Annotated in this window: 93 protein-coding genes (1 of these 93 running past the window's edge); 55 read left to right on the forward strand and 38 right to left on the reverse strand. The window is 74.0% G+C overall.

Going from position 1 to position 115,032, the window contains the following annotated elements:
* Nucleotides 1-122: 122 nt before the first annotated feature.
* A complete protein-coding gene (locus ACFRAV_RS01555; protein WP_382550665.1) occupies nt 123-563 on the reverse strand; it encodes an SRPBCC family protein in 441 nt (146 codons plus the stop codon).
* A gap of 174 nt (nt 564-737) precedes the next feature.
* Here ACFRAV_RS01555 and ACFRAV_RS01560 point away from each other — a divergent pair, with 174 nt between their 5' ends.
* The 3 genes from ACFRAV_RS01560 (at nt 738) to ACFRAV_RS01570 (ending at nt 4,516) form a co-directional block, all read left to right on the forward strand.
* Nucleotides 738-1,778, forward strand: a complete 1,041-nt coding sequence (locus tag ACFRAV_RS01560) for an Rv2578c family radical SAM protein (RefSeq protein ID WP_382550382.1) — start codon at nt 738-740, stop codon at nt 1,776-1,778.
* A gap of 562 nt (nt 1,779-2,340) precedes the next feature.
* The gene (locus tag ACFRAV_RS01565; protein ID WP_382550384.1) at nt 2,341-3,900 is read left to right on the forward strand and encodes an alpha/beta hydrolase; all 1,560 of its coding nucleotides are present in this window, start codon (nt 2,341-2,343) and stop codon (nt 3,898-3,900) included.
* Between the two features lie 118 nt (nt 3,901-4,018).
* Entirely contained in the window at nt 4,019-4,516 is a 498-nt protein-coding gene (locus ACFRAV_RS01570) for a GNAT family N-acetyltransferase (protein ID WP_382550386.1), read from the forward strand.
* On the opposite strand, the gene ACFRAV_RS01575 is transcribed toward ACFRAV_RS01570, so the two are convergent.
* Nucleotides 4,483-5,079, reverse strand: a complete 597-nt coding sequence (locus tag ACFRAV_RS01575) for a HEAT repeat domain-containing protein (protein WP_382550388.1) — start codon at nt 5,077-5,079, stop codon at nt 4,483-4,485. The two genes, ACFRAV_RS01570 and ACFRAV_RS01575, sit on opposite strands and share 34 nt — an antisense overlap.
* A 380-nt stretch (nt 5,080-5,459) precedes the next feature.
* On the opposite strand from ACFRAV_RS01575, the gene ACFRAV_RS01580 reads away from it, so the two are divergent.
* The 9 genes from ACFRAV_RS01580 (at nt 5,460) to pssA (ending at nt 17,043) form a co-directional block, all read left to right on the forward strand.
* Nucleotides 5,460-7,274, forward strand: a complete 1,815-nt coding sequence (locus ACFRAV_RS01580; protein ID WP_382550390.1) for a 3-hydroxyacyl-CoA dehydrogenase family protein — start codon at nt 5,460-5,462, stop codon at nt 7,272-7,274.
* 205 nt (nt 7,275-7,479) lie between these two features.
* A complete protein-coding gene (locus ACFRAV_RS01585) occupies nt 7,480-8,298 on the forward strand; it encodes a TetR family transcriptional regulator (protein WP_245967428.1) in 819 nt (272 codons plus the stop codon).
* 962 nt (nt 8,299-9,260) lie between these two features.
* Nucleotides 9,261-10,598 (forward strand): crotonyl-CoA carboxylase/reductase, encoded by a 1,338-nt coding sequence (gene ccrA / locus ACFRAV_RS01590; protein WP_382550668.1) that lies wholly within the window; start codon nt 9,261-9,263, stop codon nt 10,596-10,598.
* 17 nt (nt 10,599-10,615) lie between these two features.
* The gene (locus ACFRAV_RS01595) at nt 10,616-12,643 is read left to right on the forward strand and encodes a protein meaA (RefSeq protein ID WP_382550392.1); all 2,028 of its coding nucleotides are present in this window, start codon (nt 10,616-10,618) and stop codon (nt 12,641-12,643) included.
* Nucleotides 12,640-13,611, forward strand: coding sequence for an HpcH/HpaI aldolase/citrate lyase family protein (locus tag ACFRAV_RS01600; protein WP_382550394.1), 972 nt, complete (start codon nt 12,640-12,642; stop codon nt 13,609-13,611). Before ACFRAV_RS01595 ends, ACFRAV_RS01600 begins: the two co-directional genes overlap by 4 nt.
* A gap of 3 nt (nt 13,612-13,614) precedes the next feature.
* The gene (locus ACFRAV_RS01605; RefSeq protein ID WP_382550396.1) at nt 13,615-14,133 is read left to right on the forward strand and encodes a MaoC family dehydratase; all 519 of its coding nucleotides are present in this window, start codon (nt 13,615-13,617) and stop codon (nt 14,131-14,133) included.
* Nucleotides 14,130-15,335 (forward strand): acyl-CoA dehydrogenase family protein, encoded by a 1,206-nt coding sequence (locus ACFRAV_RS01610; protein ID WP_382550398.1) that lies wholly within the window; start codon nt 14,130-14,132, stop codon nt 15,333-15,335. The genes ACFRAV_RS01605 and ACFRAV_RS01610 overlap by 4 nt, the downstream gene beginning before the upstream one ends.
* Nucleotides 15,336-15,536: 201 nt before the next feature.
* A complete protein-coding gene (locus ACFRAV_RS01615; RefSeq protein WP_351111172.1) occupies nt 15,537-16,193 on the forward strand; it encodes a phosphatidylserine decarboxylase in 657 nt (218 codons plus the stop codon).
* A 67-nt stretch (nt 16,194-16,260) separates the two neighbouring features.
* A complete protein-coding gene (gene pssA / locus ACFRAV_RS01620; protein ID WP_382550671.1) occupies nt 16,261-17,043 on the forward strand; it encodes a CDP-diacylglycerol--serine O-phosphatidyltransferase in 783 nt (260 codons plus the stop codon).
* Nucleotides 17,044-17,161: 118 nt separating this feature from the next.
* Here the strand turns inward: pssA and ACFRAV_RS01625 are convergent, their stop codons facing one another.
* Nucleotides 17,162-17,842: an ABC transporter ATP-binding protein gene (locus tag ACFRAV_RS01625; protein WP_382550400.1), complete on the reverse strand. Its 681-nt coding sequence runs from the start codon at nt 17,840-17,842 to the stop codon at nt 17,162-17,164.
* Entirely contained in the window at nt 17,839-18,957 is a 1,119-nt protein-coding gene (locus ACFRAV_RS01630) for an ABC transporter permease (RefSeq protein ID WP_382550402.1), read from the reverse strand. Before ACFRAV_RS01630 ends, ACFRAV_RS01625 begins: the two co-directional genes overlap by 4 nt.
* Before the next feature lie 173 nt (nt 18,958-19,130).
* On the opposite strand from ACFRAV_RS01630, the gene ACFRAV_RS01635 reads away from it, so the two are divergent.
* Together ACFRAV_RS01635 and ACFRAV_RS01640 are read left to right on the forward strand one after the other, a co-directional pair.
* Complete coding sequence (locus ACFRAV_RS01635) at nt 19,131-20,387, forward strand: sensor histidine kinase (RefSeq protein WP_382550405.1); 1,257 nt, start codon at nt 19,131-19,133, stop codon at nt 20,385-20,387.
* Nucleotides 20,384-21,028 (forward strand): response regulator, encoded by a 645-nt coding sequence (locus ACFRAV_RS01640; RefSeq protein ID WP_382550407.1) that lies wholly within the window; start codon nt 20,384-20,386, stop codon nt 21,026-21,028. The genes ACFRAV_RS01635 and ACFRAV_RS01640 overlap by 4 nt, the downstream gene beginning before the upstream one ends.
* Nucleotides 21,029-21,073: 45 nt before the next feature.
* On the opposite strand, the gene ACFRAV_RS01645 is transcribed toward ACFRAV_RS01640, so the two are convergent.
* Nucleotides 21,074-22,216: a glycerate kinase gene (locus ACFRAV_RS01645; RefSeq protein WP_382550674.1), complete on the reverse strand. Its 1,143-nt coding sequence runs from the start codon at nt 22,214-22,216 to the stop codon at nt 21,074-21,076.
* 98 nt (nt 22,217-22,314) lie between these two features.
* Between ACFRAV_RS01645 and ACFRAV_RS01650 the strand changes: the two genes are divergently transcribed.
* The 3 genes from ACFRAV_RS01650 (at nt 22,315) to ACFRAV_RS01660 (ending at nt 24,439) form a co-directional block, all read left to right on the forward strand.
* Nucleotides 22,315-22,842 (forward strand): NUDIX domain-containing protein, encoded by a 528-nt coding sequence (locus ACFRAV_RS01650; protein WP_382550409.1) that lies wholly within the window; start codon nt 22,315-22,317, stop codon nt 22,840-22,842.
* A 75-nt stretch (nt 22,843-22,917) separates the two neighbouring features.
* The gene (locus ACFRAV_RS01655; RefSeq protein ID WP_382550411.1) at nt 22,918-23,586 is read left to right on the forward strand and encodes an MBL fold metallo-hydrolase; all 669 of its coding nucleotides are present in this window, start codon (nt 22,918-22,920) and stop codon (nt 23,584-23,586) included.
* A 91-nt stretch (nt 23,587-23,677) separates the two neighbouring features.
* The gene (locus ACFRAV_RS01660) at nt 23,678-24,439 is read left to right on the forward strand and encodes an NAD-dependent deacetylase (protein ID WP_382550413.1); all 762 of its coding nucleotides are present in this window, start codon (nt 23,678-23,680) and stop codon (nt 24,437-24,439) included.
* A 22-nt stretch (nt 24,440-24,461) separates the two neighbouring features.
* Here ACFRAV_RS01660 and ACFRAV_RS01665 read toward each other — a convergent pair whose 3' ends face one another.
* The 5 genes from ACFRAV_RS01665 to ACFRAV_RS01685 form a co-directional block, all read right to left on the reverse strand.
* Nucleotides 24,462-24,905, reverse strand: a complete 444-nt coding sequence (locus ACFRAV_RS01665; protein WP_382550415.1) for a DUF4279 domain-containing protein — start codon at nt 24,903-24,905, stop codon at nt 24,462-24,464.
* Nucleotides 24,906-25,034: 129 nt separating this feature from the next.
* Nucleotides 25,035-26,444 carry an RICIN domain-containing protein gene (locus ACFRAV_RS01670; protein ID WP_382550417.1) on the reverse strand — a complete coding sequence of 470 codons (1,410 nt, stop codon included), beginning with the start codon at nt 26,442-26,444 and terminating at the stop codon, nt 25,035-25,037.
* 145 nt (nt 26,445-26,589) lie between these two features.
* Nucleotides 26,590-27,111, reverse strand: coding sequence for a methylated-DNA--[protein]-cysteine S-methyltransferase (locus ACFRAV_RS01675; RefSeq protein WP_382550679.1), 522 nt, complete (start codon nt 27,109-27,111; stop codon nt 26,590-26,592).
* Nucleotides 27,112-27,133: 22 nt separating this feature from the next.
* Nucleotides 27,134-28,612, reverse strand: coding sequence for an AlkA N-terminal domain-containing protein (locus ACFRAV_RS01680; RefSeq protein WP_382550419.1), 1,479 nt, complete (start codon nt 28,610-28,612; stop codon nt 27,134-27,136).
* Between the two features lie 93 nt (nt 28,613-28,705).
* Complete coding sequence (locus ACFRAV_RS01685) at nt 28,706-29,953, reverse strand: geranylgeranyl reductase family protein (protein ID WP_382550421.1); 1,248 nt, start codon at nt 29,951-29,953, stop codon at nt 28,706-28,708.
* 240 nt (nt 29,954-30,193) lie between these two features.
* On the opposite strand from ACFRAV_RS01685, the gene ACFRAV_RS01690 reads away from it, so the two are divergent.
* Nucleotides 30,194-31,633 carry an MFS transporter gene (locus ACFRAV_RS01690; protein ID WP_382550424.1) on the forward strand — a complete coding sequence of 480 codons (1,440 nt, stop codon included), beginning with the start codon at nt 30,194-30,196 and terminating at the stop codon, nt 31,631-31,633.
* A 107-nt stretch (nt 31,634-31,740) separates the two neighbouring features.
* On the opposite strand, the gene ACFRAV_RS01695 is transcribed toward ACFRAV_RS01690, so the two are convergent.
* Complete coding sequence (locus ACFRAV_RS01695; protein WP_382550426.1) at nt 31,741-31,989, reverse strand: hypothetical protein; 249 nt, start codon at nt 31,987-31,989, stop codon at nt 31,741-31,743.
* Nucleotides 31,986-33,308: a S8 family serine peptidase gene (locus ACFRAV_RS01700; RefSeq protein WP_382550428.1), complete on the reverse strand. Its 1,323-nt coding sequence runs from the start codon at nt 33,306-33,308 to the stop codon at nt 31,986-31,988. The genes ACFRAV_RS01695 and ACFRAV_RS01700 overlap by 4 nt, the downstream gene beginning before the upstream one ends.
* Nucleotides 33,309-33,550: 242 nt before the next feature.
* Here ACFRAV_RS01700 and ACFRAV_RS01705 point away from each other — a divergent pair, with 242 nt between their 5' ends.
* The 4 genes from ACFRAV_RS01705 (at nt 33,551) to ACFRAV_RS01720 (ending at nt 36,501) form a co-directional block, all read left to right on the forward strand.
* Complete coding sequence (locus tag ACFRAV_RS01705; RefSeq protein ID WP_382550430.1) at nt 33,551-34,333, forward strand: MEDS domain-containing protein; 783 nt, start codon at nt 33,551-33,553, stop codon at nt 34,331-34,333.
* Nucleotides 34,330-35,283 (forward strand): anti-sigma factor RsbA family regulatory protein, encoded by a 954-nt coding sequence (locus tag ACFRAV_RS01710; RefSeq protein WP_382550432.1) that lies wholly within the window; start codon nt 34,330-34,332, stop codon nt 35,281-35,283. Before ACFRAV_RS01705 ends, ACFRAV_RS01710 begins: the two co-directional genes overlap by 4 nt.
* Before the next feature lie 125 nt (nt 35,284-35,408).
* Entirely contained in the window at nt 35,409-35,813 is a 405-nt protein-coding gene (locus tag ACFRAV_RS01715) for an STAS domain-containing protein (protein WP_382550434.1), read from the forward strand.
* A gap of 142 nt (nt 35,814-35,955) precedes the next feature.
* A complete protein-coding gene (locus ACFRAV_RS01720; RefSeq protein WP_382550436.1) occupies nt 35,956-36,501 on the forward strand; it encodes an Imm21 family immunity protein in 546 nt (181 codons plus the stop codon).
* Between the two features lie 78 nt (nt 36,502-36,579).
* Here the strand turns inward: ACFRAV_RS01720 and ACFRAV_RS01725 are convergent, their stop codons facing one another.
* Nucleotides 36,580-37,767 (reverse strand): FAD-dependent monooxygenase, encoded by a 1,188-nt coding sequence (locus tag ACFRAV_RS01725; protein ID WP_382550438.1) that lies wholly within the window; start codon nt 37,765-37,767, stop codon nt 36,580-36,582.
* Nucleotides 37,768-37,858: 91 nt separating this feature from the next.
* Between ACFRAV_RS01725 and ACFRAV_RS01730 the strand changes: the two genes are divergently transcribed.
* Nucleotides 37,859-38,440 (forward strand): TetR/AcrR family transcriptional regulator, encoded by a 582-nt coding sequence (locus tag ACFRAV_RS01730; protein ID WP_382550440.1) that lies wholly within the window; start codon nt 37,859-37,861, stop codon nt 38,438-38,440.
* A 12-nt stretch (nt 38,441-38,452) separates the two neighbouring features.
* Here the strand turns inward: ACFRAV_RS01730 and ACFRAV_RS01735 are convergent, their stop codons facing one another.
* Entirely contained in the window at nt 38,453-38,878 is a 426-nt protein-coding gene (locus ACFRAV_RS01735; protein WP_382550442.1) for an ATP-binding protein, read from the reverse strand.
* 180 nt (nt 38,879-39,058) lie between these two features.
* On the opposite strand from ACFRAV_RS01735, the gene ACFRAV_RS01740 reads away from it, so the two are divergent.
* Complete coding sequence (locus tag ACFRAV_RS01740; protein WP_382550444.1) at nt 39,059-39,883, forward strand: Scr1 family TA system antitoxin-like transcriptional regulator; 825 nt, start codon at nt 39,059-39,061, stop codon at nt 39,881-39,883.
* A complete protein-coding gene (locus ACFRAV_RS01745; protein WP_382550446.1) occupies nt 39,880-40,092 on the forward strand; it encodes a DUF397 domain-containing protein in 213 nt (70 codons plus the stop codon). Before ACFRAV_RS01740 ends, ACFRAV_RS01745 begins: the two co-directional genes overlap by 4 nt.
* Before the next feature lie 9 nt (nt 40,093-40,101).
* Here the strand turns inward: ACFRAV_RS01745 and ACFRAV_RS01750 are convergent, their stop codons facing one another.
* Together ACFRAV_RS01750 and ACFRAV_RS01755 are read right to left on the reverse strand one after the other, a co-directional pair.
* The gene (locus ACFRAV_RS01750) at nt 40,102-42,507 is read right to left on the reverse strand and encodes an FtsX-like permease family protein (protein WP_382550448.1); all 2,406 of its coding nucleotides are present in this window, start codon (nt 42,505-42,507) and stop codon (nt 40,102-40,104) included.
* Complete coding sequence (locus ACFRAV_RS01755) at nt 42,504-43,340, reverse strand: ABC transporter ATP-binding protein (RefSeq protein WP_382550450.1); 837 nt, start codon at nt 43,338-43,340, stop codon at nt 42,504-42,506. Before ACFRAV_RS01755 ends, ACFRAV_RS01750 begins: the two co-directional genes overlap by 4 nt.
* A 224-nt stretch (nt 43,341-43,564) precedes the next feature.
* Between ACFRAV_RS01755 and ACFRAV_RS01760 the strand changes: the two genes are divergently transcribed.
* The 4 genes from ACFRAV_RS01760 (at nt 43,565) to ACFRAV_RS01775 (ending at nt 48,212) form a co-directional block, all read left to right on the forward strand.
* Nucleotides 43,565-44,857: a sensor histidine kinase gene (locus ACFRAV_RS01760; protein ID WP_382550452.1), complete on the forward strand. Its 1,293-nt coding sequence runs from the start codon at nt 43,565-43,567 to the stop codon at nt 44,855-44,857.
* Nucleotides 44,854-45,663, forward strand: coding sequence for a response regulator (locus tag ACFRAV_RS01765; protein WP_382550454.1), 810 nt, complete (start codon nt 44,854-44,856; stop codon nt 45,661-45,663). Before ACFRAV_RS01760 ends, ACFRAV_RS01765 begins: the two co-directional genes overlap by 4 nt.
* Nucleotides 45,664-45,785: 122 nt before the next feature.
* A complete protein-coding gene (locus tag ACFRAV_RS01770) occupies nt 45,786-46,868 on the forward strand; it encodes a hypothetical protein (protein WP_382550456.1) in 1,083 nt (360 codons plus the stop codon).
* A gap of 801 nt (nt 46,869-47,669) precedes the next feature.
* Nucleotides 47,670-48,212 carry a GNAT family N-acetyltransferase gene (locus ACFRAV_RS01775; RefSeq protein ID WP_382550458.1) on the forward strand — a complete coding sequence of 181 codons (543 nt, stop codon included), beginning with the start codon at nt 47,670-47,672 and terminating at the stop codon, nt 48,210-48,212.
* A 148-nt stretch (nt 48,213-48,360) separates the two neighbouring features.
* Here the strand turns inward: ACFRAV_RS01775 and ACFRAV_RS01780 are convergent, their stop codons facing one another.
* Nucleotides 48,361-49,395 (reverse strand): aldo/keto reductase, encoded by a 1,035-nt coding sequence (locus ACFRAV_RS01780; RefSeq protein ID WP_382550460.1) that lies wholly within the window; start codon nt 49,393-49,395, stop codon nt 48,361-48,363.
* 515 nt (nt 49,396-49,910) lie between these two features.
* Here ACFRAV_RS01780 and ACFRAV_RS01785 point away from each other — a divergent pair.
* The 6 genes from ACFRAV_RS01785 to ACFRAV_RS01810 all read left to right on the forward strand — a co-directional run bounded on the left by ACFRAV_RS01785 (nt 49,911) and on the right by ACFRAV_RS01810 (nt 68,946).
* Entirely contained in the window at nt 49,911-51,647 is a 1,737-nt protein-coding gene (locus tag ACFRAV_RS01785; RefSeq protein ID WP_382550682.1) for a cellulase family glycosylhydrolase, read from the forward strand.
* 252 nt (nt 51,648-51,899) lie between these two features.
* On the forward strand, nt 51,900-54,494 hold the full coding sequence (locus tag ACFRAV_RS01790; RefSeq protein ID WP_382550463.1) for a glycoside hydrolase domain-containing protein: 2,595 nt from the start codon (nt 51,900-51,902) through the stop codon (nt 54,492-54,494).
* Complete coding sequence (locus ACFRAV_RS01795) at nt 54,491-57,934, forward strand: DUF6603 domain-containing protein (protein WP_382550465.1); 3,444 nt, start codon at nt 54,491-54,493, stop codon at nt 57,932-57,934. Before ACFRAV_RS01790 ends, ACFRAV_RS01795 begins: the two co-directional genes overlap by 4 nt.
* Nucleotides 57,931-61,080 (forward strand): hypothetical protein, encoded by a 3,150-nt coding sequence (locus ACFRAV_RS01800; RefSeq protein WP_382550467.1) that lies wholly within the window; start codon nt 57,931-57,933, stop codon nt 61,078-61,080. Before ACFRAV_RS01795 ends, ACFRAV_RS01800 begins: the two co-directional genes overlap by 4 nt.
* Before the next feature lies 1 nt (nt 61,081).
* Nucleotides 61,082-66,253, forward strand: coding sequence for a hypothetical protein (locus ACFRAV_RS01805; RefSeq protein ID WP_382550468.1), 5,172 nt, complete (start codon nt 61,082-61,084; stop codon nt 66,251-66,253).
* Nucleotides 66,250-68,946: a hypothetical protein gene (locus ACFRAV_RS01810; RefSeq protein WP_382550470.1), complete on the forward strand. Its 2,697-nt coding sequence runs from the start codon at nt 66,250-66,252 to the stop codon at nt 68,944-68,946. The genes ACFRAV_RS01805 and ACFRAV_RS01810 overlap by 4 nt, the downstream gene beginning before the upstream one ends.
* A 239-nt stretch (nt 68,947-69,185) precedes the next feature.
* Here the strand turns inward: ACFRAV_RS01810 and ACFRAV_RS01815 are convergent, their stop codons facing one another.
* The 8 genes from ACFRAV_RS01815 to ACFRAV_RS01850 all read right to left on the reverse strand — a co-directional run bounded on the left by ACFRAV_RS01815 (nt 69,186) and on the right by ACFRAV_RS01850 (nt 77,417).
* A complete protein-coding gene (locus ACFRAV_RS01815) occupies nt 69,186-69,638 on the reverse strand; it encodes a MarR family transcriptional regulator (RefSeq protein WP_382550472.1) in 453 nt (150 codons plus the stop codon).
* On the reverse strand, nt 69,635-70,138 hold the full coding sequence (locus ACFRAV_RS01820) for a MarR family winged helix-turn-helix transcriptional regulator (RefSeq protein ID WP_382550474.1): 504 nt from the start codon (nt 70,136-70,138) through the stop codon (nt 69,635-69,637). The genes ACFRAV_RS01815 and ACFRAV_RS01820 overlap by 4 nt, the downstream gene beginning before the upstream one ends.
* Nucleotides 70,139-70,232: 94 nt before the next feature.
* The gene (locus ACFRAV_RS01825; RefSeq protein WP_382550476.1) at nt 70,233-70,754 is read right to left on the reverse strand and encodes a hypothetical protein; all 522 of its coding nucleotides are present in this window, start codon (nt 70,752-70,754) and stop codon (nt 70,233-70,235) included.
* Nucleotides 70,755-70,808: 54 nt separating this feature from the next.
* Nucleotides 70,809-71,327 (reverse strand): O-acetyl-ADP-ribose deacetylase, encoded by a 519-nt coding sequence (locus ACFRAV_RS01830; protein WP_382550478.1) that lies wholly within the window; start codon nt 71,325-71,327, stop codon nt 70,809-70,811.
* A complete protein-coding gene (locus ACFRAV_RS01835; RefSeq protein WP_382550685.1) occupies nt 71,324-72,739 on the reverse strand; it encodes a phytoene desaturase family protein in 1,416 nt (471 codons plus the stop codon). The genes ACFRAV_RS01830 and ACFRAV_RS01835 overlap by 4 nt, the downstream gene beginning before the upstream one ends.
* A 299-nt stretch (nt 72,740-73,038) precedes the next feature.
* Nucleotides 73,039-74,835, reverse strand: coding sequence for a gamma-glutamyltransferase family protein (locus ACFRAV_RS01840; protein ID WP_382550481.1), 1,797 nt, complete (start codon nt 74,833-74,835; stop codon nt 73,039-73,041).
* A 210-nt stretch (nt 74,836-75,045) separates the two neighbouring features.
* On the reverse strand, nt 75,046-75,846 hold the full coding sequence (locus tag ACFRAV_RS01845; protein WP_382550483.1) for a sulfite exporter TauE/SafE family protein: 801 nt from the start codon (nt 75,844-75,846) through the stop codon (nt 75,046-75,048).
* A gap of 647 nt (nt 75,847-76,493) precedes the next feature.
* Nucleotides 76,494-77,417, reverse strand: coding sequence for a hypothetical protein (locus ACFRAV_RS01850; protein ID WP_382550485.1), 924 nt, complete (start codon nt 77,415-77,417; stop codon nt 76,494-76,496).
* Nucleotides 77,418-77,549: 132 nt separating this feature from the next.
* Between ACFRAV_RS01850 and ACFRAV_RS01855 the strand changes: the two genes are divergently transcribed.
* Nucleotides 77,550-77,747 carry a hypothetical protein gene (locus ACFRAV_RS01855; RefSeq protein WP_382550486.1) on the forward strand — a complete coding sequence of 66 codons (198 nt, stop codon included), beginning with the start codon at nt 77,550-77,552 and terminating at the stop codon, nt 77,745-77,747.
* Between the two features lie 10 nt (nt 77,748-77,757).
* On the opposite strand, the gene ACFRAV_RS01860 is transcribed toward ACFRAV_RS01855, so the two are convergent.
* Complete coding sequence (locus ACFRAV_RS01860) at nt 77,758-79,152, reverse strand: MFS transporter (protein WP_382550488.1); 1,395 nt, start codon at nt 79,150-79,152, stop codon at nt 77,758-77,760.
* A gap of 105 nt (nt 79,153-79,257) precedes the next feature.
* Nucleotides 79,258-79,986, reverse strand: coding sequence for an ArsR/SmtB family transcription factor (locus tag ACFRAV_RS01865; protein ID WP_382550491.1), 729 nt, complete (start codon nt 79,984-79,986; stop codon nt 79,258-79,260).
* 167 nt (nt 79,987-80,153) lie between these two features.
* Here ACFRAV_RS01865 and ACFRAV_RS01870 point away from each other — a divergent pair, with 167 nt between their 5' ends.
* The 3 genes from ACFRAV_RS01870 to ACFRAV_RS01880 all read left to right on the forward strand — a co-directional run bounded on the left by ACFRAV_RS01870 (nt 80,154) and on the right by ACFRAV_RS01880 (nt 83,884).
* Nucleotides 80,154-81,218: a biotin/lipoate A/B protein ligase family protein gene (locus ACFRAV_RS01870; RefSeq protein WP_382550492.1), complete on the forward strand. Its 1,065-nt coding sequence runs from the start codon at nt 80,154-80,156 to the stop codon at nt 81,216-81,218.
* Nucleotides 81,219-81,604: 386 nt separating this feature from the next.
* Entirely contained in the window at nt 81,605-82,903 is a 1,299-nt protein-coding gene (locus tag ACFRAV_RS01875) for a YeeE/YedE family protein (protein WP_382550494.1), read from the forward strand.
* 279 nt (nt 82,904-83,182) lie between these two features.
* Complete coding sequence (locus ACFRAV_RS01880) at nt 83,183-83,884, forward strand: hypothetical protein (RefSeq protein WP_382550496.1); 702 nt, start codon at nt 83,183-83,185, stop codon at nt 83,882-83,884.
* 72 nt (nt 83,885-83,956) lie between these two features.
* Here ACFRAV_RS01880 and ACFRAV_RS01885 read toward each other — a convergent pair whose 3' ends face one another.
* Both ACFRAV_RS01885 and ACFRAV_RS01890 read right to left on the reverse strand, forming a co-directional pair.
* Nucleotides 83,957-85,501: an NCS1 family nucleobase:cation symporter-1 gene (locus ACFRAV_RS01885; protein ID WP_382550498.1), complete on the reverse strand. Its 1,545-nt coding sequence runs from the start codon at nt 85,499-85,501 to the stop codon at nt 83,957-83,959.
* A gap of 193 nt (nt 85,502-85,694) precedes the next feature.
* Nucleotides 85,695-86,750 carry a TIGR03842 family LLM class F420-dependent oxidoreductase gene (locus ACFRAV_RS01890; RefSeq protein ID WP_382550500.1) on the reverse strand — a complete coding sequence of 352 codons (1,056 nt, stop codon included), beginning with the start codon at nt 86,748-86,750 and terminating at the stop codon, nt 85,695-85,697.
* 164 nt (nt 86,751-86,914) lie between these two features.
* Here ACFRAV_RS01890 and ACFRAV_RS01895 point away from each other — a divergent pair, with 164 nt between their 5' ends.
* Nucleotides 86,915-88,159 (forward strand): YncE family protein, encoded by a 1,245-nt coding sequence (locus ACFRAV_RS01895; RefSeq protein WP_382550502.1) that lies wholly within the window; start codon nt 86,915-86,917, stop codon nt 88,157-88,159.
* Between the two features lie 431 nt (nt 88,160-88,590).
* Complete coding sequence (locus ACFRAV_RS01900) at nt 88,591-89,553, forward strand: alpha/beta fold hydrolase (protein WP_382550504.1); 963 nt, start codon at nt 88,591-88,593, stop codon at nt 89,551-89,553.
* Between the two features lie 22 nt (nt 89,554-89,575).
* Here the strand turns inward: ACFRAV_RS01900 and ACFRAV_RS01905 are convergent, their stop codons facing one another.
* From ACFRAV_RS01905 to ACFRAV_RS01920, 4 genes are all read right to left on the reverse strand, one after another.
* On the reverse strand, nt 89,576-89,977 hold the full coding sequence (locus ACFRAV_RS01905; RefSeq protein WP_382550506.1) for a hypothetical protein: 402 nt from the start codon (nt 89,975-89,977) through the stop codon (nt 89,576-89,578).
* Between the two features lie 29 nt (nt 89,978-90,006).
* Nucleotides 90,007-90,699: a 4'-phosphopantetheinyl transferase gene (locus ACFRAV_RS01910; protein ID WP_382550508.1), complete on the reverse strand. Its 693-nt coding sequence runs from the start codon at nt 90,697-90,699 to the stop codon at nt 90,007-90,009.
* A complete protein-coding gene (locus ACFRAV_RS01915) occupies nt 90,696-91,922 on the reverse strand; it encodes an amidohydrolase (protein ID WP_382550510.1) in 1,227 nt (408 codons plus the stop codon). Before ACFRAV_RS01915 ends, ACFRAV_RS01910 begins: the two co-directional genes overlap by 4 nt.
* 171 nt (nt 91,923-92,093) lie before the next feature.
* The gene (locus ACFRAV_RS01920; protein ID WP_382550512.1) at nt 92,094-92,498 is read right to left on the reverse strand and encodes an arsenate reductase ArsC; all 405 of its coding nucleotides are present in this window, start codon (nt 92,496-92,498) and stop codon (nt 92,094-92,096) included.
* A gap of 89 nt (nt 92,499-92,587) precedes the next feature.
* Between ACFRAV_RS01920 and ACFRAV_RS01925 the strand changes: the two genes are divergently transcribed.
* The 3 genes from ACFRAV_RS01925 to ACFRAV_RS01935 are packed head-to-tail and all read left to right on the forward strand — an operon-like array spanning nt 92,588 to nt 95,084.
* Nucleotides 92,588-92,896, forward strand: a complete 309-nt coding sequence (locus ACFRAV_RS01925; protein WP_382550514.1) for an ArsR/SmtB family transcription factor — start codon at nt 92,588-92,590, stop codon at nt 92,894-92,896.
* A complete protein-coding gene (gene arsB, locus ACFRAV_RS01930) occupies nt 92,887-94,023 on the forward strand; it encodes an ACR3 family arsenite efflux transporter (RefSeq protein ID WP_382550688.1) in 1,137 nt (378 codons plus the stop codon). Before ACFRAV_RS01925 ends, arsB begins: the two co-directional genes overlap by 10 nt.
* Complete coding sequence (locus ACFRAV_RS01935) at nt 94,020-95,084, forward strand: ArsO family NAD(P)H-dependent flavin-containing monooxygenase (protein WP_382550516.1); 1,065 nt, start codon at nt 94,020-94,022, stop codon at nt 95,082-95,084. Before arsB ends, ACFRAV_RS01935 begins: the two co-directional genes overlap by 4 nt.
* Before the next feature lie 61 nt (nt 95,085-95,145).
* On the opposite strand, the gene ACFRAV_RS01940 is transcribed toward ACFRAV_RS01935, so the two are convergent.
* Nucleotides 95,146-95,718 carry an SMI1/KNR4 family protein gene (locus tag ACFRAV_RS01940; RefSeq protein ID WP_382550518.1) on the reverse strand — a complete coding sequence of 191 codons (573 nt, stop codon included), beginning with the start codon at nt 95,716-95,718 and terminating at the stop codon, nt 95,146-95,148.
* 127 nt (nt 95,719-95,845) lie between these two features.
* On the opposite strand from ACFRAV_RS01940, the gene ACFRAV_RS01945 reads away from it, so the two are divergent.
* From ACFRAV_RS01945 to ACFRAV_RS01960, 4 genes are all read left to right on the forward strand, one after another.
* Nucleotides 95,846-96,277, forward strand: coding sequence for a PaaI family thioesterase (locus ACFRAV_RS01945; protein WP_382550520.1), 432 nt, complete (start codon nt 95,846-95,848; stop codon nt 96,275-96,277).
* 281 nt (nt 96,278-96,558) lie between these two features.
* Nucleotides 96,559-97,593 (forward strand): polyprenyl synthetase family protein, encoded by a 1,035-nt coding sequence (locus tag ACFRAV_RS01950; RefSeq protein ID WP_382550522.1) that lies wholly within the window; start codon nt 96,559-96,561, stop codon nt 97,591-97,593.
* On the forward strand, nt 97,590-98,930 hold the full coding sequence (locus ACFRAV_RS01955) for a glutamate dehydrogenase (RefSeq protein WP_382550524.1): 1,341 nt from the start codon (nt 97,590-97,592) through the stop codon (nt 98,928-98,930). Before ACFRAV_RS01950 ends, ACFRAV_RS01955 begins: the two co-directional genes overlap by 4 nt.
* The gene (locus ACFRAV_RS01960; protein WP_382550526.1) at nt 98,927-100,297 is read left to right on the forward strand and encodes a cytochrome P450; all 1,371 of its coding nucleotides are present in this window, start codon (nt 98,927-98,929) and stop codon (nt 100,295-100,297) included. Before ACFRAV_RS01955 ends, ACFRAV_RS01960 begins: the two co-directional genes overlap by 4 nt.
* Nucleotides 100,298-100,352: 55 nt before the next feature.
* On the opposite strand, the gene hydA is transcribed toward ACFRAV_RS01960, so the two are convergent.
* The 3 genes from hydA to ACFRAV_RS01975 all read right to left on the reverse strand — a co-directional run bounded on the left by hydA (nt 100,353) and on the right by ACFRAV_RS01975 (nt 104,036).
* Nucleotides 100,353-101,750 carry a dihydropyrimidinase gene (gene hydA, locus ACFRAV_RS01965; protein WP_382550528.1) on the reverse strand — a complete coding sequence of 466 codons (1,398 nt, stop codon included), beginning with the start codon at nt 101,748-101,750 and terminating at the stop codon, nt 100,353-100,355.
* Between the two features lie 94 nt (nt 101,751-101,844).
* Entirely contained in the window at nt 101,845-103,122 is a 1,278-nt protein-coding gene (locus tag ACFRAV_RS01970) for an aspartate aminotransferase family protein (RefSeq protein WP_382550691.1), read from the reverse strand.
* A 71-nt stretch (nt 103,123-103,193) separates the two neighbouring features.
* Nucleotides 103,194-104,036, reverse strand: coding sequence for a nitrilase-related carbon-nitrogen hydrolase (locus ACFRAV_RS01975; RefSeq protein WP_382550530.1), 843 nt, complete (start codon nt 104,034-104,036; stop codon nt 103,194-103,196).
* Between the two features lie 469 nt (nt 104,037-104,505).
* On the opposite strand from ACFRAV_RS01975, the gene ACFRAV_RS01980 reads away from it, so the two are divergent.
* The 7 genes from ACFRAV_RS01980 to ACFRAV_RS02010 all read left to right on the forward strand — a co-directional run bounded on the left by ACFRAV_RS01980 (nt 104,506) and on the right by ACFRAV_RS02010 (nt 113,231).
* Nucleotides 104,506-105,258 carry a 2,3-dihydro-2,3-dihydroxybenzoate dehydrogenase gene (locus ACFRAV_RS01980; protein ID WP_382550694.1) on the forward strand — a complete coding sequence of 251 codons (753 nt, stop codon included), beginning with the start codon at nt 104,506-104,508 and terminating at the stop codon, nt 105,256-105,258.
* A gap of 82 nt (nt 105,259-105,340) precedes the next feature.
* A complete protein-coding gene (locus ACFRAV_RS01985) occupies nt 105,341-106,540 on the forward strand; it encodes an isochorismate synthase (RefSeq protein WP_382550532.1) in 1,200 nt (399 codons plus the stop codon).
* Entirely contained in the window at nt 106,537-108,231 is a 1,695-nt protein-coding gene (locus ACFRAV_RS01990; RefSeq protein WP_382550535.1) for a (2,3-dihydroxybenzoyl)adenylate synthase, read from the forward strand. Before ACFRAV_RS01985 ends, ACFRAV_RS01990 begins: the two co-directional genes overlap by 4 nt.
* Before the next feature lie 17 nt (nt 108,232-108,248).
* Nucleotides 108,249-108,893: an isochorismatase family protein gene (locus ACFRAV_RS01995; RefSeq protein WP_382550537.1), complete on the forward strand. Its 645-nt coding sequence runs from the start codon at nt 108,249-108,251 to the stop codon at nt 108,891-108,893.
* 8 nt (nt 108,894-108,901) lie between these two features.
* Nucleotides 108,902-109,132: a phosphopantetheine-binding protein gene (locus ACFRAV_RS02000; protein ID WP_382550539.1), complete on the forward strand. Its 231-nt coding sequence runs from the start codon at nt 108,902-108,904 to the stop codon at nt 109,130-109,132.
* Entirely contained in the window at nt 109,129-113,058 is a 3,930-nt protein-coding gene (locus ACFRAV_RS02005; protein WP_382550541.1) for an amino acid adenylation domain-containing protein, read from the forward strand. The genes ACFRAV_RS02000 and ACFRAV_RS02005 overlap by 4 nt, the downstream gene beginning before the upstream one ends.
* Nucleotides 113,055-113,231 carry an MbtH family NRPS accessory protein gene (locus ACFRAV_RS02010; protein ID WP_382550543.1) on the forward strand — a complete coding sequence of 59 codons (177 nt, stop codon included), beginning with the start codon at nt 113,055-113,057 and terminating at the stop codon, nt 113,229-113,231. The genes ACFRAV_RS02005 and ACFRAV_RS02010 overlap by 4 nt, the downstream gene beginning before the upstream one ends.
* Nucleotides 113,232-113,825: 594 nt before the next feature.
* On the opposite strand, the gene ACFRAV_RS02015 is transcribed toward ACFRAV_RS02010, so the two are convergent.
* A protein-coding gene (locus tag ACFRAV_RS02015) for a hypothetical protein (protein ID WP_382550546.1) crosses the window boundary here: on the reverse strand, nt 113,826-115,032 show its 3' portion. 263 nt of this gene lie beyond the right edge of the window; only the last 1,207 of its 1,470 coding nucleotides appear in the window; the start codon falls outside the window, past its right edge; its stop codon occupies nt 113,826-113,828.

Genomic DNA, 115,032 nt, shown 5'->3' on the forward strand with positions numbered 1-115,032 from the left:
CCCATCTACCTCGTACCGGTGGGGCCACTGGGGCCTCCCCGCGGGGGGTGTGCCCGTCCCGCCCGGCCGGGTCCCCCGGGGCGGGCCCGACGACGGCGCCGCGGTGTGCGCCGCGGCGGAGGTCACTCCACCTCGGAGGCCAGCCGCGCGAGGACGGCGTCGTGGATCCGGGCGAGACCCTTGGGGGCGAAGGTCTTCTCGAAGAAGCCGCCGATCCCGCCCGCACCGTTCCAGACCGTGCTGACGACCACCCGGGACGACCCCTCGCCGGCCGGGGTGACCCGCCAGGTGGTGACCATGGAGGAGTTGCGGTCCGTCTCGGCGAGCTCCCCGGCGGACGGCTCGGTCACCTCCAGGAGGCAGTCGCGCACCCGCTTCTTGGTCGCCTGCAGCTTCCAGTGCACGAGGGTGCCCGCGCCCTTGCCGCCCTCGCGCACCTCGTACTCGCTGTACTGCTCGGGCAGCAGCTTGGCGCGCGTGCCCTCGTAGTCCGCGAGAGCGGCGTACACCTCCTGCGCGTTCGCCGCGACGACCCGCTCGGTCGTGGCCTCCACCTGCGCCATCGCTTCCTCCAGCTCCTGGGGATCCAGCACGTCCGGCGTCAGCAAACCACCCCCGCACACGCCCGCCAAATCGGCTGCCCGTCGCCGCCGGGGCGTCCCGCCAGGTGCCGATCGCACGATCAAGGGAACACGTGTTCTATTATCGCTGTTCGACACGACCGAAGCGAGGCCTGCATGCGCTGGGAGAACCTCACGCCGGAGTCCGGCCGGACGGACCCCGCCCTGTTCGGGGCGGACTCGGTGACCACCCGGACCTTCGACACCCCGGAGTTCCGAGGCGTCACCTTCCACGAGATCAGGGCGCGGTCCATCGTGAACCGGGTGCCGGGCGCGTCCCGGATGCCGTTCGAGTGGACGGTGAACCCGTACCGCGGCTGCACCCACGCCTGCGTCTACTGCTTCGCCCGCAAGACGCACAGCTACCTGGACCTCGACACGGGTCTCGGCTTCGACTCACAGATCGTGGTGAAGCTGAACGCCCCCGAGCTGGTGCGCGCCAAGCTGGCCTCCCGGTCCTGGCACGGCGAGCACATCGCGATGGGCACCAACGTCGACTGCTACCAGCGCGCCGAGGGCCGTTACCGCCTGATGCCGGGGATCATCGCGGCGCTGCGCGACCACGCGAACCCGTTCTCCATCCTGACCAAGGGCACGCTGATCCTGCGCGACCTCGAACTGCTGGAGCAGGCGGCCGAGGTCACCGACGTGGGCGTGAACGTCTCGGTCGGGTTCGTCGACAGGGAGCTGTGGCGCACCGTCGAGCCCGGGACGCCCGCGCCCGAGCGCCGGCTGGACGTGATCCGCACGCTCGCCGAGCACGGCATCGACTGCGGGGTGCTGATGGCCCCGGTGATCCCCTTCCTCGGCGACCGGCCCGACCAGCTGCGCGCCACGGTCCGGGCGATCGCGGAGGCCGGCGCGAGCTCGGTGACCCCGCTGGTGCTGCACCTGCGGCCCGGGGCGCGCGAGTGGTACATGGCCTGGCTGGCCGAGCACCACCCGGAACTGGTGGGGCGCTACGAGCGGATGTACGCGGGCGGGGCGTACGCGCCGACCTGGTACCAGCGGCAGATCACCCGCCAGGTGCACGAGCTGGCCCGGGAGTACGGCATCGGCCCCGAGGGCGGAGCGGCCCGCCGCCGCATCCGTCCCGCACGGCCGGCCGCCGAGGGCGCCGCCGACGCGGAGGGCCCGGTGCAGCTCTCGCTGCTCTGAACGGGGCTCCCGGGCGGCCTTCACGAACGCGGGGGGCCTCCGGACCGAACGGGCTCACCCGACGCGGTCTCTGCACCGGACACCCACCCCCGGGAGTGGCGGGCTCCGCACCGGACCGGCCCCGCACGCACATACGCGCCGCGCCGCACCGACCCGCACTCGTACGGCCGTCTCCGGGCCGGATGCGCGAACGCCGACGCTGCCGGCCCCGCGCCGCACCTGCCGGAACCGCACACGCGCTCCGCGCCGGACGCGGCGGGCTCCCCCGGGCCGGACCGACCCGCACGCGACGCGCACGCACGCGCGCTCCTCGCCGCACCAGCCGGAACCGCACACGCGCTCTCGCACGGGCCGGACCCGCACGCACGCGGGCTCCGTGCCGAGGCCCGGCCACGGAACCCGCGGGCCGGACCCTCCCCCGCCCGCGCGGTGCCCCGCCCGGCGGCACGGTCGCGACCCGAAGGGGTCAATCTGGCCCGAAACACGCTCTTCCTCCCCCTTCCGGCGGCACGATGCGCCCTGGGCCCGTGGCACGCACGGACCGCCGACCCCGGGGAGACTGATGAAGAAACGCGTCGCCGTCCTGTGCGGCACCGCCGTCGCGCTGGCCTCGGCCCTCACCGCCGTACCGCCGGCGCAGGCCGCTCCGGTGCCCGCCGCGCCGGGGCTGAGCTGGAAGAAGTGCGCCACCGAGGACGCGCCCCGGCTCCAGTGCGCCACCGTGAAGGTGCCGCTGAACCACGCCGCCCCGGGCGGCCGGAAGATCACCCTGGCCCTGTCCCGCGTCCCGCACACGGCGAAGAAGTCGCTCGGCCCGCTGCTGGTCAACCCCGGCGGCCCCGGCGGCAGCGGGGTGGGCCTCGCCCCCGTCGTCGCCTCCGGGCTCCCCGCGTCCGTGGCCGCGCGCTACGACGTCGTCGGCTTCGACCCCCGGGGCGTCGGGAGGTCGCGGCCCGCGCTCGACTGCGTGCCCGGCTACTCCGACCCGGTCCGCCCGGACCCGGTGCCGGCCACCGCCGCGCTGGAGAAGGTCAATCTCGACCGGGCCCGGGCCTTCGCCGCCGCCTGCGGCAGGAAGCACGGGGACCTGCTGCCGTACGTCGACACGGTGAGCGCGGCGAAAGACCTCGACGTGATCCGGCGCGCGCTCGGCGCGAAGAAGATCAACTACCTGGGCTACTCCTACGGCACCTACCTGGGCTCCGTGTACGCCAAGCTGTACCCCGACCGGGTGCGGCGGATGGTGCTCGATTCCGTGGTCGACCCCACCGGGATCTGGTACGAGAACAACCTCCAGCAGGACATCGCCTTCGAGGACCGGCACCGCGCCTTCATGACCTGGGTGGCGCGGCACGACGCCGTGTACGGGCTCGGCGCCGACGCCGCCCGGGTCGAGGCGAAGTGGTACGCGATGCGCGCGGCGGTCGCCGCGAAGCCCGCCCAGGGCGTGGTCGGCCCGGCGGAGCTGGAGGATCTCTTCCTCCCGGGCGGCTACCACAACGGCTACTGGCCGCTGCTGGCACGGGTGTTCTCCGCCTACGCGGTGAAGAAGCAGGCCGCCCCGCTGGTGGAGGCCTACCGGACGGTCGGCGCGGTCGACGCCGCCGGGGACAACGGCTACAGCGTCTACACGGCGGTGATGTGCCGCGACGCCCGCTGGCCCCGGGAGTGGGGGCGGTGGCGCGCCGACAACTGGGCGGTGCACGAGAAGGCGCGGTTCATGACCTGGAGCAACGCCTGGTACAACGCGCCGTGCGCCTTCTGGCCCACGCAGGGCCTGCGGCGGCCCGTGGACGTCACCAACCACAAGGCCCCGCCGGTCCTGATCTTCCAGGCGACCGGGGACGCGGCGACGCCGTACGCCGGGGCTGTCCGCACGCACCGGCTGCTGCGCGGCTCCTCGCTGGTGGTCGAGGAGGGCGGCGGCAACCACGGCGTCACCCTCTCGGGCAACAAGTGCCTCGACCGGCACCTGGCGGCCTACCTCACCGACGGCACCGTCCCGCGCCGTCCGTCCGGCGAGGCGGACGCCACCTGCCCGGCCCTGCCCGACCCGAAGCCCGCCCAGGCGGCCACCCGGACCGCCGCCCCGCCCCACCCCTGGCCGCTCCCCCGCCCCTGACCGGACGGCACGAGCAGCGCGGGTGCGGCAGCCGGCCGTACCCGCGCGGCCCCCGCGGCCCCCGGGGCGGGGCGAAAAGCGGAAGCAGGCCGCCCGGCGGGCGGGGCATCATGGCCGGATGATCAGAGAGATGACGGCCGACGACTGCGCGCGCGTCGCCGAGGTGCGGATAGCCGGATGGCGGCACGCCTACACGGGACTGATGCCGCAGGCGTACCTGGACCGGATGGACCCGGTCGCCGCCACCGAGCACCACCGCACGCTCCTGGAGGGCGCCCGCCCCGGCGTCGTCAACCTGGTCGCCGAGCGCGACGGGCAGGTCGCCGGCTGGGCCTGCCTCGGCCCGAACCGCGACCCCGAACCGGGCTGGGAGCTCTACACGCTCTACGTGGACCCGGCGCACCACCGCGCCGGGCTCGGCAGCGCCCTGCTGCGCGCGTGCCTGCCCGCCGAGGGCGACACCTACCTCTGGGTGGTGCGCGGCAACGCCTCCGCCCGCGCCTTCTACGAGCGCCACGGCTTCGCCCCCGACGGCGCCGAGGAGCCCTACACGGTGGACGGCGTGGACGTCCCCGAGGTCCGCTACGTCCGGCCCGGGGCGGAGTCCAGCGACTGAAGGGCGGCGCGGGCCGCCTCCGCCAGTTCCGCCCGGCCGAGGGCCCGTTCCAGCACCGCGCGCCCGCGCGGGTCCCGGAGCTCGCCGAGCCCCTCGACGCAGGCCAGCGCCACCTCGCGGTGCGGGTCGCGTACCGCGGACAGCCGCCGCTCCAGCACCGTCACCAGCGCGGGCACCGCCTCGGGCGCCCGCAGGGCGACCAGCAGCCGGACCGGGTGGAGGGCGTAGCCGACGCGCAGTTCGTTGGTGGCGAGCGCGGCCGCCGCCCGCGCGGTGCGCGCGTCTCCCAGCCGGGCCAGCGCGTAGGCCGCCGAGGCGCAGCGCGGCGGGTCCCGGTGGTTGAGCAGCAGCACCAGCGGCTCGAACGCCCGGCCGTCACCGGCCAGCGAGAGCCGGAAGGCCGCCAGCTCCACCGCCCACAACGGGTGCCCGGGCTCGCTCAGCACCTCGGCGAGCTCCTCGGGCCCGGCGTCGGACACCAGCCGCCGGTGGGCGAACCCTCCTCCGGACTCGGCCCGCAACCGGGTTTCCAACAGCGCGAGTTGACCCTCGTCGTCGTTCACTCACCCAACCCTACGCAAATCACCCGGCCCCGTGGGAGCCGGATCACACACCCGAACACGCCGCACGGTCTGGCGCGCTCACTACTGGCCGGTTAAGCTCATACGAGCGAGCTACCCCTCGCGCCCCTCGCAGCGGCCTGGTGACGCAGCCGCCGCGAGCGCAGTCGGTTCGGTACCCCCGCGTACTTCCCGTACGGCGGTACCCGCGGCAACGCCGCACGACCCGGTCCCGGGACAGGACCGGTCGGACACAGGCACGCCCGCACGACCCGGCAGGTCGCCGTCGACCTCGCCGACTCCTCATCCCCGCACGCCCCTCGGCCTTCGTCGCCGCCGGCGTCGCGTTCCAGCCGTCACCTCACGCCTTCCTGGAGTCCGTCATGGCCGCTCCCTCTTCCCTGTCCCCCTCCGACAGCGCCTCCACCCTGCGGACCGTCGCCGTGGTGGGCCTCGGCACCATGGGCTCGGGCATCGCCGAGATCCTCGCCCGGGCCGGCCGCGAGGTCGTCGGCATCGACGTCGACCCGCAGGCCGCCGCCCGCGCCACTGCGGCGCTGGAGACCTCCACCGCCCGCTCCGTCGCCAAGGGCAAGCTCACCGAGGACGAGCGCGAGCAGGTCCTGGCCCGGCTGCGCACCTCCGCCGACCTGGCCGACGCCGCCCCCGCCGACCTGGTGATCGAGGTGGCCCCGGAGTCCTACGACGTCAAGCAGGGCGTCTTCCGCGCCCTGGACGGCATCGTCCGCCCGGACACGATCCTGGCGACCGGCACCAACGCCCTGTCGGTGACCCGGCTCGCCGCCGACTCGGCCCGTCCCGAGCGGGTCCTGGGCCTGCACTTCTTCAACCCGGCGCCCGCGATGAAGCTGGTCGAGATCGTCTCCTCGGTGCTCACCGCGCCGGCCGCCGTCACCGCCGTGACCGACCTGGCCCTGGAGCTGGGCAAGGAGCCGGTGAAGGTCGGCGACCGGCCCGGATTCGTCGCCGACGGCCTGCTGTTCGGCTACCTCAACCAGGCCGCCGCGATGTACGAGTCCCGGTACGCCTCCCGCGAGGACATCGACGCGGCGATGCGTTTCGGCTGCGGCCTGCCGATGGGCCCGCTGGCGCTGCTGGACCTGATCGGCGTCGACACCGCCCGCACCGTGCTGGAGGCGATGTACCAGGAGTCCCGCGACCGGCTGCACGCCCCCGCGCCGATCCTGCGCCAGCTCAGCGACGCCGGGCTCAACGGCCGCAAGTCCGGCCGCGGTTTCTACACCTACGAGGCGCCCGGCTCCGCCACCGTCGTCGCGGACGCGCTCACCCCTCGCCAGGACGCCGAGGCCGGCGCGGGCCGTCCGGTGCGCTCGGTGGGCGTCGCGGGCTCCGGCACCATGGCCTCCGGCATCGCCGAGGTCTTCGCCAAGGCCGGCTACGAGGTCGTCCTCGCCGCCCGCAGCGAGGAGAAGGCGACCGTCGCCAAGACGCGGATCGGCAAGTCGCTGGCCCGCTCGGTGGACCGGGGCCGGATGACGGCCGAGACGGCCGCGCAGACCCTGGACCGGATCACCCCGGCCGGCTCCTACGACGCCTTCGCCGACGTCGACCTGGCCGTCGAGGCCGTCGCCGAGGACCTCGAGGTCAAGCGGCAGCTGTTCGCCGCGCTGGACAAGGTCTGCAAGCCGGGCGCGGTCCTGGCCACGACCACCTCCTCGCTGCCGGTGGTCGCCTGCGCCCGGGCCACCTCCCGCCCGCGCGACGTGATCGGCATGCACTTCTTCAACCCGGCCCCGGCGATGAAGCTGGTCGAGGTGGTCCGCACCGTCCTCACCGACGACGACGTGCACGCCACCGTCCTCGAGGTCTGCCGCACGATCCGCAAGCACCCGGTGGACTGCGGCGACCGGGCCGGCTTCATCGTCAACGCGCTGCTGTTCCCGTACCTCAACAACGCGGTGAAGATGGTCCAGGAGCACTACGCGACGCTGGACGACATCGACGCCGCGATGAAGCTGGGCGGCGGCTACCCGATGGGCCCGTTCGAGCTGCTGGACGTGGTCGGGCTGGACGTCTCGCTGGCCATCGAGAAGGTGCTGCACCGCGAGTTCCGCGACCCGGGCCTGGCCCCGGCGCCGCTCCTGGAGCACCTGGTGGCCGCGGGCTGCCTGGGCCGGAAGACGGGCCGCGGCTTCCGCGAATATGCCCGGCGCTGAGCCCCGCCCGCGCCCCGACGGCGCCCCGGGGGACCCTGGGTCCCCCGGGGACTGGGGAGGCCTGCTCGAGCGGCCCGGCTTCCCCCTGTCGGACCCGGCGGCACCGCCCGTTCCGCCGGGCCCCGCTCCCGCTTCCCCGTCCACCCCCGGCCGGGGAAGCGGGACGCGCGTACACCGGGCTGCCCGGATGCAGTACGTTCAGGGCATGTCCCACCCCGCCAAGTCGACACGTACCCCCGCCGCGGCCGACGCCCCGGAGAGCGCCGCGGGCAGCCGGGCCGCGGCCCAGCGGCTCAAAATGCGCCGCGAGCTGGCGGCGGCGGCCATGGAGCTGTTCGCCACCAAGGGGTACGAGGCGACCACCGTCGACGAGATCGCGGCGGCGGCCGGCGTGGCCCGCCGCACCTTCTTCCGCCACTTCCGGTCGAAGGAGGAGGCGATCTTCCCCGACCACGACGACACGCTGGTCCGGGCGGAGGCGGTGCTGAAGGCGGCCCCCGCGCACGAGCATCCGCTGGACACGGTGTGCCGGGGCATCAAGGAGGTCATGCGGATGTACGCGGCCCACCCCGAGGTGTCGGTGGCCCGCTACAAGCTGACCCGTGAGGTGCCGACGCTGCGCGAGGCGGAGATCGCCTCGGTCGCCCGCTACGAGCGGCTGTTCACCCGCTACCTGCTCGGGCACTTCGACGAGAAGGCCCACGCTGACGACGCGAACGACGACCCGCTGCTGGCGGAGGTGGCGGCGTCCGCGGTCGTCACGGCCCACAACCACGTGCTGCGGCGGTGGCTGCGGGCCGACGGGCAGGGGGACGTGGAGCGGCAGCTGGACCACGCCTTCGCGATCGTGCGGCGGACGTTCGGACGGGGCATCGGTGCGGGGCGGGACGGCGCGGGGCAGGTCTCCCCCGACGCCGCGTCCGTCTCCGCCTCCGGCGAGGTCCTCGTCACCGTCGCCCGCGTCGACGCCCCCCTCGACGAGATCATGCACACCATCGAAAAGGCCCTCCGCGACCGCCCCTGACTCCCCTCCGTCGGGGGCCGGCTCCCTCTCCCCACACCCGCCCAACCCTCCGCTCCAACGAGACCGCAGCCCTGCGTCCCCTCTCTCCTCGCCGCCTCTCCGGCTCTTCTGCGGACACCCGCCCACCCCCTGCGGGCGGCTGGGCCGCCCAGGGGGCGGCACGGGCGGGCGCAGGCCCAGCCTCCGCGGCAAGCGGTTCGTTCCACCGAGCGCAAACCGACGGCACCGCACGCCCGGCACCCGCAGCACAGGGCTGAGCCCCGGCGGACAGCACCCGTTCGGATCCCTCGGCCCGCCCCCTTCCCGGAGGGCCTTACGCGGCGTGGAGCGAACCGTCCCGCGAGGACGTGGGGCCCTGTGCCCACCCGTGCCGCCCAGCGGCACGATTGCCCGCAGGCGGGGGGGACGCGTGAGCAGGCACCCCGTTGACCAAGGGGTGGCACCGAGTGTCACGCGCGAAGGTCAACGGGTCACCGCAGAGAGGGCCGCAAGGCTCGCAGCCGCCCTGCGAAGGGGCAATGCGGCACCGACCCGCCCCGCGCCTCTCCCCCGCCCCACACCACAAACCCCCTTGTGAGAGCTGATCGATCATCGATCGGGAGCGCCGCCTCCACCCCCTCTGATCGATCATCGCTCACCTGAATGGCAAAGTTTTCACCTGAGCGGAACTCATGGCACTCAGTGCCTTGTCAACCGTCACGCCGTGCCATACGTTGTGGGTGTCCGGACGGCCGGCGCACCACACGAACCGTGCGCCGGGTGTCCCCGCACGGCTCCACGGCCACGCGCGTCCGGACGCCTGCGTCACAGGCATCCCCAGGCATCCCCGCGCCACCACGCGCTGCCGCACCACCCGCCGAACCGACGGCACCACACCCTCAGCACCGCACCACACCCGCAGCACCGACGTACCCTCTGCGCCCCTCAGGCGGGCGCCCGTCGCCGGAGGCAACACCGTGACCGTGAAGGACATCCTGGACGCGATCCAGTCGCAGAACGCCTCGTCGGAGGACTTCGCCGCCCTCCCGCTCCCCGAGTCGTACCGCGCGATCACCGTGCACAAGGACGAGACGGAGATGTTCGCAGGCCTCGCGACCCGCGACAAGGACCCCCGCAAGTCCCTGCACCTGGACGACGTCCCCCTGCCGGAACTCGGCCCGGGCGAGGCCCTGGTGGCCGTGATGGCCTCCTCGGTCAACTACAACTCGGTGTGGACGTCCATCTTCGAGCCGCTGTCGACCTTCGGCTTCCTGGAGCGCTACGGCAAGGTCAGCGAGCTGACCAAGCGCCACGACCTGCCGTACCACATCATCGGCTCCGACCTGGCCGGCGTCGTCCTGCGCACCGGCCCCGGCGTGAACGCCTGGCGGCCCGGCGACGAGGTCGTCGCGCACTGCCTCAGCGTCGAGCTGGAGTCCTCCGACGGCCACAACGACACGATGCTCGACCCCGAGCAGCGGATCTGGGGCTTCGAGACCAACTTCGGCGGTCTCGCCGAGATCGCGCTGGTCAAGTCGAACCAGCTGATGCCCAAGCCGGACCACCTGAGCTGGGAGGAGGCCGCCTCCCCCGGCCTGGTCAACTCCACCGCCTACCGGCAGCTGGTCTCCGGCAACGGCGCCAACATGAAGCAGGGCGACAACGTCCTGATCTGGGGCGCCAGCGGCGGTCTCGGCTCCTACGCCACGCAGTTCGCGCTGGCCGGCGGCGCCACCCCGATCTGCGTGGTCTCCTCGCCGGAGAAGGCGGAGATCTGCCGCTCCATGGGCGCCGAGCTGATCATCGACCGCGCGGCCGAGGACTACCGGTTCTGGAAGGACGAGAACACCCAGGACCCGAAGGAGTGGAAGCGCTTCGGCAAGCGCATCCGCGAGCTCACCGGCGGCGAGGACATCGACATCGTCTTCGAGCACCCCGGCAAGGAGACCTTCGGCGCCTCGGTCTTCGTCACCCGCAAGGGCGGCACCATCACCACCTGCGCCTCCACCTCCGGCTACATGCACCAGTACGACAACCGCTACCTGTGGATGTCGCTCAAGCGGATCATCGGCTCGCACTTCGCCAACTACCGCGAGGCGTGGGAGGCCAACCGCCTGATCGCCAAGGGCAAGATCCACCCGACGCTGTCGAAGACGTACAGCCTGGAGGAGACCGGACAGGCGACCTACGACGTCCACCGCAACCTGCACCAGGGCAAGGTCGGCGTGCTGTGCCTGGCCCCGGAGGAGGGCCTGGGCGTCCGCGACCACGAGATGCGCGCCCAGCACCTCGACGCGATCAACCGCTTCCGGAACGTCTGAGAAACGGCGGACGACAGATGTCAGAGCGTCAGAAGGACCGTCCGTGGCTGATGCGGACGTACGCCGGCCACTCGACGGCCGAGGCGTCCAACGAGCTGTACCGGCGCAACCTCGCCAAGGGGCAGACCGGCCTGTCGGTGGCGTTCGACCTGCCCACCCAGACCGGTTACGACTCCGACCACGTCCTCGCCCGCGGCGAGGTCGGCCGGGTCGGGGTGCCGGTGGCCCACGTCGGCGACATGCGCCGTCTCTTCGAGGACATCCCCCTCGAGAAGATGAACACCTCGATGACCATCAACGCCACCGCCATGTGGCTGCTGGCGCTCTACCAGGTCGTCGCCGAGGAGCAGGGCGCGGAGGTCGCGGCCCTCCAGGGCACCACCCAGAACGACATCGTCAAGGAGTACCTGTCCCGGGGGACGCACGTCTTCCCGCCCGGGCCCTCGCTGCGGCTGACCACGGACCTGATCACCTACACGGTCACCCACATGCCGAAGTGGAACCCGATCAACATCTGCAGCTACCACCTGCAGGAGGCGGGGGCCACCCCGGTCCAGGAGATCGCCTACGCGATGTCCACGGCGATCGCCGTCCTGGACGCGGTCCGCGACAGCGGCCAGGTGCCCGAGGAGAAGTTCGGCGACGTGGTCGCCCGGATCTCGTTCTTCGTGAACGCCGGCGTCCGCTTCGTCGAGGAGATGTGCAAGATGCGGGCCTTCACCCGCATCTGGGACCGCGTCACCCGTGAGCGGTACGGCATCGAGGACGCCAAGCAGCGGCGCTTCCGGTACGGCGTCCAGGTCAACTCGCTCGGTCTGACCGAGGCGCAGCCGGAGAACAACGTCCAGCGGATCGTGCTGGAGATGCTGGCCGTCACCCTCTCCAAGGACGCCCGGGCCCGCGCCGTGCAGCTGCCGGCCTGGAACGAGGCGCTGGGCCTGCCCCGGCCGTGGGACCAGCAGTGGTCGCTGCGGATCCAGCAGGTGCTCGCCTACGAGAGCGACCTGCTGGAGTACGGCGACATCTTCGAGGGCTCGACGGTGATCGAGGCCAAGGTCGCCGAGCTGGTCGAGGCGTCCTGGGCGGAGATGGACCGGATCCAGGAGATGGGCGGCGCGATGGCCGCCGTGGAGTCGGGCTACCTCAAGTCGCAGCTGGTCGCCTCGCACGCGGAGCGCCGTGCGCGGATCGAGGCGGGGCACGACAGGATCGTCGGCGTGAACGTCTTCGAGTCGACCGAGCCCAGCCCGCTCACCGCGGACCTGGACACGGCGATCCAGACGGTCGACCCGGCCGTCGAGGCCCGGGTGATCTCCTCGCTGCAGGCATGGCGGGACACCCGCTACCAGCCGCCGTTCAACCACCCGCGTCCGTGCAAGGCGCTGGAGCGGCTGAAGCAGGCGGCACGCGGCAAGGACAACCTCATGGAAGCCACCCTCGAATGCGCCCGTGCGGGGGCGACCACCGGGGAGTGGGCGGGAGCGCTGCGGGAGGTGTTCGGTGAGTACCGGGCGCCCACCGGCGTCTCGTCCGCCCCGGTGGCGGTGGCGGCCGAGGACGGCACCGGGCTGGCCGAGGTCCGCCGCCGGGTCGAGGCCACCGCCCGCGACCTGGGCGCGGGCAAGCTGCGCTTCCTGGTCGGCAAGCCGGGCCTGGACGGGCACTCCAACGGCGCCGAGCAGATCGCCGTGCGGGCCCGCGACGCCGGCTTCGAGGTGGTCTACCAGGGCATCCGGCTGACCCCGGAGCAGATCGTGGACGCGGCCCTCGCCGAGGACGTGCACGCGGTCGGCCTGTCCATCCTGTCCGGCTCGCACGCCCAGCTGGTGCCGGACGTCCTGACCCGGCTGCGCACCGCCGGCGCCGACGACATCCCGGTGATCGCCGGCGGCATCATCCCGGGCGCGGACGCCGAGCAGCTCCGGTCCGCCGGGGTGGCCGCCGTGTTCACCCCGAAGGACTTCGACATCACCACGATCATCGGCCGTATCGTCGACGAGATCCGCAAGGCCAACAAGCTCGACCCCCTGGAGGTCCCCGCATGACCGCGCCCCAGCCCGTGAACCGCCTGCGTCCGCGGCGCTCCTGCCTGGCCGTTCCCGGCTCCAACCCGCGCTTCCTGGAGAAGGCCCAGGGGCTGCCCGCGGACCAGGTCTTCCTGGACCTGGAGGACGCCTGCGCGCCGCTGGCCAAGCCGGAGGCCCGGCACACCATCGTCAAGTTCCTCAACGAGGGCGACTGGACGGGCAAGACCCGCGTGGTCCGGGTCAACGACTGGACCACCGAGTGGACCTACCGCGACGTGGTGACGGTCGTCGAGGGCGCCGGCCCGAACCTGGACTGCATCATGCTGCCCAAGGTGCAGAACGCCGAGCAGGTCGTCGCGCTGGACCTCCTGCTGACCCAGATCGAGAAGACGATGGGCTTCGAGGTCGGCCGGATCGGCATCGAGGCGCAGATCGAGAACGCCCAGGGCCTGAACAACGTCAACGCGATCGCCGAGGCCTCGCCGCGCCTGGAGACCATCATCTTCGGCCCCGCCGACTTCATGGCCTCCATCAACATGAAGACCCTGGTGGTGGGCGAGCAGCCGCCCGGCTACGGCGCCGACGCGTACCACTACATCCTGATGAAGATCCTGATGGCGGCCCGCGCCAACGACCTTCAGGCGATCGACGGCCCCTACCTGCAGATCCGCAACGTGGACGGCTTCCGCGAGGTGGCCGGCCGGGCCGCGGCGCTGGGCTTCGACGGCAAGTGGGTGCTGCACCCGGGCCAGGTGGACGCCGCCAACGAGGTCTTCTCCCCCTCGCAGGAGGACTACGACCACGCCGAACTGATCCTGGACGCGTACGAGTACTGCACGTCCGAGGCCGGCGGCAAGAAGGGCTCGGCGATGCTCGGCGACGAGATGATCGACGAGGCGAGCCGGAAGATGGCGCTGGTCGTCGCGGGCAAGGGCCGTGCGGCCGGGCTCGAGCGCACCAGCAAGTTCGAGATCCCGGAGGGCTGAGCCATGCAGTTCGGGCGCACCTACGAGGAGTTCGAGGTCGGGGCGACGTACAAGCACTGGCCGGGCAAGACGGTCACCGAGTACGACGACCACCTCTTCTGTCTCCTCACCATGAACCACCACCCGCTCCACATGGACGGCAACTACGCGGAGAAGACGACCGACTTCGGCAAGAACGTCGTGGTGGGCAACTACGTCTACTCGCTGCTGCTCGGCATGTCGGTGCCGGACGTCTCGGGCAAGGCGATCGCCAACCTGGAGATCGAGTCGCTCAAGCACGTGGCGCCGACCTTCCACGGCGACACGATCTACGGCCAGACCACCGTGCTCGACAAGTGGCCGTCGAAGTCCAAGGACGACCGCGGCATCGTGTACGTGGAGACCAAGGGCTACAAGCAGGACGGCACCCTGGTCTGCGTCTTCCGCCGCAAGGTGATGGTGCCGACCGAGACGTACATCAAGGAGCGCGGCGGCGAGCAGCCCGGCCGGCCCGAGCTGAAGGAGAAGGAGTCCAAGGGATGAGCCGCCTCGCCCGGACCCACGGTCTGACCGACGTCCAGCAGGAGATCCTGTCCACGGTCAGGGACTTCGTGGACAAGGAGATCATCCCGGTCGCCACGCAGCTGGAGCACCGCGACGAGTACCCGCAGGCGATCGTCGACGGCCTGAAGGAACTCGGCCTGTTCGGGCTGATGATCCCCGAGGAGTACGGGGGCCTGGGCGAGTCGCTCCTGACCTACGCGCTGTGCGTGGAGGAGATCGCCCGGGGCTGGATGTCGGTCTCCGGCATCATCAACACCCATTTCATCGTCGCCTACATGCTCAAGCAGCACGGCACCGAGGAGCAGAAGGACTACTTCCTTCCGCGGATGGCGGCCGGCGAGATCCGCGGCGCCTTCTCGATGTCGGAGCCGGCGCTCGGCTCGGACGTGTCGGCCATCACGTCCAAGGCGGTCCGCGAGGGCGACGACTTCGTCCTCACCGGGCAGAAGATGTGGCTCACCAACGGCGGAACGTCCACGCTCGTCGCCGTGCTGGTGAAGAGTGACGAAGGACACCCCGAGGGCACCGCGGCGCACAAGTCGATGACGACCTTCCTCGTCGAGAAGCCGGCCGGCTTCGGCGAGGTCCTTCCCGGGCTGACCATCCCCGGGAAGATCGACAAGATGGGCTACAAGGGGGTCGACACCACCGAGCTCATCATGGACGGCCTGCGAATTCCGGCCAATCGGGTACTGGGTGGCAAAACCGGCCGCGGCTTCTACCAGATGATGGACGGCGTCGAGGTCGGGCGCGTCAATGTGGCGGCCCGTGGCTGTGGCGTCGCACAGCGTGCGTTCGAGCTGGGCGTGCAGTACGCCCAGCAGCGTCACACCTTCGGCAAGCCGATCGCCCAGCACCAGGCGATCCAGTTCAAATTGGCCGAAATGGCCACCAAGGTCGAAGCGGCTCATGCGATGATGGTTAATGCAGCCCGCAAAAAGGACTCCGGGGAACGAAACGACCTCGAGGCAGGGATGGCGAAATACCTCGCCAGCGAATACTGCAAGGAGGTCGTGGAGGATGCCTTCCGGATCCACGGCGGCTACGGCTTCTCGAAGGAGTACGAGATCGAGCGCCTCTACCGAGAGGCTCCGATGCTGCTCATCGGTGAAGGCACCGCAGAAATCCAGAAGATGATCATTGGACGCAGGCTCCTCGAGGAGTACCGCTTCCAGGGCTGATTCCGAAGAGTTCCGGTCGCAGCCCGGTCGATTGTCCCGCTACGGGGTGTTTTCTTCGAGAAGAAGATCACACCCCGTCAGCGCTCCCGGCGCTCGACTCGGCTTCTGGCTTGCCCAGTTGCAGTGCCCGCCCGGTACGATTCCGGAAAGCCGCCGTCCCCAGAACTGCAGCGCGGCACCATCCCGCTACGAAGGTCTTCCATGCCCCACAGCCAAGACTCTGCACACCGCGACAGCATCGCCGGCACCCGGCTCGCGCGGGGAGCGTCGCCGTGGCTCGCGCCGACGGTCGCCACGGCCGCGCTCAGCCTGCTCCGGGCGCGCCGTTCCGGCGCGGCCAAGGCCGTCGCCGTGCCCGCCACCGCTCTCGCGGCGGGCATGCTGTGGTTCTTCCGTGACCCGGAGCGTGAGATCACGCAGGGCCGCGTGATCTCGCCCGCCGACGGCGTGGTGCAGAGCATCATGCCCTGGAAGGACGGCCGCACCCGCGTCGCCATCTTCATGAGCCCGCTCAACGTCCACGTCAACCGCGCGCCGCTGGCCGGCACCGTGACGTCGGTCGAGCACGTGCCGGGTGGGTTCGTCCCCGCTTTCAACAAGGAGAGCGAGAACAACGAGCGCGTCGTCTGGCACTTCGACACCGAGCTCGGCGACATCGAGATGATCCAGATCGCCGGCGCGGTGGCCCGCCGCATCGTGCCCTACATCCCGCAGGGGACCAAGGTCGAGCAGGGCGAGCGGATCGGTCTCATCCGGTTCGGCTCGCGCGTCGACCTGTACCTCCCGGCCGGGGTGGAGGTCGCGGTCGAGGTCGGCCAGAAGACCGTGGCTGGGGTGACTCGAATTGACCGTGACTGACCGAGATCCGAGTACCGGCTGGTCGCCTTCGGCGGACGGCCACGCCGAGGAGTGCGACGAGGAGGAGATGCCTCTGTCGCTCCGCCTGTCGATAGCCGACACGCTCACCCTCGGCAACGCGACCTGCGGCTTCATGGCGGTGTACTTCACCACCACCGGCATCCTGATCCCGCACCTCACCGGCAGCCAGGAGACGGGCATGGCCCGTCACAGCGCGGCCACCGCGGTGATCCTGATGCTGGCCGCGGCGATCTTCGACCTGTTCGACGGCCAGGTCGCCCGCAAGCTGCGGTCCTCGCCGATGGGCGCGGAGCTGGACAACCTGTCCGACCTGATCAGCTTCGGGCTCGCGCCGGCGTACTTCGTGCTGGTGTACGGCATGGTCGCCGACGACGCCCATCAGCGGGTGGCGGCGCTGGCCGCGATCGTGGTGCTGCTGGCGGTGGTGCTGCGGCTTGCGCGGTTCTCCATCGTGACGGTGCCCAACGGCACGTTCCAGGGCATGCCGTCCCCCTTCGGGGCGCTGACGGTGGTCTCCATCGTGCTGCTCGAGCTGCCGTTCGTGGCGACGCTGCTGGCGGTGCTGGGCACGGCGTGGCTGATGGTGAGCCGCGTCGAGTACCCGAAGCCGCGGGGCAAGTCCGCGGTGGCGATGCTGATCTGGATCGTGGCCTCGATGGGCATGCTGGTCGCCTGGGCGGTCGGCGCTCCCGCCGGCGAGCTGCTGCTCCAGGCCGGCTGCGCGCTGCAGCTGGTGCTGGGTGCGGTGATCCCGCTGTTCGCCACGGCCCGCCGGGTGAACAACTTCCGCGACAACCGTCGCGAGGCCCGAGCGGCCCAGCTCCAGTAGCACCGCCCCTCGCCCGACGTACGGCCCCCCGAGCCCTCACGGCTCGGGGGGCCGTCGGCGTTCCCGGGCTCCCCGGGCTCCCCGGGCTCCCCGGGCTCCCCGGGCGCCTCCGCCCGCTTCAGTGGCGGGCGCGGTGGCGCAGGACGCCGTCGCGGACCTCGGCGACCCGGTCCGCGGCGGCGAGGTGGGTGGCGTCGTGGGTGACCAGGACGGTGGCCGTGCCCTGCCGGCGGGTGAGGCGGGTGATCAGGTCGACGACCTCGGCGCCCCGTTCGTGGTCGAGGGCGCTGGTGGGCTCGTCGACGAGGAGGACGGTGGGGTCGTTCATCAGGGCGCGGGCGATGTTGACGCGCTGGCGCTGGCCGCCGGAGAGCTGGTGGGGACGGCGGCCGGCCAGATCGGCGAGGCCGACCGCGTCGAGGAGGTCGAGCGCGCGGGCACAGGCCCTCGTGGGGCTGCGGCCGTCGATGACGGCCATGACCTGGAGCTGCTCGGCAGCGGTGAGGGAGGGCAGCAGGTTGGGCTGCTGGAAGACGATGCCGATCTTCCGGCGCCGCAGGTCGGTGAGCGCGTCCCGGCCCATGCCGGTGGTGTCGGCGCCGTCGACGGTGACGGTGCCGGAGTCGGCGGTGATCAGGGTGGCGGCCACGGCCAGCAGGCTGGACTTGCCGGAGCCGGAGGGTCCGACCACGGCGGTGAGGCTTCCCCCGGGAACGTCCAGGGTGACCCGGTCGAGGGCGGTCAGGCGCGTGTCCCCGTCGGGGTAGGTGAGGGTGACGTCGGTCAGGTTCAGGCTCATCGGGCACTTCCCAGGGCGATCAGCGGGTCGACGGAGGTGATGCGGCGGACGGACAGGCCGGCCCCGGCGGCGCCGAGGAGGATCGTCACGGCGGCGGGGAGCAGAACCGTGGCGGGGGTCAGGAGGAAGGGCACGGCCCCGCCGGCGACCAGCGCGCCGAGGGCGGCGGCGAGGCCGGTGCCGAGGGCGGTGCCGCCGGCGAGCAGGACGAGGGCCTGGGCGAGGGAGTCCCGCACGAGCCCCGCCGTGGACGCTCCGAGGGCCTTGAGGACGGCGACGTCGCCACTGCGCTGGATGGTCCACACGGTGAAGAAGGCGCCGACGACGAGGGCGGAGATGGCGAACAGGAAGCCGCGCATCAGCTGCAGCGAGCCGTTCTCGGAGGTGTACGAGCCGATCGCGGAGAGCGAGTCGTCCTTGGTGAGGGTCCTGGTGCCCACGGCCCGGTCGGTGGCCGCGGTGTCGACGTCCGGTCCGGTGTCCAGGGCGATCACGGTGGCGGTCGGGCTCCGGTCCGTGCCGTCGCCCGCGCCCCTGCCCTCACCGGCGCCGGAGCGGGGAGCCGCCTTCCGCCAGACGTCGAGGGTGGTCCAGACGACCGGGGTGTGGCTGAAGGAGGCGTCGCCCTCGACGGCGGCCACGGTCAGCCGCTGTCCGGCCAGGGTGAGGGTGCTCCCCGGCCCGGCGCCGAGGTCCTCGGCGGCCGCGGCGGACAGCACCGCCGACCGCTCGTCCAGGTGGTCTGCGGCCGGGGCGAGACGGGATCCCGGGCGGACGCCGAAGGCGGAGACCGCGGCGCTCCTGTCCCCGGCGGTGGCCCGGGTGGTGGTGATGCCGAGCGGCTCCGCCCGACGGACGCCGGGGGTCCCGGCCCACCGCTGCCACTGCTCCTCGGTGACGGTGGAGTCGGAGTACGACACGTCCGGTGCGCCGTCGGCTCCCTGGAAGGCGATCCGGTCGGCGGGCAGGCCGGTGATCGCGGAGGTGTTCTGCCGGCCCAGTCCGGCGGTGAGGCCGGACAGCAGGCCAACCAGCAGGGTGATGAGGACGATGACGGAACCCATCAGGGCGAAGCGCCCCTTGGCGAACCTGAGGTCTCTCCATGCGACGAACACGACTTCTGCCTGCCTCTTTCCGGCGGGGGAACGGGTGTGTCCCCACCCTCGCCGCGGACGCCCCGCGCGGGCATCCGGCGCGGGACGGCACTTGGCGGGCCGGAGGGCGGCGCCCGGCTTGTAACTTTCGGCGGAGGCGGTCCGGTGGGACGCTTCCTTAGGCTGGAGGCACTGTGAACACCGCCGCTGCCGCCCTCACCCCGACCAGCCGGGCCCTCACCTGGTGCCTGCACCTGCTCGTCGTCGGCCTGCTCGTGCTGGCCGCCGGCCGGTCCGTGGCCGACGGTGCGCCTCACGCGGGGGCGACCGTGGCGGCGGCCGCGGGGTGCGCCGCGGTGTACGCGGCCGGACCCGCCCTGCCGCGCGTCCGCCGGTCGCGGCGTGCCGCGGCCTGCTGGCTGGCCGCCGTGGGCGCCTGCTGGCTGGTGCTGCTGGTGCTCACCGCCGACGCGGTGTGGGTGGCCTTCCCCCTGTACTTCCTGCAGACCCACCTGCTGCCGCGCCGGGCCGGCCTGGCCGCCGTCGGCGCGACAGCGCTGTGCGCCGTCGCCGCCTTCGCGGTCCACCAGGGATCGTTCACCCCCGCCATGGCGATCGGTCCCGTCCTGGGCGCGGCGGTCGCCGTCGCGGTGGTGTGGGGCTACCAGGCGCTGTACCGGGAGAGTGAGGAGCGGCGCGGGCTGATCGAGGAACTGACCGCCACGCGGGCCGACCTGGCCAGGGCGGAACACACCGCCGGTGTCCTGGCCGAGCGCGAACGCCTGGCCCGCGAGATCCACGACACCCTCGCGCAGGGCTTCTCCAGCATCCAGCTGCTGCTGCGCGCCGCCGAGCGGGCCCTGCCCGGGGCCCCGGAGAGCGCCGCACGCCACGTCGGCCAGGCCCGCCGGGCGGCGGTGGACAACCTCGCCGAGGCCCGCCGCTTCGTCTCCGCGCTCACCCCGCCCGCCCTGGAGGACACCACTCTGGCCGGAGCGCTGGAACGCCTGTGCTCCACCACGTCCGCCCGGCACCCGGTCACCGTGCGCTTCCGCCTCACCGGCCGTGCCGCGCCGCTGCCGACCGCACTGGAGGTCGCGTTGCTGCGCGTGGCCCAGTCCGCCCTCGCCAACACCGTCCACCACGCCCACGCCACCACCGCCGAGGTCACCCTGGGCCACCTCGGCCGCCAGGTGGCGCTGGAGGTCGTCGACGACGGCGTGGGCTTCGACCCCGGCCGGCCGGCCGCCCCGGGCCGCGGGAGCGGCGGCTTCGGCCTGGCCGCCATGCGGGCGCGTCTGGACGACCTCGGCGGCACGCTCACCGTCGAGTCGGCTCCGGGCCGCGGCACCGCCCTGACCGCCCGGCTGCCCGTCGACCCGGCGAGCCCGGAACGCCCGGTGGCCCCGGTGAACCCCGCTTCCGACGACGAACACGAGGACCCTCGGTGACCGACACACCCGTCCCACCCGTCCGACTGCTCCTGGCCGACGACCATCCGGTGGTGCGGGCCGGGCTCCGCGCCGTGCTGGAGACCGAGCCCGGCCTCACCGTCGTCGCGGAGGCGGCCACCGCCGAGGAGGCCGTCGCCCGTGCCGCGCGGGGCGACGTCGACGTCGTCCTGATGGATCTGCGGTTCGGCAACGGCATGGGCGGGGCCGAGGCCACCGCCCGGATCACCGCCCGGCCCGGCGCCCCACGGGTGCTGGTCGTCACCACCTACGACTCCGACGCGGACACCCTGCCCGCCATCGAGGCCGGTGCCACCGGCTATCTGCTCAAGGACGCTCCGCCCGAGGTCCTGGCCGCGGCCGTCCGCGGCGCCGCCACAGGTCGCACCACTCTCGCCCCCACCGTCGCCGACCGCCTCATGGAACGGCTCCGCACCCCCCACGCCGCCCTGACCCGCCGGGAGACCGAAGTGCTCTCCCTGGTCGCCGAGGGGCTGTCCAACCAGGCGATCGGCCGGCGGCTCCACCTCACGGAGGGCACCGTCAAGTCCCACCTGGCCCGTGTCTACGCCAAGCTCGGGACCAGCTCCCGCACCGCCGCCGTGGCCACCGCCGCCGACCTCGGCCTCATCCGCCGCTGAGCCCTCCGGCCTCTCCTTCGCGGGCACCGCGCGGAGCGGCCCGCCCTACACCAGCCAGTCCCGGGCCAGGGACTCCGCGACGCGCTCCAGCAGGGGCCCGGCGTTCGCGACGCTGCGGGTGACGTCCGGTTCCAGCGCCGCCAGGGGGTAGGCGCGGGCGATGCCGGCGCCCCCGAGCTCCTCGGGGGTGAGGGCGAGGCGGCCGCAGACGGCGACCACGGGGACCCCCGCGGCGCCGGCCGCCGCCGCGACGCCCGCCGGGGCCTTCCCCCGCAGCGTCTGCGCGTCCAGCGAGCCCTCCCCCGTGATCACCAGGTCCGCCCGGTCCAACTCCGTGGCGAAGCCGACGACCTCCATCAGCACCTCGATGCCCGGCCGGAAGCGCGCCCCCAGCAGCAGCGCCGCGTAGCCGAGTCCGCCGGCGGCTCCCGCCCCCGGAGCCTGGGCGAGGCCCTTGGCCCGGGGTCCCGCGGCCTCCTCCATGACCTCCGCGTACCGTCCGAGCGCCGCGTCGAGCACCGCGACGTCCTCGGGCGAGGCGCCCTTCTGCGGCCCGTACACGGCGGCCGCCCCGAAGGGCCCGGTCAGCGGGTTGTCGACGTCGCTCGCGAGGACCAGCTCCACCGTCCCGTCGCCCACCCGGGGGTCCAGGCCGGAGAGGTCGACCGACGCCAGCGCCCCGAGGGCCCCTCCCCCGGGCGACAGCTCCCGCCCGTCCGCGTCCAGGAACCGCGCCCCGAGCGCGGCCAGCATGCCCGCGCCGCCGTCCGTGGTCGCGCTCCCGCCCACGCCGAACACCACCGTCCGGGCTCCCGCGTCCAGCGCGGCCCGCAGGAGCTCCCCCGAGCCGCGGGTGGTCGCGGTGAGCGGGGCGAGGACGCCGCCCGGCAGCCGCTGCAGTCCGCTCGCCTCGGCCATCTCCACCACGGCGGTGTCGCCCCGCGCCGCGAAGGCCGCCCCGACCTGCTCCCCCACGGGCCCGGTCACCCGCGTCCGGTGCCGGGTGAATCCGGCGGCCACCGCCGCGTCCACCGTCCCGTCGCCGCCGTCGGCGACCGGCAGGGCGGCCACCTCGACGTCCGGCGCGACGCGCCGCAGCCCCGCCGTGACGCGTTCGGCCACCTCGACCGCGGTCAGCGATCCCTTGAACTTGTCCGCGGCGACCAGCACCCGCCGGGTCTTCTCCACCACAACGCCTCCGCTCTCCGGCCACCCGTCGCAGCGACCTTAGGACGGGTGCGCCCGCGCCCGCCATGGCCCCGCGCCGTTCTCGCTAGGCTGAGCGCGTGACCTCCTCCGACGAGGCGTACGCCGCCTACATCGCCGGTCTGCCCCGCATCCTGTGCGGCGCGGCCACCCTCTTCCGCGACGCCGAGGGCCGGGTGCTGCTGGTCGAACCGAACTACCGCGAGGGCTGGGTGCTGCCCGGCGGCACGGTGGAGTCCGACGACGGCGAGACCCCTCGCCAGGGCGCCCGGCGGGAGACCGCCGAGGAGATCGGCCTGGACGTGCCCCCGGGGCGCCTGCTCGCCGTGGACTGGGTGCAGAGCACCACCCGCCCGCCGATCGTGGTGTACCTCTACGACGGCGGCGTGCTGGACGCGGAGTCCGTGGCCGCCATCCGCCTGCAGGAGGAGGAGCTGCTGTCCTGGCGCCTCGTCCCCCGCGAGGAACTGCCCGAGTACCTGCTCGGCTCCCTCCTGGGCCGGGTGACGGCCGCCCTGGACGTCCTGGCCGACGGCTCCGGCCCGGCCGAGCTGGAGAACGGCCACCGGGTCGATCAGCCGTCCTCCGCCCCTGTGTCCGGCGCCTGACCGCCTCGCGCGCCCCCGGGTGCGCCGTCGGCGAACACCGGCGTGCCCGCCGGGGAGGCCGTGCAGGCTGGCGGCATGGACGTCATCGAGGTGCTGCCGTCGTTGCGCATGCTCCGCTTCCCCGTGGGAGCGGCCTACCTGTGGCGGGACGGCGACGAGCTGACCCTGATCGACACCGGGACGGTGGACCGCGCCGCGCGGATCGAGAAGGCGCTGGACGGTGAGCTGCGGCGGATCGTGCTGACGCACTGGCACGAGGACCACGCCGGCTCGGCGGCCGAACTCGCCGCCCGGCACGGGGCGGAGGTGGTGGCCCATCGGCTGGAGGCACCGGTGATCCGGGGCGAGGCGGCAGGTGCGCCGGCGGTGCTCGCGGAGTTCGAGCTCCCGATCCGCGCGTCCCTGCCGCCCCTGCCGCCGGCCCCGCCGTGCCGGGTGGATCGTGAGGTCGAGGACGGCGACGTGCTGGAGTTCGGCGGCGGGGCCGTGGTGGTGGCGGTGCCCGGGCACACGGACGGGTCGATCGCGCTCCACCTGCCCGGGCCGAGGGTGCTGTTCACCGGGGACGCGGTCGCCAACGTCGGCCGGACGACGCTGGGCGTCTTCAACACCGACCGCGCCAGGGCCGTCGAGTCGCTGCGCCGGCTCGCCGGGCTGGACGTCGACACGGCGGTCTTCGGGCACGGCGACCCCGTCCCGCACGGTGCCGCGGCCGCCCTGAGGGCGGCGGCCTCGGCAGTGTGACCCTGCGGGCGGCTCCCGCGGCTCCCGCGGCTCCCACGCGGCCGCGTTAAGCGTTCGCGGCGACCCACCGCCCGCACCTACTCTCGGGCGCATGACCACGCCCGTGCCCACGTCCTCGCCCCGCCGTTCCTCCAGGCCGCTGGTCGCCGTTCTCAGCGGCGCCGGGATCTCCACCGACTCGGGCATCCCCGACTACCGGGGACCCAACGGCGTGTGGCGGCAGGACCCGGACGCCGAGAAGCTGGTCACCTACGAGTACTACGTCAGCGATCCGGAGATCCGGCGCCGTTCCTGGCGGATGCGCCGCACGACGGGGCTGCTCGACGCCGAGCCGAACGCCGCGCACCGGGCGGTGGCCGGGCTGGAGCGGTCCGGCGTGCCGGTGCGGGTGCTCACCCAGAACATCGACGGGCTGCACCAGAAGGCCGGGATGCCGGACCGCAAGGTCCTCGAGCTCCACGGCTCGGTGCGCTCCGTGGTGTGCGTGCGCTGCCACGCCCGTGGCCCGATGGCGGAGGCGCTGGCCCGGCTGGACGCCGGCGAGGACGACCCGCACTGCCTGGCCTGCGGCGGCGTCCTCAAGCCCGCGACCGTGATGTTCGGCGAGCACCTGGACACCGAGGTGCTGAGCCAGGCGCTGGCGATCGCCAAGGCCTGCGAGGTCTTCGTCGCCGTGGGCACCAGCCTCCAGGTGCACCCCGCGGCCGGTTTCGCCGGGGTGGCCGCCGACCACGGGGCACGGCTGGTGATCGTCAACGCGGAGGAGACCCCGTACGACGAACTCGCCGACCAGGTCGTCCGCGAGCCCATCGGCACCGCCCTCCCCCGCCTGCTGCGGGAGCTGGCCGCCTGACACCGTGGTCAGCTCGAGGTCGTCACGAGGTCATGTCGTACTCGTCGACGTCGAGCTCGGCTCCGGTGGCGCTGAGGAAGTCCAGGACCCCGCGGTCCAGGTGCCAGCCGAAGATGTCGGGGTCGTCCGTCGCCCCCGGGGGGTCCTGGCCGGCGCCGTCGAAATGGCGCACGACCTGCAGCACTGCTCCGCCGCCGGTGCCGGCCAGCTGCCGGGTGAGGTCGCGGACGCGGTCGCTGTGGGGCCGGAGCCTGTCGAGTATGCGGGTGATCTGCTCGTCGACGCGCAGACCTGGCTCCCGGCAGACGATCATCCACGAGTGCTCGACGGGAAGCACCGCCGGCTCGGTGCACCGGCTTCCGCGAACCCTCACCTCGTCGGGGGTGATGCCCAGTCGGGAGGTCATGGCGTCCGCCGAGGTGTGCCGGCTGAACAGAGCGAAGTAGGCGTACTGGCGAAGTGGCATTGCGCGGAGGATAGCCGCGCGGAATGCGGGCCGCCCACGCGTTTCCGACCGGTGGGCCTCGCTGGGGCCCACCGGCCGGGCCCCGCGGGGTGCGGGACCCGGCTTGTCGGGGCTCGGGGGGTCGGTAGGTCAGTTGCCCCGGGTCCACTGCTGGTTGGAGCCGTTGTTGCAGGTGTAGGTGATCAGCGCCGCGGAGTTGGCGGTGGAGCCGCCGTTGACGTCCAGGCACTCGCCGGTCGCGCGGGACTTCAGCTGCGTGTAGCCGCCGGAGGTGGTCACCGACCACTGCTGGGCGTTCTCCCCGGTGCAGGTCTCCTGGGTGACCCCGGAGGACTTCTCGGTCACGCAGAGCGCGCTGCCCCGGCCCGACAGCTGGTGGTAGCCGTTGCCGACGGACCTGAACCACCACTTCTGGTTGGCGCCGCCGTTGCAGGTGTACTGCTTGAGGGCGACGCCCCGCTGCAGCGACTGGTCGGGCACGTCCGCGCACTTGCCGCTGTGCCGGGCGGTCAGCGTCTCGTAGGTCGCCTGGACCCCGGAGACGGTGCCGGCGGCGGCGTCGATCGTCAGCTCCGGCGTCCAGGACATCGCCATGCTGGTCGAGGACGGGAAGCTCAGCGGCAGCCACACGTAACGCGAGTCGTTGACCGTGCCGCCGAAGGAGTTGCCCCAGCGGTCGCCGAGGTAGAGGTGGGAGGTCCCGGAGCTGCCCTGCACCGGCAGCACCCACGCGGTCTGCGACCCGTAGGCCGTGGAGTCGCCGACGTTCTGCATGGACGTCCAGGGACCGGCCGGCGAGGAGGCGGTCGCGTACTTCTGCTGGTTGGGGCTCCAGCCGGTCGCGCCTGAGGTCAGCATGAAGTAGACGTTGCCCCGCTTGAAGAGCGCGGGCGCCTCGCGGTGGCCGCCGGGCCAGGGGTTGGCGGTCAGGCTCTCGACGTTCGTGTACGAGGAGTTGAGCCGGTAGATGTGCAGGTCGTAGTTCTCGCGGGCGGCGGACACCATGTAGCCGGTCCCGTCGGTGTCGACGAAGACGGTGATGTCCCGCGACATGTGCTGGCCCAGCGGGCGGAAGCTGCCCTGGTAGCTGTAGGCGCCGTCGACGGTGTCGGAGACGGCGACGGCCGCGCGCGCCTCGCCGTAGTCCGAGCCGTTCTCCTTGTGCATCCACATCACGTACTTGCCGGTGGAGGCGTTGTACATGACCTTGGGCCGCTCGATGTTGGCGCTCGCCAGTTCACCCGCGCTGGAACGGGTCAGGACGTGGTTGCGGAACTCCCAGTTCCGCAGGTCGGTGGAGCGGTAGGCGTCCACGTAGAGGAACTTGTTGGAGGAGTCCCGGTGCTCGCCGAACCAGTAGTAGTACGAGCCGGCCTTCACGACCCCGCCGCCGTGCGCGTGCAGGGGGCTGCCGGAGGTGTCGGTGAACTGCTGGCCGTTGACGACGGTCTGCGGCGCGGCCTGGGCGGGTCCGGCCAGCGCGAGCGCCGCGGACACCGCCAGGCATAACGCCGCGAGGATCGCGTGCACACGTCTCATGGGGTTGCCTCTCGTCGATGGGGGACACGGATGTGCCGTCGAGATGCGAGCGATGGTGGCAGGGACGCGTGGGGCGTCCCCTCCCCCTGGAGTACCGGAAACCGGCACGGCACGCGACGAGGTCAACAGGTGCCGACAGAACCGATCAGAACAGCACACCCGTACCGGCCGGCTCCGCGGCGCCGGCCCCGGACCGCTCGAACGCGAGCAGCCGCTGCTTGCGTTCGAGGCCGCCGCCGTAACCGGTGAGCGAGCCGCCCGCCCCGATCACCCGGTGGCAGGGCACGATGATGCCGACCGGGTTGCGCCCGTTGGCGAGCCCGACGGCCCGCGAGGCGCCGGGGCTGCCCAGCTCGGCGGCGAGCTGCCCGTAGGAGCGGGTCTCGCCGTACGGGATGGCCCGCAGCCGCTCCCACACGGACCGCTGGAAGGCGGTCCCGTTCATCCGCAGCGGCAGGTCGAAGTCCCGTAGGTCGCCCGCGAAGTACGCCTCCAGCTGCTCGGCCACCGCCGGGAAGGGCCCGTCGTCGGCGGTCACCCGCTCGCCGAAGGTCTCCTCGAGCGGCCGGTGCCGCTGTTCCGTCATGTAGAGCCCGCACAGGACGCCGTCCTCGGCGACCAGCGTCAGGACGCCGTAGGGACTCTCCACCACCGTGTGCTGCTTCATCACTCTCATCCCAGGAAGTCCTTCACACCGGAAGGAAGTTGATCGGGTGACTCTCGGTCGCCCAGAGGTACTGCACCGCGTACGCCCGCCACGGCCGCCACGCCTCGGCCCGCGCGGTGAGCGCGGCGGGGGTGGACGGCAGCCCGAGCTCCTGCGCCGCGCGACGGATGCCGAGGTCGGTGGGCAGGAAGGCGTCGGGGTCGCCGAGCGCCCGCATCGCGATGACGTCGACCGTCCAGGGCCCGAAGCCCGGCAGCTCCAGCAGCCGCGCCCGCGTCTCGGGCCAGTCGCTGTCCACGCCGAGCTTCAGCGTCCCGTCGGCCAGCCGTCCCACCAGGGTGGTCAGGGTCCCGCGCCGGCTGCGCGGCATGGCGAGCGACTCGGGGTCGAGGGCGGCCAGCGCCTCGGGCGACGGGAAGAGGTGGGTGAGCCCGCCCTCGGGGTCCTCGACCGGCTCCCCGTGCGCGGTCACCAGCCGGGCGGCGTGCGTGCGGGCCGCCGCGGTGGACACCTGCTGGCCCAGCACCGCGCGGACCGCGAACTCGGCCTCGTCCACCGTGCGCGGCACCCGCCGCCCGGGCGCCTTGTCGACGTAGGGCTGCAGCACCGGGTCGGCGCGCAGCTGGTCGTCGACGGCGACGGGGTCGGCGTCGAGGTCCAGCAGGCGCCGGCAGCGGCTGATGGCGACGGTGAGGTCGCGCAGGTCGGTCAGGGTGAGCCGGCAGGCGACGTGGTCCGGCATCGGCGCGAGGGAGACCACGCCGTGCCCGTGCGGCAGCCGCAGCGTGCGGCGGTAGGCGCCGTTCCGCCACTCCTCCACGCCGGGCACGGCGGTGGCGGCGAGGTGCCCGAACAGGTTGTCCGGGTTGAGCGGCGCCCGGAACGGCAGCCGCAGCGACAGGGTGCCGCCACTCGCGCTCTCGGCGGGGACGGCCTTGTCCCGCAGCTGCCCCGGGGTGAGCGCGTACACCTCGCGCACGGTCTCGTTGAAGCTGCGCACCGAGGAGAAGCCGGCGGCGAAGGCGACGTCCGCCATGGTCAGCGCGGTCGTCTCGATCAGCATCCGGGCGGTCTGCGCCCGCTGGGCCCGCGCCAGGGCCAGCGGCCCCGCGCCGAGCGTGGCCAGCAGCTGCCGCTCGATCTGCCGTGTGCTGTACCCGAGCCGGGACGCCAGCCCCGGCACTCCCTCCCGGTCCACCACCCCGTCGGCGATCAGCCGCATGGCCCGGGCGACGACGTCGTCCCGCTCGTTCCATTCCGGCGACCCTGGCGTGGTGTCCGGCCGGCAGCGCTTGCAGGCGCGGAAGCCGGCTTGCTGGCAGGCGGCCGCGCTGGGGTGGAACACCATGTTCTCGGGCTTGGGCGTCATCGCCGGGCAGCTCGGCCGACAGTAGATGCCGGTGCTGAGCACGGCCGTGTAGAACCACCCGTCGAACCGCGCGTCCCTCGACCGCACGGCTCGCACACAGTGCTCCGCGTCAAGATGCATTCCGTTCCGCATGCCTCCAGCATCCGGCATCGGAGGGCCCGGGGCTGGCAGGAATCCGACATGGCCCTCGGCCGGGGGCAGGCCGTGCCCCGTGCCGCCGCGGGCCTACGCGAACGGCTTGCGGTGGTCCAGGGAGATCGAGCGGCGGCCCGCCCAGCGCCAGACGCGGCCCGCGGCGTCGCGGTCCTCGTCGGTGACCAGGTTGCCCATCCACCGGAGCGCGAGCGTCATCAGGAGCTGGGAGCGCATGCCGACCGGGCCGAGGGCGGGGAGCAGGCGGGGGACGGTCACCAGGCCGGCCAGGCGGCGGGCGACGGAGAACGCCTCGCCGTAGTGGGCGCGCAGGACCTCGGGCCAGACAGCGGCGAGGTCGTCGTGCTCCTCGAGGATCTCGGCGACCAGCCGGCCCGTCTCCAGGCCGTAGTCGATGCCCTCGCCGTTGAGCGGGTTGACGCAGCCGGCCGCGTCGCCGATCAGCGCCCAGTTGGGCCCGGCCACGCCGGAGACCGCGCCGCCCATCGGCAGCAGGGCGGAGGTCTGGGCGCGCAGTTCGCCGCGCAGGGCGAAGTCCTCCCGGCACTGTTCGGCGTAGTGGCGCATCAGCGGCTTGACGGCGACGTCGGCGGGCCGTTTGGCGGTGGCGAGGGTGCCGGCGCCCAGGTTCACCTCGCCGTTGCCGAGGGGGAAGATCCACCCGTAGCCGGCGAGGGCCGCGCCCTTCTCGTCGCGCAGTTCGAGGTGGCTGCTGATCCACGGGTCGTCGGAGCGGTCGGAGGCGACGTAGGAGCGGCCCGCCACGCCGTACACGGTGTCGCGGTGCCACTCGCGGCCCAGCGCCTTGCCCAGCGGCGAGCGCACGCCGTCGGCGACGACCAGGCGACGGCAGAGCACCGTCTCGACGGGTGCGTCGTCGCCCTTGCCGACGCGGAACCGCACGCCGCGCACGCGCCCGTCCTCCATCACGGCGTCCAGCGCGCGGACGCCGTCCTGGGCTGCCGCGCCGCTCTTCATGGCCACGGTGCGCAGGTGGTCGTCGAGCTCGGTGCGCGGGACCGCGGAGCCCCAGTCGGGCAGCGAGCCCCCGGGCCAGCGCAGGTGGAGCGTCCGGCCGAAGCCGTGCGCGCGCAGGCCCTGGTTGACGGTGTGGGTGCGCAGCCAGTCCTCCAGTCCGAGCCGGACCAACTCGGCGACGGCCCGCGGGGTGAGGCCGTCGCCGCAGGTCTTGTCACGAGGGAAGGTCGCCGCGTCGGTGAGCAGGACGTCCTTGCCGGCGCGGGCCAGCCAGGCGGCGGCCGAGGAACCGGCCGGGCCGGCGCCGACGACGAGGACGTCCACGGAGGTCGGGAGAGTCACGGAGTCATCCTCCCATCCCCCCGCGTGACGGCCGAAGGGCCCCGGCACGGCCGGCGCGGGAGCACTCCCGGCCCCTGCCCGCGCGTCTCATCCAGCGAGACGGCTTTGCCGAACTATGAGACGATCATGAAATGGTCTGAGGGCAGTGCGGAACGCGCCCTTCCACCGGAACGACGCGTTCCGTCGTGCGGGTCGCCGACACGGCGCCGACGGCCCTCCCCCTCGCGCGAAAGAACGAACATGTCCGCAACACCAGCACCCGCATCCACAGGCTCCGCGCCGACACCGGTCAACCCGCGCTCGCGCGTCCTCGTGGCCAGCCTCATCGGCACCACGATCGAGTTCTACGACTTCTACATCTACGCCACCGCCGCCGTCCTGGTGTTCCCCGCGCTCTTCTTCCCGAGCGACGACCCGACGACCGCGCTGCTCTCCTCCTTCGCCGTCTTCGGCGCGGCGATGGTGGCCCGCCCGATCGGCGCGATGGTCTTCGGTCACCTCGGCGACCGGCTCGGCCGCAAGGGGACCCTGGTGGCCTCGCTGCTCACCATGGGCATCGCGACCTTCCTGATCGGTGTGCTGCCCACGTACGCGCAGGCCGGCTGGGTCGCCACCGCGCTCCTCGTGGTGATGCGGCTGGCCCAGGGCTTCGCGCTGGGCGGTGAGTGGAGCGGCGCCGCGCTGATCGCCACCGAGAACGCCCCCAAGGGCAAGCGCGCCCTCTTCGGCACCTTCCCGCAGCTGGGCGCCCCGCTGGGCTTCATCATCGGCAACGGCCTGTTCCTGATCATCGGCGCGCTGCTGCCGTCCGCGGCCGGGGCCGACCCCTCGCAGCCCTCCGAGGCCTTCCTCGACTGGGGCTGGCGGATCCCGTTCCTGTTCTCCGCGGTGATGGTCGCGATCGGCCTGTGGGTGCGGATGCGGCTGGTCGAGGCCCCGGTGTTCACCCGCACCCGTGAGGCCGGTCTGGTCCGCAAGCTGCCGCTGGCCACCGTCTTCCGGGGCCACTGGAAGCAGCTGGTGCTGGGCACCTTCTTCATGCTGGCGACGTACGTCCTCTTCTACCTGATGACGACCTTCTCGCTGAGCTTCGGCCGCACCCCGACGGACGCCGCCGTCCCGGGCCTCGGGTACGGCTACACCACCTTCGTGCTGATGCTGATCTTCGGCGTGCTCTTCTTCGCCGTCTTCACGCTGGTCTCCGGCCCGCTGGCCGACAGGTACGGACGGCGTCGCACGCTGATCGCCGTCACGGCCGGCATCATCGTCTTCGGCCTGGTGTGGGTGCCGCTGGTCGGGCTGGGCACCGTCGGCGTGGTGCTGTGGCTGGTGCTGGGCTTCGCGCTGATGGGCATGACCTTCGGCCCGATGGGCGCGCTGCTGCCCGAGCTGTTCCCGACCAGCGTGCGCTACACCGGCTCCGGCATCTCGTACAACGTGAGCTCGATCCTCGGCGCGGCGGTCGCCCCGTTCATCGCCGTCGCCCTGTGGGAGGCCGGTGACGGCTCGCCGTGGCTGGTGGGCGTCTACCTGTCCGTCATGGGCCTGCTGACGCTGGTCGCGCTGCTCCTCGGCAAGGAGACCAAGGACGTCGCCCTGGACGAGGCCGAGGTTCCGGAGGCCGACGGCCGGACGGGCGAGGCGGCCCCGGCGGCCACGTCCGCGTCGACCACGGTCTGACCTCGGTCCGGCCACGGTCGACCACGGTCCGGCCTCGGTCCGGCCCGCACGCCACGACGGCGCCCGCCCCCTCCCGAGCAGGGGCGGGCGCCGTCGCCGTGCCATGGTCACTGCAGGGGCGCGCCGGGGTCGGGCAGGGTGACGGTGCGGTCGAGGTCGACCGCCAGCACGCCGTCGACGGCCGCCAGCGCGGGGAGCCGGTCCTCCGCGGCGGTCCCCGACAGCGAGCCGAGCAGCGGCTGCTCAGCCGCCACCCGCAGCCCGGCCCCACGCAGGGCCTCCACCACCTCGTGGAACCGGTCGGGGTCGACCACGAGGACGACCCCGACCGTCCTGGGCGTGTCCGGCTCGCTCACGGCACCTGGAGCAGCCCGGCGCCGACGTCCTCGGCGAGCTGCGGCAGCGGATAGGCGCCGGCCAGCATCCGGTCGCGCAGGGCGTCCGCCCCCATCGCGGGGTCCGCCTCGGCGTACAGCGCCAGGGCTCCGGCGACGTGCGGCGTGGCCATGCTGGTGCCCATCAGCGACTGGTAGGAGCCGTCGGGGGCGGCCGAGAAGATGCCGACACCGGGTGCGGCGACGTTCACCTCGCCGCCTTCCCCGTTGATCGCGCCGCAGGAGAAGAACGCGGTCGCCAGGTCCTTGTTCAGCGCGGCGACGGCGAGGATCGAGGGGCAGTTGGCGGGCCGTCCGACCGGCCTGACCACTCCGGGGCGCCGGCTCTCGTTCCCGGCGGCGGCGACCATCACGGTGCCCAGGCGCAGGGCGCGCCGGGCGACCTGCTCGTAGGTCTGCGGGAAGAGCTCACCGGGCTCGACGGACGCGCCGAGCGACATGGAGATCACCTTGGCCCCCTGCGACACGGCCCAGGACATCCCGGCGAGGATCTGGCCGTCGGTCCCCGAACCGCGGTTGCTGAGGACCTTGCCCGCCAGCACGCGGGCGTCGCCGGCGACGCCGTAGCGGGGCGCGTTGGCCGGGTCGGCCGGGCCGGCGACGGTGCCGATGCAGTGCGTGCCGTGGCCGTTGCCGTCCTCGACGCTCTCGCCGTCGATGAAGGAGGCGGTCCCCTCCAGGCGGTCGGCGAGGTCCGGGTGGTCGGTGTCCACCCCGGTGTCCAGGACGCAGACCTTGACGTCGCGTCCCGTCAGGGTGGAGAAGTTGGCCCGGATCGCCTGCAGGCCCCAGGTGCAGTTCATCTCGTCCCAGGTGGGTCCGCGGTGGGCGGTCACCTCCGCCCTGGCCTGACGGGCGACCTGGTCCTCGTCGCTGCGGTAGGCCGGGTAGGAGTGGGTCACCGTGCGCTCGGCCTCGGTGATCATCAGGGCGTACACGTACCGCTCGGGCTCGGCCGCGACGACCGAGGGGCTGGTCTCGGCGGCGGTGACCAGCGCGTGCCGCTGGTCGGGGTCGGTGTCGACGACCGCGACGCCGAGGTTGTCGAAGAGCACCGAGGTGTCGGACGCCGCCAGGACCTCCTTCGCCTCGTCGGGGTCCGCTCCCGACACCGTCTCGACGCTCTGCACGCCGACCGCGGAGCGCAGGCCCTCGATGCCCTGCCGCGCCTCGGCCTGGTCCAGCAGGACCACGTAGCGGCCGGTGTACGTCGGCTCGTTCCGTTGTGCTTCGGCCCGCTCCGGCTGTCCTCCGAAGGGTCCGCTCACAGGCCCGTTCATCGCCTTCTCCACTCTGTGCGCTGTCCGATGTGCGGATGTGCGCCGTTCGTGCGGCAAGGCTCGGGATCGTGTCGGTCCTGGCGGGTCCGCCACGCGACGGCGCGATGCCGTGTTCCGGCACAACCGTCGGCCCCTCTTCCACGATCCTCCTGTCCCGGGGACCAGGCAAGGCGCTCCGGGCGGGCCTGCGTCGAGCACGTGCGGATATCAGTAGAGTGAGGCCAGGAACCGAGGGAGGAGTAGTGAGAGCGCCGCGCGCACTGACAACGCTGGACGAGGTCGACACGGGTGACCACGTCTGCCAGGTGCTGGATCGCACCGAGGACGTCATCGACCGCAGCAGGGCCTTCGTCGCGGACGGAGCGCTGCACGGTGACAAGGTGCTGATCGTCGGGCCCCACCTCCAGGGCGGCAGCGAGTTCGCCCAGCTCGTCCTCGACCCGGCCCGGCTGGACGTCTCCCTGCTGGCCGCGGTGCGCCGTGAGGCGGTCACCGCCGGCCGCGAGGGCTTCCGCTCGCTCCGGGTGCTCCGTCACGTCCGGCCCGCCTTCCCCACCGAACCGGCGGACGAGCTGTTGCGCAGCGAGCTGGAGCTCGAGGAGTTCGCGGCCGACACCGGGGCCATGGTGGTCTGCGCCTACAGCGGCGCGGGCTGGGATCCCTCCACGCTCGACCAGATCGCGTGCGTGCACCCGCACCATCTGGGCAGCCGTCCAGCGTCAACGGCATTCCGGGTGTATCGGGCGGGCCGGAAGGGATGGGCGGTGGAGGGAATCGTCGACAGCGACGGCTCGCTGCTGTTCGGCACCGTCCTGTGCACCCTCCTCGCACGGGCGGCCACGGTGCGGCTGCTCTGTCACACCCTGGAGTTCTTCGACGCCGCCGGGATGAGCGCCCTGGCCGACGCGGCCCGGCACCTTCCGGATCGCAAGGTGGTTCTGGAAGGGGCCAACGAGACCGTGCGACTAGCCTGGAAGCTGTCCGGCTTCGCGGTCCCCGACATTCCGGTGGTGATGGCGCCATGAACGCCTCACTCCAGCAGACCATCACCCCGGGCGGCGGGTACCGGCACGAGCTCTACCCGTACGCCGGAGGGGACGAGTTCGTCCAGGGCACCCTGCGTTTCATCGAGGACGCGCTCGAGGGCGGCGAGGCCGTCGTGGTGGCCGTCCCGGAGGACAAGGCGTCCATGCTGCGCGCGGAGATCCGCGAGGACGAGGCCGTCCGCTACGTCGACACCAGCCGGGTGGCGCACCGGCCCGGCCGGCTCATCGACTCCTGGCAGGGCTGGATCGCGAAGCACGTCGAGGAGGGGCGGCCGGTCCGCGGGATCGGCGAATCCCCCTGGGACCAGGTCCGCAGCCCCGCGGAGGCCGCGGAGCTGCACTATCACGAGTGGCTGCTGAACAAGGCCTTCGCCAAGGGCCCTGCCTGGTGGCTGCTGTGCCCCTACGACGTCGCCCACGACGAGGGCGGCGGTCTGCAGGACATGGCCCGGTGTCATCCGGAGATGCGCAGGGACGGCAGGACGATGCCCTGCGAGGACTACGACGCGCAGGCGCCCTACGCCTTCGTCCCGCTCACCCACCCGTGCGACCCGTACGAGGAGTTCGCCTACACCAGCGGTGATCTGCCCGCCCTGCGCGGGAAGATCACCGCCTGTGCGGAGGAGCACGGCCTCAGCGGCCTGCGGCTGCGTGAGCTGCACCTGGCCGCGACGGAGGTGGCGACGAACAGCATCCGGCACGGCGGCGGCCAGGGAGTGCTGCGCACGTGGAGCGAGGGCGATCGCCTCGTGTGCGAGTTCCGGGACGCCGGATACATGGAGAATCCGCTGACGGGGCGGCTGCGGCCGAACGCCCGCCAGATCGGCGGCCGCGGGCTGTGGCTCGTCCACCAGCTCACGGACCTCGTGGAGATCCGCTCCTCGCCGGACGAGGGCACCACGGTGCGCCTCCACACCGGGCTGGCGTGAGGCGGTGAGCCGTTACACATCGGGAGCCGACGTGTAACGGCGGGCCGACGGGAACACGTAGCACCACGCCCCCGCGGTGACGCGACGGGGACAGGCCGGAATCAGACGGGAGTACTCGGTACCTCATGCTCACCGTGCGGACGCATGGCAGGAACACGGCGGTCGTGCGGCTGCCCGGGCAGGTGGACTTCGACAACGCCTCGGCCGTCGGCGCGCAGTGCGAGGACCTGGTGCGGAGCGGCTTCACCACCCTGGTGGTGGACGCCTCCGAGATGGAGTACCTCGACTCCTCGGGCATCACCATGCTGATCACGCTGTCGCGGACGGCGGAGGCCTGCTCCGGCACGCTGCGCCTTGCCGCCTTCAACGACCACTACCAGCAGATATGGCACATGCTCGGCCTCGACGCCCTGTTCCCCCTCTCCCCCACCGTCCCCGACGCGCTCCCCGCCTCGGCCGCGGGCGAGCCCGCCGCGGCGTCCGGACCGTCCCGGGCGGCGCCCGAGGCGCACATCCCCAGCTGGTCGTAGCCGCCGCGTCGATGACGGAGGCATTCGCGCACCGCCATGGCTTCCCCCCGGGAGTCGACGGAGGCGACCCGGTCTGCGCGCCGGCGTCGGACGCCGTTGATCGGCCGCGGGCGTTGTCGGTGGGCGACGGCACACTGCGGGCATGAGTACCTCTGTCTGGGTCCGGTCGATGGGCGGACCGTTGATCGTCGTCCCCGTCTCCGCCCTGGCCGGCTGGCACGGATGTACGGGCACCGGGTTCGCAGCGGGGGACACCACGGCTGCGGACGACTACGACCGGGCCTGTGCGGTGGACGATCCTGCCGGTGTGATCACCGTCGACGGGACCGGTGCGCAGGCGCTGGTACTGGCGGACGAGCCGGCCAACAGTTGCTTCCTGCCCGGGCGTCGAGCGTTCCTGCGTTGGCTCGCCGCCGACTCCGAGGCCGGGCTCAGGGCCGCGGCGGAGGCTGTCCTCGCGGACCCGGCCACCGCGTGGGAGGAGTGTGGCACCTGGGTGTCGGACGGTCCGGCCGTGCTCATGGACTCTGCCGAAGCGGGCTCGGACCTGGGCATCGAGTACCCCGGCGGCGGGCTGCCCGATCAGGCACCCGTCCCGCTGCCTGCCGGCCGGTGGAGGGTTCGGGCCAGTCACGCCTGGGCGGACGAGGACAACTGGGTCGGTCTGGTCCAGCTCCTGCCCGCCTGACCCGGTCCGTGAGCGACGGCGCGGCCGCCGTCCGGTGAGGGCGGTGGCAGGAGCGGGCGGGGGCGCCGTGACGGTCGTTCAGGCTGCGCCGGGCGTGTGCTGGGGCGGGTGCCAGTCGGCGATGCCGTCGAGGGCGCGGAGGAAGAGGGCGGGGCCGGTGCGTGAGAGGGCGGCCACCGCGGTGTCGCGCAGGGCGGCGGCGGGTCGGTTGCGGGTCATGGCGAGCCGTGACGTGCGGACCGATCGGGTGACCAGCGCCGAGGTGCGGGGCAGCCGGGCCGCCGTGTAGGCGGGAAGGTCCTCGGCGTGGTGGGCGAGGACGACGGCGTCCTCGATCGCCTGGTTGCCGCCCTGCCCCAGCGTCGGCGGCATGGCGTGCGCCGCGTCGCCGACCAGGGCGACCCTCCCCCGGTGGTGGGCGGGCAGCGACGGGGCGACGTGGTGGACGTCGTGGCGCAGGACGTCCTGCGGCCGGATCGCGGCGAGGACGGAGGGGACCGGTTCGTGCCAGTCGCCGAACAGGCGCAGCAGTTCGGCCTTCTCGTCGTCGGCGGCCCTCCCGCCCGGCGGGGTCGTGGCGGCGGCGTACGCGTAGATCCTGCCGTCCGTGAGGCGGTGCGTGCCCCACAGCCGCCCGGGCCCCCAGGTCTCGTGCGAGACGATCTCCGCGGCGGGCGCCGGGACCATGACGCGCCAGGTGGTGAAGCCGGAGTACACGACGCCCGGGTGCGCGGGGAAGAGGACGCCGCGGGCCGGCGAGTGGATGCCGTCCGCGGCGGCCACCAGGCCGGCGGTCAGCTCTCCGGCCGGGGTGGTGACCCTGGCGGGCCGCCCGGCGCCCCCCGGGTCGGTGACGGCGGCCCGGCAGCCGGTGCGGACGGCGCCCTCGGGGAGGCGGGCGGTGAGGACGTCGACCAGCGTGGAGCGCGGCAGCAGGAGCAGCGGGTCGCCGAAGCGCGCGGCGATCCCGGCCGCGTCCGTCCGCGCCAGCCACCGCCCGGACGGGCTGCGCATCCCGCCCTCGCCCACCCTGGCCGCCAGGGCGCGCACCTCGTCCCCGACGCCGAGGACGTCGAGCGCGCGCAGGGCGTTGGGGGCGAGGGAGATGGCGGCCCCCACCGGTTCCAGGGAGGGCGCGCGTTCCAGGACGACGACCTCCCGGCCGGCCTGCCGCAGCGCGACGGCCGCGGTCAGGCCCCCGATGCCGCCTCCCACGACGACGACCTGAGCGGACCACGAGGGGCGGGGCGAGGGCACGGCGGACATGGCTTCTCCTCCTCCGGAGCCGGTCACTACGCCTGTAGTGGCCGCGGAACCGAAGTTACTACAGCCGTAGTGCGAACGGTAGGTTGGGGGCATGCCCGCACCGACGTCCCGTTCCGTCCTCGTCGCCGACACCGCGCTCGCCCTGCTCGCCGGGCGCGGCATGCGCGGACTGACCCACCGGGCGGTCGACGAGGCGGCCGGACTGCCGCACGGCTCCACCTCGAACGTCGCCCGGACCCGCCTGGCGCTGCTGGAGCTGGCGGTCCTGCGGCTGGCCGAGCGGGAGGCGCAGGTCCTCGCCGTGGAGGAGATGCCCTACCCCCGCGGCGGCCGGGACCAACTGGTGGAAGCGCTGGCGCTCGCCGTCCACCGCTCCCTGACCGGCAACCGTGACCTGCTGCTCGCGCGCTACGAGCTGGCGCTGGAGGCGACCCGCCGGCCGGAGCTGCGCACCCACTTCGACGCGGCCGGCGCGCGGTTCCGGGAGGTGGCCACCGGGCTGGTGGCGGGCCTCGGCTCGCCCGATCCGGCCCGGCAGGCGCTGTCGCTGGTGGCCTGGGCCGACGGCGTGATGTTCTCCTGCGCGGCCGGGGCCCACCACGCCGATCCGCCCGGTCTGGACGACCTGCGCCAGGGCGTGCGGGAGCTGTTGCGGGGGATGTTCGGCGACTGACACCGGGGCGCGTCACGGGCACGGGACCTCGGCCCACACCGTCTTGGCGCAGACGTCGCGCACCTCGTGGCCCCACCGGTCGGCGCAGGCCGCCACCAGGAGGAGCCCGCGTCCTCCCGGTGCCGCCGAGGGGGCCAACCGGGGTTCTCGCGGCAGGCGTTCGGGACGGGCGTCGGTCACCTCGACGCGCACGCGCCCCGGCAGCCGGAGCAGCGACAGCCGGAAGTCCCGGCCGGGCACCAGCCCGTGCGTGACGGCGTTGGCCGCGAGCTCCGCGGTGACGAGACAGACGGCGTCGGAGGCGTCGCTGCCGTACGGGACGCCCCAGGCCGCGAGTTGCTGCGCGGCGAGGTGACGGGCGAGGTGCGCGCCGCGCGGGGTCGCGCTGAGGCGGAGCGTGAACTGCGGGTCCGTGGACACGGTCCGGGTCGGTTCCATGGGCGTCACCGTGTCGCCGTGCGCACCGGCCGGGCCAGGTCGGGCGGCGGTACCGGCCGGAGTTGTACGGGTGCCCGTCCGGGGCGGTACGGGTCCTGTACGGGCCGCGCTCCGGAACCGACCGGCCCGCGGGTCGTTGAGGACCACGGGGGCACGGCGACCGCGGCGGGCAGGGATGTGATGGGCACGCGTACACCGGACGACGAACGCCCCGCGGTGTGGGGCGCGTACGGGAAACTGGTGCGGCTGTACCGCGAGCGGGCGGGCCTCACCCAGCAGGGGCTCGCGGAGGCGATCGGGTACTCGCTGGAACAGGTCGCCTCGGTCGAGCGGGGGCGGCGTCCGGCGAAGGGGGCCTTCACGGACGCGGCGGAACGGGTCCTCGGCGCGGAGGGGGCGCTGCGGGTGCTTCAGGAGGACGTGGACCGGGCGAAGTTGCCGTTGTTCTTCCGGGACTTCGCCGTGTTGGAGTCGGAGGCCGTCAGCCGCTTCTCCTACGACCCGATGCTCGTCCCGGGCCTGCTGCAGACCGAGGAGTACGCTCGCGCGCTGCTCGAGGCCCACTACCCGCCGCTCGAGGACGAGGCCATCGAGCAGCACCTCTCCGCCCGGCTCGCCCGGCAGACGCTCCTGCACCGGACGAAGCCCCGCGTGGTGTTCGCCTTCATCCTGGAGGAGAGCTCGCTGTACCGGCTGGTGGGCGGCACCGCCGTGATGAGGCGGCAGCTGGCCCAGCTCCGGGAATGCGCCCGCCTGCGGAACGTGGAGATCCAGGTGATGCCGACCCGGCGGGCCGCACACAGTGGGGTCAACGGCCAGATGGTCCTGCTGGAAACCGTGGAGCGGCGGCAGTTCGTGTGCATCGAGGCGCAGGGCATCGTGAACATCCGCTCCCATCGCGACGAGGTCAGCGAGTTCTGGCTGCGCTATGGAATGCTGCGGTCCCAGGCCCTCGACCTGGAGGAGTCCGGCCGTCTCGTCGAACGCTTGGCAGGGGAGCTATGAGCGTCGAACAGCACATCCGGCAACCCGATCGCCCCGTGTGGGTGAAGAGCAGCCACAGCGGAACGAACGGCGGCGACTGCGTGGAGGTCTCCGTGGACGCGCGGGTCGTGCGGGTGCGGGACTCGAAGAGGCCCGAGGGACCGGTGCTGGCCTTCCCCCGGGCCCGGTGGACGGCGTTCACCGCGTACGTGGCCGAACGCCGCCCCTGAGGGCCCGCTCTACTCCGTGCGGAGAGCGACCGCCGTCCGCGTACGGGCGGCCCAGCCCGCCGGCAGCAGCGCGCCGAGGACGGCGATGACCAGCCCGGCCGAGGCCAGCGCGGTCAACTCCGGCGCGGTGTGGACGTCGAGGACGGAGGCGGGCAGGCGCAGGCCCGCGCCGTGGCCCATGGCGGGCACGACCGCCCCGTGCAGCGCGAGCCCCAGCGGCACGCCGACGGTCCCGCCCGCCAGTCCCGTCACGAGGACGGACGCGACGACCGTGGTGACCGTCTGCCGGGGCGTCATGCCCAGCGCCTTGTGGATGCCGAGTTCGCGGACACGTTCCCGGGTGTCCAGGACCACCCCGTTGAGGACGCCCAGGCCGGCGACCACGACCAGCATCAGGGTGAGCGTCGCGGACAGCGCGCCGAGGGTGAGGGCCATGGAACTGCTGCGGTCGTCCCCGCCGGCCCGGGCGGTGACCCCCAGCGGCTCCAGCGCCTCGTCCAGCGCGGCGGCGTAGGAGGCGGCGTCGGTGCCGGACGTCACCTTGATGTGCTGCGCGGTCTCCGCCGGGTCGAGCGCCGCGGCGGGGAGGCCGGCGGCGTCGGTGAGGACCACCATGCCGTCGTTGCGGGTGTCGAGGACCTCGCCGACGAGCCGTACCGTGACCGGATCACCCAGGCCGCCGAGGGTGACGGTGTCGCCGAGCCGGGTGCCGGTGGCGCCGAGGAACCCGGTGGGCACGACGGCTTCGCCGGGCTTCCCGAACCACCGGCCGGCGACCATCGTGTAGCCGCCCCACGAGGCGTCCCCGGTGAAGGCGACGACCTCGGTGACGCCGCCCACCCCGGGGACGGTCGCCCGCGCCTTCGTACGGAAGTAGTGCCGGGCGGTCCCGGGCCGCGCGTCGACGACCCCGGCGATCTCCTCGGGGTCGGCGACGGCCCCCTCGCGGCGCGGTGCGGGGCCGTGCGGGCCCAGCTCCGGCGGCGGCGCCTCCACGGTGACGTCCGCGACGTCGTGGGCCTTGGCCTCCATCACCTTCGTGAGCGACGCCCCGAGCCCGACGGTGAAGGTGACGGCGGCGGTGCCGAACACGATGGCGGCGGCCATGGCCAGTGCGCGCCCGGGCCGGGCGAAGGGCCGGGCCAGCCCCAGGCCCACCGGGCGCGGCAGCGGGAGCCGTGCGATCCGCCGGGCGAGGACCCGTCCGCGCCCCGGCCGCGCGGTGGCGCCCACCGCGAGGGCGTCGACGGTGCGCAGCCGTCCGGCACGCCACGCGCTCGCCCAGGCCGTCGCCGTCACCAGGCCGAGCGCCCCGGCGACGACCACGGCGTCGATCCAGGGGGTCACGGCCAGGGTCGTCCCGCCGTGCACCTCCGCGGTCTCGGCCAGCACCGGCACCGCGAGCAGATGGCCGGTGACGACCCCCAGCAGCGTGCCCACCGCCGCGGGAGCCAGGGCCTGCGCCGCGTACGCCCGGACCACCTGGCCGGGGGTGAACCCGACGGCCTTGAGGATGCCGATCCGCCGGGTCGCCGTCCCGACTGCGGCGGCGACCACGTTGCCGACGACCAGGACCGACATGACCAGGCCCAGCACGCCGAAGGCGAGCAGGAACGGCACGTAGAGCGCCGTGTCGCGCTCGACGGCCTTCCTGACGGTGAGCCAGGACTGCTCGCCGGTCACCGCGCCCTCGGGCGCCCCGGCCGTGACGGCCTCGAGCCCGGCGGCGATCCCTGCCTCGGTGCCGGCGTCGGTGCCGGCGTCGGCGCCGGTCCCGGCCCCGGTATCGGCTCCGGCGCCGGCGTGGGCGAACCGGTAGTGCATCTGGTAGCCGCCGGCGCCGTCCCCGGTGAGGGCGCGCATCTGTGCCGGGACCACCCAGGCGTCGGCGGTCCCGGTCACCGAGCGGGCCACGCCGACCACCTTCACCGACGGCTCGGCGGGCAGCCCGGGGAAGGTGAGCCGCATCCCCAGGACCGGGAGGAGCGGGGAGTCGGCGGAGAGCACGATCTCTCCCGGGCGCTCGGCCCACCGCCCGTCCACCGGCGTGACGCGGTCGGCTCCGCCGCCCGGGCGGGCACGGCCGGCCACGGTCATCGGCCAGCCCTGCGTGCCGTCCTCGGTCCGCGGGGCGACCGTGGCGGTGCGGAAGGGGCCGGATGCGGCGGCGACGCCGGCGGCGTGCGCGGAGGCCTTCACCTGCCCGGCGTCGATGCGGTCCGCGTCGAACTGGACGGACAGGTGCGCGCCGTGCGCGCGGCGGAAGGCGTCGTCGAACGGCGCGCCGGAGGCGGCGATCAGCGTTGCGCCGAGGAGGGAGGCCGCCACCGCCATCATGGTGGCCAGACCGATCACGATGCCCGGCACCCTGCGGCGGGCCACGCCCGAGCGCACCACCCGGCTCAGCGCGCTCATCGGGTCCGCCCCACAGCCGTGCCGCCGTCGAAGCGGTCGAAGCCGTCGGAGCTCCGCGCCGCGCCGAAGCCGCCGGTGCCAAGCACCGCGCCCAACCCGTCGGCGCTCCCCGCCGCGCCGCCGCCGTCACCGGCCCCCAGTGCGGTGACGTCGCCGGTCGCGCCGTCCTCGGCGATCCGGCCGTCGACGAGCCGGACCGTGCGGGTGGTGCAAGCCCGGGCCAGGGCGAGGTCGTGGGTGACCACGACAACGGTCTGCCCCTCGGCGTGGAGCTGGGCGAGCAGGCCCGCGACCTCCTGTCCGGAGGCACTGTCCAGCGCGCCGGTCGGCTCGTCGGCCAGCAGCAGCGGCGGCCGGTTCACCAACGCCCGGGCCACCGCTACGCGTTGGCGTTCACCGCCGGACAGCCGGCCGGGCAGGGCGTCGGCATGACGGTCCACGCCGAGCGCCTCCAGCAGCTCCTTCGCCCTGCGGAACGCCTCCCGCCGTGCCATGCCCGCGAGCTGGGCGGGCAGGACGACGTTGTCGGTGACGGTGAGGTCGTCGAGCAGGTTGAAGAACTGGAACACCATGCCGATCCTGTCCCGCCGGTGGCGGGCCGCCGCCGCCTCGCCGAGCCCGTCGATCCGCACCCCGTCCACGGTGACGCTCCCGCCATCCGGCCGGTCCAGCCCGGCGACCATGTTGAGCAGCGTGGACTTGCCGCTGCCGGACGGGCCGAGGACCGCCACCGCCTCGCCCGGCCGCACGGTGAGCGACACCGCGTCCAGGGCGGGCGGTCCCTCGCCGTACCCGCGGCTCACGTCACGCAGTTCGATCACCGGCGCGGTCATGGCGACTCCCTCGTTGCGGCCTCGTGGCCTCTTCGTTCCGACCCGCCGGACGCTAGGCGTGGGAGGGATGGGGGCGCGTCCGTCGGCCGGGGCATTTCCGGTGGTCCGCGGGGACGACGTCCGCCGGTGTCGTCCTTGAGACGTAGTCGTCAGGAGGACGCCGGGGCGTCGCGGCGGCCGGGAGGAGGATGCGCGGCGGTCCGCGCGTCTGTGAGGATGCGGGGGTGACGAGTGGGCCGGCGGTGCGGTGGCTGCGGGACGGGACCAGGTCGCTGTTCCGGCCGACCGGACCGCTGCCGCGCCCGACCCGGCGCAACCTGCTCTTCGACACGGCGCTGGTGCTGCTCCTCGGTTCCGTGATGCTGAGCTGGGCCGTGACCACCGGCGCGTCGCTGGTCGCCGGGGCGCCGGACGGCGTGGCCCCGCTGGTCCGTGCGGCGGGGGCGGGCAGCGTGGCCGCCGCCGCGTCCCTGACCGTGGCGGCGTGGGCCCCGCTGCTGCTGCGCCGCCGGTACCCGCTGGCCGCACTGTGGGTGGTGACGGGCGCGGCCGCGCTGACGCCGCACGACGCCCGCCGGCTCGTCTTCTACGCCTGCGTCGTCGCCGCCTACAGCGCCGCGGCCTACAGTCCCTACCGGGCGCTCACCCTGGTGAGCCTGCCGGTCCTGGTGCTCACCGTCGCCGGTGACTCCGAGGGCGTGCGGGTCTCGCCGACGACGCCGGTCCCCAACCAGTACGTCCCGCTGCTGATCCTCGTTCCGCTCCTCGTGGCGACGGTGGGGCTGCGCGCCTGGATGTTCCGCGCCGAGGAGAGCCGGGCGCGCATGTCCGCCCTCGAACGCGAACGGGCCGAGGACCTGCGCCGTGCGGCCGAGCACGAGCGCGCCCGCATCGCACGGGAGTTGCACGACGTCGTCACGCACAACGTGAGCATGATGGTGATCCAGACGGGCGCGGCGCGCGCGGTCATGGACAAGGCCCCCGGCCAGGCCCGTGAGGCGCTCCTCGCGGCCGAGGCGGGCGGCCGGGCCGCGCTGACCGAACTGCGGCACGTCATGGGCCTGCTGACCATGGACGACCGCGACGGCGACGGCATGGCCGGGCCGGCCGGCGGGGACCTGGCGCCCCAGCCGGGCCTCGACCAGCTGGAGTGCCTGGTCGACCGCGTCCGGCAGACGGGCGTCGCCGTCACGCTGACCGTCGACGGCAGCGGGCGGGAGGTGCCCGCCGGGGTGGGGCTGGCCGCCTACCGCGTGGTCCAGGAGGCGCTGACCAACACCGTCCGGCACGCCCGCGGCGCCGAGGCGAAGGTGACCGTCACCCATGACGACACGCTGCTGCGGGTGGTGGTCACCGACACCGGAGGCGCCCCGTCGCCGTCGGCGGCCGCCGGGAACGGCCGCGGCCTGATCGGCCTGCGCGAGCGGCTCGCCCTGTACGGCGGCACCCTGGACACCGGCCGCCGGCTCACCGGCGGCTTCCGCGTCACTGCCCTCATCCCCCTGGAGACCGCATGACCGCACCGCCGCGCGTGGTGATCGCCGACGACCAGGCCCTGGTGCGCACCGGCTTCCGCATGATCCTCGCGGCGGACGGCATCGACGTCGTGGCCGAGGTGGCCGACGGTCTCGAGGCCGTCGAGGCGGTGCGGCGCACCCGGCCCGACGTGGTCCTGATGGACGTGCGGATGCCGCGGCTCGACGGCCTGGAGGCCACCCGGCGCGTCCTGGCCGCCACCGACACCGGCGCCGGCGCCGGCATCCATGTCGCCCCTCACGCCGACCCCACCACCGGGGCCTACGCGCCCCGCGTGATCATCCTGACCACCTTCGACCTGGACGAGTTCGTCTACGCGGCCCTGTCGGCGGGGGCGAGCGGGTTCCTGCTCAAGGACGTCACTCCCGAGCACCTGGTCGCCGCGGTCCGCCTGGTCCGCTCCGGCGACGCGCTGCTGGCCCCGGCCATCACCCGCCGCCTGGTCGAGCGGTACGCCCGCTCGGATGCGGGCGCCGCAGCCTCCGCGGGCGCGGGTTCCGGGGCTCCGGCACGTCATGCCACCGGCGCGCCGGCTCCGGCCCCCGCTCCCGCGCTCCACCGTGACCTGGCCGTACTCACCCCGCGCGAGCTGGAAGTGCTGCGCCTGCTCGCCCAGGGCCGGAGCAACGCCGAGCTCGCCCGCCACCTGCACCTCGCCGAGACCACCGTGAAGACCCACGTCGGACGCGTGCTGGCCAAACTCCACCTCCGTGACCGGGTGCAGGCCGTCGTCCTCGCCTACGAGACCGGGCTGGTCGGTCCCGCCGGGCCGCCTCCTGGTCCCTGAGCTCCCACGCGCCCTTCCGCCGCGTCCACGCGCCCGCCACACTGGTGCCGCTCGGCACGGCCCGCGCCTACGACCGCGCGGGACCGGTTCGACCGGCTCGACCGGGGAGAGTGGGCGCCGCCTTGGCACTGAACGATCCGTCCGACGACGAGGTGCGCGCCCGGCTGTGCGCGTACGTGGCGCGCTCCGGCCGCGGCAGGCGGCCGGCCCCGGCGCCGACGGACTTCGACCTGTCGCCCTCGCACCTCGTCGAGCTCACGATCACCCGCAGCGTGGAACGCCGCACCGAGACGACGCGGCACCTTCCGGGGTCCGTGGACCTGGCCGGTCGGCCGACCTACGACGTGCTGACGGAACACAAGCTCGGCCCTCACCAGAAGCCGCTCGGGCAGCCCCTCGACCTGGTCAGGCGCGGCACCGTGCACCAGGGGGCGTGCGGCTGCGGCAACGGTCGTCGGACCTGCCCCGACTGCGACGGCAAGAGGTACCGCTCCTGCGACCCGGCCCAGGTGTGCCCGATGTGCGCGGGCGTCTCCGCGTGCACCCAGCACCTCAAGCACGGCGGCCTGGCCGACGCCCCGACCGGACGGCTGCGGCCCGGCCGGACGGGCACCGTCGAGCAGCGGGTGACCTGCGAGGGCTGCCACACGCCCGCCGCCGCCTGCCCGGGCTGCCGGGGCTGGGGAAGGGTCAGGTGCAAGGACTGCGACGCCAGTGGTCGCATCCCCTGCAAACCGTGCGGCCGCAGGGGCACCGTCGGGTGCACGGCCTGCGAGGGGAACGGGAACGTGACGACCTGGACGGCGGGACGGATCGCCTGGGATCCCGAGACCGAGGAACCGTCCCCTCCCACCCCGCGGCCCCGCCGGGTCGCCGCCGAGCTGGACGGGGCGGGCTGGCGGGAGGACGTCCTGGACGACGACGCGCCGCTGCCCGACGACCTCTCCCCCGAGCACCGCGCCTTCCTGGAGCGGCACCTGGGCCGGCGGGCGGACGAGCGGGGACGGCACGTCGTCGTGCGGCGGCTGAAGGTGGTGCGGGCGCGACTGCCCAGCGCGGGCCGCCGGGAGTTCTACGCGTTCCTCTCCCCCGACGGTGACGTCCGGGTCGTGGGGCGGCTGTCCGAGGAGGGGCGGTTCACGTTCGCGGTGGGCGGGGCGGTGGTCGTCGCTCTGGCGGTCCTCACCCTGCTCCTCCTGCGCTGACCTCGGTCGCCTTGCCCGCCGCACCGGGCGGCCGGTGCGCGCCGCCGCACCACGGGACGGTCCGTCAGCCGCCGAAGGTGTAGGTCGCCACCGGCTCGCCCGGGCCGGCCGGGGGCACCTCGGGGGTCGGGACCGGCCTGTCCGGTGCGGGCGGGGGCGTGGGCCCGCGGTTCGGGTTCTGCGGGACGGACCCGCCGTCCGACCCGCCGGAGGAGCCTCCGCCGCCCACGCTCCCGCCGCTCACGCTCCCGCCGCCCGAGGTCGCGCCGGTCCTGCGCGGGGCCGGCGGAGACGCGTCACCCCGGTCGGCCGCCGAAGCGGTCCGCCTCCCCGCGCCCGACGAGGCCGAGGCGGACGGAGAGGGGGACGGCGAACCGCTGTTCCGGGTGGCGGACGACGAGGCGACGGGCGACGACGGCGCCGGCCGTCCCGCGTCCCGCTCCTTCTCCGCCTCCCCGGCGGAACAGGCGACCGCTCCGAGAGCGACGAGTCCCGTCACCACCCCCCGCAGCGCCCGCACGCCGAGACCCCGCACCACCGCTGTCATCCCGCCCCGCTCCACATCCGCCATGCCCTCACGAAGATCACGGAGGACGAGTGCGGTGATCGTACCGGAGCCGGACGGTTGTTCCCGGGCCCGGAAGCGTTCTCGCGCGGGCGGCGGCACCATGTCCTGCGAGGCACGCTCCGGCGCTCTGCCGGCCGACCGCATGGGGTGATGTCCGGCCCCTCCACCGCGTCGACTCGGGCCGCCCGGTTATTCGTTTGCCGGGGGCGATCCCCGTCGGATAGGAAGCCCGCATGCTGAAGGGCGACAGGATCGGGCTGAGGGCCCGGCACGAGGACGACATCTCCACTCTGCGGACCGGGCTCTACAACGACGTGGTCAACTCCGCCCGGGCCGAGGCCGGTCCGTGGCGGCCGCTCTCACCCACCTCGCAGGACCCACGGCTCGTGGTGGACGACACGGCGCAGGGCAGCGTCGCGTTCTCCGTGGTGGAGCTGGAGGGAGGGTCCCTGGCCGGTACCGCGACGCTGTGGGGCATCGACAACCACCACCGGTCCGCCCACATCGGACTCGGCCTGCTGCCGGAGGCGCGCGGCAAGGGCTACGGCACGGACGTGGTCGCGACGCTCTGCTACTACGGTTTCGTGGTCCGCGGCCTGCAGCGGCTGCAGATCGAGACGCTGGCGGACAACCACGCCATGCTGCGCGCCGCCGAACGCAACGGCTTCGTCCGCGAGGGCGTGATGCGCTCCTCGGCGTGGGTGCTGGGCGAGTTCCTGGACGAAGTGATCCTCGGGCTCCTCGTCCAGGAGTGGAAGCCGGACGCGCGAGGCTGAGGTTCCGGGACCGCGCCCGCGGTGCGCCCGCCGTCAGGGTGGCTCCGGGTCCGCGGTCCAGGGGCTTGGGCGCGAAGGCGTCGCGGTGCCCGGTGTCGACCGGCCACCGCGTCGCTCCGAATCCCGCCTCACGCCTCGCGGGCCCGCCTCACGCCTCGCGGGCGTCGGCCGTGGAGGCCATGTTGGCGTAGCGGTCGCCCGTGACCTGGCCGGCGATCGGCTCCAGGAGGGCGAGTTCGCCCTCGGTCAGGGTGATGCGGGTGGCGGCCGCGTTCTCCAGGAGGCGGGCGCGCTTGCGGGTCCCCGGGATGGGCACCACGGACAGGCCGTGCACCTCGGCGCGCTGCTGCACCCAGGCCAGGGCGATCTGCGCCATGGTGGCCCCGCGGTCGGCGGCGATCTTCTGCAGCGGCGCCAGCAGCGCGGCGTTCGCCCTGGCGTTGTCCCCCGTGAAGCGGGGCTGCGAGCGGCGGAAGTCGTCGTCGGGGAGCTCCTTGCCCGCGTCGGTGAACGCCCCCGTGAGGAAGCCCCGGCCGAGCGGGGAGTAGGGCACGATGCCCACGCCGAGCTCGGCGGCGGCGCCCACCGCGCTGCGCTCTACGCTGCGGCTGAAGACGGACCACTCCGACTGCAGCGCGGTGATCGGGTGCACGGCGTGCGCCTCGCGCAGTTCGTCGCCGGTGACCTCGCTGAGCCCGAGGTACCGGACCTTGCCCTCCCGCACCAGGTCGCCCATGGCCCCGACCGACTCGGCGAACGGCACGGCCGGGTCCCGGCGGTGCATGTAGTACAGATCGATGACGTCGACGTCCAGCCGCCGCAGACTGCCCTCGACGGCCTGCCGGATGTAGGCGGGGTCGTTGCGGACGGCCCGGCCGCCGTCGGGCAGCACCACGTTGGCGTACTTGGTGGCGATGGTGACCTCGTCGCGGTGCGCGGCGAGGAACGGGGCGAGGAACTCCTCGTTCCGGCCGTCCCCGTACATGTCGGCGGTGTCGATCAGGGTGACGCCCGCCTCGACGGCGGCCTCCAGGGTGTCCCTGGCCGCCGCGTCGTCCGTCTGCCCGTAGGCGAAGCTGATGCCCATCGCGCCGAAGCCCTGCACCCCCACGAGGGGGCCTTCGGAGCCCAGCCGGGTCTTCCTGATCGCCTCGATCGCGTTGCTGTCGCCTGCGTCGCTCATGCGGCCCCCTCAGCCTCGTCGGCGCCCGGCGGGCGCCCTCGCTTTCCACGCTAGTACGGTGAACCACGCTGTGGGGGAAGGACATTCCGCTCCCGCGCGGAAGGTCGCACGGGAGACCTCGGCGCCCGCCGGACCCCGCGAAGAACTGAACCTGGCGGCGGACACCGGCGGCACGCCACCTGTGCGCCACCTGTGCGGTCCGCCGCTCCCGCCGTCACCCCCTGAACCACCGGCGGCCGCCTCCCCGGCCGACGCGCCTTACCGCCTTCACAACTTGCATCCCCGTCAGATCTCTTGACGCGACATGAACACGTCCGCTTCTGTATGGGCGGCGCCGACGGGAGCGCTCCCACGCGAGTGGCGACCCCCGCGTCCACCCGCCAACCCGGCCCTCGACAAGGAGCGCACACACGATGATCGGACTCTTAGGCAGCGCGGGACGGGGCCTCCGGGCGGCCCGGGCCGGACGCGCGCACCGCACCGGGCGACGGGCCGCGCTCGTCACCGCCCTCGCCATGGCGCTGTTCGCTGCGCCGCTCGCCGCCGCCGGCACCGCGCAGGCCGCCCCGGCGGCCGGAGCCGGCTACTGGCACACCAGCGGCCGCCAGATCCTGGACGCGGCCGGCCAGCCGGTGCGCATCGCGGGCGTCAACTGGTTCGGCTTCGAGACGTCCAACCTCGTGCCGCACGGCCTGTGGGCCCGTGACTACAAGAGCATGATCGACCAGATGAAGCAGCTGGGGTACAACACCATCCGGCTGCCGTACAGCGACGACGTGTTCAAGTCCGGCGCGACGCCGAGCGGGATCACCTACTACAACATGAACACCGACCTGCAGGGCCTCAACTCCCTCCAGGTGATGGACAAGATCGTCGGCTACGCCGGCACCGTCGGCCTGAAGGTCATCCTCGACCGCCACCGGCCGGACTCCGCGGGCCAGTCGGCGCTCTGGTACACCAGCGCCGTCCCCGAGTCCACCTGGATCGCCGACCTGAAGTCGATCGCCGCGCGCTACGCGAACAACCCCACCGTGGTCGGCATCGACCTGCACAACGAGCCCCACGACCCTGCCTGCTGGGGCTGCGGCGACGCCGCCACCGACTGGCGTCTGGCCGCCCAGAGGGGCGGCAACGCCGTCCTCGCGGCCAACCCGGACATGCTGATCTTCGTCGAGGGCGTGCAGTCCTTCGAGGGCGGCACCACCTGGTGGGGCGGCAACCTCCAGGGCGTCCGCAAGTACCCGGTGGAGCTCAGCACGCCCCACCGCGTCGTCTACTCGGCCCACGAGTACGCGACGAGCGTGGCGAACCAGCCCTGGTTCGACGACCCGGCCTTCCCCGCCAACATGGCGGGCATCTGGGACAAGAACTGGGGCTACGTCTTCAAGGAGAACATCGCCCCGGTCTGGGTCGGTGAGTTCGGCAGCACCCTGACCGCGGCCACCGACCGGACCTGGCTGAAGACGCTGGCCGACTACCTGCGCCCCACCGCGCAGTACGGCGCCGACAGCTTCTCGTGGACGTACTGGTCCTGGAATCCCGACTCGGGCGACACCGGCGGCATCCTGAAGGACGACTGGACCTCGGTCGACACCACCAAGGACGGTTACCTCACGAGCATCAAGTCCCCCGGCTTCACCGGCGGCGGCAGCAGCGGGGGCGGCGACACCCAGGCCCCTACCGCGCCGACCGGTCTCAAGGTCACCGGGACGACCGCCTCCGGTGTCTCGCTCTCCTGGACCGCGTCCACCGACGACACGGCGGTGACCGGCTACGACGTCTACCGCGGCGCCACCAAGGTCGGTTCCGCGTCCGGCACGACGTTCGCCGACACCGGTCTGACCGCCTCCACCGACTACAGCTACTCGGTGCGGGCCAAGGACGCCGCGGGCAACACCTCGTCCGCCTCGGCCTCGGTCACCGCCCGCACCGCGGCTTCGGACGGAAGCGGCAACGGCGGCTGCACCGCGGCCCTGCGCGTCGACAGCAGCTGGAACACCGGCTTCCAGGCCACCGTCACGGTGACCAACCCGGGCGCCGCCGCCCTCAAGGGCTGGACGGTGACCTGGACCTGGCCCGGCGGCCAGACGGTCTCCAACTCCTGGAACGCCACGGTGACCCAGAGCGGCGCCGCCGTGACCGCGAAGAACGCCTCGCACAACGGCGCGGTGGCGGCGGGCGGCTCCACCACCTTCGGCCTCCAGGGCAACGGCGCCTCCGCGGCGCCGACGGCGACCTGCACGGCCTCATGAGCTCCTGATCGGCGAGCGGGGAGCGTAGCCGAACGGGATGAAGGAGGGGGCGGCCGGACAACCGGCCGCCCCCTCCGGCGTTCCCGGGTGCGTGCCCGCGCCCGGGCGGGGCGGGTCGCCGGGGCGCCCGCCGGCCACTGCCGAAGCCGGAAAGATCCCCCATCACTCCGTGCACCACCGTTGACTGATCACACCGTGCACACCCAGGATGCATTCCTGGCACAAATTCTTCACAGATCGGGGGACTGTGACGTGACCATCAGCGTGCCCGAAATCAGCCTCGCCGCGACTCCGGTCGCCTTACGCGAAGGCGTCGACTACAGCGACCGGCACACCGCGGCCGAGGTGAAGGCCATGGGGGCCGCCTTCGTGATCCGCTACCTGTCGCCGAACACCAGGAACCACCGGACCAAGCAGCTGAGCCCTACCGAGCGGCGTGCGCTGCACCACGAGGGCATCGCCGTCGGCTTCGTGTGGGAGACCACCGCCGGGCGGGCGACCGGCAGCCGCCAGGACGGCGTGAGCGACGCCGAGGCCGCCCGGGAGCAGCTGAAGCGGCTGAAGGCGCCCGAGGACTCCGTCGTCCACTTCGCGGTCGACTTCGACACGGCGGGCAATCCGGGCCAGGTCGACGAGTACTTCCGCGGCGTGATCGAGACCTTCGGCGCGGAGAACACCGGAGCCTACGGCGGCTACGAGGTCGTCGAGCACCTGCACACCACCCTGCAGGTGCGGTGGCTGTGGCAGACGGCCGCCTGGAGCAGGCGCAACTGGTACCCGGCCGCGCAGATCCAGCAGTACACCATCGACGATCCGCCGCACTGGGACCGCAACCGGACGGTCGTGGAGGACGTGCGGTTGTGGGAGCCGGAGGACAGCCCCAACCGGCAGGTGTCGGGGCGGGTGGTCGACGCGGCGGGCCGCGGCATCGCCGATCTCGCCGTCGGCGTCTTCCGACGCGAGCTGCACGGCGACCGGCTGCTGGTGAACGCGTACTCGACGCAGGGCGAGCCCTACTACGGCTACGCGCGTACCGGAGCCGACGGCTCCTTCGTCCTCGGCTACGACGGCGGCACCGACGACCTGGTCGTGCGGGTCTTCAACCTGATCGGCCGCCAGCTGGGCCCGGACATCGGACCCTACGAGGACGTCAAGGAAGACCTGGTGCTGCCCGAGCCGGTGCGGATCGCCGCCGCCGAACTGACGGGCCGGGTCGCCACCGGCGGGGCGTTCCCCCGGACGGTCGCCGGCAACAGCGTCGAGCCGCTGATCGACAACGAGGTGGCGTGGAAGGCGCTGTACGAGGACGTCCTCAAGGCCGAGCATTCCATCGACTGGATGCTGTTCTACCTGGACGTCGGCCGGGTCTTCATGACCTTCGACGACGCGACGCCCGAGGAAGGCGTCCCCATGACCGGCGGCCGGCTGGAGGACGCGCTCCGCAAGGTCGCCCGGGAGAAGGACGTCAAGGTCCGGCTGGCCTGCAACCAGCTCACCGCCCACAAGGTGTTCGACGTCCCGTGGCCGGTCACCAGCGGGGCGCGGGTCACCCGGGCGATGCGGGACGTGCCCAACGTCTCCGTGCGCAGGATGCGCACCCCGGTGACCGCCCCGATCCACACCAAGTTCGTCGTGATCGACAACAAGGTCGCCTACCTGATCGGGTCGCCCTTCATCTCGGACTACTACGACGGCACCGGCCACCTGATCGGTGACCCCCGCCACGGCGACATCCGCAGCTGCGTCGACTCACGCGCGGTCAAGGTGCCGACGCACGACGTCAGTCTGCGCGTGCGTGGCCCGGCGATCGGTCACCTCAACGAGACCTTCGCGCTGCACTGGAACCAGGCCGATCCCGACGCGACCCCCGTGGAGCCGGAACCCGCGCCGCCCGCCGCGGGCACGGCCTCCCTCCAGGTCGTCCGCAGCCTCGCCGGCAACGCGCGCTACACGCAGTTCCCGCGCGGCGAGAAGACGGTGCTGGAGTCCTACTTACGCGCGATCGAGACGGCCGACCGGTACATCTACCTGGAGAACCAGTACTTCACGAACGACGTCGTGGCCGAGGCGCTGGTGCGACGGGTGAAGGCGGCGCCCGACCTGTCGGTGATCGTGCTGACCAACAACAAGGTCGACATCCCCGGCTACGACGTCCTGCACCCGCAGCACGTCTCCGGGGTGCTCGACGGGCTGACGCCGGCGCAGCGCAAACGGGTCGGGTTCTTCACTCCCTGGAGCCACGAGGCGGGCGCCACCGCGCAGAGCCCGACGCAGATCTGCCGGAACTACATCCACTCGAAGGTCGCGATCATCGACGACCAGTGGATCACCGTCGGGTCGGCGAACCTCGACGGCGCCTCGCTCGACCACAGCCAGAGCCCGTTCACGCACCCCTTCCTCACCGTCCTGTTCGGTCTGCGCCCCAAGGGCGACCTGCACCAGAACCGGGAGACCGAGGTCAACTTCAGCCTCTTCGACCAGGCCGCCGGCGGTCCCGCCTCCGTGCTCGCCGCGGACGTCCGCAGGCGCCTGTGGGCCGAGCACCTCGGCTACGCGAGCCCGGCGCACGCGGCACTGCAGAGCCCTCCCTCGGGGGGCTGGGTGAAGCTGTGGCGGACCCGGGCGGAGGCGAAACTCGCCGGGCTCAGAGCGAACCCCGTCACGCTGCACGAGGCCCGGGTCCTCGCCTATCCACCCGATCCCGACGCCACCGAGGTGCCCGGTGACGCCGACTCGGCGGAGGGCTACCTGGAGTGGGCGAAAGCCCGCACCAAGGACCTGCGCGTGTACGAGCACTACCGGCGGTTCGACTGGGAGGACGGCGCATGGGAGGACGAGGCGTCATGACCCGGACCACGTTCCAGCAGGCCCTCGAGGGCATCGCCCAGGTGGTCACGGCCTCCGCCGGAGCACTCGGCGACCCGCAGATCGTCGAGTCCGTCCTCCACCAGCTCGGCTGGGAGACCCCGCCGGGCGCCGACCTGGCGAGCCTGGTCACGCTCGACGCGCAGGACGTGGCGGCCACGCTGAAGGCCGTCCTCGCGTCGACCGACGAGGAGCGCGAGGACGAACTGCTGATGGCCGGCCGCTACGCCGACCTGCTGCTCGCCGTGCAGGACTTCGTCACCGGCGTCACCGCCTTCGCCCGCACCCTCCCGGACGTCCTCGCGGCCGTCGGCGACTGGGTCGAGAGGACCGGCGTCGTCGACGAACTCCCCCGCAGACTGCTCGACTTCGCCCTGGTCATGGGCGTCACGACGGCGTCCCCGACGACCGCGACGGTGCTCCGGCTGCTCGGGATCTTCCGGCAGGAGCACCACGACGCCGACCACGCCTCCTACCGGACGGAACACTTCCGCGCGGTGGTCGATTACGAGCGGATCGGCGCCCTGCTCACCGACCCCGGCGCGGCGCTGGGCGGCGAGTACGGCTGGGGCACCCCCGCGTTCGACGCCGAGCGGCTGCTGGAGAACATCAGCCTCGTGGTCCAGGGCTTCGGCGGGCGCGGGATCGTCTCCGAGCTGCCCGCCCGCATCGACGCCTCGATCGGCAACGCGCCGACCGCGGCCGACGCGGAACCGACGCCGCAGCTGCTGGTGGAGCTGCGGCGCACCTTCGGCTGGCAGACCGGCGAGGCCGGTTTCTCCCTGCACCGGCTGCGGGCCACCACGGCGGAGGGCACGGACGCCGGCATCGAGCTGTCGCCGTACCTGCGCGGCTCGGCGTCGCTGGAGATCCCGCTCTTCGGCCCGCTGAGCCTGCTGATCGACACCGACGTCGACCTGTCCCGGGGCGTCGGCGTCGCGATCAGGCCGACCGGGGTCCAGTTGCGGTCCGGGCTGCTCGACGGGGAGAGCGAGGACCTCACCGGCAGTCTCGCCGTCGGCCTGAGGGCGGCCGACCCGGGCGGCGCCCCGAGCACCCTGCTCTCGGCCGGCGGCGGCACCGCGATCACCTACCAGGAGGCCTACCTCCAGGTGGGCGCACGGGTCGACGCCGAGGAGCCGCCGGACGCCTTCGTGCGGGCCGGTCTCGCCGGCTGCGAGCTGGTGGTGGCCACCGAGGAGGCGGACGGCTTCCTGAAGGCGGTCCTGCCCGAGGGCCTCACGGCCCGCTTCGACGCGAAGCTGCTGTGGTCCAAGAACAACGGGCTGTCCTTCGAGGGCTCCGGGCAGCTCGACCTCACCCTTCCCGTCCACGAGACCCTCGGCCTGGTCACGCTGGACTCGCTGCGGCTGAGCCTGGGCGTCGCGTCCGGCACGGTGGGTCTGACCGTCGGGGCCACCGGCAGCCTGGCCCTGGGGCCTCTGCACGCGACGGTGGAGAACATCGGGCTGCGCACCCGGCTGACACCGGGGTCCGGCAATCTGGGTCCGGTCGGCCTGGAGATGGGCTTCAAGCCGCCGGACGGCGCCGGGCTGTCGATCGACGGCCCGGTCAGCGGCGGCGGCTACCTGTTCTTCGACGAGGACCGCGAACAGTACGCCGGCGTGCTGCACCTGCAGTTCGGGGAGATCACCCTCAACGCGTTCGGTCTGCTCACCACGCGCATGCCCGACGGCGACTCCGGCTTCTCGCTGCTGGCCCTGGTCCAGGCGTCCGGGTTCACCCCCGTGCAACTGGGCTTCGGGTTCACACTGACCGGCGTCGGCGGCCTGCTCGGCATCAACCGGACCGTCTCGGTGGAGGCCCTGCGGGCCGGGGTGCGCACCCACGCCCTCGACTCGATCATGTTCATGCGCGACGATCCGGTCCCCCGGGCGCCGCAGATCGTCAGCACCCTGCAGTCGGTGTTCCCGGCGGCCCGCGACCGGCACCTGTTCGGGCCGATGGTCCAGCTGGCCTGGGGCACGCCGACCCTGGTGACGGCGGAGGTGGCGCTGGTACTGGAGCTGCCCTCACCGCTGCGGCTGATCGTTCTCGGCCGTCTACGCGCGCTGCTCCCGACGGCCGACGAGGCGGTGGTCAAGCTCCAGCTGGACGCGGTCGGTGTGCTCGACTTCGGCCGCCGGGAGGTCTCGGTCGACGCCTCACTGGTCGATTCCTCGGTCGGCCCGTTCGCGCTGTCCGGCGACATGGCGCTGCGGGCCTCCTGGGGCGCGCGCCCGGACTTCGCGCTGTCGATCGGCGGCTTCCATCCGTCCTACACGCCGCCCGACAACTTCCCCGCGCTGCGGCGGCTCACCCTCGCCCTGTCCGACGGCGACAACCCGCGCCTGCGGGCCCAGTGCTACCTGGCCATCACCGCGAACACCGTCCAGGTGGGCGCCGCGCTCGAACTGCGCGTGGCGGCGGCCGGTTTCGTGCTCGAGGGGGGCCTGGGCTTCGACGCGCTGCTCGAACTCTCGCCGTTCGGCTTCCAGGTCGACATCGCCGCCTGCCTGGTCCTCAAGCGGGGGTCGAAGGTGCTCATGGGCATCGACATGCGGGCCCACCTCACCGGCCCCAACCCCTGGCACCTGCAGGGCGAGGTCACCTTCAAGGTGCTCTTCCTGAAGGTGACCATCGGGGTGGACGCCACCTTCGGCGGCTCCCGCGAACTGCCGCGGGCCGAACGACAGGCCATCTGGCCCCAGTTGCGGCAGGCGCTGGCCGACGCGGGCAACTGGGCCGCCGAACTGCCCGCCGACGGCGGCCGGCTGGCCACCCTGAAGGCCCCCGAGCCGGCCGCGGGCGAGACGCTGGTCCATCCGCTGGGCACGGTGCGCGTCTCCCAGCGGATCGTGCCCCTGCGCCGGGAGATCGCGCGCTTCGGCGCGGCGCCTCCCGCCGACTTCTCCCGCTTCGACATCGTCTCGGTGACGGGGGCCCGGCACGACGCCACCGCGGTCCTGGACCACTTCAGCCCCGCACAGTTCCTCGGCCTCGGCGACGCCGAGAAGCTGGCCGCGCCCGGCTTCGAGCTGATGCCCTCCGGCGCGCGGCTGACCGCTCCGGACGACGCCCTCATCACGGGTCCGGCCGCCTCCTGCCCGGTCACCTTCGACACGGTCACCGTCGGAGGCCCGGCGCGGGGCGAGGCGTTCCGGCCCGACGGGGACACCGTCGCGCAGCAGGCCGAGCAGGGCGCGGCGGCGGAGGCCGCGACGCGCTCGACCGGACGCCACAAGTACGCCGTCGACGCCCCGCGGCCCACGGTCGCCGAGCCGTCGTACGTGGTGGCCGCGGTCACCGACCTGGCGGCGCCCGCCGCGGAGTTCGACGGCACCTGGAGCGCCGCCCGCGAGGCGGCCCGGGCGGGCCGGGACGTCCAGATCGTGCGCAGCGAGGAGTTGATGACGGCATGAGCGCCGGATACCGGTTCTTCTCCTGGTCGCGCCAGGGCCTGGCGGCCGGAGTGCCGGCCGGGCCGCAGGGCAGCGAGGGCGGCCGCGCCGTCCTGCCGGTGACCCTGGGCGTGACCAAGGACGGGCAGCCCGACACGGTCGACGTGACGCTGCGGCTGTACGGCCCGGGCGACGTCCTGGGCATCGACGTCCGGCAGATCGTCCGCCGCGACCCGCCGCCGCGCACCGCGCAGTTCGAGCCGAACTACTTCCCCGCCGTCGAGTTCGACCTGCCCGACTACCCGTGGCTGTTCAGCCCGGAGGCGAGCGGACCGCGGCTGCGGCCGTGGATCGTGCTCGCCGTCGTCCGCAAGGACGCGGCCGTCCTGCGCACGGCCCCGGACCGGCCGTTGCCCTGGCTGGAGCTCGCGCAGGCCGACGTGCTGCGCGAGCTGCCGCCGCTGGCCGAATCGTGGGCCTGGGCACACGTCCAGGTCGCCGGCGACGGCGCGGCGGACATCGCCGGCGCGCCTGCCGAGCGGACGCTGTCGCGGCTGCTGTGCCCGCGGAAGCTGGAGCCGGGCGTGAGCTACCTCGCCTGCGTGGTCCCGGCCTACGAAGCGGGACGGCAGGCCGGACTGGGTTCGGAGGTGACGGCGGCCGGGGAGGACGCCTGGCCGCAGCCGGCCGGTCACAGCGGCCCGTTCGAACTGCCGGTCTACGACCACTGGGAGTTCTCCACCGGCCCGGACGGCGACTTCGAGTCGCTGGCCCGCCGGCTCGAGCCGGTCGCCTTCGGTCCCGAGATCGGCTCCCGGCCGATGGACCTGACCACGGCCGGGTCGCAGCTGCCCGTGCCGCCGGCCGGCGAGCCCGGTGCGCAGCTCGGTTTCGAGGGCGCCCTGATGTCACCCGTGGCCGCGTCGACCCAGTGGCCGGAGGAGGCCCGCGCCCCCTTCGCACGGCACCTTGTGGAGCTGATCGACGAGGACGGCGGGAGCCGGCTGGTCGCACCGCCGCTCTACGGGTCCCACGCCGTCGCCCCGCCGCCTTCGGCGTCGGGGGCCGAGGGCTGGCAGTGGCAGCTGAACCTGGACCCGCGCCACCGTGCCGCGGCCGGCCTCGGCGCCCAGGTGGTGGCCGAACAGCAGGAACAGCTGATGGCCGCCGCCTGGGACCGGGCGGGCGACCTGGAACGGGCCAACGCCCTGTTGCGGCGCGCCCAGTTGGCCCGGTCGGTGGCGTCCTCCGTGCAGGAGAAGCGGATCGCGCCGCTGCCCGCCGACTCCGTGCTGCGCGTCACGCAGCCCCTGCACAGCAGGGTCCGGCTCCGCCCGGACGGCAGCCACACCCCGGGCGGTTCGGCCACGCTGCTCGGCTCGATGCGCACCAGCGTCTTCCCGGAGGGGGCGGTTTCGGCGGCGTTCCGCCGGGCCGTGCGTCCCAGCGGGCCGATCGGGCGCCACCTGCCGTCCGCGGGCGGCGCCTCGGGCCACGTCGGGGAGCTGACGGCCGCGCTGGCCGCGGGCACGGTCACGGTGCCGCTCAAGCCCGCCAAGGGCGCGGTCGCCTTCGACCGGGTCGGCGCGCCGAAGCTGCGGCGCGCCAAGGAGGAGGTGCCCGCGGCGCCCGGCTGGACGCGGGTGTTCGGCGGCGACACCCCGGTGTACCGCGCGACGCCGGCCCCGGCGGCCGCCCTCGTCGACGACGACCAGGGCGGCGGGGGCCTCCCGCCGGAGCGCAGGCGCACCCGGCTGCGCCTGGAGCGGATCAACACCCGCTTCCGTGACGCGTCCAAGGCGCTCTTCGAGCTGGTGCCGCACCTGCCGGGGCAGATGACGACGAGTCCGCTGTCCTCGCTGTCCGCGGCCGCCGGCCCGCTGGAACTCGGCGGCGTCGCCGCGACGCTGGGCGACACGGCCGGACCGGTGGCCCCGGAGCGGACGGTGGCCGGGCAGGTACTGCCGTTGATGCCCGCCGACGGCCTGGTGCCGACCACCACGCCCGGTCCGCAGCCGCCCGACCCGCTGCGGCCGCTGGCGGCCGCGCCCGACTTCCCGCAGCCCGCGTCCGAACCGCTGCGGGAGATGTTCCCGGGCGCCCTGCTGCCGGGCGCGGAGAACATCCGGCCGGACACCGTCGGCGTCCTGGTGGGCAACCCGCGCTTCATCGAGTCCTACCTGGTCGGCCTGAACCACGCCATGGCGGAGGAACTGCGCTGGCGCGACCTGCCGACCGACTACGCCGCGACGTTCTTCCGCCAGTTCTGGAGCAGCCGCGGCTCCGGCGGGGCGGGGAGCTTCGACATCGAGCCGATCGCAGAGTGGGAGCCCGAGCGGCCGCTGGGCGGCAACGCCACCCGGGTCGGCGGCCGCGGCATGCTGGTGCTGCTGGTCCGCGGCGAGCTGTTCCGGCGCTTCCCCCACACGATCGTGTACGCGGTGCGCGCCGACACCCTGGACGGCGGCTCCCCCGTGGTGCGGTACCCGGAGTTCCGCGGCCGGCTGGATCCGGACATGACGTACCTGGGCTTCGGCCTGGACATCGGCGAGGCCCGAGGCCAGGACGGCGGTCCCGGCTGGTACTTCGTCCTCCAGGAGCAGCCGACGGGGGCCCGCTTCGGTCTGGACGCGCTGCCCCGCGAGGGCGGCGACGCCCGCTTCGGCGGCACTCCCGTCACCTGGGCGGACGCGCACTGGGGGATGGCCGCGTCCTCCGCGGCCGCGTATGCCGCCCTCAGCCACGCCCCCGCGGCCGGCCACCTCGCCGGCCGGCCGCTGCCGCTCCACGCGGCGGCGGCCTCGCCCGCTCCCCCGCCTCCCACGGCGAGCTGGGGCGCGGACGGCGCGCAGACCGCGGCGGTCACCTTCCAGCGTCCCGTGCGGGTCGCGCTGTACGCGCCGCGCATGATCTCCGCGGAGGTCCCCGACCCGGCCTTGCGGGTCACCTCCTTCGAGGAGGACGGAGGCGTCGTCACCGCGCTCGCGGGCGTCGACGCCTCGGGCGAGGCGTGGCGGATGACCGCCGCCGAGGCGGCCGACGCGGTCGCCCGCGGCGCGGAGAGCTTCGTACTCGACCAGGCCGGGACAAGACGGCGGCGGCTCGTGCCGACCGACACCGCCCGCCCCGGGCCCACGACCACCGGCGAACCGACAGGGGAGTCCTGAGATGCCCGCACCGGCCATCACCTCACTGAGCGCCACCACCGGCCGCCCGGGCGACACGCTGCAGATCCAGGGCGGCGGGTTCGGGCCCAAGGCCGGCGGGGCAGCCCGCGTCGTCCTGCGCCTGCGGCTGCCGCAGGCCCCCGAGGTCACCGCCGAGGTGACCTCGTGGAACCCCACGCGGATCACCGTCCGGCTCCCGCAGACCGCCGCGCTCGGCTCCGGCGGCCACGCCGAGGTCGGCGTCGTCACGGCGGGCGGCAGCTCGAACCGGGCGGACTTCACCCTCCTGGAGAGCGGCCGCCCCGCGGTCACCGCCGTCGACCCGGACCGCGGTACCCCCGGCACACCGCTGACCGTGCGGGGAACGGGCTTCGGCCTCGCGGCCTTCGGCGCCGCCTCCGGCCTGTTCCTGCGCGACCCCGGCGGCACGGAGCTGCGGCTGGCCGCCCGGTCCTGGGGCGCCACGGAGATCCGGGCCGCGATCCCCGACGCCGCCGCGATCGGCGGGCCGGGCGAGAAGGCGCTGGTCGTGCGCACCTTGTGGGGGACGAGCGACGCCGCCCGGCTGACCGTCGGGGGGCCCCCGTCGGTGACGTCCGTGAGCCCGGGCGCCGTCTTCGCCGGGGACCGGATCACGGTCGCCGGCACGGCGTTCGGCCCCGGCGGCCCCGGCTCGTCCGTGATCGTGACGCCCGCGGGCGGCGCCCCCCTCGAGTGCCCCGTCACCTCGTGGGGGGCCGGCGAGATCCACGCCGTGCTGCCGAACGATCCGGCGCTGACCGCCGCCGGCCAGGCGTCGGTCGCCGTCCGCACCGCGTGGGGCTCCTCCGCGGCCGGCGTGACCCTGGAGGGCCCGCCCACCGTCGACGGCCTGCCGGTGGCGATGCTGCCGGTGCGGCTGGAGACCCGCTTCACCCCCGACGCCTCCGAACTCCTCGTGCGGGTGTACCCCGACGACATCCACGTCGACACCCACGAGCCGGAGCTGACGCCCGACGAGGCGGAGGCGGCCGCGCTGTACGCGGCCGAGCCCGGCGAGGGGAGCTGGCGGCGGCTGGTGGCCCGCTTCGGCGCGGCCCGCGCCGAGTGGATCGCCGAGGTGGCGTCCGGGGACGGCGACGCCGGCGAGCGGGAGGGCGCCTGGACCCGCGCGCCGCACACCACCGTGCTCCCCGACCGGTGGTTCGCCTTCGCCTACGCCTCGCACGACGACGAGGAACCGGTGGCGACCGGATGGGGCCGCCGGGTGCCGCAGACGCTCGCCGTCGGCCCTGACCCCGCAGCGGGTGACGGCGACGCCTCGGTCGTCGACGACGGCATGCGGTGGATGGTCGACTTCCCGTCCGCGGAGGAGGCCGGCATGGCCCTGCGGATCGCCCTGCCGCCGCGGGCCCGGCAGGGGATCGCCCGCCTGGCCGTGGTCGGCGTCCGGACCCGTTACGAGGACGGGACGGACGGCGCGGGCCTGCTGGGCGACTGCCTCGCCGCACACCGCTGGACCCGGGGTCTGGGCATCCTGCCGGAGGGCACGCCGACCAACAACACCGAGCGGGCCCCGGCCGCGTTCGACTCGCGTGCCGACGTGCCGCCTCCCGGCGTGCGGACCCCGCCCCCCGGTGGGTCCTACGGCGCCGAGGCGGCCCGCGCCCTGGGCCTCGGCCACCGTGCCGCGGAGGTGTTCGGCGGCCTGGAGCACGCCGACGACGGGGCCGGCGCGGAGGCGGCGCGGCGCGCGATGAACACGGCGCTGTGGCCGGCCACCTGGGGCTACTTCCTCGAGCACATGATGACCTCGGGCAGCACCCCGTTCCTGTCCGAGGAGGCCCTGGCCGCCGGGCGGCGGCACTTCGCCGAGCACGTGCGGGCGTGCGGCCCGCTGCCGGTGCTCCGCGTCGGCAACCAGCCGTACGGCATCCTGCCCGTCATGCCGTCGGGGCAGGGCGGCCCGGCCGGGCCGCCGCTGCTCGACTTCCTGGAGACGCTCCGGCCGCTCTGGGGGCGCTCCCTCGCCTCGGTCCCCCGCCCCGGCCGCCCGCTGGAGAGCGGGCCCGAGGACCCCGACGAGAACCCGCTGCTCAGCGCGCTCGCCATGCTGCCCCACTCGGTCGCCCGGCGCGGGCGCACCATCCTCGGCCCCGAGTACGTCGACGCCGTCTGGCGCTTCCTGCATCAGGACCTGGGCGGCGACTGGTGGGCGGCCCAGCGGAGCGCCTCCGGCGCGGTCCTCGACGCCCTCGGTCTCGACTGGACGCCCCGCCTGAAGGACGCCACCTTCGCGCTCAACTACTTCCCGCTGCCCGGCGACCCGGTCGGCGCCACCGCGGACGGCCGGCTCTCGCCGGACTACGTCGCCGCCCTGGCGGCCGTCCCCCGGCCGTCCTGGCGGGCGCTGCGCGACGAGGACGTCGCCCAGGCACTGGGCATGCAGACCCCGCGCCCGCTGCTCTACCTCCTGCTGCGCCACTCCCTTCTGGTCCAGTACGCCTTCGCCGCCGCCGAACTGCCGCCGGCCCTGCCGTGGCGCGGCGAGGCCGAGCTGATCGACATCGACCAGCTCGAGGACGACCTGGACGCGGAGCGCGAGCGCATCACCTGGGACCTCCTGGAGGACCCGGTCCCCGGCGGCCCGGCCAAGGGCGACCTGCTGGACGCCCACGTGCACGGCCCCGGCGAGAGCGGGGCCCTGGGCGAACTCGGCGAGCTGCGCGAGGCGATCGCCCGTCTGGCCGGGCTGCCCGCGGCGCGGCTGGAGCGGCTGATGAGCGAGACCCTCGATCTCGCCTCCTACCGGCTGGACGCCTGGATCGGCTCCTTCGCTGCGGAGCGGCTGGCCGCGACCGGCACGGCCGACGGCGTCCACCTGGCCGGTTACGGCTTCGTGGAAGACCTGCGGCCCGACCCGGCCGGCGCGCGGGAGAGCGCCGGCTACCTGCACGGCCTGTCGCCCGCCCACGCGACGGCCTCGGCGATCCTGGCCGGCGGCCATCTGGCGCACGGGGAGCACCAGGGCCGGCATCCCTTCGGCATCGACCTCAGTTCCGGGCGCGTCCGCCTGGTGCAGTCGCTGCTCGACGGGGTCCGCCAGGGGCAGTCGCTCGGCGCGCTGCTCGGCTACCGGTTCGAGCGGGCACTGCAGGAGAACGGACTCGCCCGTTTCGTCGACGACTTCCGCGCCTTCGCGCCGCAGCCGGTCGCCGGAGCGCCGGAGGCCGGCGGTCCGGCCGAGTCGATCGCGGCCCGCAACGTGGTCGACGGCCTCGCGCTGCACCGCCGGTGGGTCGCCGACGGCCGTCGGGTGGCCGACGGCTGGCCGGGACGTGAGTCGCCGGAGGCCGTCCAGGCGCAGCTGGGTGTGCTCGACGACCTGATCGACGCGATCGGCGACGCGTTCGTCGCCGAGGGGGTCTACCAGACGGTGCTGGGCAATCCCGAGCGGGCCACCGCCGCCCTCGACGCGGCGGCCCACCCCACCGGGCCGCCCCCGGACCTTCAGGTCCTCGAGTCACCCGGCTCCGGACTGGCCGTCACCCACCGCCTGGCGGTGATGCTCACGCAGCCGCCGGCCGGCGAGACCCCGCTCTGGGCGCCCGAGCCCGCACGGGAGGTCGCCGCGGCCGCCGAGCCCCGCGTCAACGCCTGGGCCGACGCCGTCCTCGGTGACCCGGGGCGGGTCGCCGTCCGCGTCGACTACTTCGCCGCCGGGTCGGCCGCGTACGCGGCTCCGCTGGCGACCGTCGACGACCTGCGGCTCGACCTGATCAGGCCACGGCTCACCGCGCTCGACGTGGTCGGCGCCGCCGCGACCACCGACGGCTCGCAGCGCACCGAGATCGAGCAGCGGATCGTGCACCACGCGCTGCGCACCCGTCCGGCCGGTGTCCCCGCGGACGCGGTCGTGCGGCTGGGCCCGGTCGACGCCCCGGAGAACCCGGGCGACCCCGGCAACGGGTCCAGGGTCGCGCTGACCGAACTGGTGGAGGTCGCCGTCGCGTTGCGCGACGCGCTCGCCCAGGCCCGGCCGCTCACCCCGGCCGACCTGGACCTGCCGGCCTCCGGCGGCGTCCAGGCGGCCGTGGACGCCGCCGAGTTCGCCGGCCGCGCGGCCGGCGCGGCGGCGGCGCTGACCGCCGTGTCCGGCCGGGTCACCGCGGCGCTGGCGGACGGCGTCGACGCGGAGACGCTGCGGGCGGCGCTGCTCGACGCCGGTTACTTCGGCGTCCAGGGCTGCGTGCCCTCGTCCGCGGTCGGCGACGGACCCGGCGACCGCGAGCGGCTGCGGGCCCAGCTGTCCGCCGTGGACACCGAGCTGCGACGGCGTCTGACGGAACTGCCGCCTCCGCCGGGGCCGGACGCGGGCGACCAGGAGGTCTGCGACCGGGCGCTGGCCTGCCTGCGGGTCGTCCTCGGGCCGGCGTTCCTGGCGCTGCCGCTGCTCACGCCCACGACGGGGCAGTCGGGCGGTTCCTCGGGGTCCGGGGGGTTCGCGGGGTCCGGGGGGTCCTCGGTGTCCGGGGGTTCCTCGGGGTCCGGCGGGTTCGATCCCGGCTTCGCGTCGAGCGACAGTCTGCAGGGCGGGGACCCGCTCGCCGCCACCCTGTGGTTCCAGCGCCTGAGCCGGGTCCGGCCGGGGTTCCAGCGGCTCGCGGACGCGCTGCTGCTCGACGAGTTCCTCAACGGCGAGGACCGGTCCCGCTTCGCGGTGGCCCAGTTCCCGGACCGTCCCGGCGACCGCTGGGTGGCGCTGCCCTTCGACGCCGGGACCGGGCCGCCGACGGGCCGGGTGTCGCTCGTCGCCCACCTGCCCGTGGGGAGGCCCGGACCCGGACGGCCGGTGTGCGGTGCGGTGTTCGACGAGTTCTCCGAGGTGCTGCCGAGCCCGGAGCGCACCACGGGCGTCGCCTTCCACTTCGACCAGCCCAACGCCACGGCGCCGCAGGCCGTCCTGGTCGCCGTGCCGCCCGCGCCCGGGGCCGCCTGGACGATCGAGTCGCTGCGCACGACGGTGCTCGACGCCCTCGACCTGGCGAAGCTGCGCATGGTCGACCTCGACGCGCTGCGGGAGGCCGGGCAGTTCCTGCCCGCGACCTATCTCGCCATGAACAGCACGGGCGCGACCGTCGCCACGGACTTCGTCGGCGGCGCCGGCCAGCCACTCGGAATGAGGAACGCATGAACGCGACCCCGGAGGTCCCGCCGCCCCCGCCGCCGGTGCTCACCGCGCTGGCGCCGCAGGCCGCCCGCGGCGGCACGACCGTCAGGCTGACCGGCTCGTTCGGCGGCGAGACGCCCGAGTCGTCCGTTCGCTTCCGTGTGCCCGGAGGGGGTGACGCCGAGGGCTCCGTCACCGACTGGAGCACCGCGGGCATCGACGTCACCGTGCCGCCGCTGTCCGTCGTCGGCTCCGGCGGACCGCTCGAGGTGGCCGTGCGGACACCCGACGGCGTGTCCGCCCCGCTCTCCTTCGTCCTGCTCGAGGACGCCCCGCCGGTGGTCGCCTCCCTCGAACCCGCCGCGGGCCTCGAGGGGTCCCGCATCACGGTCACGGGCCAGGGCTTCGGCCGCCACGGCACGCCGGGGGCGGCGCTCACCGTGGGCATCCCCGGCACGACGCCCGTCGCCGCGGCGATCGTCTCGTGGACGCCGGACGCCGTCACCGCGACGGTTCCTGGCCTCGCCGCGCTGGGCGGCGCCGGCTTCAAGGACGTGGTGCTCTCCACGCCGTGGGGTCACAGCGGGCCGGCACGCTACGAGCTGGGCGAGCTGCCGGTGATCGAGTCGATCGGTCCGCCGAGCGCCGCGCCGGGGGCGACCGTCGACATCAACGGCCACGCCTTCGGCCCGCGCGGGACCGGCACGGTGGAGATGGTCGCGGTCTTCGAGGGCGAGGACGCGGAGTCGACCGCCACCGTGGTGCTCGAGCCCGTCGTCCTCGACTGGAGCGACCACCTCGTCACCGTGAAGGTCCCCTCGCTGCGCGAGCTGGGCGCCTCCGGGGTGAAGCAGGTACGGATCACCTCGCGGTGGGGCACGGGTGAGCAGCGGCAGATGGTGGTGGGCGACCGCGGCTCCGTCACCGCGTGGACCCGCCTGGAGGTGCACGCCCGCTCCGACGACCTGGACGGCGGTCTGCAGCAGGGCCTGCAGGCCGCGGTGTACGACGCCCGCTGGCTGCTGGGCCGCCAGTGGCAGATGCGCGAGTTCGACGGGGAGGACGCCGGCTCGCCGGTGGTCGCCGAGGTCACGGGCGAGACGTCCAGGATCGCCCGGTGGCGCCCGGGCTCGCTGCCGGGCGCCGAGGCCGTCGTGCCCGGCGCGGCGGCCGTGACGCCGGGCGGGCAGGTGCCGCTGGAGACCCTGGTGGAGCACGAGCGGATCCTGCCGCCACGCGACGGCGTCTCCACCTTCGACGACCGGCGGCTCGCGGCCGAGTCCGGCCTGCACTGGCTGCGGCTGCTGTCGAAGCACCTGTCCCGGCCGGAGGACGCCGCCCGCTACCGCCGCCGCTACCTCCAGTGGGCCGGTATGCCGCCGCCCACCGAACAGATGCGCCGGACGCTGGATCCGGCGACGCTGCGCCACCTCGACCTGGCCGCGGGGCGCGCGCCCGACGGGGCGCGGCTCTACCGGGAACTGCAGCAGGCGCTGCCCGAGAACGGCGGCCGCATCCCCGACAAACCTCCGATCGACGGCAACGACCGGGACGGCTTCCGCCGGGCGGTCGTCGAATGGTTCGCCTGGTGGGACGGGCTGTTCACCCAGGCCGCGGGCGCCGGGGAGAGCTGGACGCCCGCCCGCATGGAGTACGGCTTCGCGTTGTCCGCCGAGACCTCGGCAGGGGAGGTCGTGCTCTCCGCTTCCGAGTACGACGGGCGGCGCCTGGACTGGTACTCCGTCTCCGCGGACGGCGGGGACACGTTGCGCGCGGGCACGGCGCAGCAGCCGCCCGTGGCCGAGCCGGTCCCCTTCACGCGTGAGGTGGTGCCCGTCCCCGTCTCGTACCCCGGGATGCCGGCGCCGCGGTTCTGGGAGATCGAGGACGCGGCGGTCGACTTCGGCGCGGTCGGCGCCGGCCCGACGGACCTGATGCGTCTGCTCTTCGTGGAGTTCGCGACCGTCTTCGGCAACGACTGGTTCACGATCCCGCTGGACGGGGTTCCCACCGGCTCGTTGTGCCGGATCGAGGGCCTGACGCTGACGGACACCTTCGGCCGGCGGACCGAGGTGGCACCGCTCGCCGATTCCGTCGACGGCTTCCGGATGTTCGACCTGGGCGGTCGCCCCGACCTGCTCTTCGCCTCCGACGCCCTGCCGTCCACGATCGAGTCACCGCCGCTGGAGGAGGTGCTGCTGACGCGCGACGAGACGGCGAACGTCGTCTGGGGCGTCGAGCGGGTGGTCGCCGGACCGGCCGGCCGCCCGGTGGACCGGGTCGAGGTCTGGCACCGGCGGGCGGAACAGCTCGCGGCCGACCGGCCGCCGCCTCCGCCCGGCGCCCCGCCACTGGCGTACCGGCTCGCCACGACGGTCCCCGACCACTGGATCCCGTTCGTGCTGAAGGTGGAGGAGCCCGAGGGCCTGCCGCCCACCCGCTGGCTCGCGCGCGCGGCGCTGCGGGACCAGGAGACCGGCGAACTCGTCCGTCCTCTCGGGGAGATCCTCGAGCACGACGCGCAGAGCCTGCGGCTGTACGACGAGGTCGTGGCGCGGGAGGGCGTGCGGGTCCGGCGGACATGGCAGTACGGCCGCGGCCCGGACGGATCGACCCACCTGTGGCGGGCCCGGCGCCGGGAGACCGGCAAGGGCGAGGGGTCGAGCGGTCTGCGGTTCGACACCCTCGAGCGGCGGAGCGGCGCGAGGGTCGACTGAGCCGCTCGAGCGTTCGGCCGCTCGGCCGTTCAACCGTTCGCCCCCGCGCTCGATCGCTCGTCCCCCGGCGCCGGTCCGCCGGTCCCGCCGGTTCGGCACGGCCCCGCCCGGGGTTCGCGCCGTACCGGCGGGACCGGCCGGTCGGCCACCGGGCTGTCGGACGCCGGCCGGTCGGCCACCGGGTTGTCGGACGCCGGGCCGTGGGACGCCTGGCCGTCGACCGCCGGCTTGCCGCCGCGTCAGCCCATCGCGGCGAGCTCGGCCTCGGCCCGCTCGGTCACCAGGGCGAGAACGCGGCCGACGGCGGCCAGGTCCTCGGCGGGGATACCGCCCCAGACGCGGGCGGAGACGGGGGCCACCTCCCCAGCGGTGACGGCCAGCAGTTCACGCCCCGCGTCGGTGGGGCGCAGGTACGCGCCGTCGGCGACGAGCAGCCGCCGGGCCACCAGTTCGCCGAGGGTGGCCCGGACGCCGGCCTCGGCGACCTTCAGGAAGCCCTGGACCTGGACGACCAGGTCGTCCGCCGTCGGCGGGGTGTCCGCGATGACGGCGGCGCGCAGGAGGATCTGCTGCTGGAAGGTGAGGCCGTGCCGGGCCAGGACGCGCTCCAGGACGCCGCGAGCGGCGTAGTGGGCCAGGCCGAGGACGCGGGCGTCGGCGGCGGGTGCGGGTGCGGGTGCGGGTGCGGTCATGGTGGTGTCCCCTCGTCGGTCTCGTCGCTGTTCTCGTGGTGCGCGGATGGAGCGAGAGGTGCGTCGAGCAAGCTCCTCAGCTCGTCGGTGAACGCGCGCGTCCGCGGGGCGTCGAGGCCCCCGAGCGGCTCCAGCAACTGCTCGAGCAACTCCTGGACCACCGCGACGGCCCGCCGTGTGACCGCCTGCCCCTCCTCGGTGAGGGAGAGCTGGACGGCGCGCGGGTCGCGCGGGTCGCGGGCCCGCTCCACCAGGCCTGCCGACTCCAGCGCCCGCGCCAGCTTGGAGACGTACAGGGCCTCCATGCCGAGGTGGTCGGCGAGCCGGCGCTGACTGGGCCGCTCCCCGGCCCGCCGCATCCCGTGCAGCGACGCGACCAGCGTGTACTGCGCGTGGGTGAGCCCCAGCGGAGCCAGCGCGCGGTCCACCGCGACACGCCACCGGTTGGCGAGCCGCCACACCAGGAATCCGGGGGTGGGCCCCGGGGAACTCTTGCTCATGCCCGAAACCGTACATGGCTATCATAGCCATGGCTACTAACTTTGGGAGACCGCACCACCGCGCGCATCGTCTGCCCGGTGACGATCGCCCCGGCTACTCCTCCGCGGACAGGGCAGGCAGAGCTCCGCCATGCGGGCGAGCCTGATCGATGAATGCGTTGACCGCCCCCGTGAACGCGTCGAGTTCGCGAGATCCGACCAGGGCGTCCTCCGCCCTTCGGACCCTCTCGGCCGCCTTGACGGCCCGCACCGTCTCGGCGCACGCGTCCACAACAGCGTCCGCGGCGTCGTACAGCGCCGCCGATCCCGACAACCGCAACTGCGCCGCTTCCCGATGTAAGTCCCTGGACCGGTGGTTGTACTCGTCGCCGAACGCGAGGATCTCCGCGTCCCGTCCGACCTGATGGAAGTAATGGAGCTGTTCGAGGAGCCGCCGGCACTCGACCGCGGCAGCGACGAACCCGGCGCAGGCGCCGCGCAGGAGGTCCTCCTGCCTCTGTCGCTGCTGCCGGGCCCATTGGATGTCGTCACGACGCGCGGTGAGCCGCCCTCCGAGGACGACCCCGCCGAGGCTCCCCAGAACAGCGACGATCGTCAAGACCAGCTGTCCGCCCATACCGGGAGGGTGCCGCGTCGCATCGGGCGACGCGCCCGGTCCCCGGCAATCCGATCAGTGCACCTGTTCCGCGAACGCCCGGAACGCCCGTTCGTCGAACAGCACGAACCGGACCTCCTCGACGGCGGTCGCGGTCGCCCGGACCGTCGCCACGGCGATGCGGGCGGCGTCGTCGATCGGCCAGCCGTAGACGCCGGTGGAGACGGCGGGGAACGCGACGGTGCGCGCGCCGAGTTCGTCGGCCACCCGCAGGGACTCGCGGTGACAGGAGGCCAGCAGCTCGGAGCGGTCCTCGTGCGGGTCGAACACCGGCCCCACGGTGTGGATGACCCACCGGGCGTCCAGGTCGCCCGCGGTCGTGGCGACGGCCTGACCGGTGGGCAGCCCTCGGCCGTAGCGGGAGGCGCGCAGGGCGCGGCACTCGGCGAGGATCTCCGGGCCGCCCCGGCGGTGGATCGCGCCGTCGACCCCTCCGCCGCCCAGGAGCGAGGAGTTCGCCGCGTTGACGACGGCGTCGACGGACTGACGGGTGATGTCGCCCTGCACCAGGGTGATCCGGGTGGTCGCGGTCATCGCCGTTCCTCCCTGAGGGCGCGCCAGACGGCCTTGGCCGCGTTGTGGCCGGACATGCCGTGGACGCCGGGCCCGGGCGGGGTGGCGGAGGAGCACAGGAAGACCGCCGTGTGCCGGGTCCGGTACGGGTGGAGCGTGGGGCGGGGGCGCAGCAGCAGGCGCAGGCCGGAGGCGGAGCCGCAGGCGATGTCGCCCCCGACGTAGTTGGCGTTGCGCGCGGCGAGCTCGGCGGGGCCGCTGATCGCGCGGGCGAGGACACGGTCGCGGAAGCCGGGGGCGAACCGCTCCAACTGGCGCTCGATCGCGTCGGTGAGGTCGCCGGTCCAGCCGTTGGGGACGTGACCGTAGGCCCAGAAGACCTCCTTGCCCTCCGGGGCGCGGCCGGGGTCGGCGAGACCAGGCTGGGTGGTGATCAGGAACGGGCGGTCCGGCGCCCGGCCCTGGCGGGAGGCGGCGTCGAGCGCCGTGCCGATCTCCGCGGCGCTCGCCCCCACCTGCACCGTGCCGGCCCGGCGGGCCTCGGGGGCGGTCCACGGCACGGGGCCGTCCAGCGCATAGTCGATCTTGAACGCGGCGGCGCCGTACCGGAAGTCCCGGTAGGCGTTGCCCAGCCCGGCGATGCGGGCGAGTGCGGTCGGCGAGGTGTCGAAGACGTAGGCGCGGGCGGGCGGCAGGTCGTCGAGCCGCTTGACCTCGTACCCGGTGTGCACGCTTCCGCCGAGGTCGGCGAGGTAGGCCGCGAGCGCGTCGGAGATGGCCTGCGAGCCGCCGCGGGCGAACGGCCAGCCGCGGGCGTGCGCCGCGAGGGCGAATACCAGGCCCACCGCACCGGTGCCGAGGCCGCCGAGCGGCGCCATCACATGGGCGACCAGGCCGGCGAACAGCGCCTTGAACCGCTCGTCCCGGAAGCGTCGCATCAGCCAGGTGGACGGCGGCAGCCCGGTGAGCCCGAAGCGGGCCAGCGTGACGGGGTCGCGGGGCAGGGCGCTGAGCGGCAGCGACATGAAGTCGCGGACCAGCCCGTCCCAGTTCCGCAGCAGGGGCCCCACCAGCCGGCGGTAGGCCCCTGCGTCACGGGCGCCGAAGGAGGCCGCCGTCTCGGCGACGGACCGGGAGAGCACGGCCGCGGTGCCGTCCAGGAAGGGATGCGCCATCGGCAGCGGCGCGTGCACCCACTCCAGCCCGTACCTCTCCAGCGGCATGCCGCGGAACGCGGGTGAGCTGATCCCCAGCGGATGGGCTGCGGCACACGGGTCGTGCCGGAACCCGGGCAGCGTGAGCTCCTCCGTCCGCGCACCCCCGCCCACCGTGTCGCGCGCCTCGAACACGGCGACGGAGCACCCGCGCCGGGCCAGCTCCACGGCAGCCGTCAGCCCGTTCGGTCCCGCGCCCACCACGACCGCGTCGAGTATCGATGTCGACGGCACCTTGGACTCCTTCGTCGGCGGTGTCCTCCCGTGATCAGGATAGGCCGCCCCGCCGACAGGACCGGGCAGCGGGGCCACTGACTTCCCGTCACCGAGGCCGGGTCGAGGCTTCGCCGCAGGTCCTCGAGGTGGTCCTGGGTCCGGTCCGCAGGAGAGGTCGTTTTCGCCGGAGGCAGGCACCACTCGTGTCGCCGCGTCTTGCTGTTATCGGATGTTCGACCGAGCCGGTCGGGCTGCGGCGCCCTGGCCGTACCGCGAGCGGTGCCGCACGTGCCGTGGAGGCGTCAGCGTCCCACCGCGTACCCCTGCATCCCGCGCGGGTTGGCCGCCGCGGAGAGCAGGCCCGTCCCCGGGTCGCGGGCGACGGCGCAGAGGCGGCCCTCGGACCACGCGTCGCCCACCTCGACGTCGTGGCCGCGGCGGCGGAGGTCCTCGACGACGGCGGGGTCGGTGCGGGACTCGACGACGACGCGGCCGGGCCGCATACCGCGCGGGTAGAAGGAGCCGGGGAAGGACTCGTTGTGCCAGTTCGGGGCGTCGACGGCGCCCTGGAGGTCGAGACCGCCGCGGACCTGGGCGCGCTCGGCGACGGCGAGGAAGAAGTGGAACTGCCACTGGTCCTGCTGGTCGCCGCCAGGGGTGCCGAAGGCGAGGACGGGGATGCCGTCGCGCAGCGCCAGGGAGGGCGTCAGGGTGGTGCGGGGCCGGCGGCCGGGCGTGAGGGTGTTGGGGAGGCCCTCCTCCAGCCAGGTCATCTGGAGACGGGTGCCGAGCGGGAAGCCGAGCTCCGGGACGACCGGGTTGGACTGCAGCCACCCGCCGCTGGGGGTCGCGGCGATCATGTTGCCCCAGCGGTCGACGACGTCGAGGTGACAGGTGTCGCCGCGGGTCCCGCCGTCGCGGGCGACGGTGGGTTCGCCGACGCCCAGGGCGTTGAACTCCGGTTCGTCATCGGCTATCAGGTGCGCCAGGGCGGCCAGCCGGGGGGCGCGTCCGCCCGGGCTGCCGGGGCGCAGCTCGAGCGACACCTTGCCGGGGTCGATCAGGCGGCGGCGTTCGGCGTTGTAGCCGGCGGAGAGCAGGTCGGCGAGCGGGACGCCGCCGGGGTCGGCGTCGCCGTACCAGGCCTCGCGGTCGGCCATGGCGAGCTTGCAGCCCTCGATCAGCAGGTGCAGGTACTCGGCGGAGGCGTACGGCGGCAACTCGTCCGGGAGCAGCGCGAGTTGCTGAAGGAAGGCGGGGCCCTGGCTCCAGGGTCCCGCCTTGCAGAGGGTCCAGCCCCGCCAGTCGAAGGTGGCCGGGGCCTCGTACGTCGCGGACCAGGCGGCGAGGTCCTCGGCGGTGAGGACACCGGTGTGGTGCTCGCCGCTGGTGTCGAGGGTCGGGCGGGCGGACTGGCGGAGGAGCGCGCGGGCTATGAACCCCGAACGCCAGATCTCCCGGGCCCGCTCGATGCGGGCGACCCGGTCGCCGCCCGGGGCGTCGGCCTCGGCGAGCAGGCGCCGCCAGGTGGCGGCCAGCGCCGGGTTGCGGAACAGGGCCCCGGGGCGCGGAAGTTCACCGTCCGGGAGGTAGACCTCGGCGGAGGAGGTCCACTCGCTCTCGAACAACTCCCGCACGCTGGCCACGGTCCCGGCCATCCGCTCCACGGGCGGGTGCCCGTCCTCGGCGTACCCGACGGCGTACTGGAGCACGTCCGCGAGTTCCTTGGTGCCGTGGTCGCGCAACAGCACCATCCACGCGTCGAAGGCGCCGGGCACGGCCGCAGCCAACGGGCCGGTTCCGGGGACCAGTTCGAGGCCGAGCCCGCGGTAGTGGGCGACCGTCGCGGCGGCGGGTGCCACGCCCTGCCCGCACAGCACCCGCACCTCTCCCCCGGCCGGCGCCAGCAGGATCGGCACCTCGCCGGCGGGACCGTTGAGGTGGGGTTCGACGACGTGCAGCACGAACCCGGCCGCGACCGCCGCGTCGAAGGCGTTGCCGCCGTCCTCCAGGACGGCCATCGCCGACTGCGAGGCGAGCCAGTGCGTGGACGACACCATGCCGAAGGTGCCCTGGAGCGTGGGCCGGGTCGTGAACATGGGGCTCTCACCTCGGGGTTTCCGTGCGACGGTCCGGCGGACGACGAGCGTTCAGGCGAGTGTAGTGATCGCCCGGCTCGGCGACGAGGGAGCGGAACGGGCGCCGCGGCCGCGGTACGCGAGGCCGCCGTGGGCAGGACCTGCCCGCACCGCGGACCCGTCCGCGCCGAGGACCCGTCGCCACGACGGACCCGTCTACGTCAGGGTCTGCTACATCAGGGTCTGCGCCGCGTAGAGCCCGCCGACCACGGCCACCAGCGAGCCCAGCAGGACGCGGAGGAGGCGTTCGGGCAGGCGGGGCTGGAGACGGGCGCCGAGGTAGCCGCCGGTCAGCCCGCCCAGTCCGCAGGACAGGCCGAGGAGGACGTCGGGAGCGATGTGCGCCTTGCCGGTGAGGGACAGCAGGCCGTACGTGCCGGCGCCCACCACCGAGGTCAGGAAGGTGGTGGCGAGGGCGGCCGGGGCGACCCGGGAGACGGGCATGCCCCGCCCGACCAGGATGGGCCCGAGGAGGGAGCCGCCGCCGATTCCGTAGATGCCCCCGACCGTTCCGACCACCAGGGCCAGCAGGGTGACGGTCCGGGGTGACGGCTCGCCCTGCGCGCGGCCGGGAGCCGGCGCGGGTGCGGTGACGGGCCGCAGGGTCCGGATGACGAGCCACAGGCCCAGGGGCAGAAGGAGGACGGCCACCAGGATCCGGAACACGGCGGGGCCGGGGACCGCGAAGACCCGGACGACCGCCCCGAGCACCACCCCGGGCAGGGTTCCGACGACGAGAAGGCGCGTCAGCGGGCCGTACAGGCGTCCGTCCCGTCGGTAGCGCAGCAGGGCCCCGGGGCCGGCGACGACGTTGTAGAGGAGGTTGGTCGGGGTGACGGCCGGACTGGGCACGCCCAGCACGCTCAGCTGGACCGGCAGCAGGAGGACCGCGCCGGACACGCCCACGGGCGCGGTCACCGCCGCGATCAGCAGGCCCGCGACGAACCCGAGAAGTCCCGTAGACCAGTCCACCGCTCCCCCGTCCACGCCGTGGCACCCAGTATCGACGTCGAGGGCGGCGGACCGCTCCGGCCCCTGGCCGGGCAGCCGGTGCAACGCCGTTCAGCCGCAGGCCGGTTCAGTGGCTCGCTCCGGCGGACCGCCAGGCGGCAGCAACTCGTCCTCCGGCGGGTCGCCGCCGCCGAAGAGCGTCATGGCGGACGACGAGGAGCAGCAACCCGGTCTGCGTCACCAGGGGCGCCCGGAGCGGGTGAGGAGGAGGCCGGCCCACCGGTACGGCGCCGGTCTCAGATCTGCGGGCGGTCGCGTGATGCAGGTGAGCCGCCGCGGCCAGGTGACGGGGCGGAGGAGTTCTCTCCGTGCGGCTGTCCGTCCTCGTGCGGCCTTCGCCCCTCCTCCGGTGCGCCCGTGAGACGACTGGCGAGGCGGTACGCGACGGTCACGTCGTGGTACGTGTGCCCAGGGGTCACTCGTGGGGGGAGGTTGGTCCGCTCGCTTCGGGACACCGATTCGCGTGCTCCCTTGCCGGGGAAGGAGACCTGGGTCCGTGGCGCCGCTGCGAAGCGCAGGCGGTCACTGGCGACGACCGCATCGAAGGAGATGTCGGGACCGGAATCAGCGGCGGGAGTATCGCCGGTGGCGGGCGTCCGGGTGTGCCTTCATGGAGGCTTGTCACGCTCATCGGAACGGCGGCGTCTGGCGGGGCGCGTCGGGCGGGGCTCATCGTCTGCTGCGCGGCGCCTGCGGGTGGCTGGCCCGGCTTTGGTCCGGGACCGGGGAGCTGTTCTTGTCGCCGTCTCGTCGGCACCGGTCTCCCCCGTCGTGCGACGGACGGCGCGACCTGCGGCGCGGCCGGTGGCGCGGGCCGCGTCTCCTGCGCCCCCGACGGCCCCTCCTGTCGACCGGGCGACCTCGCCGACGGCCTCCCCCGCGCTCCCGTCGACGTCGTTCACCAAGTCGCCGACGCCCTGACCGACCTCTCCGACGGCCTCACCGGCGCTGCGGCCCACGGCCCCGACCACCGACCCGGCGCTCTCGCCGACGTCCCGCACCGCGTACCCGGCGCCTTGGCCCACGTCCTGCACGGCCGAGCCGACGCGGCGGACCAGGTCCTCGACGATCTGCGGATTGCGGTCCAGTGTGGTGAGAACGCGGTTGATGATCATCGCCACGTTGTCCAGCCGGACCTTAAGCTGGGCCTGCGCCTCCACCCCGGAGATGCCGAGCTGGACCCGGCCCAGCGCGACGTCGGCGCCCACGTTGAGCTTGACGAGGTCGAGAACCTCGGCCTGGAGGGAAACGCGGGCCCGCAGGTCTTCCACGTCGAGGTCGATCTGGTCGACCTTGAGCCGAGGGACGTCCAGGTAGACGTCCGGGCCGCGTTCCTCCGCCGGCCGTGCCGTCCCCGTGTCCGGACTCGGGACCATGGCGCCCTCATGGGTCACTTCGCCGCCGAGTGGTTCGGTCGCGTCATCGTCGTCGGGCCGGTGCGTCTCGTCGCCGTAGACCTCGTCGTCGTAGGGGTCCCGCTCCTGCCCTCCGTCCCTCGGGGGGTCGGCGGAATTCTCGGCGTGCTGCGTCATTGCGCCTCCGCGAGTTCGCCATGGCCTGTTCTCCTTCCTCCAGTCTGACGCGGACGGCGTCGGTACGAGACCCGGCCGTTGGGGGTCGCAGCAGGCCAGGACATTCCCGTCGCGGGACGAGGCCCCAAGCCCATGGGCCACGGAGTGGTCGCGGCCACCGGGGCCGAACGGGTGACTCGTTCGCCCCACGGCGACGCTCTCCGCCCCAGCAACCTCCTCGTCGCCACGGCGACCGGCGTCATGTGCCTCGACGAAGGCCGGGTGACCTGGCGGCCTTCAGCCGCCGATGGGAAGATCGCCCCGCCCGGCCGCACCCGGCTGAGCGCGTGACTCGCCGGGTTCAGGTGGTGCGGTCGGTGACCTCCTCCAGTACCTCGGCGTACTCGGTGGGGTCGTCCTCCTCGCGGCCGCGCAGGCGGAGGCGGAGGCGGCTGAGCCGGGAACGGGGTTGGGGGGAAGGCGGCGCCGGCGCTTTCGGCCGGTCCATCTCCCGCCATTCGGGCCGCAGTCCGGCGAGGCTGGTGGTGAGGAGGTACAGGACACCGCTGACCAGCAGCGTCGGGGCGAGTCCCACCAGCCCCACCGCCGCTCCGGCCAGCAGCCCGCCGAACGGGATGCCGGCGAAGGCGACCGAGTCGGCGAGGGCGTTGGCGCGGCCGAGCATCTTCCGGGGCACCCGCTCGACGAAGACGGCCCCCAGCACCGGGTTGAGGAACCCCGCGCCGAATCCCGCGACGACGAACACCGCCACGATCAGCGGCACGGGCGTGTCACCGAGGAGGATCAGCCGCATCGGGGCGCCGACCAGGGTGAACCCGGCGAAGAACACCAGCCGCCGGTTGAGCCGCTGCGCGAAGACCGCGGCCAGCAGGCTGCCCGCCACGGCCGCCGCGCTGAAGACCGCCATGAGCGATCCCAGCAGGGCGGCGTCATGACCGGACGCCTTGACCCACACGGGCAGCAGGACGGCGATGAGGGCGCTGTCGAAGAGATTGGTGACGGCGATCATCACCACGACGGTCAGGAAGAGCTTGTCCCCCCGCATCATGCGCACGGTCTCGCCGAAGCTGCGCCAGTAGCCCTGGCGTTCGTCCTCACTGACGGCCTCCTCCCGGACGGCGGGACGGCCCACCGCGTGCGGCAGCGTCAGGGCTATGAGGGCCGAACCGAGGGCGAACGAGGCGGCGTTGACCAGGAGCACGGTGATCGGTCCGAGCAGCGCGACCAGGAGGCCGCCGACGGCCGGGCCGACGGTGCCGGCGAGCCGCTCGACGATGCCGGAGAAGGCCATGGCCCGCTCCATCGGCACCCGGCTGCGGTCCGCCGCGTCGGGGACCATGACCTCCTTGGCCAGGTCGCCCGGACCTCGGGCGGCGCCGATGAGCGCCACCAGCACCAGCAGGACCGGCAGCGACAGCACACCGGTCCCGTGCAGGGCGGGTACCGCCAGGGCGGCCGCGCAGCTCACCAGGTCGGTGGTCCAGGAGACGACGCGCGGGCCCACCCGGTCCACGACCGGCCCGCTGAGCGCCTTCGTCACCACGAACGGCGCCATCTCGCAGAACGCGACCAGACCGGTCTGCGTGGCACTGCCCGTGGTGACGAGGACGAACCACGGGACGGCCACGGCGGCCATCCGGGTGCCGGTCAGCGACACCGCCATCGCGGTCAGGACGCCGGCCAGCGGTTTCAGGTCACGCCGATCGGCCGGTCGTTCCCCGGTGCGGTCCTTCATGCGGTCTCTCCCCTGTGACCGACGGCGTTCGCGCTGCCGTCCTCTTCGCGTCTCCGGACTGTTCGCCTCGCTGGACCGTCCGCGTATCGAGGGTTGTTCGCGTTCTCAGCGCTCTCCAGGTGCTCCGGGCGCTCCCGGTGCTCCCGGCGCTCCCGAGCCCTCGGTGGCCCCGGGCCCTTCGGGCTGCGGATCAGGGTCCGGATCGGGGTCCGGATCGGGGTCCGGATCGGCCTCCGGGAACGCGTCCGTGTCCTGGAGGTCGGGCAAGATCTGGAGGATCACCGACACCGCCCCCGCCCCGCCGGGCCCGGAGCCCCCGGCGGCCTCCGCATCCCCGGCGCCCTCCCGCCGGTACCGCTGGACCACGGCGGCGAGTTCCTCGCGCAGGGCGATCGCCTCGGCCGGCGTGATCCGCAGACCCCAGTCGCTCAGCTCGAAGGCCCCCCGCCAGGCGACCGGCAGGGTCTCCACCTCGTCGACCGCCTGCCGCGCCCGCAGGGCGTAGGTGTCGACGACCGACTGCAGATAGACGCGGGTGGCCTCCGGTTCGCGGTCCGCGAGTTCGCGGTCGGAGAACCGGGTCACCCGGTGCGCGGCCCCCCACCACCGCTCCCGCGCGTTGCCGCGGTCGGTGAGCTCCTCCACGAAGCCGGCATCGGCCAGTTTCCGCAGGTGGTAGCTGGCGCTGCCCGAGTTGATGCCGAGCCGCTCCGCCAGCCGGGTCGCCGTGGAGGGGCCGTGCCGCCGCAGCAGCCCCACCAGACGCACCCTCAGCGGGTGCGCCAGCGCCCGTAGCCCCGATGCGTCCAGCCGTACCTCGTCGCTCTTCGCCATGCCGTCACCGTAGACCGCCAACACTCGTTTGCAAAGACTTCTTCGCGAACAAGTGTTGGCGGTCGCGGCGGCCGGGAGCTCCCGCTGCGTCCACGTCCGCGGCGAGCGATCATGGGGTGGAGTGGGCCACGCGCGAGGCGGACCCGGGACCGGAGGGAGCCGAGACGGTGCATGGCGAGTACAAGGTGCCCGGCGGCAAGCTGGTCGTCGTGGACCTGGACGTCCGGGGCGACGTGCTGCGCGACGTGCGGGTGGCCGGTGACTTCTTCCTGGAGCCCGACGAGGCCCTGCCGGCGATCAACGGCGCTCTCGAGGGCGCTCCCGCCACGACGGACGCCGCGGGGCTGGCCACCAGGATCACCGCGGCCCTGCCGGAGTCCACGGTGATGCTGGGACTGACCGCCGAGGGCATCGGCATCGCCGTGCGGCGCGCGCTGGCCCGTGCGACCGAGTGGGGCGACTACGACTGGCAGCTGATCCACACCGGTCCGCAGCCGCCCGCCCTGCACATGGCGCTGGACGAGGTGATCACCGCGGAGGTGGCCGCCGGCCGGCGGCCACCGACCCTGCGGGTGTGGGAGTGGGCGTCGCCGGCCGTGATCATCGGCAGTTTCCAGTCTCTGCGCAACGAGGTGGACCCGCAGGGCGCGGCCCGCCACGGCATCACGGTGGTACGGCGGATCTCGGGCGGCGGGGCGATGTTCGTCGAGCCGATGAGCACGATCACGTACTCCCTGTCGGTCCCGGAGTCCCTGGTCTCCGGCCTCTCCTTCGCCGACAGCTACGCCTACCTCGACGACTGGGTGCTGGACGCGCTGGGCGACATGGGCATCAAGGCCTGGTACCAGCCGCTCAACGACATCGCCACCGAGGCGGGCAAGATCGCCGGCGCGGCACAGAAGCGCGTGGTGGGTCCGGACGGCGGCCCCGGAGCCGTCCTGCACCACGTGACGATGTCCTACGACATCGACGCCGACAAGATGCTCGAAGTGCTCCGCATCGGCAAGGAGAAGATGTCGGACAAGGGCACCCGGAGCGCCAAGAAGCGGGTGGACCCGCTGCGGCGGCAGACCGGCCTGGCCCGCGAGCAGGTGATCGAGAACATGATCGCCTCATTCCGGGACCGTCACGGGCTGACCGCCGGTGAGGTCACCGCCGAGGAGATGACCCGCGCCGAGCAGCTGGTGCGGTCGAAGTTCGCCACCGAGGAGTGGACCGCGCGCGTGCCCTGACGGCGGGCGGTGCGAGACGGCGGCCGGGCGACGGCCGAAGGCGCCGGGCAGCCGCTCCGCCGAAGGGCGCCGCCCCACCGCCTCGCGGTCGAGCCGTCTCACCGGAGCGCCCACATGCCGAGACGTCGCTGGATTCATGCACAGTGCACGTATAACGTCGTCCGCATGTCCGCACCCGCCTCCTTGCTGTGCCTGGCACTGTTCGCGTGCTCGGCCTGGTGCGTCGACGACGCTCTCTGTCGCCGCTGACCTGCGTCCGTCTTCCGCGCCGCACACGCCGCCGACGACACCCGACGCCCTCAGCCCCGTCCCGCCCCTCCCCCACGCGACCGGGAGACCACGCGCCCCCGCGTCCCCCGCGTCCCCCGCGATCCTGGAGCCCTTCCATGACCACCGCGCCTCCCGCCGAGGTGACGGCCGCGCCGCCGCGCGCCCGGTCCGCCGCCTTCCTCCCGCCCGCCCCCACGTCCCGTCCGGCGCCCGCCGCGCCGCCGCTCGGGCCGGTCCGCAAGGGGCCGCTGGCCGTCTCCGCGCTCCTCGCCGTCGCGCTCACCGTCTACGTGTGGTCGGCCCACGGGGCGAAGCCGGGCGTGCTGCTCCTGCTGGGCCTCGGTCTCGGGGTGGGCCTGTTCCACTCCCGGTTCGGTTTCACCTCCGCCTGGCGGCAGCTGGTCGCCGTCGGCAACGGGACCGGTCTGCGCGCCCACGCCCTGCTCCTCGGTACCACCGCCACCCTCTTCGCCCTTGTCCTGGGCACCGGGACCGGCCTGTTCGGCTCGGCCCCCGCTCCCTCGGCGGGTCCGCTGGGCCTGGGTCTGCTGCTCGGCTCGGTGCTGTTCGCCATCGGCATGCAGCTGGGCGGCGCCTGCGCCTCCGGCACGCTGTACGTGGTCGGGTCCGGGCAGTCCACGCTGGTGCTCACCCTCGGCGGGTTCATCGCCGGAGCGACCCTCGCCGCCTGGCAGTTCGACCTCTGGAAGGACCTGCCCGCCTTCGAGCCGGTGGTCCTCGCGGACCACGTCGGCTGGTTCGGCTCCTGGGCGGTGACGATCGCCGCGCTGGTGCTGGTGGTGCTGATCAGCCGACGGGTGCAGGCCCGCCGCAACCCGCCGCCGGTGGACGCGGTGCCCTCGGCGCGCGGCGCCCTGGCCCGTGCGGTGCGCGGCTCCTGGCCGCTGGCGGCCGGCGCCCTGGTGCTGGCCGCCCTGGGCGGCGCGGTGCTGCTGGTCTCCGGCGGCGCGTGGGGCATCACCAGCGCCTTCAGCCTCTGGGGCTCCGAGCTGGTCGGCGCGCTGGGCGGACACCCGGAGAACTGGACCTGGTGGCAGCGCCCCGGCAACGCGGAGATGCTCGCCGGTCCGGTGCTGGCCGACAAGACCAGCCTGACGGACATCGGCATCATGGTCGGCGCCGCCCTCGCCGCCTCCCTCGGCGGCACCTGGGCCCTGCACCGGAACATCCCCTGGCGCACGGCCGTGGCGGCGGTGCTGGGCGGCGTGCTGATGGGCATCGGCGCGCGGCTGGCGGGCGGCTGCAACATCGGCGCCTACCTGGCCGGCATCGCCTCCGGCAGCCTGCACGGCTGGCTGTGGGGAGCGTTCGCGCTCGGCGGCACGTGGATCGGCCTCAAGCTCCGCCCGCTGTTCGGCCTGGGCAACCCCAAGCCGGGCGACGGCGTCTGCTGACCCTCCGACGGACCCCTCGGCCACCCCGCCGCACGGAGTCTCCGTGCGCTCTCCGCGTCTCCGCGGGGCGGGGTGGCCGAAGTGGTGTCCGGGGAGGGCTCCTCCGGGTCTCCACGGGGTCTCCTCCGGGTCTCCGTGGGGTGGCCGGTTCCGCCCGCGCGGGGGCGTGACCGGTCGGCCACGGAGCGAGTTCGGACTTCCGTCGCGACGGAAACACGTGTTTGACTGGCGTTCGCCTGCCCCGGCAGGCTCCGCCGTCGTCTCCCAGAGAAGTGCGCCGTGCCTTCCAATCTGCCGCTCGCTCTCACTGTGCGCCTGATGCCGGTCGTCGTGCTCGCCTCCGCCGGCTGGGCGATGTCCGTCGGCCCTCTCGCCGACCCGCCCGCAGCCGCCGCGAGCGGCCAGGAGTCCACTTCCTCGGGCTCGTCCTCGGACTCCGGCGACTCGGGTGAGAAGTCCGGGAAGGACGACGAGGAGCCGGGGAAGACGACGGACAAGGCGGAGAAGACGCACGAGAAGGCCCCGGACCCCTGCGATGCGGTGTCCAAGAAGACCGTCACCTCGCTGGTGCCCGGGAAGCTGACCACCGGTGAACTCGCGTCCACGGACAAGGACGTGCGCCGGATGTGTCAGTGGCACGCGTTGAAGGGGTACTCCTACCGCTGGCTGGACGTCTCGTTCGAGATCCGCCGCTCCACCGAGGACGCGGAGAAGGCCTTCGACCGCGTCGCCGACGGCAAGGGCGGCCCGTTCAAGGGACTCGGCGACGAGGCGTACTCGCTGAGCGCGGTCACCAGCGACAAGGGCAACAAGGTCCAGGAGACGGAACTGACCGTCCGTTCGGGCAACGCGATCGTCGTGGTGACGTACAACGGCGGCGACTTCGTCGAGAAGACGACCCCGGACGCGGACAAGATCCGCGACGGCGCGGCAAAGGCGGCCGGCGAAGCCCTGGCCGCCCTGGAGAAACAGGCGCCCTGACCCCACGTCGGATGCGTCGTCGAGGTGAGCCGCGGTTGTGCAGCCAGGGCACAACCGCGGCTCACCTTTGCGTCACCCCTGCTCCCTCCGGCGGGCGGCCACGGGGAGCATGAGGAGGAGGTAGAGGAGCATCGCCGTGCCCAGGCCGACCGCCCAGCCGTAGTCGGCGAGGCCGGACAGGGCGGGGAGGGGGCGGCCCTCGACCAGGGGCGCGAAGTCCGCGCCGCCGACCGCCAGGACGCCGCCGGTCAGGAAGGCCACCACGGCCCGCCAGTTCCAGCCCCGGCTGTACCAGTAGGGTCCGCCCTCCCAGTACAGCCCCGGCAGGTCGAGCCGGGTGCGGCGCAGGATCCAGTAGTCGGCGATCAGGATGCCGGCCACCGTGCCGAGGAGTCCGGCCACCAGGCCCAGCCAGGTGAAGATGTAGCCCTGCGGGTCCTGGTACAGCCTCCACGGCATGATCAGCACCGCGATCACCGCGGTGGCCAGCGCACCGGTGCGGAAACTGACGCGGCGGGGAGCGACGTTGGAGAAGTCGAAGGACGGCGAGACCAGATTGGCCGCGATGTTGACCGAGAGCGTCGCCACCAGCACCGTCACCAGCGCGAAGAGCAGTCCGACCGCGCTGTCCACCTTGGCGGCGAGTCGCACCGGGTCCCAGATCGCCTCGCCGTAGACGGCCTGGGAGCCGGAGGTGACCATCACCGACAGGAAGGCGAACAGGGTCATCGTGGTCGGCAGGCCCAGCGCCTGGCCCCAGGTCTGCGCCCGCTGGCTCTTCCCGTAGCGGGTGAAGTCGGGGATGTTGAGGGAGAGCGTCGACCAGAAGCCGATCATGCCCATCAGCGCGGGCCCGAACAGTTTCCAGAAGTCGGCGTCCCAGCCCAGCTTCGACGGCTGGTCGAGGAGCGGGCCGAACCCGCCCGCCTTGTCGCTCATCCACCACAGCATCACGAACGCGCCGACCAGCACGAAGGGCGCGGCCCAGTTCTCGAAGCGGCGGACGGTCTCCATCCCGCGGAAGATGATGGCCACCTGGAGCGCCCAGAACAGCGCGAACGACAGCCAGAGCGTCCAGGGGTGGCCGCCGACGGAGGCGGTGTCGGTCCAGCCCTCGCCGATCAGCTTCCCGGCGAGGAAGTAGATCGCCTCGCCGCCGATCCAGGTCTGGATGCCGAACCACCCGCAGGCCACCAACGCCCGCACCACGGCGGGGAGGTTGGCGCCGCGGATGCCGAACGAGGAGCGGGCGAAGACCGGGAACGGGATGCCGTACTTGGGGCCGGCGTGCCCGGTGAGCAGCATCGGCGCCAGGACGATCAGGTTGGCCAGGGCGATGGTGAACACCGCCTGCTTCCAGTCCATCCCGACCGCGATGAGTCCGGAGGCGAGGGTCCACGAGGCGGTGTTGTGGGCCATGCCGACCCACAGGGCGGAGAAGTTGTAGGTGGTCCAGGTCCGTCCGGCGGCGGGCACCGGCAGCAGGTCGGCGTTGGCGTAACGGCCGTCCGGGGGTGGCGCGTCGGGGGCGAGCTCCACCCTTCCGTCGGGCAGGGTGACCTGTCCGGGGGAGGGCGGTGGCGGAGGCGTGGCGGCGGGAGGCGCGGTGTCGGTCATGTGGCAGGCCATTCCAGGAGACGTGTCGGGTCGGGTGGCCGTGCGGTGGAACCGAGGGGGGTGGGTGGGCGCCGTACTCGGAGGGGAGGGAGCAAGGGGTCAGGGTCGGGGACGGACGGGGGCGGACGTGCCGGTGCGGGGAGGCCCGGCGGTGGGCGCCCCGCCTCCGGCGTACCCGGACGGCGACGCCCCGTCAAGCGCCCTCGCGGGCGGCGCCCTCGCCCCGGTCGCCGCCGAGGGCGGGGATGACGTGCGCCCCGTACGCGTCGACGACCTTCTCCTGCGCGTCGTGCATGTCGTACACGGCGAACTGGTCGACGCCGAGGTCGCGCAGCGCGGTCAGCTTCTCGATGTGCCGTTCGACGGGGCCCAGGACGCAGAACCGGTCGACGATCTCGTCGGGGACGAAGGCGGTGTCCGGATTCCCGGTGCGGCCGTGGTGGGCGTAGTCGTAGCCCTGGCGGGAGCGGACGTAGTCGGTGAGTTCGTGCGGCACCACCGAGCCGTCCGCGCCGTACCGGGAGACCAGGTCGGCCACGTGGTTGCCGACCATGCCGCCGAACCACCGGCACTGTTCGCGGGCGTGGGCCAGCGCCCCGGGCGAGTCGTCGTCGGTGACGTACGCGGGCGCGGCGACGCAGACGGTGATCTCCGCGGGGTCGCGCCCGGCCTCCCTGGCGGCCTGCCGGACGGCGTCGACCATGTACTCGGTGAGGTACAGGTCGGCGAGCTGGAGGATGAAGCCGTCGGCCTTCTCGCCGGCCGTGCGCAGCGCCTTCGGGCCGTAGGCGGCCATCCAGACGGGCAGCCGGGAGCCGGGCCGCACCCACGGGATGCGGATGACGGTGCCGTCGCCGAGGTCGGTCTCCTCGCCGGAGGCGAGGGAGCGGATCACCCGCATCGCCTCGGCCACGGCGGCCAGGGTGTTGGGCCGGCGACCGGCCACCCGCATCGCCGAGTCGCCGCGTCCGATGCCGCAGACCGTGCGGTCGCCGTACATGTCGTTCAGGGTGGCGAAGGTGGAGGCGGTGACCTCCCAGGTACGGGTGCCGGGGTTGGTGACCATCGGGCCGACCACCAGCCGCTCGGTCCAGGCCAGGATCTGGCTGTGGATCACGAACGGTTCCTGCCACAGGACGGCGGAGTCGAAGGTCCAGCCGTGGGTGAAGCCGTTGCGCTCGGCGCGGCGCATCAGGTCGATGACGCGGTCGGCCGGGGGGTCGGTCTGCAGGACCAGTCCGAAGTCCATGGGGGCTCCTGGGGGACGAGGCGTGGCCGAAAGGGGAAGGCAGTGGCGTGCTCACGTCGACCAGGTATGCGCGAACTCTGGTTACCGGCCCGTAGGACCATTACCTTACCCCCGGTAACACCAACCCGGAGGAACAACCCGGTCCCGAGAGACAGGAGCACAGCGTGAGACTCAAGGTCGGACGTGGACGCGTGTTCTCCGCCCTGGCGGCCGCGACGGTGCTGGCCGTCACCGGTGCGGGGCAGGCAGGCGCCCAGGACGCGGACGCGCAGCAGCGCGAGGTGCTGTTCGTCGCGAACAACTGGGACGGCACCGCGAGCGTGCTGTCCTCCGACGCCCAGTTGTCGCCGGTCGGGAAGGTCGACCTGATCCCGGACAGGGACGAGCGGCTGCGGGAGATCTACCTCAACCCGGTCCGCCTGGCCGGCTTCCTGGTCATCAGGGAGACCGCGGGCGAGGGCCACGACCAGTTCGCCGACGACATGTACTCCACGCCGGACGGCTCCGCGGTGGTGGTCTCCCGGCCGAGCTTCGCCGACGTGGTCTCCGTCTCGCTGACCACCGGAAAGATCAACTGGCGTTTCCAGGTGGACGGTTTCCGCGCGGACCACATGGCGGTCTCGCCGGACGGCAACCGGGTGGCGGTGTCCGCCTCCACCGGCAACAAGGTGCACGTGCTGGACATCCACACCGGCCGGCAGATCGGCAACTTCGCCACCGGGGACAAGCCGCACGAGAACGTCTTCACCCGCGACGGCAAGATCTGGAACATGTCCATCGGCGAGGTCAACAACGACCTGGACGCACCCTGGATGGACTTCCTCAAGGGTGACCGCAAGATCACGGTGGCCGACGCCGAGACCCTCAAGGTGGTCCGCACCATCGACATGCGCCAGCGACTGGACGCGGCCGGCTACGGCTCCTACTCGGACGCGGTCCGCCCGGCGGCGTTCAGCCCGGACGAGTCCAAGCTCTACTTCCAGGTGTCGTTCTTCAACGGCTTCTTCGAGTACGACGTGGCCACCGACAAGATCACCCGGATGAAGACGCTGCCGAAGAACCCGGCGACCTCCGACGAACGGACCTCGTTCGTCAACGACTCCCGGCACCACGGGCTGACCATGCAGCCGAGCGGTCAGAACCTGTGCGTCGCGGGCACCATGGACGACTACGCGACGATCGTGAACCGCACGACCCTGCAGGAGGGCCCGCTGGTCCCGGTCTCCAAGCCGTACTGGTCCACCGTCACGGGCGACGGCGCGGCGTGCGTGGTCTCCGAGTCGGGCGCCGACAAGGTCACCTCGATCTCGTTCGCCACCGGCCAGAAGGTCACGTCCACCCCGGTGGGCGACCACCCACAGCGGGTCCGGCTCGGCACGGTCCCGCAGGGCTGGACCGGCGTCGGCTGACCCTCGGGCCCTCGGCGCTCCGCCCGGCACCGTCCGCCGCCCGTCCCGCACCTGCGCGCGGGAGAGGGCCGGGCGGCCGCCGGGCGGGGCCGCGTGTCCGTCGGGCAGGGCCGCGTGTCCGTCGTGGACGGCCTGCTGCGCGCGGGGCGGGGCGGAGCATCCGTCGGGTGCGGCCTGCTGCGCGCGGGGCGGGGCGGAGCATCCGTCGGGTGCGGCCTGCTGCGCGCGGGGCGGGTCCGCGGGGGCGTGCCGGGGTGGTCGCCGCGTGCGCATGCCGCCTCCCGTCGGGGTGCTCGCCGGGCCGTGCCGTGCGGACCATCGTGAACCCGTCCCCCTGCCTTGGGAAGGGTGCCTCGCTTGCCGTGTCGCCCGTCGGGAGGAAGGATTCGGCGAACGGTCCGCGTCCCGACGGGGGAAGGTGAGGCGTGTCCATGACCGACGACAGCGCGCACGAGGCAGGCGGGCCGGACGGCGGGGAGGCCGGAGCGGCCACCTCGGGGGACGGCGGGAGGGCCGTCCCCGACGCCCCGGGGGACGAGGGGAAGCGCGCCTCGCACGCCCCGGCCTCCGCGTTCGACGCGGCGTACGACGAGCTGCTGCTCCGCTGGCCCAAGGGGACGCGGGCCCTCGACGTGCCCACGCGGTTCGGTTCCACCCGGGTGCACGTCTGCGGCCCCGAGGGCGCCCCACCCCTGGTGCTGCTGCCGGGCGGCGGCGCCACGTCCATGGCCTGGTACTCCGTCGCCCCGGAACTCGCCCGCACGCATCGCCTGTACGCCGTCGACCTGCTCGGCGACTTCGGCCGTACCGTCCCCGCCGGTGATCCGCTGCGCGACGCGGGCGACCTGGCGGCCTGGCTGACCGCCGTCCTCGACGGCCTCGGTCTGGAGCGCACCGCCCTGTGCGGGCACTCCTACGGCGCGTGGATCGCCCTGAACCAGGCCCTTCGCGAACCCGGGCGGTTCAGCCGCCTCACCCTCCTCGACCCGGTCGGCTGCTTCGCCGGCCTGCGCCTGCCGTACGTCCTGCGGGCGCTGCCGATGCTGGCACGTCCCACCCCGGAGCGGGTGCTGTCCTTCCACCGCTGGGAGACCGGCCGCCCGCCCGGCGACCCCGCCTGGGCCGCCTTCCTCGGCGCGACCGCGCGCGCCCGCCGCACCAAGGTGCTGCCCGCCCGCCGTCCCGACGCGTCCGCGCTGCGCGGGTGCGCGGTGCCGACGCTCGTCCTCCTCGCCGGACGGAGCCGGGCCCACGACGCCCGGAAGGTCGCCGCGCGGGCGCGGGCGCTGCTGCCCGGCGCGACGGTGGTCACCGTGGAGGGGGCGGGGCACCACGCGCTGCCGACGGAGTACGCGGCGGACGTGGTGGCCGCGCTGCGCGACTCGCCGGAGTGACCGGGGCGGGCCGTGGGCGGGCTCAGCCCTGCCCGACCGGCTTTCCGCGCCGACCGAACGACCTGACGGAGGCCCAGGCGGCCAGGCCCGCCGGGGTGAGCGGCAGGACCGGAAGCAGCACGGCCGCCGCCCACGCCCCGACATCGGTGTCGACCTCCGCTTCCACGCCTCCCGGCATCCGGCGGAGCGGCACGGTGTCACCTGGCTCGCCGCGGAACCGCCCCTCGATCTCACGGCCCGATGCGAGGCGGCCGGTGCACACGCGGACATCGCCGCCCCGCGAGCCGCTTTCCCACCGGCATGCCGTGATCCGCAAGGGCTCCTCGGTTCCCACCAGCCCCACGCCGACGAGCCCGAGCATCATGGTCCACACGGCCACGGCCGCGAAGAGGGCGGCGATGAACCCCCATGCGGCGAAAGCCACGAGTTCCGCCTTCTGTCTCGGCACCGGTCTCAGACTTCCCCGCAGCCGCACGGGCCCGTGGAAGCCGTGGCGTCGGGGCGCGTCACCACCACCGCGGTGGTGACGAAGCCCCGGGTCACGCACCAGCGGCCGTCGAAGGCGACCGGTCCGCCGGGCACCACAGCTTCCGGCAGGACGCGGGCGTGGAAGGAGCCGGCGGGGTCGAAGGTGAGGACCGCCTGCTCGAACCCGAGCCAGGCGCCGGTGATCGGGTACCAGGCCTTGTAGACCGACTCCTTCGCCGAGAACAGGATCCGGTCCCAGCTGAACTCCGGGTGCAGCGAACCCAGTTGGGCGAGGTGTTCGCGCTCCTCGGGCAGCGTGACGCCGCCCAGCGTCTCCTCCGGCAGCGCCTCGTGGGGTTCCGCGTCGATGCCGACGGAGGCCAGGACGGCGGCGTCCGCGACGGCCGCCGCGCGGTAGCCGTCGCAGTGCGTGAGTGCGCCCACCACTCCCGCGGGCCAGCGCGGCGCGCGGTCGGCGCCGGGGGGCACGGCCGCCGCGCCGTGCCCGAGGCAGCGCAGCGCCCGCCGAGCCAGGTGCCGCACGGTGGTGTACTCGCGGCGGCGCCTGTCCACGGCGCGCGCGACGGCCGGCTCCTCCTCGGGCAGCAGCACGGCGTCGGGCGGATCGCCGAGGGACTCGGCCACGTGCACGACGGGCGGCAGCAGGTCGCGCATCATCGCCCGTCCCGCCCTTCCTGACCCGTGTCCTTGAGGCCGCCGTGCCGCTCCCGGCTCCTGTGCAGGCCGACGTAGTGCCGCCGGCGCCCGGCATCGGCGGCGAGGTCGATGCCGGTGCGGGCCAGCAGGGTGACCGCGTCGAGCAGGGCGGCGTCGGCGGCCGGGGTGGTCATCTCGTCGGCGAACTCGGCGTTGTGCGGGGTGGCTTCGCATCCCAGGACACCGATGTGCGGGTGGATCGACGGCAGCGCGTGGCTGACGTTGCCCATGTCGGTGGAGGCGGTCACGCTGCCCGGCGGCAGGGGTGCGGCGGCGCGGCCGACACCGGCGAGGTGCCCCTCGTACGTCCGCAGCAGCCACGGGTCCTGGCGCAGGTCGAGGTAGTCGGGCTGGGTGCGCCCGATCCCGACGTCGGCGCCGGTGGCAAGGGCGGCGCCGCGGAAGCAGTCCATCACGCGGTCGGTGAGCGGAGCGAGTTCCTCCGCGGTGGCGGCGCGGACCTCGTACTCCAGCACGGCGAGGTCCGGGATCATGTTGGTGCGCCGCCCCGCCTCGCGGACGAAGCCGGATATCCGGGCGTCCGGGGTGGTCTGCTGCCGCAGCAGCCCGACGGCGACCTGGGCGACCACGGCGGCGTCACCGGCGTTGAGGGCCAGGTGCGGCGACTTCGCGGAGTGCGCGGTACGGCCCGTGAACCGGGCCTCGAACCTGGCGGCGGCGGTGGTGCGGTCGCCGCCGAAGGTGAGGTCGGTGGGGCCGGGGTGGACCATCATCGCCACGGTGACGTCGTCGAAGGCGCCGCGCTCCAGCATCAGCACCTTGCCGCCGCCGTGTTCCTCGGCGGGGGTCCCGAGGAGCTTGACGCGGAACCCGAGTTCGCCGGCGACGGAGGCCAGGGCGATCGCGGCGCCGGCGGCGGACGCGGCGATCAGGTTGTGGCCGCAGGCGTGGCCGACCTCGGGGAGGGCGTCGTACTCGGCGCACAGCCCGATGGTGAGGTCGCCCTCGCCGTAGGCGGCGGTCAGCGCGGTGGGCAGCTCGCACACCCCGCGCTCGACCGCGAACCCGGCGTCCGTCAGCAGGTCGGCGACGTGGGCGGAGGCTGCGTGTTCGGCGAACGCGGTCTCGGGCTCGGCGTGGATCGCCCGGCTGAGGGCGAGCAGGCGGTCCCGCCAGCGTGCGGTCGCCCGGTCGGCCCGCGCGTACGGGGTCCCGTCCATCATCGCTCCCTGCACGTCACGTCACGCCCCTCCGTCAGCACCCCCCGGACGGTACCTCCCCGACCCTCCACACCGGACCGCTGCCCCGGGGGTCGAGCCGCGGCCCCTGTCGCCCCAAGGCCACGCCGCGGCATCCACGCGGCGCGCCCCCCTCCTGCGGGCGGGCTTGCGACGTCAGGCCGGAGCGATCTCCGCGATGAGGAACTCGACCAGGACACGGATCTCGTCGCGGATCGGGCGGACCGCCTCGACCCCCTGACCCGCCGGGTCGTCGAGCTGCCAGTCGAGGTACCGCTTCCCGGGGAAGACCGGGCACGTGTCGCCGCACCCCATCGTGACGCAGACGTCGGACTCCCGCACCGCGTCGACGGTGAGCCGCTTCGGCACCGCGGCGGCGATGTCGATGCCCACCTCCCGCATCGCCTCCACCGCGGCCGGGTTGACCCGCTCGCCGGGCGCGGAGCCGGCGGAACGCACCTCGATGCGGTCTCCGGCCAGGTGGCGCAGCCATGCGGCGGCCATCTGGGACCGGCCGGCGTTGTGCACGCAGACGAAGAGCACGGACGGCTTCTCGGACATCAGGAGGTCACACCTGTCTCTCGGTACCCGGGGGTGTCGGCTTCAGGGCCGGGGTGTCGGCTTCAGGGCCGGCGTGACAGTATCAGCGCATGCTGACGTCAGTCGATGCTGATCTATTGAGGGTGCTGGCCGACCCGCTGAGGCTCCGGATCGTGACCCTGCTGGCCCGGGAGACCCTCTGCACCACCCACCTGGTGGAGGAGACGGGCGCCCGGCAGACCAACCTCTCCAACCACCTGAAGGTGCTGCGGGAGGCCGGGGTCGTGGAGACCGAGCCGTGCGGCCGGTTCACGTACTACCGGCTGAGGCCCGACGTCCTCGAGGCGCTGTCCGGCGGACTCGCCGGCCTCGCCGCCGCCGCCCGCACCCATGCCGACTCGAAGAGGGCCTGCCCGTGACCCGCCCCACGACCCGACCCGAGAATCGTCCCGAGAACCGCCCGGCACCCGGCGGGGAACTCCGGGAGGGACACGACGCCTCGGTCGTCGCCCGACTCTCCACCCTGGACCGCTACCTGGCGGTGTGGATCCTGGCCGCGATGGCCGTGGGTCTCGGCCTCGGCCGGCTGGTCCCGGTGATGGACGACGCCCTCGCCGCCGTCGAGATCGGCGGGGTCTCGCTGCCCATCGCCCTCGGCCTGCTGGTGATGATGTACCCGGTCCTCGCCAAGGTCCGCTACGACCGGCTGGACGCCGTCACCGGGGACCGGCGCCTGATGGTCTCCTCGCTGGTGATCAACTGGGTCGTCGGCCCCGCCGTGATGTTCGCGCTGGCCTGGATCTTCCTGCCCGACCTGCCGGAGTACCGGACCGGTCTGATCATCGTCGGACTGGCCCGCTGCATCGCCATGGTGGTGATATGGAACGACCTGGCCTGCGGCGACCGCGAGGCCGGCGCCGTCCTGGTCGCGCTGAACTCCGTCTTCCAGGTGCTGGCCTTCGGCCTGCTCGGCTGGTTCTACCTCGACGTCCTGCCCGGCCTGCTCGGCCTGGACGGCGCGGCGCTGGACGTCTCGACGGCGGAGATCGCGCTCAACGTCGTCATCTTCCTCGGCGTCCCGCTGGCCGCCGGGTTCATCACCCGCCGGGTCGGCGAGCGCCGACTGGGCAGGGAGCGGTACGAGAGCGTCTTCCTGCCGAGGATCGGCCCGTGGGCGCTGTACGGCCTGCTCTTCACCATCGTGGTCCTGTTCGCGCTGCAGGGCGGCACGATCACCTCGCGTCCGCTGGACGTGGTCCGGATCGCGCTGCCGCTGCTGGTGTACTTCGCGGTGATGTGGTTCGGCTCGTTCTTCCTCGGCCGGGCGATCGGCCTGCCCTACGACCGCACCGCCACCCTCGCGTTCACCGCGGCCGGCAACAACTTCGAGCTGGCCATCGCCGTGGCCGTGGCCACCTTCGGCGTCACCTCGGGCCAGGCCCTGTCCGGGGTGGTGGGGCCGCTGATCGAGGTCCCGGTGCTCGTCGCGCTGGTCCACGTCTCCCTGGCGTGGCGGAGCCGCTTCGCCGCCGCGGGCAACCGGTGAGCAACGGGGCCACGGTGCCCGTGGTGGTGGTCGGCGGCGGCCAGACCGGGCTGGCCGCCGGGTACCACCTGCGGCGTCTGGGCGTGGAGTTCGTCGTCCTGGACTCCAGCTCCGCCCCCGGCGGCGCCTGGCGGCACGCCTGGGACTCTCTGCGTCTCTTCTCCCCCGCCGCGTACTCCTCGCTGCCGGGGCGGCCGATGCCGCCGCAGCAGGGCGAGACCTACCCGGACGCCCGCCATGTCGTGGACTACCTCGCCGACTACGAGCGGCGTTACGAGCTGCCCGTGGTGCGGCCGGTCCGCGTGCTGGCGGTGCACCGGGAGGGGGCCGGGACACTCCGCGTCGAGACCGATCGCGGGACCTGGCGTGCCCGCACGGTGCTGAGCGCCACCGGCACCTGGGAGCGCCCGTTCCTCCCGGCGGTGCCCGGCCGTGAGGAGTTCCGGGGCCGGCAGCTGCACACGGCCGGCTACCGCGATCCGGCCGAGTTCGCCGGGCGGCGGGTGGTGGTCGTCGGCGGGGGCAACTCCGGGGCGCAGATCGCCGCCGACCTGGCCCCGCACAGCGACCTGACCTGGGTCACCCGGCGGCCGCCGCGGTTCCTGCCCGACGAGGTGGACGGCCGGACCCTGTTCGACGTGGCCACCGCGCGCCGCCGCGCCCTGGACGCGGGCCGCGCCGACACCGGCGGGGTGGCCTCGCTGGGCGACATCGTCGCCGTGCCCCCGGTGCGGGCGGCACGGGACGCCGGACTGCTGCGGGCCCGGGCGGTGTTCGCCCGCCTCGACCGGGACGGAGTCGTGTGGGCGGACGGCAGCCGGGCCGACGTGGACGTCGTCGTCTGGTGCACGGGATTCCGCCCCGCCCTGTCCCCGCTCGCCCCCCTCGGCCTGCGCGGCGGCGGTGGCCGCGTCCCGGTCGACGGGACCCGCGCGGTGGCCGACCCCCGCGTCCACCTGCTCGGCTACGGCGACTGGACCGGCCCCGCCTCGGCGACCCTGATCGGCACCGGACGCCCCGCCCGCGACGCAGCCAGGGCCGTCGCGGACCTGCTCGGCTGAGCCGGGCGTCGGGAGCCGGGCGTCGGGAGGCGGTCGAGCCGGGCGCCGGGTGGCGGTCCCCTCAGCCCGCGTCGAACCACTCCTTGCCCGCCGCCCAGTGGGCCACCCAGCCGGCGAACCCCGACTCGGCCGTGGTGTGTCCGAACTCCGCCCCGAACGGCAGGGCGCCCACGTCGGTGACGTTCCATAGGTGGCCGCGGTGCGGGCCCGTGACCACCAGATGCCAGTACATCCCGCACCCGTCGGTGCCGAGCACGACCGTGCCGTGGTCGAAGACCGGGCCGAGCAGCGCGTCCAGCTCCCCCTGCGGCCGGTCGTCCTCCTCCCACAGCCACGCCTCGGTGAGCGGGAACGGCTGGGCGAGGTCCCTCGGCGGCCGGCCCTCGCCCCAGTCCGGGGGCAGCTCGGCCAGGGGCACCAGCCCGTAGTCCGGCGGCCCCTGCGCGGACCCGTCCGTCACCTCCGCCACGAACGACCGGTACGGCTCGGGCAGCGCCACGCCGTGCTCCGCCTCGAAGGCCCGCACGGCCTCCCACCCCAGGGCCGAGCTCCCGCCGTCGTCCACGCCGAAGGCTTCCCGCAGCGCGGCCAGTTGCGCGGCCGGGCGCGCGGGGGCCGCTTTCTCCGTCTCCATGACCTCAGGAATAGCACGCACCACCGACAGCCCCACGCAGGCGATCTTGACAGCCCCCGACGGCGGCCACCATCGTCGGCACCCGACATCACGGAAGCCACGGAGCCCGCACCCCACGGAGGCACGCATGGACGCCGACCCCGGCCTGGCCCTGGGACAGAAGGTCCTCGCCGCCCAGCCCTTCAACGCGCTGGTCGGCGCACGCCTGACCGCATTCGCGGACGGGCGGGCGACCCTGGAGGTGGACGTACGCGACGAGTTGCGCCAGCAGAACGGCATCCTGCACGGCGGGGTGCTGGCCTACGCGGCGGACAACGCCCTCACCTTCGCGGCGGGCGCCGCGGTGGGGACCGGAGTGCTGACCGCCGGGTTCACCATCGACTACCTGCGCCCCGCGGACGGTGTCCTGCTGCGGGCCGAGGCCGAAGTGGTACGCGCCGGCCGCAGCCGGGTGGTCACCCGGTGCGACCTCGTCGTCGTGGCGGCCGACGGCACGGAGTCCCTGTGCGCCGTCGCCCAGGGCTCCGTCTCGGTGACGGCGCCGCGCGCGGAGGGCTGACCGCTCCCCCCTCCGGTGGTGCGCCGCCCTTCGTAGGCCGGGGCGGCCGGCGCATCCTGTGGTGCCGGTCCCGCTCCGGTCCGGCGCCGTGCGCCCCGCTCCCGCTTCCGCGCTGTTCGCCACCTGCCGCACCCCCGACGCTCCCGTGCGCCGGTGCGACTCCGTTGGGCCGGTCGCCGGCCGGACGGCATGGTGGGGGCGGCCGGTTTCGGGGTCTGCGAGGTGGGAGTGTGGTGGAAACCGCTGGCCCGTCCGGGGCATCGGCGTCAGACATCCACGCTGTGCGATCGAGGGTCGACGCGGTGCTGGACGAGTTCTTCGGCTCGCGCCTTCACGGTGCCGGAGCGGAGGCCGAGGGGACGTTCGACCTCGCCGAGGACGTGCGCGACTACGTCACCCGCGGCGGCAAACGGCTGCGTCCGATGATGTGCGTGGTGGGCCGGCACGCCGGCGGGAAGTCGGCGGTCTCCGACGTCGTGCTGCGGACGGCGGCGTCGCTGGAGCTGTTCCACGCCTTCACGTTGATCCACGACGACGTCATGGACCGCAGCGACCTGCGCCGCGGGGCGCCGACCGTGCACCGGGCCGTGGCGGCGCGTCACCCCGGCCACCCGGCTCGCGAGGCCCTGGGGACGGGGGCGGCCATCGTGGCAGGGGACCTGGCGCTGGCGTGGTCCGACGAGCTCCTGCACACGGCGGGCCTGTCCCCCGCCGAGCTGGCCGCGGTGCTGCCGGTGATCGACGTGATGCGCACGGAGGTCGTCCACGGCCAGTACCTCGATCTGACCACGCGCGTGAACGTGCGCGGCGGGGTCGCGGCGGCCCTGCGGACAGCGCGCTACAAGACGGCGAAGTACACGTTCGAACGGCCCTTGCACCTGGGCGCCGCCCTGGCCGGAGCCGGGGAGGGACTGCGCGCGGCGTTGAGCGCCTTCGCCCTCCCGGCCGGGGAGGCCTTCCAGCTGCGTGACGATCTGCTGGGCGTCTTCGGTGCGTCCGAGCGGACCGGGAAGCCGGTGCTGGACGATCTCCGTCAGGCCAAGCCGACGGTCCTGCCGGCTCTGGGGTACCAACGGGCGGACATCGCACAACGGCTCGTCCTGGACACCCTGACAGGTCGGCCGGAACTCGACGAGCACGGGGCGGAGCGGGTTCGTCGCGTCCTGCGGGAGACCGGAGCCGCGGAGGCTGTCGAGGACATGATCCGGCTGCGCCGCCGGCAGGCACTCCAGGCCCTGGCCGACGCGGCCTTGCCGGCACCTGCGGCGGAGGCCGCAAGGCAGTTGCTGCACGGCGTCGTGGAGCGCACGGCATGACCCGGCGTCGACGCAGGGACGCGTCCCGCGCCGCACACGACCGCACCCCGGCGGAGGAGAGCACCGTGGCCGAGCACACCGACTTCACCGAGCACGCCGACTTCACCGAGCACGCCGAGCACGCCTCCCCCTGCGACCCGGATTCCCGCGACGTGTCCGGAGCCGGCTCGGACGTCGGGCCGGACATCGTGATCCACCTGCCGGCGATGTACTTCCCCATGCCCTGGCGCCGTCACTCGCAGGTCGAGCTCCTCGAGGAGCAGGGCCTGGCCTTCATGGAGCGGCACGGGCTGTGCCGCGGACCCGGACGCCGTGAGCGGGTGACGGGCACCCGATCCGCGTTGTTCTTCGCGGGCAACTGCCCCGACGCCGACACGGAGCGGCTCCAGATGGCCGTGGACTGGACGTACACGATGTTCGTCTTCGACGACTTCGCCTGCGACGAGGAGTCCCCGGAGGACGCCTTCTCCTTCCTGGACCTGGCCGTGCGCGTCATCCGCACTCTGGAGAGCCCGACGGCAGGCCTGCTCGCGCCGGAGAATCCCTTCACCGGACCGGTGGTGGAGCTGGCCGAGCGGCTGCACCGGCTGGCCTCCCCCACCCAGCGTCGCCGCCTGGTGGACGCGCACCTCTCCTGGTACCTCGGCGTGGCCTGGGAACGCGCGGCCCGTCAGCAGCGCCTGCTGCCCGGTCTCAACGACTACCTCTGCACCCGCCTCCTGTACGTCGCCGGATTCCCGACCCTCGCCTGGTTCCAGGTCAGCGAGGCCGACGACATCCCCGACCAGGAGATCAACGCCCCGGCCGTGCACGCGCTCACCGAGATGGCCGCCATGGTCGCCGCCCTCGACGACGACCTGTTCTCCTACGGCAAGGAACTCTGGTACGCCGACCGGCAGCCGGCCGGGGCGGGGCCCGCCCTGAATCTGGTCGGCCTCCACCAGGCCCGGCCCGGGTGTACCCGACAGGACGCCCTGGGAGAGGCCGTCGCCCTGCGCGACCGCGTCCTGGCCCGCTTCGTCGAGGTCCGCGACCTCGTCCGGCCGACCGCTTCCGAGCCGTTGCGCCGCTACCTGTCCAACCTGACCTGCCTCGTCCGCGGCAACTACGAATGGGGCGTCAGGGCGGGCCGTTACACCGACCCCGACGGCCACCACCCCGGCGCCGTGCGTGTGGCGACGAGCCCCGTCGCGGACACTCCCGGCGCCACCGGCGCGCCCCCGGACATCCCGGGTATCGGCTGGTGGTGGCAGGCGCTGCCCGTCACCGCCTCGGCCTCGGCCCCCGGAGGTCTGCCGGCCGATGACCCGTCCGTGCGGGACCGGAGCCGAGGGTGAACGACGTGCGGGCCATCCCCTCCGCCCCCGGCGCGCTTCCTCTGGTGGGTCACCTGGTGCGGCTGCTACGGGACCCGCTGGCGTTCCTGACCTCCCTGCCCGCCCACGGGGACCTGGTCCGCATCCGGCTGGGGCCGCTCACCGTCGTCGTGGTCTGCGACGCGGAACTGACCCGGCAGGTCCTCGTCGGTGACCGCGTCTTCGACAAGGGTGGTCCCGTCTACAACCGTGCGCGGGAAGTGGCGGGCAACGGGCTCCCCACCTGTCCGCACAGCGCGCACCGCCGGCAGCGGCGCATGATCCAGCCGGCCTTCCACCCTGCCCGTCTCCGCGGTTACGCGGACACCATGACGGGCCGCATCGACGAGCGCACCGCTGCCTGGCGGGCGGGACAGGTCCTGCAGGTCTCCACCGAGATGATGGCGATCGCCTCCCAGGCCGCGGCTGCCGCCTTCTTCTCCCGCACGCTGCCCTCGGCCGAGCTCGGCCGGATCGTCGACGACGTCACCACCGTCATCAACGGCATGGGCCGCCGCATGCTGATGGTTCCCCCGTTGGACCGGATCCCCACCCCACGCAACCGTTCCTACCTGCGGGCCCGTGCCCGCCTGCGCGACACCCTCGACCGGATCGTCGCCCGGCGTCTCGCGGAGGGCACCGACCGTGGCGACCTGCTCTCGGCATTGATCGCGGCCCGCGACCCCGAGAAGGGCGGCCCGGGCCTGAGCGGCGCGGAGATCAGCGACCAGACGATCGCGTTCTTCCTGGCCGGGACGGAGACCACGGCGGCCACCGTGAGCTGGGCGCTGGACCTGCTGGCCCGGCATCCCGACCTGGAGCGGCGGGTCCACGCCGAGGTCGACGCGGTGCTGGGTGGTGCCGCCGCCACCCACGCGGACCTGCCCGGTCTGACGTTGACCGAACGGGTCGTCACCGAAACCCTACGGCTGCGGCCGCCGGGCTGGTTCGTCACTCGTTCGGTCTCCGCCGACACCGAACTGGGCGGGCATCCGCTGCCGGCCGGCACCACCGTCGCCTACAGCGCCTACCTGATCCATCACAGGCCCGACCTGTACGACCGTCCCGGGACCTTCGATCCCGACCGCTGGGATCCCGGGCGCCCTCAGCCGCCCCGGCACGCCCTCATTCCCTTCGCGGCGGGCGCCCGCAAATGCATCGGCGACACCTTCGCCACGACCGAGGCCGTCCTCGCCCTCGCGACCGTCACCGCCCGCTGGCGACTGGTTCACCTGCCGGGCGCCGGAAGGCGCCCCGCCGTCGCCATGACCTTGAGGCCACGCGATCTCCGCATGCGGGCGCAGCCCCGTACGGCGCCCCGGACTCCCGGCGCGTCCTCCGCGGAGTGACAGGGCCCGGACCGGCCGACCGGCCGACCGGCCGACCGGCTTCGGGCGCCGGACGTCACAAGTACTGCGAGAGACCTCGGGGTACGTACATCCCGTGCCCGGCGCGCCCCACGTACGCGCCGTCCTGGATCACGGGCACCCCGCGGGAGAGCACCGTCTCGACGCGTCCGGTGATCCGCCGTCCCTCGTAGGCCGAGTAGTCGACGTTCATGTGGTGCGTGTCCGCCGAGAGGACCTGCTCGGCGTGCGGGTCGTAGATCACGACGTCGGCGTCCGCGCCGGGCGCCAGGGTGCCCTTCCTCGGGTAGAGGCCGAACATCCGCGCCGGGGTGGCGCAGGCGATCTCGATCCAGCGGCGGCGCGTGAGGTGGCCGTCGACGACGGCCTGGTGCAGCAGGTCCATGCGGTGCTCGACGCCGGGCATGCCGTTGGGGATCTTGCTGAAGTCGCCGCGCCCCATGTCCTTCTGGCCCGTGAAGCAGAACGGGCAGTGGTCGGTGGAGACGACCTGCAGGTCGTCGGTGCGCAGGGCGCGCCACAGCGCCGCCTGGTGCTCGCGGGGGCGCAGCGGCGTGGAGCAGACGTACTTGGCGCCCTCGAAGCCGGGCTCGGCCAGGTTGTCGGTGGACAGGAAGAGGTACTGCGGACAGGTCTCGCCGAAGACGGGCAGGCCCTCGTCACGCGCGCGGGCCAGTTCGGCCACCGCCTTCGCCGCGGAGACGTGCACGACGTACAGCGGGGCTCCGGCCACCTCGGCCAGGCGGACGGCCCGGTGGGTGGCCTCGGCCTCCAGCAGTTCCTTGCGGACCTCGCCGTGGAAGCGGGGGTCGGTCTCGCCGCGGGAGAGTGCCTGCTCGACCAGGACGTCGATGGCGATGCCGTTCTCGGCGTGCATCATGATCAGTCCGCCGTTGGCGGCGGCCCGTTGCATGGCGCGCAGGATCTGCCCGTCGTCGGAGTAGAAGACGCCGGGGTAGGCCATGAACTGTTTGAAGGAGGTGACCCCCTCCTCCACCAGGCGGTCCATCTCCTCGAGCGTGCGGTCGTTGACGTCCGAGACGATCATGTGGAAGCCGTAGTCGACGGCGCACCGTGACTCCGCCTTGGAGTGCCAGGTGTCGAGCCCTTCGCGCAGGGTGTGGCCGACGGTCTGGATGGCGAAGTCCACGATGGTGGTGGTGCCGCCCCAGGCGGCGGCACGGGTGCCGGTCTCGAAGGTGTCGGAGGAGTAGGTGCCGCCGAACGGCATCTCCATGTGGGTGTGGGCGTCGACGCCGCCCGGGAGCACGTACCGGTCGGTGGCGTCCAGGGTGCGGTCGGCGGTCCAGGACGCGGCGGCGGAGGTGCCGGTGGCGGCGAGGGCGGCGACGCGGCCGTCCTCGATCAGGACGTCGGCGTGCATCTCGTCGGAGGCGGTGACGACGAGGCCGCCGCGGATCACGGTGCGGGACATGGCTGTGCCTCTCCTTCCGTGGGGGCACCCCCTCGAGCGGGGCCGGGGCGCCGGTCGGTGACCGTGCGGGCGGCGGGGCGCGAGGCCCCGGGTGTCACCCCGCGACCCGGCGCAGGACCCGCTCGAGGATCGCCGCTCCCTCCTCCGCCTCGGCGGCCGTGAGGGACAGCGGCGGGGCGATGCGCAGCGCGCTGGTGTCGTGGCCGCCGCCCTTGCCGATGAGGAGGCCTTCCGCGCGGGCGCCCTCCAGGACGGCCGCGGCCGCCTCGGGGTCGGCCAGGTCGGTGCCGGGCCGGACGAGTTCGATGCCGATCATCAGTCCGCGCCCCCGGACCTCGCGCACGCCGGGCAGCGCGGAGCAGGCGGTGCGCAGCCGCTCCAGGAGGGGGCCGCCGACCCGTCGGGCGTTGCCCTGGAGGTCGTGCTGGAGCAGGTGGTCGAGGTTGGCGAGGGTGGCGGCCATGGTGATCTGGGTGCCGCCGAAGGTGGAGATGGAGTTCGCGTCGAGGCAGTTCATGATCTCGGCGCGGGCGATCACGCCGCCGACCGACATGCCGTTGCCGATGCCCTTGGCGAAGGTGACGATGTCGGGCGGGCCGTTGCGGTCGTGTGCCTGCCAGCCCCAGAAGTGGTCGCCGGTGCGGCCCCAGCCGGTCTGCACCTCGTCGGCGATCCACAACACCCCCTGTTCGGCGAGGACTTCACGGAACGCGGCGTACAGCCCGTCCGGCGGGGAGGTGAACCCGCCGACGCCCTGCACGGGTTCGGCGATCAGCGCGGCGGGGGCGCGGACGTGGCCGAGCAGGTCGCGCAGGTCGGCGACGCAGGCGGCGGTGAACGCCTCGTCGTCCAGGTGTGCGTAGGGCCCGCGGTGGCGGACGCCGCCGTGGACGTAGAGGGTCTGCAGCGGGGACAGCGAGGTCGGCGACCAGCCCCGGTTGCCGGTGACGGAGACGGTGGAGAAGGACCGGCCGTGGTAGCTGTTGCGCATGGCCAGGATCTGGTTGCTGCGCCGGTGGGTGGTGGCGAGGAGCAGCGCGGTGTCGTTGGCCTCGGTGCCGGAGGTGGTGAAGAAGACCCGGGCGTCGGGGATGCCGGACAGCCGGGCGATGCGCTCGGCGAGTTCGACCATCGGCCGGTTGAGGTAGAGCGTGGAGGAGTGGAGCAGCCGGCCGGCCTGTTCGGTGACCGCCTTGGCGACCTCGGGGAGGGCGTGGGCGGTCATCGTGGTGAGGATGCCGCCGAAGAAGTCGAGGTACTCGCGGCCCTGGGCGTCCCTGACGCGGCGCCCCTCCCCCTGGACGATCTCCAGCGGGTCGTCGTAGTAGAGGGCCAGCCAGTCGGGGAGCACGGCCCGGTGCCGTCCGAGCAGTCCGGCCGGGTCCTGGTCCTCGCCGGCGGCGGCCGGGGCCGCCCCGTCCGCCGTCGTCTCGTCCGTCGCCGTCACGGCTGCACCAGCCCCTGGTAGGCGTCGGGCCGCCGGTCGCGGTAGAAGGCCCACTGCTGCCGGACCTCCTCGATGAGGCCGAGGTCGAGGTCGCGCACGACGAGTTCCTCCTCCTTGTCGCTGGCCACGTCGCCGACGAACTGGCCGCGCGGGTCGACGAAGTAGCTGGTGCCGTAGAAGTCGTTGTCGCCGTAGGGTTCCCGGCCGACCCGGTTGATGGCGGCGACGAAGTACTCGTTGGCGACCGCGGCGGCGGGCTGCTCCAGCTGCCACAGGTAGGCGGACAGCCCGCGTGAGGTGGCGGACGGGTTGTAGACGAGCTGGGCGCCGTTGAGGCCGAGCTGGCGCCAGCCCTCGGGGAAGTGCCGGTCGTAGCAGATGTAGACGCCGACCTTGCCGACCGCGGTGTCGAAGACCGGCCATCCCAGGTTGCCCGGCTTGAAGTAGTACTTCTCCCAGAATCCCTTGACCTGCGGGATGTGGTGTTTGCGGTACTTGCCCAGGACCGTCCCGTCCGCGTCGACGACGACCGCGGTGTTGTAGTAGAAGCCGCTCTGCTCGACCTCGAAGACCGGCACCACGACGACCATGCCGGTCTCGCGGGCGAGGGCCCGCATCCGGGTCACGGTGGGGCCGTCGGGGACGGGTTCGGCCCACCGGTAGTGCTCCGGGTCCTGGACCTGGCAGAAGTAGGGGGCGTTGAAGACTTCCTGGAAGCCGATGACCTTGGCGCCCTGCCGGGCCGCCTCACGGGCGTGTTCCTCGTGCTTGGCGATCATGGACTCGGTGTCGCCGGTCCAGGTGGCCTGGACCAGGGCTGCGCGTACGACGTGGGCCACGAGCTGCTCCTTCGACGGAACGTCAGAGGGCCTCTGGTGCGGGGACTCACCGCTGGGCGGGAGCAAGGCGGACGGGGTCGGGCTGCCGGGGCGGCCGCGACCGCCGGAATCTCGAACTTAGGACGCCCCGGGGGCGTTGCCAAGACCATCCCGGCAAAGCCGTCGAGTCACCGCACATCACCACCCTTGCGGGCCAGCCCCCGAAAGGCCCGCCCGACGCGGAACGGCCGGATCAGGCACCCGCGCGCTCTTCCCACAAGAACATTGGTTAGCCTAACCTTACTTTCGTTGCGCTGTCCGCGGCGGTGGTGACCCCTGCGCACGCTCCACCGGGGACAACTGCCGCCCGGGCGGCCCGTCCCCGGGAAGAAGGAAGTCTCCAGTGCCTCACCCGTCCGCCGCCTCCCACGTACCCGCTCTCCCGGATCCCGGAGCCCCTGGCGCGCAGGAGTTCGCCGGACGGACCGCGCTGGTGACCGGCGCGGCACGGGGCATCGGCAAGGCCGTGGTGCGGGCGCTGGCCGCCCGGGGCGCCCGGGTGCTGGCCACGGATCTCAAGGCCCCGAAGGTGAAGAAGCTCGCCGCGGCGCACGACGGCCGGGTCACCTCGCTGGCGCTGGACGTCCGGGACGCCGCGGCCGTGGACGCCGCCGTCGCGCACGCCGAGGACGCCCTGGGCCCGCTGGACGTCGTGGTGAACGTCGCCGGGGTGCTGTGGTCCTCCCCCGTGGTCGATCTGACGGACGAGAAGTGGGACGCCCACTTCGCCGTGAACACCACGGGCGTCTTCCACGTCTCGCGGGCCGCCGCCCGGCGGATGACGGGGCGCGGCCGCGGCAGCATCGTCACCGTCGCCTCCAACGCGGCCGGCATACCGCGCGCCGGGCTCGCCGCCTACGCCGCGTCCAAGGCGGCCACCGTGATGTTCACCAAGTGCCTGGGCCTGGAGGTCGCCGCGCGGGGGGTGCGCTGCAACACCGTCTCCCCCGGCTCCACCATGACCGACATGCAGCGCGGGATGTGGGCCGGCGGCGACGCCGAGGCCGCCGCGCGCCGGGTGGTGGAGGGCGACCTCGCCGCCCACCGCACCGGGATACCGCTGGGGCGGATCGCCGACCCCGAGGACGTCGCGGAGGCCGTCGTGTTCCTCGCCTCCGACCGCGCCCGGCACATCACGATGCACGACCTGTACGTCGACGGCGGAGCCACCCTGCGCGCCTAGGCCCCGACCGACCGCCCCTCCCCGACACCCCCGGGAACCCAGCGAGGGCGCACCCGCCCCCGCCCGACGAACTGGAGAAGTGATGACCGCCCCCCTGCGAGCGTCCACGGTCCTTCCCGCTCCGCCCGCCGTCCTCGGCGCGGCGACCGCGCTGCTGGACGCCTACCGTCCCGGCGACCGCTTCCTCGCCACCCCGCGCCGCACCCTGCTCGGCGAGGGCGTCGCGGTCCGCGTCCCGCACGACGCCCGCCCGCTGACCGAGCGTGTGCGCGAGGTCCTCGCCGACGCCCCGGAGCGCACCGGGGACCCCGGCGCGGTCGTCATGGGCTCGGTGCCGTTCTCCCCGGACGCGCCGCCCGCCCTGGCGGTGCCCGCCTCGCTGCGCACCGCGCCCGCGCTGGTCGAGGACCCGCTGATCGCCCTGCCGGTGGCCGACGGCCCGCGCCGGGACTGGCAGGTGCGCGAGGTGCCCTCGGGCGCCGAGTACGGCCGGGCGGTCGCCGACGCCGCGGCCCGCATCCGCGCCGGGGAGTTCGACAAGGTGGTGCTGGCGCGCACCCTGGAGCTGACCTGCGGTCAGGAGCCCGACCTCCCGCTGATGCTGCGCCGGCTGGCCCGCCGCGACCCCGGCGGCTACACCTTCGCGGTGCCCACCGGCCCGCGCCGCACCCTGGTCGGCGCCAGCCCCGAGCTGCTGGTCTCGCGCCGCGGGGCCACTCTGACCGCCAACCCGCTGGCCGGTTCCCTGCCGCGCTCCACCGACCTCGCCGAGGACGTGCGGCGCGCCCACAGTCTGCTGGAGTCACCGAAGGACCTGCACGAGCACGCGGTGGTGGTGGAGGCGGTGCGTGAGGCGCTGGCCCCGTTCTGCTCCCGCATCGAGGTGCCCGAGCACCCCACCCTGGTCAACACCGCGGCCATGTGGCACCTGTCCACCACCGTCACCGGCGAGCTGGCCGACCCGGGGACCACCGCCCTCGACCTGGCCTCCTCCCTGCACCCGACGCCCGCGGTCTGCGGCACCCCCACCGGCCTGGCCCGTGAGGTGATCGCCGGGTACGAGCCCTTCGACCGCGGCGCCTACACCGGCATGGTCGGCTGGCAGGACGCCTCCGGCGACGGCGAATGGGTGGTCACCATCCGCTGCGCGGAGGCCGAAGGCGCGCTGCTGCGGCTGTTCGCCGGAGCGGGCATCGTGGGGGCGTCCTCCGCCGAGGCGGAGACCGCCGAGACCGCCGCCAAGTTCCGTACCTTCCTGAACGCCGTGGGAGCCGCTCTGTGAGCACCGAGACCGACGCCCGTCAGCCCGCCGGCACGCAGCCCGCCACCGCGCGGCCGGCCACCACGCCGGGCGTCGACGCGCCGACCTGGCCGGCGGAGTTCGCCGACCGCTACCGCGCCGCCGGCCACTGGCGGGGCGAGACCATCGGCGGCGTGCTGCGCGAGCGCGCGGAGCGACTCCCCGACCACGAGGCCCTGGTGGACCCGGCCCCGGCCCGCCGGTCCTGGACGTACCGCGAGCTGGACGGGGCGGTCGACCGGCTGGCGGCCGGGTTCGCGGACCGCGGGATCGCCAAGGGCGACCGGGTGGTCGTGCAGCTGCCGAACACCGCCGAGTTCCTCCAGGTGATCATGGCGCTGTTCCGGATCGGCGCCCTGCCGGTGTTCGCGCTGCCCGCGCACCGCGAGAGCGAGATCCGTTACTTCTGCTCCTTCACCGAGGCCGTCGCCTACGTCACCGTCGACCGGCACGCCGGTTTCGACCACGCGGCGCTCGCCACCCTGGTGAAGAGCGAAGTGCCCACGCTGCGCGAGGTGTTCGTCGTCGGCGAGGCCGGGGAGCACACGCCGCTGGCCGAGGTGGACGGCGATCCGGCCGGCCTGCCGGAGGGCCCCGAGCCGCACGAGCTGGCCTTCCTGCAGCTGTCCGGCGGTACCACCGGGGTGCCCAAGCTGATCCCCCGCACCCACGACGACTACCTGTACTCGGTGTGGGGCTCCAACGAGATCTGCGCCGTGGACACCGGCACCCGGTTCCTGGTGGTGCTGCCCGCCGCCCACAACTTCCCCGTCAGCTCGCCGGGTTGGCTGGGCGTGTTCTACGCGGGCGGCACCGTGGTGCTGTCCCCGAACACCGACCCGGCCACCACCTTCCCGCTGATCGAGCGGGAGCGGATCACCATGACCGGTCTGGTCCCGCCGCTGGCGATCGTCTGGACCGACGCTGCCGCGGCCGCCTCGCACGACCTCTCCAGCCTGCGGTCGGTGCTGGTGGGCGGCGCCAAGTTCAGTGAGGCGGCGGCCCGGCGCTTCGAGCCGGCCCTCGGCTGCCGCCTCCAGCAGGTCTTCGGCATGGCCGAGGGACTGGTCAACTACACCCGTCTTGACGACCCGCTGGAGACGATCGTCTCCACCCAGGGGCTGCCCATCTCCCCCGACGACGAGATCCGCATCGTCGACGACAACGACCAGGACGTCGCCGAGGGCGAGTTCGGGCACCTGCTGACCCGCGGCCCGTACACCATCCGGGGTTACTGGCGGGCTCCCGAGCACAACCGGCGCTCCTTCACCGAGGACGGCTTCTACCGCACCGGCGACATCGTGCGCCGCACCCCGACCGGCCACCTGGTCGTCGAGGGCCGCGCCAAGGACCAGATCAACCGCGGCGGCGAGAAGATCGCCCCGGAGGAGGTGGAGAACGTCATCCTGCGCCACCCCTCGGTCCACGACGTCTCCGTGGTCGCCGTTCCCGACGAGTACCTCGGCGAGCGCAGCCTCGCCTACGTCGTCCTGCGCAAGGACGCCGAGCCGCTGAAGTCCGTCGCGGTCAAGCGCTTCGTGCGCGAGCAGGGCATCGCCGCCTACAAGGTGCCCGACCTCGTCGAGTTCGTCGACGAGTTCCCGCAGACCGGTGTCGGCAAGGTCAGCAAGAAGGGGCTGCGGGCAGCCGCGGACTCCGCCCAGGATCAGTGAAAGGCCCTCGACGTTCCATGGCACTTCCCGCCATCGCCCCCTACCCGCTGCCCACACCGGACGAGCTGCCCGCAGGCCGGGTCTCCTGGACGGCGGACCCCCGCCGCGCCGTGCTGCTCGTGCACGACCTGCAGCACCACTTCCTCGGGTCCTTCCCGGCCGGTGAGCAGCCGCTGACCGGCATGCTCGCCAACACCGCCCGGCTGCTCGCCGCCGCCCGCGCGGCGGGCGTGCCGGTCGTGTACTCCGCGCAGAAGGGCGGCCAGACGCCCGAGGAGCGCGGCCTCCAGCTGGACTTCTGGGGGCCGGGCGTCGCCGACGACCCCGAGAAGCTGAGCACACCGGAGATCGTGGCGCCCGCGCCTGGCGACACGCTGCTGCGCAAGTGGAAGTACAGCGCCTTCGTCCGCACCGAGCTGGCCGAGCTGATGGCCGGGTGGGGGCGCGACGAGCTGATCGTCACCGGCGTCTACGCCCACATCGGCGTGCTGATGAGCGCGGCCGACGCCTGGCAGCGCGACATCCGCGCCCACCTGGTCGCCGACGCCGTCGCCGACTTCAGCCGCGCCGACCACGACATGGCCCTGCGCTGGGCCGCCGGCCGCTGCGCGGCCGTCACCACCACCGACGCGCTGCTGGGCGCGCTGACCGAGAAGGACTGATCCGCGCGATGGCCCTCACCCTGCACCAGATCCACGCCGACGTCGCCGACTGCCTCGGCGAGGACCCCGCCGAGATCCCGGTGGACGAGAACCTCGTGGACCATGGCCTCGACTCGGTCCGCATCATGACGCTGCTCGAGGGCTGGCGCCGCGACCACGGCGTCGGCGCCGACTTCGCCGACCTCGCGGAGCAGCCCGCCGTCGAGGCCTGGGCGCGGCTGCTGGGGGCGGCCTCATGACCGTCGCCACGCCCGCCCCCACCGGAGCACACCCCGGGGACTCCCCCGCCGAACTCCCGCTCACCGCGGCGCAGTCGGGCATGTGGTACGCGCAGGCGCTGGATCCCGCCAGTCCCGCGCTGAACACGGCCGAGTGCGCCGAGATCGAGGGCCCGCTGGACCCGGACCTCTTCGCCCGTGCCCTGCGGCTGGTCGTGAAGGAGGCGGACGCGCTGCGCGTGCGCCTCGTGGAGACGCCGCAGGGGCCGCGCCAGCGCGTCCTGGAGGAGGTCGAGCTGCCCTTCGAGGTGCTCGACCTCAGGGACGCCGACGACCCGGCCGCGCGGGCCGAGGAGTGGATGCGCGCCGATCTGGCGCGTCCGTTCGACCTCGGCGGCGCGGACCCGCTGTTCACGCAGGCGCTGCTGCGCACCGGGGACGAGCGCTGGCTGTGGTACCAGCGGATCCACCACCTGGTGATGGACGGCTACGGCTACACCCTGCTGGGCCGCCGCACCGCGGAGGCGTACACCGCCTTCGCCCGCGGCGAGGAGCCGCCCGCGACGGCCTTCCGGCCGCTGGCCGAGCTGGTCGCCGCCGACCTGGAGTACCGCTCCGGCGAGGCGCTGGAGACCGACCGCGCGCACTGGTCGCAGCTGCTGGCCGACCGTCCCGAGGCCCCGCACCTGGCCGGGCGCGGCGCGCAGCCCTCGCGGACCTTCGTGCGCCGCACCGCCCATCTCTCCCCCGAGGCCACCGGCCGGCTGCGGGAGACCGCGGCCGCGCTGAAGGCCACCTGGCCCGAGGTGGTGATCGCCGCGCAGGCGCTCTACACCGCCCGCGCCACCCACCGTCAGGAGGTGGTGCTCGGCGTGCCGCTGATGGGGCGCATGGGCTCCGCCGCGCTGCGGGTGCCCGGCATGGTGATGAACGTGCTGCCGCTGCGGGTCTCCGTGGAGCCGCGGCAGACCTTCGCCGCGCTGGTGCGCCAGGTGGTGCTGGCGCTGCGCGCGGCGCGCCGCCACCAGCGGTACCGCTACGAGGACATCCGCCGCGACCTGGGTCTGCTGGGCGAACAGCGCGCACTGGTGGGGCCGATGGTCAACACCATGCCCTTCGACTACGCGGTGGACTTCGCGGGCTCCCCGGCACGGCTGCGCAGCCTGTCCGCCGGGCCGGTGGAGGACCTGACGGTCAACATCTACGACCGCGCCGACGGGCACGGCCTGGAGATCGACCACGACGCCAACCCGGCGCTGTACGGCGAGGACGAGGTCGCCCTCCACCAGGACCGCTTCCTGGCGCTGCTCGACCGTCTGGTGGCCGCCGACCCCATGCTGCCGCCGGCCGCGCACCCGGTGGCTCTGCCGCACGAACTCGACCTGGTGGTGCGGGACTTCAACGACACCGCCCGGGAGGTCCCGCCGACCACGCTGATCGGCCCGATCGAGGCGCAGGCCGCCCGCACGCCGGACGCGCCCGCCCTGGTCTTCGACGGCACGACGCTCACCTACGCCGAGCTCAACGCCCGCGCCAACCGGCTGGCCCGCCACCTGATCGAGCGGGGCGCGGGCCCCGGCAAGGTGGTCGGGGTGGCGCTCCCCCGCTCGCTGGAGCTGGTGACCGCGCTGCTGGCCGTGGTGAAGGCCGGGGCCGCCTACCTGCCACTGGACCCCGACTACCCCGCCCAGCGCCTGAGCGACATGCTGGAGGACGCCGCACCGGTGTGCGCGGTGACCGACCACGCCCGGCGGCTGCCCTCCGGCGTGCGGACCCCGCTGGTGGTGCTGGACGGCCTGGACCTGTCCGCCCACCCGGCCTGCGACCCGGCCCGGGCGCTGACACCCTCGCACCCGGCCTACGTCATCTACACCTCCGGCTCCACCGGCCGTCCCAAGGGCGTGGTGGTGCCGCACGCGGCGATCGACAACCGGCTGCGCTGGATGCAGCACGCGTACCCGCTGGGCCCCGGCGACCGGGTGCTGCAGAAGACGCCCGCCTCCTTCGACGTGTCGGTGTGGGAGTTCTTCTGGCCGCTGCGGGTGGGCGCCACGCTGGTGGTGGCCGAGCCCGGCGGCCACCGGGACCCGGCCTACCTGACCTGGCTGATCAACGAGGAGAAGGTCACCACCTGCCACTTCGTGCCCTCGATGCTCCAGCTGTTCCTGGCCGAGCCGTCGGCCGCCACGGTGGGCTCCACGCTGCGTCAGGTGTTCTGCAGCGGCGAGGCGCTCCCGAGGGACACGGCGCGCGCCTTCGCCGGCCGACTGCCCGGGGTGCGGCTGCACAACCTGTACGGCCCCACCGAGGCCGCGGTGGACGTCTCGTACCACGAGGTGCTGCCGGGCGACGAGGGCCCGGTGCCGATCGGCGCCCCGGTGTGGAACACCCGGCTGTACGTCCTGGACTCGGCGCTCCAGCCGTGCCCGCCCGGCGTCCCCGGCGAGCTCTACCTGGCCGGCGCCCAGCTGGCCGACGGCTACCTGGGACGCCCGGAGCTGACGGCCTCACGCTTCGTCGCCGACCCGTTCGGCCCGCCCGGCGAGCGGATGTACCGCACCGGCGACCTGGCGCGGTGGCGCGCGGACGGCATGGTGGAGTACCTGGGCCGCACCGACCACCAGGTGAAGCTGCGCGGCCAGCGCATCGAACTGGGCGAGATCGAGGCCGCGTTGGCCGCCCAGGACGGGGTGGACGGCGCCTGCGCGCTGGTCCGCGAGGACCGCCCGGGCGACCAGCGCCTGGTCGGCTACGTCACCGGCGCGGCCGACCCGCTCGCGGTGCGCGAGGCGGTGGCGCTGACCCTGCCGGAGCACATGGTGCCGACGGCCGTGGTGGCGCTGGAGGAGTTCCCGCTGTCACCCAACGGCAAGCTGGACCGCCGCGCCCTGCCGGTCCCGGTCCACGAGGGGTCCGGCCACCGCCGGCCGACGGTGGCCCGCGAGGAGGCGATGGCCCGGATCTTCGCCGAGGTGCTGGGGCTGGGCGAGGTGGGCGCCGACGACGCCTTCTTCGACCTGGGCGGCTCCTCGCTGCTGGCGATCCGTCTGGTGGGGCGGATCCGCGAGGAGTTCGGCGCGGAGCTCACCCTCGGCTCGCTGTTCGCCTCGCCCACGCCCGCGGCGCTCGCCGCCCGGCTGGACAGCGCGCGTCCGGCTTCCTCGGACGCGCTGGACGTGGTGCTGCCGCTGCGCCCCGACGGGGACCTGCCGCCGCTGTTCGTGGTGCACCCCGCGGGCGGCATCGCCTGGTGCTACGCGGGGCTTCCCGCGCGGCTGGGCCCGGACCGGCCGGTGTACGGCGTGCAGGCGCCCGGGCTGCTGGAGGGCGGCCCGCTGCCCGCGTCGCTGGAGGAACTGGCCGCCGAGTACGTCGGCCGGATCCGCGCGGTGCGGCCGCACGGGCCGTACCGGCTGATGGGCTGGTCGGTCGGCGGAGCGCTGGCGCAGACCATGGCGGTGCTGCTGCAGGAGGCCGGCGAGGAGGTCGACCTGCTGGCGCTGCTCGACGCGTTCCCCGCCGAGCAGTGGCGGGAGCGGCCCGCGCCGGAGGAGGGCGACGCGCTCACCGCGGTGCTGCGGATGGCGGGCCTGGAGCGGACCGTGGAGGCGACCAAGGACGACGTGGTCGCCACGCTGGCCCGGCTCGGCAGCCCGCTGGGCGGCCTCTCGGACGTCACGCTGAACCGGATCGTCGACATCGTGCCGCACAACGCGCGGCTGATGCGTGAGCACGTCCACCGGCGGTACGAGGGCGACCTGCTGTTCTTCACCGCGGCGGCCCCGCGCGCGGAGGACTGGCTGACCTGGGAGTCCTGGCGTCCGCACGTCGGCGGCGAGGTCCGCAACCTGGACCTCGACTGCACCCACCCGCTGATCACCCAGGGCCGCCACCTGGACGCGGTGGCCGCGGTGGTCTCCGCCCGGCTGAAGGAGCTCGACGCGTGAGCGCGACCGACATCCCCTCCCCGTTCGACGCCCCGACGCCGTTCTGGGTCCTGGTCAACGACCGCGGGGAACGCTCGCTGTGGCCCGACTGGCGTGAGGTCCCGGCCGGCTGGACCCCGGTGTTCGGCCCCGCGCCACGGGAGGAGTGCGAGGCCTCCCTCCACCGGCCGTGACCTCGCGGGCCGCGTCCCCTGCCGGGGCGCGGCCCGGGCCGTCGGCGGGGAGGCGGGTTCCGCACGCCGAAGGCGGGTGCCGTGCGGGGAGTCCGCACGCTGCGGCGGTGTCGTGCGGGGGGCGAGCGCGCCGCACCGGCCGGAAGCCGGGCGGCACGGCGCCCGCACGACCGGCGCGGCACCCGCGGCGACGCCCGGGTCGGCACCGGGACCGCGTCCGGAGCGGCACCCGCACCACCGGCCCCGCACAGCGGCCGCAGCAGCACCCACGCCGCCATCACCGGCACCGCACGGTGTCCGCAGGGCACCCGCAGCACTCCCGTCGGCACGGCGGCACAAGCACCGCAACGGCTCGGGTCTCCGTGCGCGCCCGTCCCGACGGACCGGGCCGGCCGGGGCTGAGCCCCCTGGATCCCGGCGACCCGCAGCGCGCGGACCATGTCCTGGCGGCGGTCCCGCGTGACTCCGCGCCGCGTCCGGCAGCGACGGGACCATCGGCGCCGGAGCCCGACCACCGGTACCGGCACGGCATCCGCACCGCATCGCACCGCACGAGCGTCCCTGGGGCGTCGTGACGGGGCGGGTCGGCCGGGGCTACGCGCCCCGTACGCCCGCGACCCGCAGCGCGTGGACGACGTCCCAGTAGCGGTCCTGCGACACCCCGCGCGCCGCCTCCAGCAGCAACGGGACCATCCGCGCCGGATGTCCCGCCGCGCAGCGCGCCGCCTCGGCGGGCACACGGGTGCGCACGTACGCGTCCATCAGCAGCCGCACCTCCCTGTCGCGCCGCGCGTCGCACAGGGCCGCCACCGCGTCCGCCATCTCCTCGGCGGGACGGGCCACCCCCTGCCGCAGCACCCGCTCCCCGTCGTCCGGCCGGCCCGCCGCCGCGAGCGCGTCGGCGACCGGCACCAGACGCGGCACGGGCAGGGACGACGCCTCCCACAGCAGCGTGGCCCATTCGGCCTCGCCGCCGGCCCCCTCCAGCCGCTCGGCGGCCAGCGGGAGGCGGGAGACCGGCCACCGCGCCATCTCCGCCAGCAGCGCGTGCGCCTCTCCCGAACGGCCCTGGCCGCGCAACCGCAGCAGTCGCGCCACGTCCTCGGTCACCGCCGCCCTGTCCTCGGCGTCCGGTTCCGCGAGGTCGCGCCGGGCGCCTCCCGGCCGGTCGGCGGCGCCCGCGAACCGCGCGCCCCGCGGCACCGCGTCGGCGGCCGGTTCCGGCACGGGCGCGAGGACGCCGGGTGGAGCCGGCGCCGCGGAGCCGGTGGGCGCTTCCGGTTCCGCCGGCATCCCGGCGAACCGGGCACTGCCACGAGGCCGCTTCCTCTTCTGCCGCTTGCCGGCCGTGGCCTCCTCGCCGGGCCCGTCACCACCGCCCGCCGGGCCGGACGCGCCTCCGGTACCCGGCCGCCGTGCGGGCTCCGCGTCGCGCGCGGCGGCTCCGGCTTCCGGCCGCCGTCCGGACTCCTCCGCCCCCGCCCGGTACCGCCCCTGCGCGGGCAGGCCCCGCAGCGGGAGGCCCTGCGGGCCGCCGGTCTCCCACGAGGCGTGCCGCGCCGCGGCCAGGGCCTCCAACCGGTCCCGCAACTCCGCGGCCCTGGCGACGGCCCGCTCGTGATCGGCCCGCGCCCACGCCAGGTCCGCGCGCAGCGCCTCCGCGGCCCACGCGTCCCCGGCCGGCGCGACGGGATGCCGGAGCGTCTCCAGCCGCTCCGCGGCCTCCCGTTCCTCGCGCAGGGTGGTCTCCAGCCGGTCCCGCAGGGCCTCCCGTCCTCCCGGCCGCGCGTCGTACGCGGCC

The sequence above is a fragment of the Streptomyces sp. NPDC056600 genome, assembly GCF_042792855.1.
GTDB lineage: Bacteria > Actinomycetota > Actinomycetes > Streptomycetales > Streptomycetaceae > Streptomyces.

What these genes read in the sequence shown, in the direction of transcription:
- ACFRAV_RS01805 (WP_382550468.1), top strand. Translation starts at nt 61,082, where the DNA reads ATGCCCGCACCGGCCATCACCTCACTGAGCGCCACCACCGGCCGCCCG.
- ACFRAV_RS01675 (WP_382550679.1), bottom strand. Translation starts at nt 27,111, where the DNA reads ATGAAGCAGCACACGGTGGTGGAGAGTCCCTACGGCGTCCTGACGCTG.
- ACFRAV_RS01600 (WP_382550394.1), top strand. Translation starts at nt 12,640, where the DNA reads ATGACCGCGCCCCAGCCCGTGAACCGCCTGCGTCCGCGGCGCTCCTGC.
- ACFRAV_RS01945 (WP_382550520.1), top strand. Translation starts at nt 95,846, where the DNA reads ATGGACGCCGACCCCGGCCTGGCCCTGGGACAGAAGGTCCTCGCCGCC.
- ACFRAV_RS01720 (WP_382550436.1), top strand. Translation starts at nt 35,956, where the DNA reads ATGAGTACCTCTGTCTGGGTCCGGTCGATGGGCGGACCGTTGATCGTC.
- ACFRAV_RS01710 (WP_382550432.1), top strand. Translation starts at nt 34,330, where the DNA reads ATGAACGCCTCACTCCAGCAGACCATCACCCCGGGCGGCGGGTACCGG.
- ACFRAV_RS01730 (WP_382550440.1), top strand. Translation starts at nt 37,859, where the DNA reads ATGCCCGCACCGACGTCCCGTTCCGTCCTCGTCGCCGACACCGCGCTC.
- ACFRAV_RS01820 (WP_382550474.1), bottom strand. Translation starts at nt 70,138, where the DNA reads ATGAGCAAGAGTTCCCCGGGGCCCACCCCCGGATTCCTGGTGTGGCGG.
- ACFRAV_RS01725 (WP_382550438.1), bottom strand. Translation starts at nt 37,767, where the DNA reads ATGTCCGCCGTGCCCTCGCCCCGCCCCTCGTGGTCCGCTCAGGTCGTC.
- ACFRAV_RS01860 (WP_382550488.1), bottom strand. Translation starts at nt 79,152, where the DNA reads ATGAAGGACCGCACCGGGGAACGACCGGCCGATCGGCGTGACCTGAAA.
- ACFRAV_RS01690 (WP_382550424.1), top strand. Translation starts at nt 30,194, where the DNA reads ATGTCCGCAACACCAGCACCCGCATCCACAGGCTCCGCGCCGACACCG.
- ACFRAV_RS01925 (WP_382550514.1), top strand. Translation starts at nt 92,588, where the DNA reads ATGCTGACGTCAGTCGATGCTGATCTATTGAGGGTGCTGGCCGACCCG.
- ACFRAV_RS01985 (WP_382550532.1), top strand. Translation starts at nt 105,341, where the DNA reads ATGACCGCCCCCCTGCGAGCGTCCACGGTCCTTCCCGCTCCGCCCGCC.
- ACFRAV_RS01775 (WP_382550458.1), top strand. Translation starts at nt 47,670, where the DNA reads ATGCTGAAGGGCGACAGGATCGGGCTGAGGGCCCGGCACGAGGACGAC.
- ACFRAV_RS01615 (WP_351111172.1), top strand. Translation starts at nt 15,537, where the DNA reads ATGCCCCACAGCCAAGACTCTGCACACCGCGACAGCATCGCCGGCACC.
- ACFRAV_RS01595 (WP_382550392.1), top strand. Translation starts at nt 10,616, where the DNA reads ATGTCAGAGCGTCAGAAGGACCGTCCGTGGCTGATGCGGACGTACGCC.
- ACFRAV_RS01885 (WP_382550498.1), bottom strand. Translation starts at nt 85,501, where the DNA reads ATGACCGACACCGCGCCTCCCGCCGCCACGCCTCCGCCACCGCCCTCC.
- ACFRAV_RS01890 (WP_382550500.1), bottom strand. Translation starts at nt 86,750, where the DNA reads ATGGACTTCGGACTGGTCCTGCAGACCGACCCCCCGGCCGACCGCGTC.
- ACFRAV_RS01605 (WP_382550396.1), top strand. Translation starts at nt 13,615, where the DNA reads ATGCAGTTCGGGCGCACCTACGAGGAGTTCGAGGTCGGGGCGACGTAC.
- ACFRAV_RS01670 (WP_382550417.1), bottom strand. Translation starts at nt 26,444, where the DNA reads ATGAGACGTGTGCACGCGATCCTCGCGGCGTTATGCCTGGCGGTGTCC.
- ACFRAV_RS01715 (WP_382550434.1), top strand. Translation starts at nt 35,409, where the DNA reads ATGCTCACCGTGCGGACGCATGGCAGGAACACGGCGGTCGTGCGGCTG.
- ACFRAV_RS01780 (WP_382550460.1), bottom strand. Translation starts at nt 49,395, where the DNA reads ATGAGCGACGCAGGCGACAGCAACGCGATCGAGGCGATCAGGAAGACC.
- ACFRAV_RS01920 (WP_382550512.1), bottom strand. Translation starts at nt 92,498, where the DNA reads ATGTCCGAGAAGCCGTCCGTGCTCTTCGTCTGCGTGCACAACGCCGGC.
- ACFRAV_RS01665 (WP_382550415.1), bottom strand. Translation starts at nt 24,905, where the DNA reads ATGCCACTTCGCCAGTACGCCTACTTCGCTCTGTTCAGCCGGCACACC.
- ACFRAV_RS01555 (WP_382550665.1), bottom strand. Translation starts at nt 563, where the DNA reads ATGGCGCAGGTGGAGGCCACGACCGAGCGGGTCGTCGCGGCGAACGCG.
- ACFRAV_RS01570 (WP_382550386.1), top strand. Translation starts at nt 4,019, where the DNA reads ATGATCAGAGAGATGACGGCCGACGACTGCGCGCGCGTCGCCGAGGTG.
- ACFRAV_RS01795 (WP_382550465.1), top strand. Translation starts at nt 54,491, where the DNA reads ATGACCCGGACCACGTTCCAGCAGGCCCTCGAGGGCATCGCCCAGGTG.
- ACFRAV_RS01785 (WP_382550682.1), top strand. Translation starts at nt 49,911, where the DNA reads ATGGCGCTGTTCGCTGCGCCGCTCGCCGCCGCCGGCACCGCGCAGGCC.
- ACFRAV_RS01940 (WP_382550518.1), bottom strand. Translation starts at nt 95,718, where the DNA reads ATGGAGACGGAGAAAGCGGCCCCCGCGCGCCCGGCCGCGCAACTGGCC.
- ACFRAV_RS01910 (WP_382550508.1), bottom strand. Translation starts at nt 90,699, where the DNA reads ATGATGCGCGACCTGCTGCCGCCCGTCGTGCACGTGGCCGAGTCCCTC.
- ACFRAV_RS02000 (WP_382550539.1), top strand. Translation starts at nt 108,902, where the DNA reads ATGGCCCTCACCCTGCACCAGATCCACGCCGACGTCGCCGACTGCCTC.
- ACFRAV_RS01810 (WP_382550470.1), top strand. Translation starts at nt 66,250, where the DNA reads ATGAACGCGACCCCGGAGGTCCCGCCGCCCCCGCCGCCGGTGCTCACC.
- ACFRAV_RS01765 (WP_382550454.1), top strand. Translation starts at nt 44,854, where the DNA reads ATGACCGCACCGCCGCGCGTGGTGATCGCCGACGACCAGGCCCTGGTG.
- ACFRAV_RS01680 (WP_382550419.1), bottom strand. Translation starts at nt 28,612, where the DNA reads ATGCGGAACGGAATGCATCTTGACGCGGAGCACTGTGTGCGAGCCGTG.
- ACFRAV_RS01745 (WP_382550446.1), top strand. Translation starts at nt 39,880, where the DNA reads ATGAGCGTCGAACAGCACATCCGGCAACCCGATCGCCCCGTGTGGGTG.
- ACFRAV_RS01995 (WP_382550537.1), top strand. Translation starts at nt 108,249, where the DNA reads ATGGCACTTCCCGCCATCGCCCCCTACCCGCTGCCCACACCGGACGAG.
- ACFRAV_RS01750 (WP_382550448.1), bottom strand. Translation starts at nt 42,507, where the DNA reads ATGAGCGCGCTGAGCCGGGTGGTGCGCTCGGGCGTGGCCCGCCGCAGG.
- ACFRAV_RS01755 (WP_382550450.1), bottom strand. Translation starts at nt 43,340, where the DNA reads ATGACCGCGCCGGTGATCGAACTGCGTGACGTGAGCCGCGGGTACGGC.
- ACFRAV_RS01610 (WP_382550398.1), top strand. Translation starts at nt 14,130, where the DNA reads ATGAGCCGCCTCGCCCGGACCCACGGTCTGACCGACGTCCAGCAGGAG.
- ACFRAV_RS01735 (WP_382550442.1), bottom strand. Translation starts at nt 38,878, where the DNA reads ATGGAACCGACCCGGACCGTGTCCACGGACCCGCAGTTCACGCTCCGC.
- ACFRAV_RS01875 (WP_382550494.1), top strand. Translation starts at nt 81,605, where the DNA reads ATGACCACCGCGCCTCCCGCCGAGGTGACGGCCGCGCCGCCGCGCGCC.
- ACFRAV_RS01580 (WP_382550390.1), top strand. Translation starts at nt 5,460, where the DNA reads ATGGCCGCTCCCTCTTCCCTGTCCCCCTCCGACAGCGCCTCCACCCTG.
- ACFRAV_RS01850 (WP_382550485.1), bottom strand. Translation starts at nt 77,417, where the DNA reads ATGACGCAGCACGCCGAGAATTCCGCCGACCCCCCGAGGGACGGAGGG.
- ACFRAV_RS02005 (WP_382550541.1), top strand. Translation starts at nt 109,129, where the DNA reads ATGACCGTCGCCACGCCCGCCCCCACCGGAGCACACCCCGGGGACTCC.
- ACFRAV_RS01825 (WP_382550476.1), bottom strand. Translation starts at nt 70,754, where the DNA reads ATGGGCGGACAGCTGGTCTTGACGATCGTCGCTGTTCTGGGGAGCCTC.
- hydA (WP_382550528.1), bottom strand. Translation starts at nt 101,750, where the DNA reads ATGTCCCGCACCGTGATCCGCGGCGGCCTCGTCGTCACCGCCTCCGAC.
- ACFRAV_RS01585 (WP_245967428.1), top strand. Translation starts at nt 7,480, where the DNA reads ATGTCCCACCCCGCCAAGTCGACACGTACCCCCGCCGCGGCCGACGCC.
- ACFRAV_RS01800 (WP_382550467.1), top strand. Translation starts at nt 57,931, where the DNA reads ATGAGCGCCGGATACCGGTTCTTCTCCTGGTCGCGCCAGGGCCTGGCG.
- ACFRAV_RS01855 (WP_382550486.1), top strand. Translation starts at nt 77,550, where the DNA reads ATGGGCCACGGAGTGGTCGCGGCCACCGGGGCCGAACGGGTGACTCGT.
- ACFRAV_RS01700 (WP_382550428.1), bottom strand. Translation starts at nt 33,308, where the DNA reads ATGAACGGGCCTGTGAGCGGACCCTTCGGAGGACAGCCGGAGCGGGCC.
- ACFRAV_RS01865 (WP_382550491.1), bottom strand. Translation starts at nt 79,986, where the DNA reads ATGGCGAAGAGCGACGAGGTACGGCTGGACGCATCGGGGCTACGGGCG.
- ACFRAV_RS01625 (WP_382550400.1), bottom strand. Translation starts at nt 17,842, where the DNA reads ATGAGCCTGAACCTGACCGACGTCACCCTCACCTACCCCGACGGGGAC.
- ACFRAV_RS01565 (WP_382550384.1), top strand. Translation starts at nt 2,341, where the DNA reads ATGAAGAAACGCGTCGCCGTCCTGTGCGGCACCGCCGTCGCGCTGGCC.
- ACFRAV_RS01915 (WP_382550510.1), bottom strand. Translation starts at nt 91,922, where the DNA reads ATGATGGACGGGACCCCGTACGCGCGGGCCGACCGGGCGACCGCACGC.
- ACFRAV_RS01815 (WP_382550472.1), bottom strand. Translation starts at nt 69,638, where the DNA reads ATGACCGCACCCGCACCCGCACCCGCACCCGCCGCCGACGCCCGCGTC.
- ACFRAV_RS01740 (WP_382550444.1), top strand. Translation starts at nt 39,059, where the DNA reads ATGGGCACGCGTACACCGGACGACGAACGCCCCGCGGTGTGGGGCGCG.
- ACFRAV_RS01660 (WP_382550413.1), top strand. Translation starts at nt 23,678, where the DNA reads ATGACCACGCCCGTGCCCACGTCCTCGCCCCGCCGTTCCTCCAGGCCG.
- ACFRAV_RS01955 (WP_382550524.1), top strand. Translation starts at nt 97,590, where the DNA reads ATGACCCGGCGTCGACGCAGGGACGCGTCCCGCGCCGCACACGACCGC.
- ACFRAV_RS01655 (WP_382550411.1), top strand. Translation starts at nt 22,918, where the DNA reads ATGGACGTCATCGAGGTGCTGCCGTCGTTGCGCATGCTCCGCTTCCCC.
- ACFRAV_RS01830 (WP_382550478.1), bottom strand. Translation starts at nt 71,327, where the DNA reads ATGACCGCGACCACCCGGATCACCCTGGTGCAGGGCGACATCACCCGT.
- ACFRAV_RS01560 (WP_382550382.1), top strand. Translation starts at nt 738, where the DNA reads ATGCGCTGGGAGAACCTCACGCCGGAGTCCGGCCGGACGGACCCCGCC.
- ACFRAV_RS01840 (WP_382550481.1), bottom strand. Translation starts at nt 74,835, where the DNA reads ATGTTCACGACCCGGCCCACGCTCCAGGGCACCTTCGGCATGGTGTCG.
- pssA (WP_382550671.1), top strand. Translation starts at nt 16,261, where the DNA reads ATGCCTCTGTCGCTCCGCCTGTCGATAGCCGACACGCTCACCCTCGGC.
- ACFRAV_RS01900 (WP_382550504.1), top strand. Translation starts at nt 88,591, where the DNA reads ATGACCGACGACAGCGCGCACGAGGCAGGCGGGCCGGACGGCGGGGAG.